General features: G+C 72.2%; 101 protein-coding genes (2 of these 101 only partly in view). 68 read left to right on the forward strand and 33 right to left on the reverse strand.

Annotated features, from left to right (window positions below; all coding sequences use genetic code 11):
- On the forward strand, positions 1 to 570 hold the final stretch of the coding sequence (locus ACVHNB_RS31380) for a bifunctional adenosylcobinamide kinase/adenosylcobinamide-phosphate guanylyltransferase (protein ID WP_456226396.1). Its footprint begins 636 nt before the window's first position; the window shows 570 of its 1206 coding nt (coding positions 637-1206); the start codon falls outside the window, past its left edge; it ends in the stop codon at positions 568 to 570.
- 19 nt (positions 571 to 589) lie between these two features.
- On the opposite strand, the gene ACVHNB_RS31385 is transcribed toward ACVHNB_RS31380, so the two are convergent.
- Positions 590 to 1657: a class I SAM-dependent methyltransferase gene (locus ACVHNB_RS31385; protein ID WP_456226397.1), complete on the reverse strand. Its 1068-nt coding sequence runs from the start codon at positions 1655 to 1657 to the stop codon at positions 590 to 592.
- Positions 1658 to 1895: 238 nt separating this feature from the next.
- Between ACVHNB_RS31385 and cobT the strand changes: the two genes are divergently transcribed.
- The 3 genes from cobT to ACVHNB_RS31400 all read left to right on the forward strand — a co-directional run bounded on the left by cobT (position 1896) and on the right by ACVHNB_RS31400 (position 5601).
- Complete coding sequence (gene cobT, locus ACVHNB_RS31390) at positions 1896 to 2999, forward strand: nicotinate-nucleotide--dimethylbenzimidazole phosphoribosyltransferase (protein WP_428955150.1); 1104 nt, start codon at positions 1896 to 1898, stop codon at positions 2997 to 2999.
- A 143-nt stretch (positions 3000 to 3142) separates the two neighbouring features.
- The gene (locus tag ACVHNB_RS31395) at positions 3143 to 4900 is read left to right on the forward strand and encodes a phosphatidylglycerol lysyltransferase domain-containing protein (protein WP_428955149.1); all 1758 of its coding nucleotides are present in this window, start codon (positions 3143 to 3145) and stop codon (positions 4898 to 4900) included.
- A complete protein-coding gene (locus ACVHNB_RS31400; RefSeq protein ID WP_428955148.1) occupies positions 4900 to 5601 on the forward strand; it encodes a hypothetical protein in 702 nt (233 codons plus the stop codon). Before ACVHNB_RS31395 ends, ACVHNB_RS31400 begins: the two co-directional genes overlap by 1 nt.
- On the opposite strand, the gene ACVHNB_RS31405 is transcribed toward ACVHNB_RS31400, so the two are convergent.
- Entirely contained in the window at positions 5538 to 6305 is a 768-nt protein-coding gene (locus ACVHNB_RS31405) for a hypothetical protein (protein WP_428955147.1), read from the reverse strand. The genes ACVHNB_RS31400 and ACVHNB_RS31405 overlap by 64 nt on opposite strands.
- 67 nt (positions 6306 to 6372) lie before the next feature.
- On the opposite strand from ACVHNB_RS31405, the gene cobS reads away from it, so the two are divergent.
- From cobS to ACVHNB_RS31450, 9 genes are all read left to right on the forward strand, one after another.
- Positions 6373 to 7131, forward strand: a complete 759-nt coding sequence (gene cobS / locus ACVHNB_RS31410; RefSeq protein ID WP_428955146.1) for an adenosylcobinamide-GDP ribazoletransferase — start codon at positions 6373 to 6375, stop codon at positions 7129 to 7131.
- A gap of 176 nt (positions 7132 to 7307) precedes the next feature.
- A complete protein-coding gene (locus tag ACVHNB_RS31415; protein ID WP_428955145.1) occupies positions 7308 to 8831 on the forward strand; it encodes a leucyl aminopeptidase in 1524 nt (507 codons plus the stop codon).
- 277 nt (positions 8832 to 9108) lie between these two features.
- Positions 9109 to 10497 (forward strand): dihydrolipoyl dehydrogenase, encoded by a 1389-nt coding sequence (gene lpdA / locus ACVHNB_RS31420; RefSeq protein ID WP_428955144.1) that lies wholly within the window; start codon positions 9109 to 9111, stop codon positions 10495 to 10497.
- A 102-nt stretch (positions 10498 to 10599) separates the two neighbouring features.
- Positions 10600 to 12366, forward strand: a complete 1767-nt coding sequence (gene sucB / locus ACVHNB_RS31425) for a 2-oxoglutarate dehydrogenase, E2 component, dihydrolipoamide succinyltransferase (RefSeq protein WP_428955143.1) — start codon at positions 10600 to 10602, stop codon at positions 12364 to 12366.
- Between the two features lie 122 nt (positions 12367 to 12488).
- Positions 12489 to 13112: a GntR family transcriptional regulator gene (locus ACVHNB_RS31430; RefSeq protein WP_428955142.1), complete on the forward strand. Its 624-nt coding sequence runs from the start codon at positions 12489 to 12491 to the stop codon at positions 13110 to 13112.
- A 288-nt stretch (positions 13113 to 13400) separates the two neighbouring features.
- Complete coding sequence (gene aceE / locus ACVHNB_RS31435; RefSeq protein WP_428955141.1) at positions 13401 to 16106, forward strand: pyruvate dehydrogenase (acetyl-transferring), homodimeric type; 2706 nt, start codon at positions 13401 to 13403, stop codon at positions 16104 to 16106.
- Between the two features lie 104 nt (positions 16107 to 16210).
- Positions 16211 to 16987, forward strand: coding sequence for a VOC family protein (locus ACVHNB_RS31440; protein ID WP_428955140.1), 777 nt, complete (start codon positions 16211 to 16213; stop codon positions 16985 to 16987).
- Between the two features lie 34 nt (positions 16988 to 17021).
- A complete protein-coding gene (locus ACVHNB_RS31445) occupies positions 17022 to 18002 on the forward strand; it encodes a helix-turn-helix transcriptional regulator (RefSeq protein WP_456226398.1) in 981 nt (326 codons plus the stop codon).
- 121 nt (positions 18003 to 18123) lie between these two features.
- A complete protein-coding gene (locus tag ACVHNB_RS31450; RefSeq protein WP_428957687.1) occupies positions 18124 to 18639 on the forward strand; it encodes a DUF4240 domain-containing protein in 516 nt (171 codons plus the stop codon).
- 89 nt (positions 18640 to 18728) lie between these two features.
- Here the strand turns inward: ACVHNB_RS31450 and ACVHNB_RS31455 are convergent, their stop codons facing one another.
- Positions 18729 to 19616 carry a TIGR01777 family oxidoreductase gene (locus tag ACVHNB_RS31455; RefSeq protein WP_428955138.1) on the reverse strand — a complete coding sequence of 296 codons (888 nt, stop codon included), beginning with the start codon at positions 19614 to 19616 and terminating at the stop codon, positions 18729 to 18731.
- 32 nt (positions 19617 to 19648) lie between these two features.
- Between ACVHNB_RS31455 and ACVHNB_RS31460 the strand changes: the two genes are divergently transcribed.
- Genes ACVHNB_RS31460 through ACVHNB_RS31470 form a run of 3 tightly spaced genes read left to right on the forward strand, consistent with a single transcriptional unit; the run spans position 19649 to position 22700 of the window.
- The gene (locus ACVHNB_RS31460) at positions 19649 to 20182 is read left to right on the forward strand and encodes a GNAT family N-acetyltransferase (RefSeq protein ID WP_428955137.1); all 534 of its coding nucleotides are present in this window, start codon (positions 19649 to 19651) and stop codon (positions 20180 to 20182) included.
- 43 nt (positions 20183 to 20225) lie between these two features.
- The gene (locus tag ACVHNB_RS31465) at positions 20226 to 21338 is read left to right on the forward strand and encodes a PP2C family protein-serine/threonine phosphatase (protein WP_456226399.1); all 1113 of its coding nucleotides are present in this window, start codon (positions 20226 to 20228) and stop codon (positions 21336 to 21338) included.
- An 18-nt stretch (positions 21339 to 21356) separates the two neighbouring features.
- Positions 21357 to 22700 (forward strand): hypothetical protein, encoded by a 1344-nt coding sequence (locus ACVHNB_RS31470; protein ID WP_456226400.1) that lies wholly within the window; start codon positions 21357 to 21359, stop codon positions 22698 to 22700.
- On the opposite strand, the gene ACVHNB_RS31475 is transcribed toward ACVHNB_RS31470, so the two are convergent.
- On the reverse strand, positions 22697 to 23488 hold the full coding sequence (locus ACVHNB_RS31475; RefSeq protein WP_428955134.1) for a peptidoglycan recognition protein family protein: 792 nt from the start codon (positions 23486 to 23488) through the stop codon (positions 22697 to 22699). The genes ACVHNB_RS31470 and ACVHNB_RS31475 overlap by 4 nt on opposite strands.
- A 101-nt stretch (positions 23489 to 23589) precedes the next feature.
- On the opposite strand from ACVHNB_RS31475, the gene ACVHNB_RS31480 reads away from it, so the two are divergent.
- Positions 23590 to 24780, forward strand: coding sequence for a MarP family serine protease (locus ACVHNB_RS31480; protein ID WP_428957686.1), 1191 nt, complete (start codon positions 23590 to 23592; stop codon positions 24778 to 24780).
- Positions 24781 to 24797: 17 nt separating this feature from the next.
- On the opposite strand, the gene ACVHNB_RS31485 is transcribed toward ACVHNB_RS31480, so the two are convergent.
- Positions 24798 to 25583: an SDR family NAD(P)-dependent oxidoreductase gene (locus ACVHNB_RS31485; RefSeq protein ID WP_428955133.1), complete on the reverse strand. Its 786-nt coding sequence runs from the start codon at positions 25581 to 25583 to the stop codon at positions 24798 to 24800.
- A 121-nt stretch (positions 25584 to 25704) separates the two neighbouring features.
- Here ACVHNB_RS31485 and ACVHNB_RS31490 point away from each other — a divergent pair, with 121 nt between their 5' ends.
- Together ACVHNB_RS31490 and ACVHNB_RS31495 are read left to right on the forward strand one after the other, a co-directional pair.
- A complete protein-coding gene (locus ACVHNB_RS31490; protein WP_428955132.1) occupies positions 25705 to 26343 on the forward strand; it encodes a TetR family transcriptional regulator in 639 nt (212 codons plus the stop codon).
- Positions 26344 to 26572: 229 nt separating this feature from the next.
- Entirely contained in the window at positions 26573 to 27919 is a 1347-nt protein-coding gene (locus ACVHNB_RS31495; RefSeq protein WP_428955131.1) for an NAD(P)/FAD-dependent oxidoreductase, read from the forward strand.
- Between the two features lie 114 nt (positions 27920 to 28033).
- Here ACVHNB_RS31495 and ACVHNB_RS31500 read toward each other — a convergent pair whose 3' ends face one another.
- Positions 28034 to 29470, reverse strand: coding sequence for a regulator (locus ACVHNB_RS31500; protein WP_428955130.1), 1437 nt, complete (start codon positions 29468 to 29470; stop codon positions 28034 to 28036).
- 222 nt (positions 29471 to 29692) lie between these two features.
- On the opposite strand from ACVHNB_RS31500, the gene ACVHNB_RS31505 reads away from it, so the two are divergent.
- The 5 genes from ACVHNB_RS31505 (at position 29693) to ACVHNB_RS31525 (ending at position 33219) form a co-directional block, all read left to right on the forward strand.
- Positions 29693 to 30043: a 5-carboxymethyl-2-hydroxymuconate Delta-isomerase gene (locus ACVHNB_RS31505; protein WP_428955129.1), complete on the forward strand. Its 351-nt coding sequence runs from the start codon at positions 29693 to 29695 to the stop codon at positions 30041 to 30043.
- 74 nt (positions 30044 to 30117) lie between these two features.
- The gene (gene lipB, locus ACVHNB_RS31510; RefSeq protein ID WP_428955128.1) at positions 30118 to 30921 is read left to right on the forward strand and encodes a lipoyl(octanoyl) transferase LipB; all 804 of its coding nucleotides are present in this window, start codon (positions 30118 to 30120) and stop codon (positions 30919 to 30921) included.
- A gap of 115 nt (positions 30922 to 31036) precedes the next feature.
- On the forward strand, positions 31037 to 32002 hold the full coding sequence (gene lipA, locus ACVHNB_RS31515; RefSeq protein WP_428955127.1) for a lipoyl synthase: 966 nt from the start codon (positions 31037 to 31039) through the stop codon (positions 32000 to 32002).
- Between the two features lie 258 nt (positions 32003 to 32260).
- Positions 32261 to 32458: an SCO2195 family GlnR-regulated protein gene (locus tag ACVHNB_RS31520; RefSeq protein WP_428955126.1), complete on the forward strand. Its 198-nt coding sequence runs from the start codon at positions 32261 to 32263 to the stop codon at positions 32456 to 32458.
- A 59-nt stretch (positions 32459 to 32517) separates the two neighbouring features.
- Positions 32518 to 33219: a DUF4191 domain-containing protein gene (locus tag ACVHNB_RS31525; protein ID WP_428955125.1), complete on the forward strand. Its 702-nt coding sequence runs from the start codon at positions 32518 to 32520 to the stop codon at positions 33217 to 33219.
- Between the two features lie 151 nt (positions 33220 to 33370).
- Here ACVHNB_RS31525 and ACVHNB_RS31530 read toward each other — a convergent pair whose 3' ends face one another.
- Positions 33371 to 33838 carry an RDD family protein gene (locus ACVHNB_RS31530; RefSeq protein WP_456226401.1) on the reverse strand — a complete coding sequence of 156 codons (468 nt, stop codon included), beginning with the start codon at positions 33836 to 33838 and terminating at the stop codon, positions 33371 to 33373.
- 189 nt (positions 33839 to 34027) lie between these two features.
- Here ACVHNB_RS31530 and glnA point away from each other — a divergent pair, with 189 nt between their 5' ends.
- Both glnA and ACVHNB_RS31540 read left to right on the forward strand, forming a co-directional pair.
- Positions 34028 to 35437, forward strand: coding sequence for a type I glutamate--ammonia ligase (glnA, locus tag ACVHNB_RS31535; RefSeq protein ID WP_428955123.1), 1410 nt, complete (start codon positions 34028 to 34030; stop codon positions 35435 to 35437).
- 212 nt (positions 35438 to 35649) lie between these two features.
- Entirely contained in the window at positions 35650 to 36183 is a 534-nt protein-coding gene (locus ACVHNB_RS31540) for a DUF1269 domain-containing protein (RefSeq protein ID WP_428955122.1), read from the forward strand.
- Positions 36184 to 36195: 12 nt separating this feature from the next.
- Here the strand turns inward: ACVHNB_RS31540 and ACVHNB_RS31545 are convergent, their stop codons facing one another.
- The 6 genes from ACVHNB_RS31545 to ACVHNB_RS31570 form a co-directional block, all read right to left on the reverse strand.
- Positions 36196 to 36918 carry an ANTAR domain-containing protein gene (locus tag ACVHNB_RS31545; protein WP_428955121.1) on the reverse strand — a complete coding sequence of 241 codons (723 nt, stop codon included), beginning with the start codon at positions 36916 to 36918 and terminating at the stop codon, positions 36196 to 36198.
- 13 nt (positions 36919 to 36931) lie between these two features.
- Positions 36932 to 37780, reverse strand: a complete 849-nt coding sequence (locus ACVHNB_RS31550) for a GAF and ANTAR domain-containing protein (protein WP_428955120.1) — start codon at positions 37778 to 37780, stop codon at positions 36932 to 36934.
- 24 nt (positions 37781 to 37804) lie between these two features.
- The gene (locus tag ACVHNB_RS31555; protein ID WP_428955119.1) at positions 37805 to 39670 is read right to left on the reverse strand and encodes a CheR family methyltransferase; all 1866 of its coding nucleotides are present in this window, start codon (positions 39668 to 39670) and stop codon (positions 37805 to 37807) included.
- A 10-nt stretch (positions 39671 to 39680) separates the two neighbouring features.
- Complete coding sequence (locus ACVHNB_RS31560) at positions 39681 to 40286, reverse strand: chemotaxis protein CheB (protein WP_428955118.1); 606 nt, start codon at positions 40284 to 40286, stop codon at positions 39681 to 39683.
- 86 nt (positions 40287 to 40372) lie between these two features.
- Positions 40373 to 41719 (reverse strand): DUF2252 domain-containing protein, encoded by a 1347-nt coding sequence (locus tag ACVHNB_RS31565; RefSeq protein WP_428955117.1) that lies wholly within the window; start codon positions 41717 to 41719, stop codon positions 40373 to 40375.
- A 17-nt stretch (positions 41720 to 41736) separates the two neighbouring features.
- On the reverse strand, positions 41737 to 42225 hold the full coding sequence (locus ACVHNB_RS31570; protein WP_428955116.1) for a hypothetical protein: 489 nt from the start codon (positions 42223 to 42225) through the stop codon (positions 41737 to 41739).
- A 115-nt stretch (positions 42226 to 42340) separates the two neighbouring features.
- Between ACVHNB_RS31570 and ACVHNB_RS31575 the strand changes: the two genes are divergently transcribed.
- Entirely contained in the window at positions 42341 to 43528 is a 1188-nt protein-coding gene (locus ACVHNB_RS31575) for a winged helix DNA-binding domain-containing protein (protein ID WP_428955115.1), read from the forward strand.
- 207 nt (positions 43529 to 43735) lie between these two features.
- Here ACVHNB_RS31575 and ACVHNB_RS31580 read toward each other — a convergent pair whose 3' ends face one another.
- Positions 43736 to 44014, reverse strand: coding sequence for a hypothetical protein (locus tag ACVHNB_RS31580; protein WP_428955114.1), 279 nt, complete (start codon positions 44012 to 44014; stop codon positions 43736 to 43738).
- Positions 44015 to 44147: 133 nt separating this feature from the next.
- On the opposite strand from ACVHNB_RS31580, the gene ACVHNB_RS31585 reads away from it, so the two are divergent.
- The 7 genes from ACVHNB_RS31585 (at position 44148) to ACVHNB_RS31615 (ending at position 50294) form a co-directional block, all read left to right on the forward strand.
- Entirely contained in the window at positions 44148 to 44510 is a 363-nt protein-coding gene (locus ACVHNB_RS31585; RefSeq protein ID WP_428955113.1) for an arsenate reductase family protein, read from the forward strand.
- Positions 44511 to 44681: 171 nt separating this feature from the next.
- Positions 44682 to 45713: a glutamine synthetase gene (gene glnII / locus ACVHNB_RS31590; protein WP_428955112.1), complete on the forward strand. Its 1032-nt coding sequence runs from the start codon at positions 44682 to 44684 to the stop codon at positions 45711 to 45713.
- A gap of 83 nt (positions 45714 to 45796) precedes the next feature.
- The gene (locus ACVHNB_RS31595) at positions 45797 to 45922 is read left to right on the forward strand and encodes a hypothetical protein (RefSeq protein ID WP_428955111.1); all 126 of its coding nucleotides are present in this window, start codon (positions 45797 to 45799) and stop codon (positions 45920 to 45922) included.
- A gap of 96 nt (positions 45923 to 46018) precedes the next feature.
- A complete protein-coding gene (locus tag ACVHNB_RS31600; RefSeq protein WP_456226402.1) occupies positions 46019 to 46612 on the forward strand; it encodes a winged helix-turn-helix domain-containing protein in 594 nt (197 codons plus the stop codon).
- Positions 46613 to 46731: 119 nt separating this feature from the next.
- Entirely contained in the window at positions 46732 to 47997 is a 1266-nt protein-coding gene (locus ACVHNB_RS31605; RefSeq protein ID WP_456226403.1) for a sensor histidine kinase, read from the forward strand.
- On the forward strand, positions 47982 to 48635 hold the full coding sequence (locus ACVHNB_RS31610) for a response regulator transcription factor (RefSeq protein WP_456226404.1): 654 nt from the start codon (positions 47982 to 47984) through the stop codon (positions 48633 to 48635). The genes ACVHNB_RS31605 and ACVHNB_RS31610 overlap by 16 nt, the downstream gene beginning before the upstream one ends.
- Positions 48636 to 48773: 138 nt before the next feature.
- Positions 48774 to 50294, forward strand: a complete 1521-nt coding sequence (locus ACVHNB_RS31615; protein WP_456226405.1) for a DUF1996 domain-containing protein — start codon at positions 48774 to 48776, stop codon at positions 50292 to 50294.
- Positions 50295 to 50346: 52 nt separating this feature from the next.
- Here the strand turns inward: ACVHNB_RS31615 and ACVHNB_RS31620 are convergent, their stop codons facing one another.
- Positions 50347 to 50766, reverse strand: coding sequence for a hypothetical protein (locus ACVHNB_RS31620; protein ID WP_456226406.1), 420 nt, complete (start codon positions 50764 to 50766; stop codon positions 50347 to 50349).
- A gap of 130 nt (positions 50767 to 50896) precedes the next feature.
- Here ACVHNB_RS31620 and ACVHNB_RS31625 point away from each other — a divergent pair, with 130 nt between their 5' ends.
- From ACVHNB_RS31625 to ACVHNB_RS31655, 7 genes are all read left to right on the forward strand, one after another.
- Positions 50897 to 54001: an alpha-N-acetylglucosaminidase gene (locus ACVHNB_RS31625; protein WP_456226407.1), complete on the forward strand. Its 3105-nt coding sequence runs from the start codon at positions 50897 to 50899 to the stop codon at positions 53999 to 54001.
- Positions 54002 to 54069: 68 nt separating this feature from the next.
- Positions 54070 to 54876 (forward strand): tyrosine-protein phosphatase, encoded by an 807-nt coding sequence (locus ACVHNB_RS31630; protein WP_428955104.1) that lies wholly within the window; start codon positions 54070 to 54072, stop codon positions 54874 to 54876.
- A gap of 17 nt (positions 54877 to 54893) precedes the next feature.
- Positions 54894 to 55400: a tetratricopeptide repeat protein gene (locus ACVHNB_RS31635; RefSeq protein ID WP_456226408.1), complete on the forward strand. Its 507-nt coding sequence runs from the start codon at positions 54894 to 54896 to the stop codon at positions 55398 to 55400.
- Between the two features lie 55 nt (positions 55401 to 55455).
- A complete protein-coding gene (locus tag ACVHNB_RS31640) occupies positions 55456 to 57390 on the forward strand; it encodes a hypothetical protein (protein ID WP_456226409.1) in 1935 nt (644 codons plus the stop codon).
- Positions 57391 to 57461: 71 nt separating this feature from the next.
- The gene (locus ACVHNB_RS31645) at positions 57462 to 58343 is read left to right on the forward strand and encodes a metal-dependent hydrolase (RefSeq protein WP_456226410.1); all 882 of its coding nucleotides are present in this window, start codon (positions 57462 to 57464) and stop codon (positions 58341 to 58343) included.
- Positions 58340 to 59410: a PDR/VanB family oxidoreductase gene (locus tag ACVHNB_RS31650; protein WP_428955100.1), complete on the forward strand. Its 1071-nt coding sequence runs from the start codon at positions 58340 to 58342 to the stop codon at positions 59408 to 59410. Before ACVHNB_RS31645 ends, ACVHNB_RS31650 begins: the two co-directional genes overlap by 4 nt.
- A gap of 53 nt (positions 59411 to 59463) precedes the next feature.
- Positions 59464 to 60156, forward strand: a complete 693-nt coding sequence (locus ACVHNB_RS31655; RefSeq protein WP_428955099.1) for a TetR/AcrR family transcriptional regulator — start codon at positions 59464 to 59466, stop codon at positions 60154 to 60156.
- Here the strand turns inward: ACVHNB_RS31655 and ACVHNB_RS31660 are convergent.
- Complete coding sequence (locus tag ACVHNB_RS31660; RefSeq protein WP_428955098.1) at positions 60153 to 60503, reverse strand: 5-carboxymethyl-2-hydroxymuconate Delta-isomerase; 351 nt, start codon at positions 60501 to 60503, stop codon at positions 60153 to 60155. The genes ACVHNB_RS31655 and ACVHNB_RS31660 overlap by 4 nt on opposite strands.
- 62 nt (positions 60504 to 60565) lie before the next feature.
- Here ACVHNB_RS31660 and ACVHNB_RS31665 point away from each other — a divergent pair, with 62 nt between their 5' ends.
- On the forward strand, positions 60566 to 61090 hold the full coding sequence (locus tag ACVHNB_RS31665) for a GNAT family N-acetyltransferase (RefSeq protein ID WP_456226411.1): 525 nt from the start codon (positions 60566 to 60568) through the stop codon (positions 61088 to 61090).
- On the opposite strand, the gene ACVHNB_RS31670 is transcribed toward ACVHNB_RS31665, so the two are convergent.
- Positions 61053 to 62690 (reverse strand): SpoIIE family protein phosphatase, encoded by a 1638-nt coding sequence (locus tag ACVHNB_RS31670; protein WP_456226412.1) that lies wholly within the window; start codon positions 62688 to 62690, stop codon positions 61053 to 61055. The two genes, ACVHNB_RS31665 and ACVHNB_RS31670, sit on opposite strands and share 38 nt — an antisense overlap.
- A gap of 203 nt (positions 62691 to 62893) precedes the next feature.
- Between ACVHNB_RS31670 and ACVHNB_RS31675 the strand changes: the two genes are divergently transcribed.
- Together ACVHNB_RS31675 and ACVHNB_RS31680 are read left to right on the forward strand one after the other, a co-directional pair.
- Positions 62894 to 63928, forward strand: a complete 1035-nt coding sequence (locus ACVHNB_RS31675; RefSeq protein ID WP_428955095.1) for a LacI family DNA-binding transcriptional regulator — start codon at positions 62894 to 62896, stop codon at positions 63926 to 63928.
- 74 nt (positions 63929 to 64002) lie between these two features.
- A complete protein-coding gene (locus tag ACVHNB_RS31680; RefSeq protein ID WP_456226413.1) occupies positions 64003 to 64863 on the forward strand; it encodes a phosphatase PAP2 family protein in 861 nt (286 codons plus the stop codon).
- A gap of 64 nt (positions 64864 to 64927) precedes the next feature.
- Here ACVHNB_RS31680 and ACVHNB_RS31685 read toward each other — a convergent pair whose 3' ends face one another.
- Positions 64928 to 66499 carry an amidohydrolase gene (locus ACVHNB_RS31685; RefSeq protein ID WP_456226414.1) on the reverse strand — a complete coding sequence of 524 codons (1572 nt, stop codon included), beginning with the start codon at positions 66497 to 66499 and terminating at the stop codon, positions 64928 to 64930.
- A 98-nt stretch (positions 66500 to 66597) separates the two neighbouring features.
- Complete coding sequence (locus ACVHNB_RS31690; RefSeq protein ID WP_456226415.1) at positions 66598 to 68037, reverse strand: APC family permease; 1440 nt, start codon at positions 68035 to 68037, stop codon at positions 66598 to 66600.
- Positions 68038 to 68195: 158 nt separating this feature from the next.
- Between ACVHNB_RS31690 and ACVHNB_RS31695 the strand changes: the two genes are divergently transcribed.
- The gene (locus ACVHNB_RS31695; RefSeq protein ID WP_428955091.1) at positions 68196 to 68804 is read left to right on the forward strand and encodes a TetR/AcrR family transcriptional regulator C-terminal domain-containing protein; all 609 of its coding nucleotides are present in this window, start codon (positions 68196 to 68198) and stop codon (positions 68802 to 68804) included.
- Positions 68805 to 68911: 107 nt separating this feature from the next.
- On the opposite strand, the gene ACVHNB_RS31700 is transcribed toward ACVHNB_RS31695, so the two are convergent.
- Positions 68912 to 71914 (reverse strand): bifunctional [glutamine synthetase] adenylyltransferase/[glutamine synthetase]-adenylyl-L-tyrosine phosphorylase, encoded by a 3003-nt coding sequence (locus ACVHNB_RS31700; RefSeq protein ID WP_428957685.1) that lies wholly within the window; start codon positions 71912 to 71914, stop codon positions 68912 to 68914.
- 151 nt (positions 71915 to 72065) lie between these two features.
- Between ACVHNB_RS31700 and ACVHNB_RS31705 the strand changes: the two genes are divergently transcribed.
- From ACVHNB_RS31705 to ACVHNB_RS31730, 6 genes are all read left to right on the forward strand, one after another.
- Positions 72066 to 72497 (forward strand): VOC family protein, encoded by a 432-nt coding sequence (locus tag ACVHNB_RS31705; protein WP_428955090.1) that lies wholly within the window; start codon positions 72066 to 72068, stop codon positions 72495 to 72497.
- Between the two features lie 140 nt (positions 72498 to 72637).
- Entirely contained in the window at positions 72638 to 73528 is an 891-nt protein-coding gene (locus ACVHNB_RS31710; protein WP_456226416.1) for an alkaline phosphatase family protein, read from the forward strand.
- A gap of 1 nt (position 73529) precedes the next feature.
- On the forward strand, positions 73530 to 74786 hold the full coding sequence (locus ACVHNB_RS31715) for an MFS transporter (RefSeq protein WP_456226417.1): 1257 nt from the start codon (positions 73530 to 73532) through the stop codon (positions 74784 to 74786).
- A gap of 11 nt (positions 74787 to 74797) precedes the next feature.
- Entirely contained in the window at positions 74798 to 75823 is a 1026-nt protein-coding gene (locus ACVHNB_RS31720; RefSeq protein ID WP_428957684.1) for a TolB family protein, read from the forward strand.
- Positions 75824 to 75826: 3 nt separating this feature from the next.
- Positions 75827 to 76249 (forward strand): VOC family protein, encoded by a 423-nt coding sequence (locus ACVHNB_RS31725; RefSeq protein WP_428955087.1) that lies wholly within the window; start codon positions 75827 to 75829, stop codon positions 76247 to 76249.
- 113 nt (positions 76250 to 76362) lie between these two features.
- The gene (locus ACVHNB_RS31730; RefSeq protein WP_456226418.1) at positions 76363 to 77475 is read left to right on the forward strand and encodes a hypothetical protein; all 1113 of its coding nucleotides are present in this window, start codon (positions 76363 to 76365) and stop codon (positions 77473 to 77475) included.
- A gap of 88 nt (positions 77476 to 77563) precedes the next feature.
- Here ACVHNB_RS31730 and ACVHNB_RS31735 read toward each other — a convergent pair whose 3' ends face one another.
- Positions 77564 to 78925 (reverse strand): glutamine synthetase family protein, encoded by a 1362-nt coding sequence (locus ACVHNB_RS31735; protein ID WP_428955085.1) that lies wholly within the window; start codon positions 78923 to 78925, stop codon positions 77564 to 77566.
- A 270-nt stretch (positions 78926 to 79195) separates the two neighbouring features.
- Here ACVHNB_RS31735 and ACVHNB_RS31740 point away from each other — a divergent pair, with 270 nt between their 5' ends.
- The 3 genes from ACVHNB_RS31740 to ACVHNB_RS31750 all read left to right on the forward strand — a co-directional run bounded on the left by ACVHNB_RS31740 (position 79196) and on the right by ACVHNB_RS31750 (position 82607).
- Entirely contained in the window at positions 79196 to 79867 is a 672-nt protein-coding gene (locus ACVHNB_RS31740; RefSeq protein ID WP_428955084.1) for a DUF3105 domain-containing protein, read from the forward strand.
- Complete coding sequence (locus tag ACVHNB_RS31745) at positions 79864 to 80490, forward strand: DUF305 domain-containing protein (protein WP_428955083.1); 627 nt, start codon at positions 79864 to 79866, stop codon at positions 80488 to 80490. Before ACVHNB_RS31740 ends, ACVHNB_RS31745 begins: the two co-directional genes overlap by 4 nt.
- 179 nt (positions 80491 to 80669) lie before the next feature.
- On the forward strand, positions 80670 to 82607 hold the full coding sequence (locus tag ACVHNB_RS31750; protein WP_456226419.1) for a S53 family peptidase: 1938 nt from the start codon (positions 80670 to 80672) through the stop codon (positions 82605 to 82607).
- A 305-nt stretch (positions 82608 to 82912) separates the two neighbouring features.
- Here the strand turns inward: ACVHNB_RS31750 and ACVHNB_RS31755 are convergent, their stop codons facing one another.
- Positions 82913 to 83884 (reverse strand): hydroxyacid dehydrogenase, encoded by a 972-nt coding sequence (locus ACVHNB_RS31755; protein WP_456228973.1) that lies wholly within the window; start codon positions 83882 to 83884, stop codon positions 82913 to 82915.
- A gap of 344 nt (positions 83885 to 84228) precedes the next feature.
- On the opposite strand from ACVHNB_RS31755, the gene ACVHNB_RS31760 reads away from it, so the two are divergent.
- The 4 genes from ACVHNB_RS31760 (at position 84229) to ACVHNB_RS31775 (ending at position 88851) form a co-directional block, all read left to right on the forward strand.
- Positions 84229 to 85083, forward strand: a complete 855-nt coding sequence (locus ACVHNB_RS31760; protein WP_456228974.1) for an ABC transporter permease — start codon at positions 84229 to 84231, stop codon at positions 85081 to 85083.
- Between the two features lie 35 nt (positions 85084 to 85118).
- A complete protein-coding gene (locus ACVHNB_RS31765; protein WP_456228975.1) occupies positions 85119 to 85982 on the forward strand; it encodes a carbohydrate ABC transporter permease in 864 nt (287 codons plus the stop codon).
- 57 nt (positions 85983 to 86039) lie between these two features.
- Positions 86040 to 87689, forward strand: a complete 1650-nt coding sequence (locus tag ACVHNB_RS31770) for an extracellular solute-binding protein (protein ID WP_456226420.1) — start codon at positions 86040 to 86042, stop codon at positions 87687 to 87689.
- Positions 87690 to 87768: 79 nt separating this feature from the next.
- A complete protein-coding gene (locus tag ACVHNB_RS31775; protein WP_456226421.1) occupies positions 87769 to 88851 on the forward strand; it encodes a LacI family DNA-binding transcriptional regulator in 1083 nt (360 codons plus the stop codon).
- Here ACVHNB_RS31775 and ACVHNB_RS31780 read toward each other — a convergent pair.
- Positions 88841 to 90307, reverse strand: coding sequence for an APC family permease (locus tag ACVHNB_RS31780; protein WP_456226422.1), 1467 nt, complete (start codon positions 90305 to 90307; stop codon positions 88841 to 88843). The two genes, ACVHNB_RS31775 and ACVHNB_RS31780, sit on opposite strands and share 11 nt — an antisense overlap.
- 70 nt (positions 90308 to 90377) lie before the next feature.
- Between ACVHNB_RS31780 and ACVHNB_RS31785 the strand changes: the two genes are divergently transcribed.
- Both ACVHNB_RS31785 and ACVHNB_RS31790 read left to right on the forward strand, forming a co-directional pair.
- The gene (locus tag ACVHNB_RS31785) at positions 90378 to 90830 is read left to right on the forward strand and encodes a DUF6153 family protein (protein WP_428955078.1); all 453 of its coding nucleotides are present in this window, start codon (positions 90378 to 90380) and stop codon (positions 90828 to 90830) included.
- 148 nt (positions 90831 to 90978) lie between these two features.
- The gene (locus ACVHNB_RS31790) at positions 90979 to 92610 is read left to right on the forward strand and encodes a multicopper oxidase family protein (protein ID WP_456226423.1); all 1632 of its coding nucleotides are present in this window, start codon (positions 90979 to 90981) and stop codon (positions 92608 to 92610) included.
- A gap of 99 nt (positions 92611 to 92709) precedes the next feature.
- Here ACVHNB_RS31790 and ACVHNB_RS31795 read toward each other — a convergent pair whose 3' ends face one another.
- The 4 genes from ACVHNB_RS31795 to ACVHNB_RS31810 form a co-directional block, all read right to left on the reverse strand.
- Entirely contained in the window at positions 92710 to 93930 is a 1221-nt protein-coding gene (locus tag ACVHNB_RS31795) for an MFS transporter (RefSeq protein ID WP_456226424.1), read from the reverse strand.
- Between the two features lie 127 nt (positions 93931 to 94057).
- On the reverse strand, positions 94058 to 95077 hold the full coding sequence (locus tag ACVHNB_RS31800; RefSeq protein WP_456226425.1) for an endonuclease/exonuclease/phosphatase family protein: 1020 nt from the start codon (positions 95075 to 95077) through the stop codon (positions 94058 to 94060).
- A gap of 197 nt (positions 95078 to 95274) precedes the next feature.
- Complete coding sequence (locus ACVHNB_RS31805; protein WP_428955074.1) at positions 95275 to 95952, reverse strand: TetR/AcrR family transcriptional regulator; 678 nt, start codon at positions 95950 to 95952, stop codon at positions 95275 to 95277.
- Positions 95953 to 96039: 87 nt separating this feature from the next.
- The gene (locus ACVHNB_RS31810; protein ID WP_456226426.1) at positions 96040 to 97635 is read right to left on the reverse strand and encodes an MFS transporter; all 1596 of its coding nucleotides are present in this window, start codon (positions 97633 to 97635) and stop codon (positions 96040 to 96042) included.
- 178 nt (positions 97636 to 97813) lie between these two features.
- Between ACVHNB_RS31810 and panB the strand changes: the two genes are divergently transcribed.
- The 3 genes from panB (at position 97814) to ACVHNB_RS31825 (ending at position 100754) form a co-directional block, all read left to right on the forward strand.
- Positions 97814 to 98686, forward strand: coding sequence for a 3-methyl-2-oxobutanoate hydroxymethyltransferase (gene panB, locus ACVHNB_RS31815; RefSeq protein ID WP_456226427.1), 873 nt, complete (start codon positions 97814 to 97816; stop codon positions 98684 to 98686).
- A 197-nt stretch (positions 98687 to 98883) separates the two neighbouring features.
- On the forward strand, positions 98884 to 99915 hold the full coding sequence (locus tag ACVHNB_RS31820; protein ID WP_428955071.1) for an ATP-binding cassette domain-containing protein: 1032 nt from the start codon (positions 98884 to 98886) through the stop codon (positions 99913 to 99915).
- Positions 99912 to 100754, forward strand: a complete 843-nt coding sequence (locus ACVHNB_RS31825; RefSeq protein WP_428955070.1) for an ABC transporter permease — start codon at positions 99912 to 99914, stop codon at positions 100752 to 100754. Before ACVHNB_RS31820 ends, ACVHNB_RS31825 begins: the two co-directional genes overlap by 4 nt.
- 30 nt (positions 100755 to 100784) lie before the next feature.
- On the opposite strand, the gene ACVHNB_RS31830 is transcribed toward ACVHNB_RS31825, so the two are convergent.
- Positions 100785 to 104093, reverse strand: a complete 3309-nt coding sequence (locus tag ACVHNB_RS31830; protein ID WP_456226428.1) for a BTAD domain-containing putative transcriptional regulator — start codon at positions 104091 to 104093, stop codon at positions 100785 to 100787.
- A gap of 158 nt (positions 104094 to 104251) precedes the next feature.
- Here ACVHNB_RS31830 and ACVHNB_RS31835 point away from each other — a divergent pair, with 158 nt between their 5' ends.
- Positions 104252 to 105055 carry a site-2 protease family protein gene (locus ACVHNB_RS31835; RefSeq protein ID WP_428955068.1) on the forward strand — a complete coding sequence of 268 codons (804 nt, stop codon included), beginning with the start codon at positions 104252 to 104254 and terminating at the stop codon, positions 105053 to 105055.
- Here ACVHNB_RS31835 and ACVHNB_RS31840 read toward each other — a convergent pair.
- From ACVHNB_RS31840 to ACVHNB_RS31850, 3 genes are all read right to left on the reverse strand, one after another.
- A complete protein-coding gene (locus tag ACVHNB_RS31840; protein WP_428955067.1) occupies positions 105042 to 105236 on the reverse strand; it encodes a hypothetical protein in 195 nt (64 codons plus the stop codon). The genes ACVHNB_RS31835 and ACVHNB_RS31840 overlap by 14 nt on opposite strands.
- 108 nt (positions 105237 to 105344) lie before the next feature.
- Positions 105345 to 106049 carry an NADPH-dependent F420 reductase gene (gene npdG / locus ACVHNB_RS31845; RefSeq protein ID WP_428955066.1) on the reverse strand — a complete coding sequence of 235 codons (705 nt, stop codon included), beginning with the start codon at positions 106047 to 106049 and terminating at the stop codon, positions 105345 to 105347.
- Between the two features lie 13 nt (positions 106050 to 106062).
- Positions 106063 to 107184, reverse strand: a complete 1122-nt coding sequence (locus ACVHNB_RS31850; protein ID WP_456226429.1) for a sialidase family protein — start codon at positions 107182 to 107184, stop codon at positions 106063 to 106065.
- Positions 107185 to 107336: 152 nt separating this feature from the next.
- On the opposite strand from ACVHNB_RS31850, the gene ACVHNB_RS31855 reads away from it, so the two are divergent.
- On the forward strand, positions 107337 to 107948 hold the full coding sequence (locus tag ACVHNB_RS31855) for a hypothetical protein (protein WP_428955064.1): 612 nt from the start codon (positions 107337 to 107339) through the stop codon (positions 107946 to 107948).
- Between the two features lie 20 nt (positions 107949 to 107968).
- Here ACVHNB_RS31855 and ACVHNB_RS31860 read toward each other — a convergent pair whose 3' ends face one another.
- Positions 107969 to 108202, reverse strand: a complete 234-nt coding sequence (locus ACVHNB_RS31860) for a hypothetical protein (protein ID WP_428955063.1) — start codon at positions 108200 to 108202, stop codon at positions 107969 to 107971.
- 58 nt (positions 108203 to 108260) lie between these two features.
- Between ACVHNB_RS31860 and map the strand changes: the two genes are divergently transcribed.
- Positions 108261 to 109145, forward strand: a complete 885-nt coding sequence (gene map / locus ACVHNB_RS31865) for a type I methionyl aminopeptidase (protein ID WP_428955062.1) — start codon at positions 108261 to 108263, stop codon at positions 109143 to 109145.
- 191 nt (positions 109146 to 109336) lie between these two features.
- Positions 109337 to 109987 (forward strand): biliverdin-producing heme oxygenase, encoded by a 651-nt coding sequence (locus tag ACVHNB_RS31870; protein ID WP_428955061.1) that lies wholly within the window; start codon positions 109337 to 109339, stop codon positions 109985 to 109987.
- A gap of 58 nt (positions 109988 to 110045) precedes the next feature.
- Here the strand turns inward: ACVHNB_RS31870 and ACVHNB_RS31875 are convergent, their stop codons facing one another.
- Positions 110046 to 110711 (reverse strand): PhzF family phenazine biosynthesis protein, encoded by a 666-nt coding sequence (locus ACVHNB_RS31875; protein ID WP_456228976.1) that lies wholly within the window; start codon positions 110709 to 110711, stop codon positions 110046 to 110048.
- 209 nt (positions 110712 to 110920) lie between these two features.
- On the opposite strand from ACVHNB_RS31875, the gene efeO reads away from it, so the two are divergent.
- Positions 110921 to 111844, forward strand: the 5' portion of a protein-coding gene (efeO, locus tag ACVHNB_RS31880) for an iron uptake system protein EfeO (protein ID WP_428955060.1). 216 nt of this gene lie beyond the right edge of the window; only the first 924 of its 1140 coding nucleotides appear in the window; the start codon lies at positions 110921 to 110923; its stop codon lies off the right edge, out of view.

Consider the following 111844-nt stretch of genomic DNA (forward strand, 5'->3'; position numbering starts at 1 on the left):
GTGTACGAGGACGTGCCCGATGTGCCGCGCCGGACGCTGGTGCTGGGCGGGGCGCGGTCCGGGAAGTCGGTGGAGGCGGAGCGCCGGCTCGAGGCCTTCCCCGACGTGCTCTACGTCGCGACCGGCGGGACGCGGGGCGGGGACACGGAGTGGGCGCGGCGGGTCGCCGTGCACCGCGAGCGCCGGCCGGGGTCCTGGCGCACCGCCGAGACCTGCGATCTCGTACCGCTGCTGACCGACGCGGCGGACGGCGCGCCGCTGCTCGTCGACTGTCTGTCGCTGTGGCTGACGTACGCGATGGACGAGGTGGGCGCCTGGGACGACGCCGAGTGGGCGGGCGGCGGCGAGAAGGCGCTGCGCGAGCGGGTGGCGGAGCTCGTCGGGGCCGTGCGGCGCACCCGGCGCACGGTGGTCGCCGTCTCGAACGAGGTCGGTTCGGGGATCGTGCCCGCGACCGCGTCCGGGCGCCGGTACCGCGACGAACTCGGGCGGCTGAACGCGGCGTTCGCGGGCGAGTGCGAGCACGTGCTGCTCGTCGTCGCCGGGCAGGCGCTCGCGCTGCGCGGCTGACGGGGCGCCGGGACGTGCGTCAGGCGTCCGGGTTGCGGCGGGCGACGACCCGGTAGGCGTTGGCGAAGCGGGTGCGGCTGACCAGCGGGGCCAGCAGCCGGTCGGCGGCACGGGCGGTGTGGAAGGCGGGGGCCGAGCCGTGCATCAGGGTCTGGCGCAGCCTGCGCTGGAATCCGCTGGGGACCTTGGTGCGCCAGGGGTTGTCGGCGTCGGGCAGGCAGTGGCCGAGGAACAGGGCGCAGGCCGCCGTCAGGTCGAGCGGGACGTGCGGTGCGCGGCGGTCGACGGCGACGACGGTGTAGCCGAGCGCCGTCAGCTCCGAGCGCAGGTTGGCGAGCGGGATGAAGTGCAGGTGCTGCGGCTGGAAGTACGAGACCCACCACTTGCCGAGCAGCTTCGCGTAGTGGCTCTCCGGGTCGGGGAGCTCGATCATCAGGTGGCCGCCGGGGCGCAGGACGCGGTGGGCCGCCTTGAGGTCCTCGCGCGGGTCGAGGGAGTGCTCCAGGTAGTGGAACATGCTCATCGCGTCGTAGCGGCCCGCGAGCCGGGGCGCCAGGTCGGTGAGCAGGCCGCGGTGGGCCTCCTCGACGCGGCCCTGCCGGCGGGCTTCCTCGACGCCGTCGCCGATGTCGAGGCCGTCGAACGCCGTGTACGGCAGGAGCTCCTTGGCGGCTGCCGGGAAGTGGCCGTGGCCGGTGCCGACGTCCAGCCAGCTCTCCGGCTCGATGAAGGGGCCCATGGCGCGGGCGGCGGCGCGGTGCCGTCGCGCGGAGGTCTGGGCGCCGAAGATCTTCTCGGCCTGGTCGGCGCGGAGGCCGTCGTAGAAGTCCCGGTAGTAGAAGTCCAGGCCCTCGGGGGTGAGCCGGGGGTTCTGGAACGAGTGGGCGCAGGACCCGCACTGGTCGACGGTGAAGGTGCCGGGCTTGTGCTGGAGCAGGTCGGTGGTGCGCAGCCGGGTGCGCAGTTTCGTGGAGCCGCACCAGGGGCAGTCGGGGCGGCGCGGCTCGTGGAAGCGCTCGGTGCCCCGGGCGAGTTCGGTGAGGTAGGCGGGGCGGCGGTCGGCAACTGCCTGGGCTGTCGGGGACATCTCTGCGTCAACTCCTGGTGCTGCGTTCTGGGTCCTGCCGCGTTCCGGAGACGAACACCGCGGTACGACAATCCGACACAATCCGGAACGTAAGGGATCGGCAGCAGCCGCGCAATGACGCTGTGGAGCGGGTGCATCGCATGGCGTAACGGACCGTCAGGGCCCCGCCCGGGCGGGGCTCCCGCGGCCGGGGGGACGTCGGGGTCCGGCCGCGATCGCGGCCGGTACTGTTCGGCGAATGAGCTCGCTGAATCTCGACGACTTCACCGATCTGATCGAGCGCCCCGACGGCGGCACCCGCCGCGACGCCGAGGAGCGCAGGGCCCGGCTGGCCGTGCCGCCCGGCGCGCTCGGCCGCCTCGACGAACTGGGCGAGTGGCTCTCCGCCGCCCAGGGGGCCGTGCCGGTGCGACCAGTGGCGCAACCGCGCGTGGTCCTCTTCGCCGGTGACCACGGCGTCGCCGAGCTCGGCGTGTCGAAGCGCGCCGCGGGCAGCGCGGCCGGTCTGGTCCGCGAGGCCGTCGAGGGCGCGAGCGCCGGCGCGGTGCTGGCGCGGCGGCTCGGCGTCGGCGTGCGCGTCGTCGACATGGCGCTCGACTGCGAGCCGGACGAGCTGCCCGAGGCCGTCGTGGGCCACCGGGTGCGGCGCGGTTCCGGGCGCATCGACATCGAGGACGCGCTCACCGTGCAGGAGGCGGAGGCGGCGTTCCGCGCGGGCATGACGATCGCCGACGAGGAGGCCGACTCGGGTACGGACCTGGTGGTGCTCGGCGACCTCAGCGTGGGCGGCACCACGGCGGCGGCCACCCTCATCGCGGCGCTGTGCGGGACCGACGCCTCGGTCGTCACCGGCCGCGGCGGCGCCCCGATCGACGACCTGGCGTGGATGCGCAAGTGCGCGGCGGTGCGGGACGCGCTGCGCCGGGCCCGGCCGGTCCTGGGTGACCAGTTGCAGCTGCTCGCCACGGTGGGCGGGGCGGACCTGGCGGCCGCGACCGGGTTCCTGCTGCAGTCCGCGGTGCGCCGGACGCCGGTGATCCTGGACGGCGTCGTGTCGGCGGCCTGCGCGCTGGTCGGCCAGCGGGTCGCGTTCCGGGCGCCCGACTGGTGGCTGGCCGGACACGCCAGCGGCGAGCCCGCGCAGGCCAAGGCGCTGGACCGGATGGCCATGGAGCCGCTGCTCGACCAGGGCGTCCGGGTGGGCGGCGGTACCGGCGGGCTGCTCGCGCTGCCGCTCGTGCAGGCGGCGGCGTCGCTGGCGGCGGAGCTCCCGGAGGGCGAGCAGCCGAAGAACGCAGAAGACGCAGAAGTCGGGGCCGACGGGACCGGCGAGGCCGAGTAGTTCCCGCGGGACCAGGGAGGGGCCCGGCGCCGAGGCGCCGGGCCCCTCCCTGCTTCTGCGCCGTGGCGAGAACCACCACGACAGGACGGGAACGGCGGCGCCGAACCCAGATAACCCCCAAATCACCCCATAAGCTCCGCGTCATGGGAGATGCACAGACAAGCGGCGTACCGACATCCACCCCGGCGTCCCGGCGGGCGGCCGCGGTCACCGTCTGGTACCTCCGGATCGTCACGTTCATCAACCTGCTGAGCGCTGTCTGGGTCTCCTTCGGACAGGACCTGCGCCGCCACAACTCGGAGAACTACTTCACCCCGTACCTGCTGGCCGCGGGCTTCTCCTCCGCCGTCGTCACCTGGTTCCTGGCGATCACGATGCGCCGCCGCAAGCGCGCGGCCTGGATCCTCAATCTCGTCCTGAGCGGCCTGTTCCTGCTGCTGTTCGCCTTCGTGATGCTCTTCCCCGAGGTACGGCAGTACGCGCAGAACTGGATCTCGCTCGCGCTGACCGCGGCCTTCGTGGCCGCCCTGCTCGTCGGGCGCCGGGAGTTCTACGCCAAGGGCGACCGCTCGAACCCGAAGCTGGCGGCGGCGGTCGCGGTCGGCGGTCTGCTGGTCACCTCGCTGTTCGCGACGTTCCTGGTCACGATCACCAACCACGCCCACGACGAGCACCGTTCGACGTTCCTGGACCGCTGGCGCTACGGCACCCTGCGCCTCATCTCGGTCGCCACCGACGAGTCCCGGTACCCGGGCATCGCGACTCCGAACTGGGTCAACGTCGTCATCAACATCCTCTCCACGGCCCTGCTCATCGCCGTCGTCTACGCCGCGTTCCGCTCCCGCCGGGCCGTCGACCCGCTCACCCCGGAGGACGAGACGAAGCTGCGCGCCCTGCTCGACAAGGAGGGTGAGCGCGACTCGCTCGGCTACTTCGCGCTGCGCCGCGAGAAGAGCGTCGTGTGGTCCCCGACCGGGAAGGCCGCGGTGACGTACCGGGTGGTCGGCGGGGTCTCGCTGGCCTCCGGTGACCCGATCGGCGATCCGGAGGCCTGGCCCGGCGCGATCGAGCCCTGGCTGGCCGAGGCGCGGGCGCACGGCTGGCTGCCCGCGGTGATGGGCGCGAGCGAGGAGGCGGGCACGGTGTACGCGCGGCACGGCCTCGACGCCCTCGAACTCGGCGACGAAGCCCTCGTCGAGACCGCCGAGTTCACCCTGGAGGGGCGGGCGATGCGCACGGTCCGCCAGGCCTACAACCGGGTCAAGCGCGCGGGCTACACGGTCCGTGTCCGCCGCCACGAGGACATCCCCGAGGGCGAGATGACGTACCTTCTCCAGCGCGCCGACGACTGGCGGGACGGCGCGACCGAACGCGGCTTCTCGATGGCGCTCGGCCGCCTCGGGGACCCGGCGGACGGGCAGTGCGTGATGCTCGAATGCAGCGACGGAGAAGGCGAGTTGAGGGCGGTGCTGTCCTTCGTCCCGTGGGGTCCGCACGGGCTGTCCCTCGATCTGATGCGCCGTGACCGGGACTCCGAGAACGGGCTGATGGAGTTCATGGTCATCGAACTGCTGCGCCACGCGCCCGAGATCGGGATCACTCAGGTCTCACTGAACTTCGCGATGTTCCGCTCCGTCTTCGAACGTGGCTCGCGGCTCGGCGCGGGCCCGGTGCTGCGCCTGTGGCGCTCGCTGCTCAGCTTCTTCTCCCGGTGGTGGCAGATCGAATCGCTGTACCGGGCCAACGCCAAGTACCGGCCCATCTGGGAACCCCGCTTCCTGCTCTTCGAGAAGAGCGCCGACCTGCCGCGCATCGGCATCGCGTCGGCCCGCGCCGAGGGCTTCCTCGACGTGCCGGGCCTGCCGAAGTGGCTGCGCCGCGGAAAGCTGGAGCATCGCTGATGGGCACGCTGCGCGCGTGGGCGCGCAAGGAGTGGGGCCCGCTGTGCGCCGTCGTCCGCGAGCGGTTCCTCGCGCGCAGGTGGCGGGCGATCCCGATGACGCTGGCCGCGGTGTGCCTGACGGCGGCGTTCCAGTACGTGCAGAACCAGCCCTGGGGCTACGGGTTCGTGCAGGACATCGGCTCGGTCCGGGCCGATGACCCGCTGTGGCTGGCGCTGCTGCGCACCCCGCTGTCGCTGTTCGTCCCGGCGCTCGACCTGCCGGTGTGGGGCGCGCTCGCGCAGATCCTGCTGGTGTTCGGCATCGCGGAACTGTGCCTGGGCTGGTGGCGCACCCTCGTCGTCGCGTACGCGGCCACCCTCGCCGGCACGCTGTACGCGCGGATCGGCATCGCGCTCGGCCCCGACGGCCCCTTCGGCCTGCCGGCCTCCGACGCGCAGGTCGTGGACACCGGCCCGTCCGCGGCGGTCGTCGGGCTCGCCGTCTACGTGTGCTGGCGCCACCGGGCCTGGTTCACCGGCGCGCTGGTCGTCGTCACGATGGTCGTGGAGTGCGTCGTCAAGCCGAACCTCGCGGGCAAGGAGCACCTGGCCGCGATCGTCGCGGCGCTGGCACTGTGCGCGCTCTCCGCGCTGCGTCACCGGGGCGGGTCCGCGCGGGGCAGCTCCGCGCGGTCCGGGGTCCCGCCGATGAGGTCCTGAAAGCCGCGGCTGAGGCGGTGCCAGCGGCGGTCGTGCCGGTACGCCCGCAGGACCGAGCGGGCCCGGGCCCGATGGCGGTGCCGGTAGAACCGGCGCGCCCAGTACGAGCCGGGCCGTGCCAGCCGGATCGCCCCGAACAGCGCCACGAACGGCACGAGCACGCCGATGATCGCGAGCCGCGGCTTGCCCTTCAGCAGCGCGACGTACACGAACGAGAAGTTGATCACCAGCGTCGAGATGAGCGTGGTCCGGTCGTGCTGTTCCTGGGCCGTCATGTCGTTGACGCCGAGCGGTGAGAAGCCGCCGATGACGAGCATGCCGAGGGCCGCCGCGAGGATGACGACCTCGACGCTGCGCCGGCCCTGCTCGGTCCAGTACACGTCGTCGAGGTGCACGATCAGCGCGAACTCGTCGAGCACCAGGCCCGCTCCGACGCCGAAGAGGACGGCACAGATCGACGCCGTGATGCCGTGCCGCCCGCTGCCGACCGCCCCGAACCCGCCGACGACGGTGAGCACGATGCCCGGCACGACGTGGTGGATGTGCAGGCCGCCGGGGCTGATGTTGCGGAAGGGGCCGCGGCCCGCCCGGATCAGCCGCGTGATGGTGCGCGTCACCAGGAAAGTGACCAGGAACGACAGCAGGGCCAGGAGCAGCGGCAGCTTGCCCGGCTCCGTGACGTTCCGGTACCACCAGTCGCCCATGGACCCATCTTGCAGGCGGGGCGCGGGCGCCGCCCGCCCATGGGGCCGACCCGGGTAACCTCCCCCGGTGTCCCCGAGAAACTCCCTGGCCGACGGCGTGCGCTTCGCCTTCGGCACCCTCACCGTCCTGCCCGTCACCGTCACGCGCTGGGACCGCGACGCCGCCCGCACCGGCATGCTGTGCGCCCCGCTGGCCGGCCTGGTCGTCGGGCTCGCCGCGGCCGCGCTCGGCGGGGCGCTGACCTTCCTGGGCGCGGGCGCCCTGCTCGCGGCGGTCGCCTCCGTCGCGGTGCCGGCCGTACTGACGCGGGGCCTGCACCTCGACGGGCTGGCGGACGTCGCGGACGGCCTGGGCAGCGGCAAGCCCGCCGAGGACGCCCTGCGGATCATGAAGCAGTCGGACATCGGCCCGTTCGGGGTCGTGACCCTGGTCCTCGCGCTGCTCGCCCAGGTCGCCGTCCTGGCCCAGCTGTACGGGGAGTCGTGGGCCCGTGGTGCCGTCGCGGCGGCCCTCTCGGCGGTGACGGCCCGGCTGGCCCTGACCTTCGCGTCCCGCACCGCGGTGCCCGCCGCCCGTCCGGAGGGGCTCGGCGCCGCGGTCGCCGGGACGGTGCCGGCGCGGGCGGCGTTGATCGTGGGCGTGCTGATCGTGGCGGTGACGGCGGTGTTCTCGCTGCCGGGCGCGATCGCCGTCGTACTGGGCTGCGGTGCGGCCGAGTTGCTGCTGCGGCGCTGCGTCGCGCGGTTCGGCGGGGTGACTGGGGACGTGTTCGGGGCGGTGGCGGAGACGGCGGCGACGGCGGCGCTGGTGGCACTGGCCTTCTGAACACGGGGGCCCGCTCCGGCGGTCGAGGAGCGGGGTCCGGGGCGGGGCCCCGCATCCGGGGCACACCTGCACAGCGCACCCGGACAACCACGGGCGTAGGCTCCCCTTGGCGGGCCAAAACCCCACGGCCCCGGCAAAGATGCCAGCCCCACCCATGAAAGAGGGACCTCACCACCGTGACTGCTCTGACTCTCAGCACCGCCGCGGCCTCCGGCCTGCGCGCCGACGCCGTCGTCGTCGGTGTCGCCAAGGGCGACAAGGGCCCGGTCGTCGCGCCCGGCGCGGAGGCCGTGGACAAGGCGTTCGACGGAAAGCTCGCCTCCGTCCTGGAGACCCTCGGCGCCAGTGGCGGCGAGGGCGAGGTGACCAAGCTCCCCGCGCCCTCCGGCTTCAAGGCGCCGGTCGTGCTGGCGGTCGGTCTCGGCGGTCAGCCCGAGAAGGACGAGGTGTACGACGCCGAGTCGCTGCGCCGCGCCGCGGGCGTCGCCGCCCGTGCCCTCGCCGGTGCGAAGAAGGCCGCGTTCGCGCTGCCGATCGAGGACGCCGAGGACGCGGGCGTGATCGCGGAGGGCGCGCTGCTCGGCGCGTACTCCTTCGACGCCTACAAGGAGTCCGCCAAGGACCCGAAGAAGAACGGCAAGGCGCCGCTCGCCGAGATCGCCCTGCTCGGCGGCAAGCCGCGCGACAAGGCGTACAAGGCCGAGATCGAGCGCGCCCTCGCGCTGGCCGAGGAGCTCAACCGCGCCCGCGACCTGATCAACACCCCGCCGAACGACCTCAACCCCGAGGCCTTCGCCGCCGTCGCGCAGGCCGCGGCCAAGGAACACGGCATCAAGATCCAGGTCCTCGACGAGAAGGCCCTGGCCAAGGGCGGTTACGGCGGCATCCTGGGCGTCGGCGCCGGTTCCTCGTCGGCCCCGCGCCTGGTGAAGCTCTCGTACAAGAGCTCCAAGGCCAAGAAGCACCTCGCCTTCGTCGGCAAGGGCATCACGTACGACTCGGGCGGCATCTCCCTGAAGCCCGCCGGTCACAACGAGACGATGAAGTGCGACATGGCCGGCGCCGCCGCCGTGTTCGCCGCCGTCGTGACCGCCGCGCGGCTCGGCCTCGAAGTGAACGTCACCGGCTGGCTGGCGCTCGCAGAGAACATGCCGTCCGGCTCCGCCACCCGCCCCGGCGACGTGCTGCGCATGTACTCCGGCAAGACGGTCGAGGTGCTCAACACGGACGCCGAGGGCCGCCTGGTCCTGGCCGACGCCATCGCCAAGGCCTCCGAGGAGACCCCGGACGCGATCGTCGACGTGGCGACGCTGACCGGCGCGATGATGCTGGCGCTCGGCGCCCGCACGTTCGGCATCATGGCCAACGACGACGCCTTCCGTACGTCGGTCCACGAGATCGCCGAGGAGGCCGGTGAGCCGTCCTGGCCGATGCCGCTCCCGTCCGACCTCCGCAAGGGCATGGACTCGTCCACCGCCGACATCGCCAACATGGGTGAGCGGATGGGCGGCGGCCTCGTCGCCGGTCTCTTCCTGCAGGAGTTCGTCGGCGAGGGCATCACGTGGGCCCACCTCGACATCGCGGGCCCGGCCTTCAACGAGAGCGCCCCGTTCGGGTACACGCCGAAGGGCGGCACGGGTTCCGCGGTCCGTACGCTGGTCCGCCTCGCGGAGCGCACGGCGGCGGGCGACCTCGGCTGACCCGCCTCCGACATGGTGGAACAGCCCCGGGTGCACGCACCCGGGCCTGTTCGCTTTCGACGAAATCCGCAGGTTCCGGCAGTTCTGTCACAGCGGTTTCCGGTGTAACCGCTGTCTCACACCCCAGCCCGACGTCCCGCATGCCTTCGACAAGTGCGAGGATGGGGGGCGGCAGGACAGGGCCCCCACCACAGGGCCGAAGAACGAGCGGCCGAACACCAGCCGCCGCGCGGTCATCGGAGACCGGCGTACGGCGCACATGCATGGAGGACGTGACGTGGCGAACGACGCCAGCACCGTTTTCGACCTAGTGATCCTCGGCGGTGGCAGCGGCGGTTACGCCGCGGCTCTGCGTGCCTCGCAGCTGGGACTCGACGTCGCCCTGATCGAGAAGGGCAAGGTCGGCGGCACCTGCCTGCACAACGGCTGCATCCCGACGAAGGCGCTCCTGCACGCCGGCGAGATCGCCGACCAGGCCCGCGAGAGCGAGCAGTTCGGTGTCAAGGCCACCTTCGAGGGCATCGACATCGAGGCCGTCCACAAGTACAAGGACGACGTCATCTCCGGCCTGTACAAGGGCCTGCAGGGGCTGATCGCCTCCCGCAAGGTGACGTACATCGAGGGTGAGGGCAAGCTCTCCTCCCCGACCTCCGTGGACGTGGGCGGCCAGCGCATCCAGGGCCGCCACGTCCTCCTCGCGACCGGCTCCGTGCCGAAGTCGCTGCCGGGCCTGGAGATCGACGGCAACCGCATCATCTCCTCGGACCACGCGCTGAAGCTGGACCGCGTCCCGCAGTCCGCGATCGTCCTGGGCGGCGGCGTCATCGGCGTCGAGTTCGCCTCCGCGTGGAAGTCCTTCGGCACCGACATCACCATCGTCGAGGGCCTCAAGCACCTCGTGCCCGTCGAGGACGAGAACAGCTCCAAGCTTCTTGAGCGCGCGTTCCGCAAGCGCGGCATCAAGTTCAACCTCGGCACGTTCTTCGAGAAGGCCGAGTACACGCAGGACGGCGTCCGCGTGACCCTCGCCGACGGCAAGACCTTCGAGGCCGAGGTGCTGCTGGTCGCCATCGGCCGCGGCCCGGTCTCGCAGGGCCTCGGCTACGAGGAGCAGGGCGTCGCGATGGACCGCGGTTACGTCCTGGTCGACGAGTACATGCAGACCAACGTGCCGACCATCTCGGCCGTCGGTGACCTCGTCCCGACGCTCCAGCTCGCGCACGTCGGCTTCGCCGAGGGCATCCTGGTGGCGGAGCGTCTGGCCGGTCTGAAGACCGTCCCGATCGACTACGACGGCGTGCCGAAGGTGACGTACTGCCACCCCGAGGTCGCCTCCGTGGGCATCACCGAGGCCAAGGCCAAGGAGATCTACGGTGCGGACAAGGTCGTCGCTCTGAAGTACAACCTTGCGGGCAACGGCAAGTCCAAGATCCTGAAGACCGCGGGTGAGATCAAGCTCGTGCAGGTCAAGGACGGTGCCGTGGTCGGCGTCCACATGGTCGGCGACCGTATGGGCGAGCAGGTCGGCGAAGCCCAGCTGATCTACAACTGGGAAGCGCTGCCCGCCGAGGTCGCCCAGCTCATCCACGCCCACCCGACGCAGAACGAGGCCATGGGCGAGGCCCACCTCGCCCTCGCGGGCAAGCCGCTGCACTCGCACGACTGAGCCTGCGCCGCTGCGTCGCAACTGGGCGCGACGACCGACCGACCACAGACTTTCCGCACTGCGGCACCCGTAGTTGCGTATTCGTAAGGAGCAACAGAAACCATGGCGGTTTCCGTATCCCTTCCGGCGCTCGGTGAGAGCGTCACCGAGGGCACTGTCACCCGCTGGCTGAAGGCCGAGGGCGAGCGCGTCGAGGTCGACGAGCCGCTGCTCGAGGTCTCGACCGACAAGGTCGACACCGAGATCCCCTCGCCCGCCGCCGGCATCCTGGCCTCCATCAAGGTCGCCGAGGACGAGACCGTCGAGGTCGGCGCCGAGCTGGCCGTCATCGACGACGGTTCCGGCGCCCCGGCCGCGCCGGAGGCCCCGCAGGAGCAGGCCGCCCCCGCCGAGGCCCCCGCCCCGGCCCAGGAGCAGCCCGCCCCCGCGCAGGAGGCGCCCGCCGCCCCCGCCGCTTCCGGTGGTTCCGCCGAGGGCACCGACGTGACGCTCCCGGCGCTCGGCGAGTCCGTCACCGAGGGCACCGTCACCCGTTGGCTGAAGGAGGTCGGCGAGGAGGTCGCGGAGGACGAGCCGCTGCTCGAGGTCTCCACCGACAAGGTCGACACCGAGATCCCCTCCCCCGTCGCCGGTGTGCTCCTCGAGATCACCGTCGCCGAGGACGAGACCGCCGAGGTCGGCGCCAAGCTCGCCGTCATCGGTGCGCCCGGTGCCGCTCCGGCCGCCGCCGCGCCCGCCGCCCCGGCTGCTCCGGCCGCCGCTCCGGCTCCGGCTCCGGCCGCCCCCGCGGCTCCGGCCCCGGCTCCGGCCGCCCCGGCCGCGCCCGCCGCCGCTGCCCCGGCCCCGGCGCAGCCCGCCGCTCCGGCTCCGGCTCCCGCGCCGGCCCAGCCGGCCGCTCCGGCCGCGCCCGCCCCGGCCGCCGCCTCGGCGTCCGACGACGGCGCCTACGTGACCCCGCTGGTGCGCAAGCTCGCCGCCGAGAACGGCGTGGACCTGTCCACCGTCAAGGGCACCGGTGTCGGCGGCCGCATCCGCAAGCAGGACGTCACCGCCGCCGCCGAGGCCGCGAAGGCCGCCGCTCCGGCCGCCGCCGCTGCCCCGGCCGCCTCGTCCGCGCCCAAGACCCCGGCCCTGGAGGTCTCCCCCCTCCGCGGCCAGACGGTCAAGCTGCCGCGCATCCGCAAGGCGATCGCGGACAACATGACCAAGGCGCTGCACGAGCAGGCGCAGCTGTCCTCGGTCATCGAGGTCGACATCACCAAGCTGATGAAGCTGCGCGGCAAGGCCAAGGACGGCTTCGCCGCCCGCGAGGGCGTCAAGCTCTCCCCGATGCCGTTCTTCGTCAAGGCCGCCGTCCAGGCGCTGAAGGCCCACCCGGTCATCAACGCGCGCCTGAACTACGACGAGGGCACCATCACCTACTTCGACTCCGAGAACGTCGGCATCGCCGTCGACTCGGAGAAGGGCCTGATGACCCCGGTCATCAAGGGTGCGGGTGACCTCAACATCGCGGGCATCGCCAAGAAGACCGCGGAGCTGGCCGGCAAGGTCCGCACGAACAAGATCGCCCCGGACGACCTGTCGGGCGCCACCTTCACGATCTCCAACACGGGATCGCGCGGCGCGCTCTTCGACACCGTCATCGTCCCGCCGAACCAGGTCGCCATCCTGGGCATCGGTGCCACGGTCAAGCGCCCCGTCGTCATCAACCACCCGGACCTGGGCGAGACCATCGCCGTCCGTGACATGACGTACGTGACGCTCTCCTACGACCACCGTCTGGTGGACGGCGCGGACGCCGCCCGCTACCTGACCACGGTCAAGGAGATCCTCGAAGCCGGCGAGTTCGAGGTCGAGCTGGGTCTGTAGTACCTCTGAGTGCCTGGTTGTAACCAGCCTCACCTGCGGCGCCCCCGCCCGGAGCACATCCGGGCGGGGGCGCCGCCGTATTGTCTAGTCGTCAACTCCCTTGGCCCTCCGGAGGAGCCCCCATGACCACGCCCGTCGTCCACTCGCTGCGCGAACAGATCCGCGAGCACATCGTGGAGGGGATCGTCAGCGGCCGCTGGAAGCCGGGCGAGCGGATCGTGGAGCGGCGGATCGCCACCGAGCTGGAGGTCAGCCAGACCCCGGTGCGGGAGGCGCTGCGCGAGCTGGAGTCGCTGCGGCTCATCGAGTCGGCGCCCAACAAGGGGGTGCGGGTGCGCAATCTCTCCGCGGCGGACCTGGAGGAGAGCTATCCGGTGCGGGCCGGTCTGGAGGCCATCGCCGCCGAGCTGGCCGCCGAGCGGCTGGCCGAGGACTGCTCGGCGCTGGAGCCGCACGTCGCCGCGCTGTACCGGGCCGACCAGGACTCCGACGGGACCGGGCAGGTGCGGCACACCGTGGGTTTTCACCGGGAGCTGGTGCGGGCGGCGGACAATTCGGTGCTGCTGCACACCTGGGAGGGGCTGGGCATCGAGGTGTTCACCGCGCTGTCCATCCGGTGGCTGGGGACCGTGCAGCAGTCGTACGCGGAGGAGCACGAGGAGCTCGTCGCCGCGTTCCGGCGCCGCGATCCCGAAATCGCCGCGCTGGTCAAGGCGCATGTTCTCGGGTGCGCCCCGCGCGCGTGAGCTGCGTCTCGTCTGCCGCATGCGGTGCGTTGCGGGGTGATCGCGGTGTGTGGCTGGTCGCGCGGTTCCCCGCGCCCCGCAGGGGCACTCCGTGCCCTGGCCAGGGGCACTCTGTGCCTACTTTCTTGATCTAAAGAGGTTTTGCCCTTCAACCCTTTGATCGATCATCGATCAGAGAGTTACAGTCGCCGACGGGTCTCCACCGGGACCCGAACCCGCCCTGTCCTGCCAAAGACCAAGGGCACCCCCAACCCCACCCCCTTCGACTCAGGAAGGCGTGCGGCGACTATGACCGACCCCATGCGCATCCAGCCGAGCGAGCTCGACCAGCTCCCGGACCGCGACCCCGAGGAGACCGCCGAATGGCAGGCCTCCCTGGACGCCGTTACCCAGGCGGCCGGGCCGCACCGTGCCGCGCAGCTGATGCGACGCACGCTGGAGCGCGGCGAGGCCGGCGGCCTGCCGCTGCCCAAGCTCCTGTCGACCGAGTACATCAACTCGATCCCCACCTCCGCCGAGCCGGACTTCCCCGGTGACGAGGAGATGGAAGCCAGGATCACCGCGTACAACCGCTGGAACGCGGCCGCGATGGTGACCCGTGGCTCGAAGCACGGCGTCGGCGGCCACATCGCCACCTTCGCCTCGGCGGCCTGGCTGTACGAGACCGGCTTCAACCACTTCTTCCGCGGGAAGGAGGGCGACGGCTCCGGCGACCAGCTGTACATCCAGGGCCACGCCTCCCCCGGCATCTACGCCCGCGCCTTCCTCGACGGCCGCCTCTCCGAGGCGCAGCTGGACAACTTCCGCCGCGAGGCCGGCGGGAACGGCCTGCCGTCGTACCCGCACCCGCGCCGCCTGCCGTGGCTGTGGGAGTTCCCGACCGTGTCCATGGGCCTCGGCCCGCTCTCCGCGATCTACCAGGCGCGGTTCAACCGCTACCTGACCGCGCGGAACATCAAGGACACCTCGAACTCCCACGTCTGGGCCTTCCTCGGCGACGGCGAGATGGACGAGCCCGAGTCGACCTCGGCGCTCACGCTCGCCGCCCGCGAGGGTCTGGACAACCTGACGTTCGTCATCAACTGCAACCTGCAGCGCCTGGACGGCCCGGTCCGCCCGAACTTCCGCGTCGTGCAGGAGCTGGAGGCGCAGTTCCGCGGCTCCGGCTGGAACGTCATCAAGTCGATGTGGGGCAACGCGTGGGACGAGCTGTTCCAGCTCGACACCACCGGCGCGCTCCTGGAGCGGCTCCGTGAGGTCCCGGACGCCCAGTTCCAGACGTACCAGACGCGTGACGTCGCCTACATCCGTGAGAACTTCTTCGGCACGAGCCCGGCGCTCATCGAGCTCGCGAAGGTCCTGTCCGACGACAAGATCTCCGAGTGCTTCCACGTCTCGCGCGGCGGTCACGAGCCCCGCAAGGTGTACGCGGCGTATAAGGCGGCCGTCGAGCACAAGGGCGCCCCGACGGTCATCCTGACGCAGACCGTCAAGGGCTTCACGCTCGGCAAGGGCTTCGAGTCCAAGAACGCCAACCACCAGATGAAGAAGCTGACGATCGACGAGTTCAAGGGCATGCGTGACCTCCTTGACCTGCCGATCCCGGACAGCCGCTTCGAGGACGGTGTCGTTCCGTACGCGCGTCCCGCCGAGGGCTCCCCCGAGCTGCGCTACCTCGCCGAGCGCCGTGCCGCCCTGGGCGGTCCGGCTCCGGCCCGCCGCACGCAGCCGCTCGCGCCGCTGCCCGCGCCCGCCGACAAGGCCTTCGCCTCCTTCGACAAGGGCTCCGGCTCGCAGTCCGTCGCCTCGACGATGGCGCTCGTACGGCTCCTGAAGGACCTCGTACGGGACAAGACGTCCGGCAAGCGCTGGGTGCCGATCATCCCCGACGAGGCGCGCACCTTCGGCATGGAGTCGCTGTTCCCGTCGCTGGGCCTGTACTCGCCCAAGGGCCAGACGTACGACCCGGTCGACCGCGACCAGCTCATGTACTACAAGGAGTCCGAGTCCGGCCAGATCCTCAACGAGGGGATCAACGAGGCGGGCTCGCTGGCCGACTTCATCGCCGCCGCCACGTCGTACTCGACGCACGGCGAGCAGATGATCCCGCTGTACATCTTCTACTCGATGTTCGGCTGGCAGCGCACCGGCGACCAGTTCTGGCAGCTCGCCGACCAGATGGGCCGCGGCTTCGTCGTGGGCGCCACCGCCGGCCGCACGACGCTGACCGGTGAGGGCCTGCAGCACGCGGACGGCCACTCCCCGATGATCGCGGCGACCAACCCGGCGGCCCTGTCGTACGACCCGGCCTTCGCCTACGAGATCGCCACGATCATGAAGGAAGGTCTGCGCCGCATGTACGGCGAGGCCAAGCCGGGCGAGGACCAGGACGTCTTCTACTACCTGACGGTCTACAACGAGCCGATGCCGCAGCCGGCGAAGCCGTCCGTGGCCGGTCTCGACGAGGCCATCATCAAGGGCCTCTACCGGTTCAACACGGCGGAGACCGCGGGGGTGGACGTGGCGGCCGCGAACGCGCCGCGCATCAACCTCATCGGTTCCGGTACGGCCATCCACTGGACCCTCAAGGCGCAGCGGCTGCTCGCCGAGGAGTGGGGCGTCGCCGCCGACGTGTGGTCGGCCACCTCCTGGACCGAGCTGCGCCGCGACGCCCTGGAGGCCGACGAGGCGCTGCTGAAGGGCGAGGAGCGGATCCCGTACGTCCGTCAGGCGCTCGCCGGCGCGCAGGGCCCGGTCCTGGCCGTCTCCGACTACATGCGCCAGGTCCCCGACCAGATCGCGCAGTGGGTCGAGCAGGACTACACCTCGCTCGGCGCGGACGGCTTCGGTCTCTCCGACACCCGTGAGGACGCCCGCCGCCACTTCGGCGTCGACGCCGAGTCGATCGTCGTCGCGGCCCTCGCCCAGCTCGCCCGCCGCGGCGAGGTCAAGGCGACGGCCGTGAAGGAGGCGCGCGAGCGCTACGGCCTGTAGGCACCCCGCACGTACGTGCCCCGTCCCGATTGCCGGGGCGGGGCACGCGTGCGTGAATGGACGGGTTCGCCGGGGGGCCGCTCTCGTCCCGGAGGCACACCTCCATGAAGATCTCGAAGACTCCTTCCGCGCCCTGCTGGGCCGATCTGTCGACGGCCGACGTGGACGCGGCCCGGCTGTTCTACGAGGGCCTGCTGGGCTGGCGGGCGCGGCCGGTGGACGATCCGGCGGCGGGCGGGTACGTCATGTTCCGTCTGGGCGCCGACGGTCCGCGGGTCGGCGGGGCCGGCCCGGCGCCGGACCCGCAGCAGCCCGCCGCGTGGCTGCCGTACTTCCAGTCCAGCGGCATCGACGCGGTCACCGCGCGGGTCGGCGGCAACGGCGGCCGGGTCGTGGCCGGTCCGATGGGCGTCCTGGAACAGGGCAAGCTCGCGGTCTGCCAGGACCCGGCCGGGGCCGCGTTCGGCCTGTGGGAGCCGCTCGCGCACGCCGGGTTCGAGGCGGTGAACGTGCCGGGCAGCTTCTGCTGGTTCGAGCTGCTGACCCGGGACGCGGCGGGCGCCGTGGACTTCTACCAGTCGGTGCTCGGCTGGGGTGCGAACGCGTGCCCGGCCGAGGACGGCCTCCGGTACACGGAGTGGACCGTCGCCGACGAGGCGTTCGGCGGCATGGTCGACATGTCGACGGGTCATTTCCCGCCGGAGATTCCCGCGCACTGGAACCTGTACGTCGCCGTGGACGATCCGGACGCCGTCGCCGCGCGCTGCCAGGAGCTGGGCGGCCGGGTCCTGGTGGAGCCGACGACGATCGAGCCCGGCCGGTTCGCGGTCCTCGCCGACCCGCAGGGTGCGGCGTTCTCGGTCATGCGCTTCACGGGCTGAGCCCGTTGTCGGCGGGACGGTTCATGATGGCGGCATGCGTGCTGCCCGCCTGATCAAAATGGTGCTGCTGCTCCAGTCCCGGCCGTCGATGACCGCCGCCGAGCTGGCGCACGAGCTGGAGGTGTCCGAGCGGACGGTGACGCGGGACGCCCAGGCGCTGTCGGAGGCGGGCGTCCCGGTGTACGCGGACCGCGGCCGGACCGGCGGGTACCGGCTGATCGGCGGCTACCGCACCCGCCTCACCGGGCTCGCCCGCGGCGAGGCGGAGGCGCTGTTCCTGTCCGGGGTGCCGGGGGCGCTGCGCGAGATGGGCCTGGACGACGCGGCGTCGGCGGCCCGCCTGAAGGTGTCGGCGGCGCTGCTGCCGTCGCTGCGGGACGCGTCGCGGACGGCGGCGCAGCGGTTCCATCTGGACGCGCCGGGGTGGTTCAAGGAGCCGCGGACGCCCGAGCTGCTGCCCGCGGTCGCGGAGGCGGTCTGGGACGACCGCGTGATCCGGGTCGCCTACTGTCGCCGAGACGCCCAGGACGCCCCTGTGGAGCGGGAGTTGGAGCCGTACGGGCTCGTGCTCAAGGCGGGCGTCTGGTATCTGGCGGCGGCCGTGCGCGGCGGGGACGGGCCCCGGGTGTACCGGATCGACCGGTTCACGTCCGTGGCGCCCGGGGACGAGCGGTTCGTGCGGGACGAGGGGTTCGACCTGCCCGGGTTCTGGGAGGAGCGGGCGGCGCAGTTCGCGCGGGCGATCCTGCGGGCCGAGGTGGTCGTACGGCTGACGGCCGACGGGGTACGACGGCTGCCGTACGCCACCGATCCGGCGTCCGCACGGGAGGCGATGGAGTCGGCGGGGGCGGCGGGGGCCGACGGGCGGGTGACGGTGACGTTGCCGGTCGAGTCCGAGGAGGTCGCGTACACCCAGCTCATGGCCCTGGGGCCGGAGGCGGAGGTGGTGACTCCGGCGGCGCTGCGGGAGCGGTTCGCGCAGGCGGCGCGGCGGATGCGCGGGTGGTACGGGTGAGCACGGGGCGCGGGCGCGTGCCGCTCGTGGAGTGCCCTGGGCATGTGCATGCATAACGAAGTGACGCACCTCGGACGCTCGGCGTGCGTCCCCCGGGCCCAGGGCCGATGCTTGTCCCGTGATGGACGAGACCGAGTTCTGGGAGATCGTGGACAGTACCCGGGAGGCCGCCGAGGGCGACCCCGAGGGCCACGCCGAGCTGCTCGTCGACAGACTGCTGCAGTCCGACCCCGACGCGGTCCTCGACTTCGCCCGGCACTTCGAGTCCCGTTACAACCGTGCCTACCGCTGGGACCTGTGGGGTGCCGCGTGGGTGCTCCTCGGCGGGGCCAGCGACGACGCGTTCGACTTCTTCCGGTGCTGGCTGATCGGGCAGGGCCGGGAGGTCTTCGAGGGCGCGCTGCACGACCCGGACTCGCTGGCGGAGTCGCTGCGCGACTTCGACGAGGAGGTGGACGGGGACGGGGAGGAACTCGGGTACGCGGCGGACGAGGCGTACGAGGAGCTGACCGGGGCGGTCGCCGCCGATCTGGGCATCCCCTCGGCTCCCGCGGAGCCGGAGGGCACGCCGATCGACTTCGAGGATCCCGGGGTGCTGGCCAGGCTGTACCCACGCCTGACGGAGAGGTTCGGCTAGCCGCCGGGATCGGGTTGTCTCGGGTGCGGGTCCGTGGGGACCGGCCGCGCAGTCCCCACGCCCCTCACGTCATGCGCCGCGCGCGGCCTTCACGCAGCCGCGATGGCCTGCTCGAGCCCCGGGAACGCGAACTCGAAGCCGGACTCCAGAAGCCGCGTGGGAACAGCCCGGGTGGAGCCCAGCACGTCCCCCGCCATCTCGCCCAGCGCCAGGCGGAGCGCGGCGGCCGGGGCGGGGAACAGCGTCGGGCGATGCAGCACACGGCCCATCGCCGCGGTGACCTCACGGTTGGTCGCCGGGTGCGGCGCCGTCAGGTTGACCGGTCCGGACAGGGCCTCCGTGTCCAGGAGGTGGCGCAGCGCCGCGACATGGTCGTGCAGCGCGATGTACGACCAGTACTGGCGGCCGTCCCCCATGCGTCCGCCGAGCCCCGCCTTGAACAGCGGGAAGAGTTTGGCCCAGGCGCCGCCGTCGCGGGAGACGACCAGGCCGGTGCGGGCCGTCACCGTACGGATGCCGGCCTGGTGGGCGGGGGCCGTGGCGGCCTCCCACTCCACGCACACCGACGGCAGGAAGCCCTCGCCCGCCGGTGCGGACTCGTCGACGGCCTGGCTGCCGGTGTCGCCGTAGTAGCCGACCGCGCTGCCGTTCAGGAAGACCCGGGGCGGGGTGTCGAGGGTCGCGGCGGCCTCGGCGAGGGCCGTGGTGCCGAGGACCCGGCTGTCGCGGATCTCCCGCTTGTACGCGTCCGTCCACCGGTGGTCGCCGACCCCGGCTCCGGCGAGGTTCACGATCGCCTCGCAGCCGGCGAGGCCGTCCGTGTCGACGTACGTCTTCTTCGGGTCCCAGCGGACCTCCTCCGCCGTCCTCGGGGCGCGCCGCACCAGGCGCAGCACGTCGTGTCCGTCGGCTGTCAGGGAACGGACGAGGGCCGAGCCGATGAGTCCGGAGGCGCCCGCCACCGCGATACGAGTCATGCCCCCATCCTGCCGGTCGTACAGTGACCCGCATGTCGCTGCCGCAGCCCCGCATACGTTTCGCCGTGTCGGACGACGACGAGGACCTGGCCCGCCTCGACCGGGACACCTGGTCCCACCTGCACGCGGTCAAGCCGCCGCAGCGGCAGCCGTACCCGCCGTTCTTCACCGAGCGGTTCGGCCCGCGCGACCATCTCGTCGCCGAGCTCGACGGGCGCGTCGTGGGCTACGTCCGGCTCGGGTACCCGACCCCGCTGCCCGCGAACGCGCACGTGCGGCAGATACAGGGCCTGGCCGTCGCCACCGCGGCGCGCGGGCTGGGTCTCGGCCGGATCCTGGTGCGGGCCGCGGTCGAGCAGGCACGGCGCTCGGGCGCGCGGCGGATCACGCTGCGGGTGCTCGGGCACAACACCCCGGCCCGGAAGCTGTACGAGGCCGAGGGCTTCGTCGTCGAGGGCGTGCTGCCCGAGGAGTTCCTGCTGGACGGGGAGTACGTGGACGACGTGCTGATGGGGCAGGTGCTGCACGACGGCACCAGGCGGAGTGCGGCGGCGCGCGACTCGTAGCAGGGTGAACGGGTACGCCCGTCGCGAAGGGAGCCCCGCCGGCATGACCTGGCCCGTGGCGCGCCGCCGTGACGGGGAGGAGCGCGCCTGGCTGCGCGGCGCACCCCCGCCGCGCTGGGTGCGCTGGCTGCCGATCGTGCTGCTCGTCGGGCTCGGCGCGCTGCAGTTCGGCACCGAGGAGCGGCTGGAGCTGGGCTTTCTGCTCGCCGCGATCCCGCCGCTGGCCGCCCTGTCGTACGGGCCGGCGGCCACGGCGCTGCTCGGCGGCCTCGTCGTCCTGCTCCTGGATCTGCCCGCGGCCGGGTTCGGGCGGCCGGGCAACGGTGACGTGCTGATCGTGGCGTTCGTCGCGGTGCTGAGCGTGGTGATCGCGTGGGTGCGCAGCCGCCGCGACGAACAGCTGGTCACGGTGCGCACGGTGGCGGAGGCCGCCCAGTTCGCGGTGCTGCCGCCGCTGCCGGAGCGGGTGGGGACGGTGCGCTGCGCGGGCCTGTACCGGGCGGCGCAGCGCGGGGCGCTGGTCGGCGGGGACTTCTTCGACGTGCGGCGCGGGCCGTGCGGGGTGCGGGCGGTCGTCGGGGATGTGCAGGGGCACGGTCTGTCGGCGGTGGGCACGGTGGCGGGGCTGCTCGGCGCGTTCCGGGAGGCGGTGCTCGACCAGCCGGACCTGGAGGGCGTCGCGGCGCGCCTGGACCGGCGGCTCGTGGTGGACGCGGCGCAGGACGAGCACGCGGAGCTGTTCGCGACGGCGGTGCTCCTGGAGTTCCCGGACGACTCCCCCGTCGTCCGGGTCGTCAGCTGCGGGCATCCGCATCCGTTGCTGCTGCGCGCCGGGCGGGTGACGGAGCTGCCCGTGGCGTCCGGGGCGCCGCTGGGCCTGGGCATCGCGGGGCTCGCGCCGCCCGAGCAGCTGACGGTGCAGCTGCGCGCCGGGGACCGGCTGCTCGCGCTGACGGACGGGGTGACGGAGGCGCGGGACGCCTCGGGCGGCTTCTATCCGCTGACGGAGCGTCTGCCGGGCTACGACTGCGCGGATCCGGCGGCGCTGACGGACGCGGTGTGGCGGGACGTGACGCGGTTCGCGGGGGCGGTACGGGACGATCTGACCCTGCTCGTGTTCGCTCCACAGGCCCCGGACGTGCCGGGCGGAGCGTGAGGTGTGAACGTAGGGCCCATGAAATACCTGGGAGTCCCGTGCCGTCCGGGGCGTCGCCGTACCGCGACCGCCGCTTCCGTACTGCTGCTGCCGCTGGCCCTGTCCACCCTGGCCGGCTGCTCCGACGACGACGCCACGGCGACGCCGCCGGTGGCGTCCCCGGCCGCGACCGCGAGCGGCGCGCGCTGTCCGACGGATCCGCTCGCCCCCGACGAGGGCGCGGACGCGGCGCCGGCGGCGACGGGCGCGTACACGCTGGGGAACGGGGACGAGGCGGCGCCGCGCGAGATGGCGTACGCGGCGCGCAAGGGCGACGAGTCGGCGGTGCTCGTGTCCGGCTCGGGGAAGCTGACGACGCGCGACTCGAAGATCGCCAAGAGCGGTGCCACGTCGTCCGTCGACGCGTCCGGTGGCCACGGCCTGAACGCGGCGGCGCTGGCCCGCGACGGCGGCCGGCTGTCGCTGTCGGGCGGCACGGTGACCACGACGGGCAAGGGCGCGACGGGCGTGTTCGCGTCGGGGAAGGGCGCGTCGGCGACGCTCGGCGCCAACACCGTCCGCACCAAGGGCGCGTCCGCGCGCGGCGTGACGGCCTCGCACGGGGGCGAACTCGGCCTGACGTACGTGCAGATCGACACGGCGGGCGCCCAGGCCGCGCCGATCGCGGCCGGTCCCGGCGGGGGGAAGGTGACGGTGTCCGGCGGCACGATGACGTCGGCGGGCTGCGGGTCGCCCGGGGTGCAGACGGCCGGTGACGTGTCGGTCTCCGGCACGCTGTTCGACCTGGCGAACTCGGAGGCGTTCACCGTGGAGTCCGGGGGTTCGCTGTCCCTGCGGAACGTACGGGCGTCCGCGGCCGCGGGCGGGGTGGTGCTGCGGGGCGGGGACGCGACGTCGTTCTCGATGTCGGGCGGGTCGATCCAGGCCGCCGACGGCGACATCTTCTCGGTGCGGCAGGCGGTGGCGGACGTGAGGCTGAGCGGTGGCGCGGAGCTCAGGACGAAGCACGGGGCGCTGCTGCGGGTCCGCGACCGGGGCATCGCGACCTTCGCGGCGGACGACGAGAAGCTGAAGGGGAACGTGGTCGTCTCCGACGGTTCCGCCACGCTGGACCTCAGCGGGTCGACGAGGCTGGACGGGGCGGTTACGGGGGCGTCGATGACGCTCGGCGCGAAGACGCGGTGGTCGGTGTCCGGGGACTCGTCGGTCAAGCAGCTGGAGCTCGCCCCGGGGGCGAGCGTCGCGGACGTGATCACCGGGAACGGGTACTCGGTGACGTACGACAAGGCCGCCAGCCCGGAGCTCGGCGGGAAGACGTACCGGCTGAAGGGCGGCGGGACGCTGCGGCCCGCCGGATCCTAGGGCCTGCCCTGGAGGCGGGCGGCCTGTTCGCGGATCGTGGGGAGTTCGGCCATCAGGGCCAGGCCGGGGCAGAAGGTCTCGTAGCCGTCGCGGTGCCCGGAGATCGCCGGGAACTCGGCGGCGGTGCCCGTCGCGAACCGGCTGAGGCTGTTGCTGGACACCAGGCGCACGGTGGCGCGGGGGTCGGCGCCGGACAGGCCGAGCTTCCACGCGGCGACGGCGGCGATCGCGTCGGTCATCGCCCGCGGCACCGGGGTGCCCTGGGTGAAGGTGCCGATCGCGGCGATCCCGGCCGTGTTCTGGTTGAAGCCCTGGGTGTGGGCGCCGACGACGGCCCGGTCGACGCCGCCGGCGCGGCCCTCGTAGACGGTGCCGCAGCGGTCGACCAGGAAGTTGTAGCCGATGTCGTCCCACTCCCTGCCGCCGGCCTGGCCCGCGTAGAGGTGGCGGATGATGCGCGGGGCGTCGGCGCAGTCGTAGCCGTTGGGCGAGTCGGTGTGGTGGAGGAAGACGGCGTCGACGCGGTCCGCGTACCGCACGGGATCGCGGTGGTAGATCTCCGCGCCCGCCAGCCACCGGGTGCGCGGCACGATGGGCGGCGCAGCGGCCGTGTGCGCTGCGGCGTCCGCGCGGCGCGCCGGGACGGCCGCGGCCGGCATCGCGGCGGCCCGGGCGGCGGCCTCAGGGTCCGGCGGTCCCGGGCGGTCGATCGCGACGGCGCACAGCACGAGGAGCCCGAGGGCCAGGGCCCCGGGAACACAGCACAGCACCGCCCGGACGACACGCACGCCTCCCACTCTCCGGCCTCCGCGCGCTGTGCGGTCAGCCACATGTGGGCCAGGTGGCGGAACCAGCGAGGGCCCCGTGGTCGTTTGTTACCGATATGGACCTGCACATTCTCGACGTCCTGCTGATCGTGCTGGCGCTCGCCTATGCCGTGTCCGGCTACCGGCGCGGGCTGCTCACCGGCTGCGTCTCGCTGGCCGGGTTCGTCGGCGGCGCCGTCGTCGGCGTCTGGCTGCTGCCGTTCGTCATGGAGGCGTTCACGGCCGGTACGTCGACGGCCACCGTGGTCGCCGTGCTCACGGTGCTGCTGCCCGCGGTCGCGGGGCACGCGCTGGCCGGGCGGCTCGCGGTGCGGGTGCGCGGCGGGATGGACCGGGCGCCGGGCCCGCTGCGGGTGGCGGACGGGATCGGCGGCGCGGCCGCGAGCGCGGTGGCCGTGCTGGTCGTGGCGTGGGTGGCGGGCAGCGTTCTCGCGTCGTCGTCCTCGGCGGCCCTGAACCAGGCGATCCGCAGCTCGACGGTGCTCGGATCGGTGCAGGACACGATGCCGTCGACGACGCCCGCCTGGTTCTCACGGGCCACCGGGGCACTCACCTCGGCGGGCTTCCCGCAGGTCTTCGACCCGTTCGCGAACGAGCCGTCGGCGGAGGTGGCGAAGCCCTCGGGGGACAACGTGACGGCGGCCGCGACCCGCTCGGCGCAGCGCGCCACCGTCAAGGTGGAGGGCTCGTCGGGCACCCAGGGCCGCGAGGGCAGCGGTTTCGTGTACGCGTCCGAGCACGTCATGACCAACGCCCATGTGGTGGCGGGCATCGACGACCCGTCGGTCCGGGTCGGCGGCGTCGGCCGCGCGTACGCCGCGAAGGTGGTCCTGTTCGACCCGGACAAGGACGTGGCGGTGCTGTACGTGCCGGGTCTGCGGGCCCCGTCGCTCTCCTTCGACGACGACGCCGCGCGCGGTGACGCGGCGGTGGTCGCGGGCTACCCCCAGGACGGCGGCCTCGACCTCCAGGCGGCCACCGTCGCCGACACGATCCGGGCGGGTGGCCAGAACATCTACGGCTCCGGGAACGTCACGCGCGAGATCTACTCGATCCGCTCCACGGTGCTGCCCGGCAACTCGGGCGGCCCGCTGCTGACCACCTCCGGCGAGGTGTACGGCGTGGTGTTCGCCCGGTCCACGACGGACGCGGGGACCGGGTACGTGCTGACGGCGGACGAGGTGGCCGGGGACGCGCGGCAGGCGGCGTCGGCGACGACGCCGGTCGACACGGGCGCCCTGATCTCCTCGTAGCCCGGCCGCGGGACGGCTCAGTAGTGCGTTCCGCCGTCGACGCGGATCTCCGTGCCGGTGATGAACCTGCCGTCCTCGGACGCCAGCATGGCGACGACCCCGGCCACGGCCTCGGGACCGGCGAAGCCTTCGCCCAGGGCCGGCGCGAGCTTGGTGAACAGGCTCCAGTCGGTGTCCTCGGGCAGGCCGGGGCCCTGGCTCTGCCCGCTCTGTCCCGACCCGTCGGTCATGCCGGACGCGATGGAGCCCGGCTGCACGGCGGTGAACCGGATGCCCTGCTTGCTGTACTCGGCGGCCAGCGCGTGCGTCATCGACTGGATGCCGCCCTTGCTCGCCGCGTACGCCGCCATGTACGGGTGGGCGAACATCGCGGACGTGGAGCTGAAGTTGACGACGGCCGGGCCGTTGCCTTCGAGGAGCGCCGGTATCGCCTCGCGGATCATCAGGAAGGTGCCGGTCAGGTTGACCGCGATCACCCGGCCGAAGTCGGCGAGCGACGTCTCGTGGGTGTGCGAGGAGCGCAGGATGCCGGCCGCGTTGACCAGCACGTCCAGGCCGCCGAGGACGTCCACGGCGGCGGCGACGCCCGCGCGCACGGAGGCCTCGTCGGCGATGTCGACGACGACGGTGGTCAGGCGGTCCGCGGCGGCGCCCGCCTTGGCGGCGGTGTCCTGGAGGCCGGCCTCGCTGACATCGGCGGCGACGACCGTGCCGCCCTCCTCCAGCAGGCGCAGCACCGTGGCCTGGCCGATGCCGGAACCGCCACCGGTGATCAGTGCGCGGCGTGCTTCGTAGCGGTTCATGTCGTCTCCCTGCGGTGTTCGGTGCGGCGTTGCACGTGGCTTCACAGTACGCCCATGTGGCACGTTTTGCCATGACGGCTATTCGTGCCATACCAGTCCTCCGGGGACTACGCTTCGACCTGTGAACCGACCTCTTTCGCTGACCGAGCGCCGCAAGGCCGCGACGCAGCTCGACATCGCCCGCGCCGCGGTGGAGCTCTTCACCGAGAAGGGGCCCGACGCCACGACGGCCGAGGAGATCGCGGCCCGCGCCGGGGTGGCCCTGCGCACCTTCTACCGGTACTTCCGCAACAAGCAGGACGCGGTCGGACCGCTGCTCGCCTCGGGCGGTGACCGGTGGCGCGCGCTGCTCGCCGCCGCGGAGCCGGGGACCCCGCTGCCCGAGGCCCTGGAGGCGGCGGCCGTGGCCTCGCTGGCACCGTCGGACGGCACGGCGCAGGAGGGCCTGCGCCAGACGCGCGTCCTGCTGCGCGCGGCCCAGGACGACCCGGCGCTGCGGGCGGTCTGGTACCGGGTGAACCAGGAGTCGGAGGAGCAGTTGCTGCCGGTCGCCGAGCGGCTCGTCGGGGCGGACGCGGATCCGCTGGAGGCCCGCCTCGTGGCCGCGGCGGCGACCGACGCCATCCGGGTGGCGCTGGAGGTGTGGGCGGTCTCGGACGCGGGGGTGACCGGGGCCGGTTCACCGGCCGAGCTGGTGGTGCGGTGCATCCGTGAGCTGACCCCGGGGCTCGGCACAGGCGCGGACCCCTCCGCCCGATAGGCGTGCGCACGCGTCCACGCCCCTGCGTCGACCGGTCGCGCCGCCCCCCGCGCCCTTGACGGGGCGCACTCGGTGGCGCCCGTGTGCCCCCGTGCCGCCCCGACGCGCGACTGCTCTTGACTCCGAGTGGACTTAGCCTCGACCCGAACTCGGGTATTCCGTGGCCTTGTTGAGGGCATGACGCCCTCAACATGAGCCGCCATCAGCCGCGCAACTCCGGGAGGGGCACGTGCTTGAGCCCGCACACGCAGAATCGGGGGCCGTCGTCGTCGTAGGGGCCGGGGTCGCGGGACTCTCGGCCGCCCAGCACCTGACCAGGGCGGGAGCGAGAGTCCTGGTCCTGGAGGCCGCCGGAGGCGTGGGCGGCCGCATGTCCACCGAGAAGGTCGACGGGTTCCGTCTGGACCGGATCGGACAGCCGCTGTCCACCTCGTACCCCGAGCTGCGCCGGACGCCCGGTCTGGACGGTCTGGCGCTGCGCGTCTTCTCGCCCGGCGTGCTGGTGCACAGCGAGGGCCGCCGCCACCGCACGGGCGAACCCGCCGACCCCCGGCGCGCGAGGGGCGCACTCAGCGCGGCACGCGCCCTGGCAAGCGCTCCTCGGCCGCCGCGCGGCGTCCGGCCCCCGCTCGGCGGTCCTCTGGACCATGCCCGGCTGGCCGCGGCGCTCGCCCGGCTCGCCGCCACCGAGCCCGCCCGCCTGCTCGCCCGTCCCGAACTCCCGATCGGGCGCGCCCTGCCGGATCGCGGCATGCCCGCCAGAACCCTGCACGGCTTCGTCCGTCCGCTGCTGTCGGCGCTGCTGTGCGATCCGGACCTGACGACGTCCAGCCGCTGCGCCGATCTCGCGCTGCACGCCTACGCGGCGGGCCGGCTCGCCGTGCCGGAGGGCGGCGCGGACACGCTCCCCGAGCTGCTCGCGGCCTCCCTGCCCGCCGGCACGGTGCACACCGGCGTCCGGGTCACCGCCGTCGCCGCGCGTTCCGTGACCACCGCCGAGCACGGTGAACTCACGTGCCGCGCCGTGGTGTTGGCGACCGACGCGGTCGCCGCCGCCGAGCTGCTGCCCGGCCTGCGCGTGCCCGCCTTCCACCCGGTGACGGTCGTGCACCACGCGGTGCCCGAGCCGCCGCTCACCGAGCCCGCGCTGCTGCTCGACGCCGACCGGCTCGGACCCGTCGCGCACACCTCCGTCATCAGTCAGGTCGACCCGACCCGCGCCCCGGCCGGACGCGCGCTCGTCTCGTCGACCGTGCTCGGCGCGCCGCCCTCCGACCACGAACTGCGGACCCATCTGGCCGCGCTGTACGGCACGTCGACCGGCTGCTGGGAGACCCTCGCCGTGCACCACGACGCGCGCGCCGTGCCCGCGATGCCCGCGCCGCACGACCCGCGCCGCCCCGTGCGGCTCCTCGACGGCCTGTACGTGTGCGGGGACCACCGGGACACGAGCACGGTGCAGGGCGCGCTCCGCTCGGGCCGCCGGGCGGCCCGAGCGGCTCTGGCGGACCTCGGGGCGGCCGGGCCCGCCCGTGCGGAGCCGGACCGGGAGGGGGCCGTCGGCGAGGCGGCCTGAGGGCGCCCGGCGCCTCCCCCGGGACGCGCCGGGCCTCCCGTCGCCCCGCTCACCTGAACCGCGCCCGCTCCCGTGGCACGATCCGGGGGCGGGCGCCCCCATGGAGTCGCCGCCTCACCCCAGCGCGGCGATCTTCTCCCGGTACCCGCGGACGGGCCCCGCGTCGCGGTACGGCTCCAGCCGCCGCTCGAACTCCCGGACGTACTCGTGCGCCCGCACCGAGCGCATGTCCGCCGCGGCGGCCGCCGCCTCCGCGCCGAGCGCGCACGCCGAGTCGAGCTCGCCGAGGCCCAGGCGCGCGGAGGCGAGCACGACCCGGCAGAACAGCCGGCTGCGCGCGAACCCGGGCGCCCGCAGCTGCAACGACCGCTCCGCGTGCTGCGCCGCGGCCCGGTACTGCTGGAGATCCCGGTGGCAGTGCCCGAACTCGTCCGCCAGCTGCGCCTCGTCGAAGAACCGGGCCCAGTGCGGCACGTCGTCGCCGGTCCGCGCCGCCTCGAGGGCCCGCTCGGCCCGCACCAGCGACGCCGTACAGGCCCGCACCTCGCCCAGCACGCCGTGCCCGCGCGCCTCCACGGAGTGCAGCAGCGCCTGCACCAGGGGCGGCGCCGCGACCCCGACCCCCTGCTGCGCGACCCGCGCCAGCTGCACCGCCTCGCGGCCGTGCCCGAGATAGACGGCCTGGCGGCTCATGGTGACCAGGACGTACGAGCCGTACATCCGGTCCGCCGCGGCCTGCGAGAGGCGCAGCGCCTGCACGAAGTAGCGCTGGGCGAGCCCGTGCGCCGCGATGTCGTACGAGGTCCAGCCCGCGAGCCGGGTGAGGTCGGCGACGGCGCCGAACAGCCGCCGCCCGGTCTGCTCGCCGTACGTGCCGCGCAGCATGGGCTCGGCCTCGTGCTCCAGGTACCGCACCAGGGCCTGCCGCGCGTGCCCGCCGCCGTAGGCGTGGTCGAGGGCGCGGAACAGTTCGCCGACCGAGCGCAGCGCGGCGATGTCGCCGCCCGTCACCCGGTGCCCGGGCCCGCGCTCGGTCTGGGTGCGCTGCCGGGGCACGGCGGGGCGGCCCTGCAGCGGGACTCTGGGGGCGGCCTCGCCGCGGGCGACCCGGTCGTCGGCGCGGCCGATCAGCCAGTCGCGGCTGGGCACGACGAGCCCGGCCGGGGTGAACGCGATCTTGCGCAGCTCGGCGTGGCTGCCGGAGTCCTTGCGCCACAGGCCGCTGACGATGTCGACGGCCTCCTCGGGCGATCCCGCGAACTCCAGGCCCGCGTAGACGGGCGCGCACGCGTCGAGCCCGAGGTCCTGGGCGGACAGGCGGCGGCCGAGGCGGCGGGTGAACACCTCGGCGATCAGCGCGGGGGTCGTGCCGCGCGGCTGCTGCCCGCGCAGCCATCTGGTCACCGATGTCTTGTCGTAGCGCAGGTCCAGACCGTGTTCGAGCCCTAGCTGGTCCACGCGGCGCGCGAGGCCCGCGTTGGAGAACCCGGCCTCCGCGATGAGCGCGGCGAGCTGGCGGTTCGGTGTGCGCTGCGGAGGTCGTTCCGTCATCAGCTGTGCGGTCTCCTGCCTTCCGGGCCGGGGTGCAGCCCTCATGGAACGGCGCGAATGTAGCGGCGATATCCGCCCCCCACCGGGCCTTCCCGAGGCCTTCATCCGATCGTGTGACGAACGCCGTCCGGAGTGGACAGGACAGGCCGGTCCGGAGGCTCCCTCCGGTCGGTCATACGATGCTTGTGCGCTACACCCGGAAGTACCCGGAAGGTTTGTCCCGTGCCTCACATCGTCATCGACTACTCCGACGGCCTCGCCGGCACGGTCGACGTACCCGCCCTCGTGGCGGAGCTCCACCCCCTCGTCGTCGAGCGCGTGCGCTCGGTCGGCGTCGGCAAGACGTTCGCGCGCCCCTCCGCGACATACGTGGACGGGGCGGCCGCCCCCTTCGTGCACGTGGAGGTCGGGCTGCTCCCCGGCCGCCCGCAGGCCCTCAAGGCCGCGCTCTGCGAGGACGTGCTCGGGCTGCTCGACAAGCACCTCGGGGCCTCGTCCGGGATCACCGGGATCACGTGCTCGGTCGAGGTCAGGGACCTGGACGCCTCCTACCGCCTGTTCCCCACGCACTGAGCCCGATCCGGGCGCCGTACAGTGGTTCGGGGCGCGATATATGCACGGTGAAGCTTGTAAGGGAGGCACTTGCCGTGAGTGAGTTCCGGTTCGTCCGCATGGGGTTCGGTGCGGACATGGTCGAGTACCAGGTCGCGTGGGACGAGCAGCGCCGTGTGCACGCCGCCCGTTTCGCCGACGAGGTGCCCGACACCTGCCTGCTCCTGGAGCACCCGCCGGTCTACACCGCGGGCCGGCGCACCGCGCCCGAGGAGCGCCCGCTGGACGGCACCCCCGTCATCGACGTGGACCGCGGCGGCAAGATCACCTGGCACGGCCCGGGCCAGCTCGTCGGCTACCCGATCCAGAAGCTGCCCCGCCCGGTGGACGTGGTCGCGCACCTGCGCCGCCTGGAGGACGCGATGATCGCGGTCTGCGCCGAGTTCGGCATCGAGGCCGCGCGCGTCGAGGGCCGGGCGGGCGTGTGGGTCCTCGGCGACCCGATCGAGCGGCGTACGAACCTGGGTGGCCTGTCCCTGGACTTCGACCCGCGCCTCAGCAGCGAGGACGAGGAGTTCGACCACCGCCTGGTCGGCCCCGAGTACGCGCCGTCGAACGCGGGCCAGCGCCACGAGGACCGCAAGATCTGCGCCATGGGCATCCGCGTCGCCAAGGGCGTCACGATGCACGGCTTCGCGCTGAACGTGAACCCGGACACGTCGAACTTCGACAAGATCATCCCGTGCGGCATCCGCGACGCGGGTGTGACCTCGCTCTCGTACGAACTCGGCCGCGAGGTCACGATGGACGAGGTGCTGCCGGTCGCGGAGAAGCATCTGCAGGACGTCCTGGGGAACGCGGCGCTCAAGCCGCGCGTCATCGAGAAGGCCACCGCCTGACCGTCCCGGTGGGGAATGCGCCCCGATGGCCAGAGGTTGGCCACCCGTGAGGGCCATGAACATCACGGGCGTACCCTGATGTACGCCGAGGAATCAAAGCTTTAGGGAGCCGGTCGTGTCCGCAGTCGCACCCGACGGACGCAAGATGCTGCGCCTGGAGGTCCGCAACAGCCAGACCCCCATCGAGCGCAAGCCCGAGTGGATCAAGACCCGGGCGAAAATGGGCCCCGAGTACACGAAGATGCAGAACCTCGTGAAGTCCGAGGGCCTGCACACGGTCTGCCAGGAGGCGGGCTGTCCCAACATCTACGAGTGCTGGGAGGACCGCGAGGCCACGTTCCTCATCGGCGGTGACCAGTGCACCCGGCGCTGCGACTTCTGCCAGATCGACACCGGCAAGCCCGAGGCCCTCGACCGCGACGAGCCGCGCCGCGTCGGCGAGTCCGTCGTCACGATGGACCTGAACTACGCCACGATCACCGGCGTCGCCCGCGACGACCTGGAGGACGGCGGCGCCTGGCTGTACGCGGAGACGGTCCGCCAGATCCACGCGCAGACCGCGGACCGCGCCGACGGCCGCACGAAGGTCGAGCTGCTGGCCCCGGACTTCAACGCGGAGCCGGCGCAGCTGGCCGAGGTCTTCTCCTCGCGCCCCGAGGTCTTCGCGCACAACGTCGAGACGGTGCCGCGGATCTTCAAGCGCATCCGCCCCGGCTTCCGCTACGACCGCTCGCTCAAGGTCATCACCGAGGCCCGCGAGTACGGCCTCGTGACGAAGTCGAACCTCATCCTCGGCATGGGCGAGGAGCGCGCCGAGGTCAGCGAGGCGCTGCGCCAGCTGCACGAGGCCGGCTGCGAGCTGATCACCATCACGCAGTACCTGCGCCCCTCCGTGCGGCACCACCCGGTGGAGCGCTGGGTGAAGCCGCACGAGTTCGTGGAGCTGAAGGAGGAGGCCGAGCAGATCGGCTTCTCCGGCGTCATGTCGGGCCCACTGGTCCGCTCCTCGTACCGCGCCGGGCGCCTGTACCAGATGGCTATCGAGAAGCGCGGCTCGTACGTCGCCTCACAGGCGGTCTGATCGTCCGGTGAGGCGAGCGTGTGAATTCACGCACAAGTGACTACTGTCTGGTAGTGACCGTGACGACGCGGTCCTGACCGTCCCCGCAGATGAGGGCGACCGTCAGGGCCGCGTCAGCGTTTGAGGCCCGAACGTCAAGGCTTCATTGGCGTTTGACCGTCCGGTCACGCCCTGGTAACACCAATCAGTGACTCTGAAATCACGCCCCGTACACCTTTCGCCAGGGCCGTGATCCGACCTCGAGGGGGGACCTCAACGATGCAGGCCGCGCCCGTTCGCGCCACCGCCATCCCGACCTTCACCGACGCGCTGCGCGCCGTGGAGTCGCTGCTCATGAGCAGCGGCCAGCGCACCGCTCGCCGCAATGCCTGGACCTCCGTGCTGGAGGACCGCCGTCGTGCCAAGGACCGGGTCGAGGCCCAGCGCGTCCTCGAAGCGGTCTCCGCCCGGGGCTGACCCGCCCCGGGGCCGGTGCTGCTGTTCATCAGCCGTCCCCGGCCACGTAGACTTCAAGCATGGCGAGGAAGGAACCTGCAGCGGACGCTGCAAACACCGGGCGGCTCAAGCAGATCGCTCTGACCTACAAGATGACCCGCAAGGCCGATTCGAAGATCGGTCTTGTACTCGCGGCTGTGGGAATCGTCACCTTCGGTGTCTTCCTCGCGATCGGTTTCCTGATCGGTCACCCCATCTATCTCGGAATTCTCGGCCTCCTGCTCGCCTTCCTCGCGATGGCGATCGTCTTCGGGCGCCGTGCCGAGCGGGCCGCCTTCGGGCAGATGGAGGGCCAGCCCGGCGCGGCGGCCGCGGTGCTCGACAACGTCGGGCGCGGCTGGACGACGACGCCCGCGGTCGCGATGAACCGCAGCCAGGACGTCGTGCACCGTGCGGTCGGCAAGGCCGGCATCGTGCTGGTGGCGGAGGGCAACCCGAACCGGGTGAAGTCGCTGCTGGCGGCCGAGAAGAAGAAGATGGCCCGCATCGTGGCGGACGTCCCGGTCCACGACCTGCTCGTCGGCAACGGCGAGGGCCAGGTCCCGCTGAAGAAGCTCCGCACCACCATGCTGAAGCTGCCCCGGGTGCTCACCGGGCCCCAGGTGACCGCGACCAACGACCGGCTGCGGGCGATGGGCGACCTGATGGCGAACATGCCGTTGCCGAAGGGTCCGATGCCGAAGGGGATGCGGATGCCGAAGGGTGGCGGCAAGATGCGGTGACGTTTCGTCGCCGCCTGACCTGTGAAAAGGCGCCCCGAGCTTGTGCTCGGGGCGCCTTTTCGTCTGCCGGGCCTTGGTGCGTCGGCGGGTGCGGCTTGCGTCGTGGCTGGTCGCGGACCACGACGACTCAGATGACGACTCGGATGACGACTCAGATACGGACCTCGACGGACCTGGCCAGCCGGTCGTGCAGGCCACGCCCGTCCCGGTCCCAGATCAGCGCGGGGACGGCCACACACAGCAGCACCGTACGGACGACGACCCGCCCGGCACCGAGCCGCCCGCCCGCCTCCGAGACGACCCGCAGACCGAAGATGCGCTTGCCCGGGGTGGAACCGATGGTGCCGACCGTGAGGACGCCGAGGACGAAGAAGATGAGCAGCGCCCAGTTCCCCGTAGCCTGGTTGTAGCCGTGCGTCACCAGGCCGTATGCGATCAGCATGCACAGCGCCCAGTCGACCACGAGGGCTCCGATGCGTCGCCCGGGACGGGCGATGGAACCGGGGCCGTGCTCGGGCAGACCGAGCTGTTCTCCGCGGTACCCGAAGTCCGCGCCCGACTGTTCCAGTGCCTCGCGGGGCCCGGACAGCCACGATCCCATTGCTTCCCTGTTGTCCACGCATCAACGGTACTGCGCCGCGCCGCGGGACCCTCCCCGCCCCCTGGTCCGGTTAACTTCGGCGAAACAAATGGGTCATGCTTGAGAAATCACGTCTGCCTATGGTCAGGTCCAGCGTGTGCCACCGCACTGGCCTCACGACCGAGCTGCAAACCCCGCCCTGCCCCGGGTGGGAGTAGGAGGAGTTGGATGTTCCAGAACGCCGATGACGCCAAGAAGTTCATCGCGGACGAGGACGTCAAGTTCGTCGACGTCCGCTTCTGCGACCTGCCGGGTGTGATGCAGCACTTCACCGTGCCGGCTGCGGCGTTCGACCCGGCAGAGGAACTGGCCTTCGACGGCTCCTCGATCCGTGGTTTCCAGGCCATCCACGAGTCCGACATGGCGCTCCGCGCCGACCTGTCCACCGCGCGCGTCGACCCCTTCCGCCGCGACAAGACGGTCAACATCAACTTCTTCATCCACGACCCGATCACGGGCGAGCAGTACTCCCGTGACCCGCGCAACGTGGCGAAGAAGGCCGAGGCCTACCTCGCGTCGACCGGCATCGCCGACACCGCGTACTTCGGCCCCGAGGCCGAGTTCTACGTGTTCGACTCGGTCCGCTTCGAGACCTCCGCCAACCGCTCGGTCTACGAGATCGACTCCGAGGCGGGCGCCTGGAACACCGGCGCCGTCGAGAACAACCGCGGTTACAAGGTCCGCTACAAGGGCGGTTACTTCCCGGCCCCGCCGGTCGACCACTTCGCCGACCTGCGCGCGGAGATCTCCCTCGAGCTGGACAAGAACGGCCTGCAGGTCGAGCGCCAGCACCACGAGGTCGGCACGGCCGGCCAGGCAGAGATCAACTACAAGTTCAACACGCTGCTCGCCGCGGCCGACGACCTGATGCTCTTCAAGTACATCGTGAAGAACGTCGCCTGGCGCAACAACAAGACCGCGACCTTCATGCCGAAGCCGATCTTCGGTGACAACGGCTCGGGCATGCACGTCCACCAGTCGCTGTGGCAGGGCGGCTCCCCGCTCTTCTACGACGAGCAGGGTTACGCGGGTCTCTCGGACATGGCCCGCTACTACATCGGCGGCATCCTCAAGCACGCGCCGTCGCTGCTCGCGTTCACGAACCCGACCGTGAACTCGTACCACCGCCTGGTCCCCGGCTTCGAGGCCCCGGTCAACATGGTCTACTCGCAGCGCAACCGCTCCGCCGCGATGCGCATCCCGATCACGGGCTCGAACCCGAAGGCCAAGCGCGTCGAGTTCCGCGCTCCCGACCCGTCCTCGAACCCGTACCTCGCGTTCTCGGCGCTGCTCATGGCGGGCCTCGACGGCGTCAAGAACAAGATCGAGCCGGCCGAGCCGATCGACAAGGACCTCTACGAGCTGGCTCCCGAGGAGCACGCGAACGTCCAGCAGGTCCCGACCTCGCTCCCCGCGGTCCTCGACGCCCTCGAGGCGGACAACGAGTACCTGCAGGCCGGCGGCGTCTTCACGTCCGACCTGATCGAGACGTGGATCGACTACAAGCGCACGAACGAGATCGCCCCGATCCAGCTGCGGCCGCACCCGCACGAGTTCGAGCTGTACTTCGACATCTAAGAAAGCCACAGGCAGGAGCGGACCTCCGCTCCCCTGGGCCGTCTGTGGGCCGTCGGCCGTGTTCTTCCGGGTTCGGAAGGCGCGGCCGACGGCCTTTTTGTGACCCTCCGTGGTGCCTGCGGCCCCCTCCTCCTCCCTCAGGCGCAAAGCGCACATAAGGCCTAAAATCGGCCGGAGTCCACCCACTGCGGAAGCCTCGGAGGAGTGCCGTCATGAGCAATCTGTTCGTCGTCGCCTACAACGACCTCGCCACCGCCGACCAGGTCCGGGACAAGCTGCTGTCGATGTCCAAGGAGCACCTCGTCGAGCTCGAGGACATCGTGGTGGTCGAGCGGCGGGAGAGCGACGGGAAGATCAAGCTGCACCAGGCCGTGAACCACACGGCGACGGGCGCCGCGGGCGGGGCGCTGTGGGGCAGTGTCATCGGGCTGCTGTTCCTCGTGCCGTTCCTGGGGGCCGCCGTGGGGGCCGCCGCCGGTGCGGCCGGCGGGGCCGTGACGGACACCGGGATCAACGACGACTTCATGAAGGAGCTCAGCCAGAATCTGCGGCCGGGCGCCGCCGCGCTGTTCGTTCTGGTGAAACAGGCCGCGCAGGACAAGGTCGTGCCGGAGATCGCCGCGTACGGCGGGCAGTTGGTGCAGACGTCGCTGAGCCACGAGGAGGAGGACGCGCTGCGCGAGATGGCGCAGGCCGCGCAGGCGAAGGCCCGGGCCGCCGGGCAGGAGGCGCCGGCCGCTTCGTGACGGACCGGGCGGCTACTGGCCGCCGAGGTCCTCGCGGCCCGCGATGATCTCGCGGGACACGTCCGCGACCTTGCGCTGGTGGGAGCGGGCGTAGCGGCGTAAGCGCTCGAAGGCCTCGTCGAGGGTGAGGCCGTTGCGGGCGGCGAGGAGCCCCTTGGCCTGTTCGACGACGACCCGGCTGGACAACGCGTGCTCCAACTGGCCTGCCAGGACCCGGCTCTCGGTCACCTCGCGCTGGAGGGAGAGCGTGTGGGCGGCCGCCTCGGCGAAGGAGCGCGCCAGCGACAGGGCCAGCTCGTCGAGCCGGACTCCCCTGGCTCCGAACAGGACAAGGGCGCCCATCGAGCCGTCCTTGGCGATCAGCGGAAGTGCGGTGACGCGGCCATGCCCCAGGGCTGTGGCGCGCGCGGTCCAGCGCGGCCAGCGGGCGTGCGTCGGCTGCGTGGTCACGTCCACGTCGATGAGGGCGCAGCCCGTCGTACGCACGTCGTAGCCGGGTCCCTCCGGCCAGCCGGCGGCGTCCGCGGCGAGGGCGCGCAGGGCCGGGTCGGTGCCGTCGGTCAGGACGGTGGCGTCACTGGCCGCGTACTGCACGATCGCGCCGGGCGCGTCGAACAGCCTGCGGCCGCCCTCGGCCAGGGTGGCGAGCAAGGACTGGGTGTCGAGCGGATCCCGTGCGGCCTCTCCTGCCAACTGGGCGAAGACGTCGGCGAGTTCCTGCTCCTGCAGTGTCACGGTAGAAGGCCTCTCAGCCGAGTCTCAGTTGTCCTCGGACGATATCGCGGGCGACATCCCCGACGGGGCGCCCGTCGGCGAACGCCCGGGCTTTGACCAATTCCAGTGCATCCGCGACCTGACATTGCACTTGGACGGCGGTCACACCCGCGGCCTGGTGCACCACGGCGCGGTAGTCGACGCCGCCGAACAGGCCCGGTATCGCGTCCTGGCCGAGCAGAACACTGCGGGTCAGCGCGTCGGCGACCTCGGCGAACTGCGCCGTGGACGTCGTGCTGGGTTTCGGGTCGAAGACCGCGAGGGCACCGATGCAGTCACCGGGCACCTGGAGCGGCACGGCCACCACTTGGCCGATTCCGAGCGCCTCGAGGGCCGGGCCGTAGCCCGGCCAGCGGAAGCCCAGAGCGGAGCCCGACACCTCGACCGGACCGCGTGCGGTCACGGCGTCCCGCGACGGCCCTTCACCGAGGACGAACTCCAGGTCCTGCGCGGAGCGTGACGGCTGGTCGGACGAGGCGGTCGCGACCTGGTTGGACTCGCCGTCGACGAGGGTCACGGCGACGCTGCTCGCGCCGCATGCCTCGGCGACGCCCGTCATGAACAGGGGCGGCGGCCCGCCGTCGCGGACCCACTGGCCCGCTCGGCGGGCGTGCGCCTCCAGGAGCTCCGCCGCGACCACGTGGCGGGACCCGGTGGTGCGGTGCATGTCGGCAAGACGCACGTACACCGAACCCGAAGCGCCTTTCGTCAGCGCCTCGTAGCGCCGCGCGAGGCGGAAAGCACGGTCGGCGCGCTCACGCGCCCGCCTCGCACGCTGCCAGGCGAGCATGGCCTGTGCCGACGAACCGGCCCTGAGCTCCATGTCGCCTAGCGTACGCCCGAAGGGTCAGTCCGCACCGCTGGTCCGGCCTTCTTCCATCAGCAGGACGACTCCGCCGTCATGCCCGCCGAACGGGCTGCAGAACACGGTGCAACTGATGGCACGGCCTACGCGGTTGACCGCCTCGGTCTGTACCGGGAGGCCGCGCCTGCGCGTCGTGACGCACTCCTCCACGACGGGAAGCAGCTGCTTCGTGGGCAGCCCGAACTCCAGGCGGAAGAAGGGTTCGTCGAGCACCTCGTCCTGGCGCAGGCCCCAGAGCTCGGCGGCGCCCCGGTTCCAGCTCTTGACCTTGAGGTCCTTGTCGAGGACGACGACGGCGGCGGCGATGGAGGTGAGGACGCCCTCCAGAAAGGCGCGGGCCTCGTCCAGCTCCTCGCTGCGGATGCGCATCTCGTCGTTCATGGTCTCCAGTTCCTCGTTCCCGGACTGGAGTTCTTCGTTGGTTGTCTCCAACTCCTCATTGGTGGACTGGAGTTCCTCGTTCGTGGTCTCCAACTCCTCGATCGAGGACTGGAGTTCCTCGTTGGTCGTCTCCAACTCCTCGTTCGTCGACTGGAGTTCCTCGTATGCGGTCTCCAGGTCCTCGCGCACGCGCTTGACCTCCGCCTTGAGCTGCGTGGCAACGGTGACATCGGTGAACGTGATGTTGGTGGCGGTCGGCAGTCCGCCGACGCCGACCAGTGGCTGCACCAGGATGTCGAAGTACTGGACGTCCTCGCCGACCCTGCGCTCCGCCCCGTTGACCCGCAGGGTGCGGCGCTCGTGCGTGGCCTGGTCGATCACCGACCGCAGTTCGACCGGGCGGTAGGAGATCTCCAGGTCCTGGAAGGGGCGCCCGATGTCGTTGGCGGTCAGGCCGAACTGGACACGGGCGTGGTTGTTGATCAGGACGACCATGCCCTCGGCGTCCACCGCGAGGGCGGCGCCCGGCGAGGCGTCGAGGATCAGATCGCGCAGCTGGCGGTTGCGGGCCACGCTCTGCACTTCGCCTCCGGTGAGGCGCAGCTTCAGCGGGGCGGGCTGGTAGGGCGGGCTGGCGCCGCCCGGGCGACGGCGGAAGATGCGCTGGCGCATGCTGACGACGTCGAACCGGTCGGCGTCGTTGAGCAGCATCTCCGCCTTGCCGAGGAACAGGAAGGCCTTCTCGCGCAGCGCGAAGTGGAACCGGTCGACGATCTGGGTCTGCGCCTCGACGTTGAAGTACATCAGGGTGTTGCGGCAGACCAGCAGGTCGAGGCGGGAGATGGGGGCGTCGCGGGTGATGTCGTGGCGGCCGAAGATGACCCGGCGGCGCAGGTCGGAGCGGAAGCTGTACTGCGAGCCGTTCTGCTCGAAGTACTTGTCGCGCAGCTCGGGGGCGAGCGGCTCCAGGGTCTTGGCCGGATAGAGGCCCGAGCGGGCGTCGCGCAGCGCCTCGTCGTCGACGTCGGTGCCGTAGATCTTGACGCGGGTCAGCGCCTCCTCCAGGCCGAGGGCCTCCGCGAACATGATGGCCAGCGAGTACGGCTCCTCACCGCTGGAGCAGCCCGCGCTCCACACCCGGATCTCGCCCTCGGGGGCCGTCTGGGCGAGGAGTTCGGGGACCATCTCGCGCTGCAGGTACGTCCAGGCGTCGGTGTCGCGGAACATGGAGGTGACGTTGATGAGGATGGTGTTGAAGAGCGCGTTGAACTCGTCGGCGTTGGTTTCGAGTTGGTCGCGGTAGTCGGCGTACGAGCCGATGCCGATGTCGGCCATGCGCTTGCGGATGCGGCGCCCCAGGGAGGAGCGCTTGTATCCGGTGAAATCGAAGCCGCGGGCGTCCCTCAGGAAGCCGAGGAGACTCTCGAGTTCCTCGTCCGTCTCGGTGTCGCGCGGCGCCTCGCTCATCGTTGTCTACCTACTGCCTCTTGGTCTCGACAAGTCCGCGGATCACCGCGGGGATTTCTTCCAGAGGTAGCACGAAGTCAACTGCTCCCGTACCCACTGCCGCCTCCGGCATGCCTCGGAATTCCGCGGTCTGCGGGTCCTGGGCAATCACGGTACCGCCCCGCGACTTGACCGCGTCGACTCCCATGGCGCCGTCGTTTCCGGTGCCGGTCAGGACGACAGCCACGGCGCGCGGGCCGTACGCCCCGGCGACGGACTCGAAGAGCAGGTCGGCGGAGGGACGGAGGAAGTGGACGAGCTCGCTCCTGGAGAGGGTGAGCGTGCCGCCGGGGCCGACGAGGAGGTGCCGGTCGGGCGGCGCGATGTAGACGGTGCCGGCGAGGGCGGGTTCGTTCTGTTCGGCCAGCTTGACGGTGAGGCCGGTGCGGCGGTCCAGGATCTCGGCGAGGACGGTGCGGTGCCGTGGGTCCAGGTGCTGTACGACGAGGACCGGTACGGGCAGGGCCGCGTCGAGCCCTCCGAGCAGGGTGGCCAGGCCGTTGATGCCACCGGCGGACGCGGCCACGGCGACCACGGCGAAGTTGTCGGGGACGGCTCCGGGCTGCTGTGACGGCATGTCGACGAGCGTAGCCCGCCGGCCTTGCGCGGGCAGCGGGGCACGGGCCGCGTCGCGCCGGGCGGCCCGGCTCCGGGCGGGGCCGGTCAGGCCCCCGGGGTCGCCGTGAGGACCCCCGCGGAGATCGCGCCGCGGAGTGTGGCGTGGTCCCGGCCGGTCTGGTCGGCGTAGCGCAGCGCGAACGCGGCGATCGCCCGGTCGAACGTGTCCGCGCCGCCGAGGTATCCGGCGATGGCGATGCGGTCGCCGGAGCGGGCGTGGGCGCGGGAGAGGGCGGTGCCGCAGAGGCGGGCGTAGGCGAGGAGTTCGTCGGGCGGCATGCCCGCGATGTCCGCGGAGCCTTTCATGTCGCGGAGTTGACGCCAGTAGAAGGCGCGGCCCTGCGGGCCCGTCATCCAGCCGAGGAAGATGTCGCCGGCGGCCTGGAGGAGGCGCTGTCCGGAGACCACGCGGTGGCCGGGGTGGAGGTACGGGCCGTGGTACGGGATGTGCTCCTCGATCACCGAGCGGGTCGCCTCCTTGATCTGGAGGAAGAGCGGGTCGTCGGCGTCGCGTCCCGCGAGCAGGACGATGAAGCAGCGGGTGCCTACGCTGCCGACGCCGACGACCTTGCGGGCCGCGTCGACGAAGCGGTACCGGTCGAGCAGCCGGCGGCGCTCCTCGGCGAGCGTGGAGCGGTAGTCGCCGAACATCTTGCGGATGGCGGCGGCGTCGGTGACGCCCGCCGCTTCGAGCAGCGGCGGGTCGTGGACGATGCGGCGGCGGCCGTCGGGTGTGGTGTGGGTGAGCTTGGCGAGGGCGTGGAGGCTGGTGCGGCGGGTGGCCTGGGCGAGGGTGTGCTCGGCGCGGCGGCGCTGGCGTGCCGTGCGGACGAGCGGGAGGAGCTCCTGGGCGTCGATGCGTTCGTACCAGACGGCCAGTTCGCCGAGACCGGCCAGGCGGCGCATGTTCGTGCGGTAGGCGGTGGTGGCGGCGAGGGCCGCCCGGTGGGCCTGTTTGTCGCTGTGTCCGTTGTCGCGGGCGGCGACGGCGACGGACGCGGCGAGGCGTTTGAGGTCCCATTCGAAGGGGCCCGGGTACGTCTCGTCGAAGTCGTTGAGGTCGAAGAGGAGCGAGCGCTCGGGCGAGGCGAAGAGGCCGAAGTTCGACAGGTGGGCGTCGCCGCAGAGCTGCACCGTCAGGCCGGTGTGGGGTATCGCCGCGAGGTCGCCGGCCATCACGGCGGCGGAGCCGCGCAGGAACGCGAACGGGCTCGCGGCCATCCGCCCGTACCGGATGGGGAGCAGGTCGGTGAGGCGGTCGGCGCCCTGGCGCTCCAGGACCACGACCGGGTCGGGGCGGTCCGCGGCCGGGATCCATGGAGCGTGCGAGGAGCGGGGCGCGTACTTGCGGGCGCGTTTGCCCTGGGCGGCCCGTTCGGCGGGGCTGCTCATGGCGTGCGCCCGGCCGCTCAGTGCTGCAGCGCGCGGGCGACGTCGACGCGGACGTCGCCGTCGAGGGACCGGTTGCTGCGGGCCGTGGCGTCCTTGCTCTGTCCGGCGGCGACGTCGCTCACCGTGAGCGCGACCGTGTCGAGGCGGTTGCCGCTGCTGTCCTTGAAGTCGACCTGGACCAGGAACGACTTGGTGGACGAGGCACTGTTGCTGACAGTGACCGGGACCGTGACGCGGCCGTCCTGGGACCCTACGCTGCCGAGCTTCACGTCGTTCTTGGCGTTGACGCCGTTCTTGAACTCGTCGAACTTCTTGCCCGCCTGGGCGGTCGCGGACGCCACCACGTCGCCCGCCCGGGACGCCGCCGACGAGACGGCGGACGCCGCCTTGGAGGCCGAACTGGAGGGGCTGCTGTTGTCACTGTCGGAGCAGCCGGCCGCGCCGACGGCCAGGGCCGCCGTGAGCAGGGCCGCGCCCATCGCCCGTACGCCACGCATGCTCGTCATCCCGAACACCTCCGCTCGCCGGTCCACTACCGGTCGACTCAGTCAACGGTGCGCCCGTGGGAGCCCGCATGCCAAGTACGGCAAACAGGTGACGGGGTCCGGCAGGATGAGCTGCATGAACACGAGACACATCGGCACCGAGGAGCGGCGCGTTCGGCTCGCTCTCGCGCACCGTCTGTCCCCCGCTGCACGGGCAGCCGACGCGGCGGAGGTGGCCCGGTCCCTCGTGGCGCTGCACGGCACGGACCCGGCCACCGTGTATCTCGCGGTCGGCGCGCGCCTCGCGGACGCGGCGGGGACGGTCGCGGACGTGGAGCGGGCCCTGTACGAGAACCGGACGTTGGTGCGGATGCACGGCATGCGGCACACGGTCTTCGCCTTCCCGGCCGAGCTCGCGGCGACGGTGCACGCGTCGACCGGGATCGCGGTCGCGGCGAAGGCGCGGGCCGCGCTGCACAAGGACATGGTGGCCGGCAGCGACGGGCGGCTGACGCCCGAGTGGCTGGCCGAGGTGGAGGAGTCGGCGCTCGCCGCGCTGGCCCGGCGTGGGCAGGCCACGGTCACCGAACTCGTCGCGGACGAGCCCCGGTTGCGCGAGCGGTTCACGTACGGCAAGGGGAAGAGTGGCGAGTCGCCGCACACGGTGTCGTCGCGGCTGATGCGGGTGCTCGGGGTGGAGGGGCGGGTGGTGCGCGGGCGGCCGCTCGGTTCCTGGACCTCGACGCAGTTCCGCTGGGCGGTCGCGCCGCCGCATCCAAAGATCCCGGCCGCCGAGGCCCAGGCGGATCTGCTGCGCCGCTGGCTCGGGGCGTGCGGGCCCGCCACGGAGGGCGATCTGAAGTGGTGGACGGGCTGGAAGGTGACGGACGTGCGCAAGGCGCTCGCCGCGGTCGGGGCGGTTCCGGTCTCCCTGGAGGGCGGCGCCACGGGGTATCTGCTCGCGGATCAACTGGAGCCGCCCGCAGGGGACTTGGAACCCTGGGCCGCGCTGCTCCCCGGGCTCGATCCGACGGCGATGGGGTGGCAGGAGCGCGACTGGTACTGCCCGCCGGAGCTGCGCCCCGCGCTCTTCGACGGCAGCGGGAACATCGGGCCGACGGTGTGGTGGAACGGGCGGATCGTGGGGGGCTGGGGGCAGCGCGAGGGCGGTGAGGTGGTGTGGCGGCTCCTGGACGACACCGGTGGCCGTGCGGCGCGGGAGGCGGTGGCCTCGGAGGCGACGCGTCTCTCCGAGTGGTTGACCGGTACCCGGGTGACCCCGCGCTTCCGTACGCCGCTGGAGAAGGAGCTGGGGGCGCGGTAGGGGGTGCCGGGTGCGCCTTCGCGGGCGGGTGCCGGGTGCGTCGTGGCTGGTCGCGCAGTTCCCCGCGCTCGGTGGAGATCGCGCACGCAGTGCGCATCTCCAGGGGCGCGGGGAACTGCGCGAGAAGCCCCACCGGGCCGCACCCGGCGACGCGAGCGGAACGTCCGGCGGCCGGGACCTCCCGGCCGCCGGACGGCACGGCACGGGTCAGCGGCAGTACCGCATCAGCGCCCGCACCATGTGGCACGTCGTGTCCGACGGCGGATGAATGCCGATGAGTTCGGCCGTGGAGCGGATCCTCTTGTTGTGGGCCTGGTTGGGCAGGTAGACGCCCGAGTCGAGCAGGGCGATCGCCAGGCGCATGGCCTTGAGGCGACGGTTGTGGGTGATGTACCAGTCACGGGGCCGTCCCGCGGGAAGCGGCCTCTTGGCGAGTGGCGCGTACGGCAGATCCATCAGCATCGGTGCGGCAGCGGGCACAGGCATCCTCCTGTCGCGAATCGAGAGCCCCCGAAGCTCTCGAACACTGCTTCTATTCTACTGCCGACCACTGACAAAAGCCGCTGGCCAGGACCCAGTTGGGGCAGTCGCGGAAGGCCTCTCGCGTACCGTTGGCCCCATGGAGATCTGGATCAACCCGGCCTGCTCGAAGTGCCGCAGCGCGCTCACCCTGCTCGACGCGGAGGGCGCCGACTACACGGTCCGCCGCTACCTGGAGGACGTCCCGGCGCCCGACGAGATCCGCGCCGTGCTGGACCGTCTCGGCCTGGAGCCGTGGGAGATCACCCGCACCCAGGAGGCGGCCGCTAAGGAGCTCGGACTCAAGGGGTGGGCCCGGAACGCGGACGCCCGCGAGCAGTGGATCGAGGCACTGGCCGCGCACCCGAAGCTGATCCAGCGCCCGATCATCACGGCCGACGACGGCACGGCCGTGGTGGCCCGCAGCGAGGAGGCGGTACGGGACGCGCTGGGACGCGGCTGATCCGGGTCCGGTCGGCGAGGCCTCCCGTAAACCCATCGCATACGAGTTCACCGGCCGCGTCCGTCCCCACGCGCCCCCGGTAACACGGGGTTCACAAACGGGCAACGGCCGGGAAATCGCCTGTTGACAGGCTGCCCGGCAGATAAAGACCCGTGACAGAGGATGTGGCCCGTGACCTTCAAGGCTGAGTACATCTGGATCGACGGCACCGAGCCGACGGCCAAGCTTCGTTCCAAGACGAAGATAATCGCCGGCACGCCGGACGGCCTGGACACGCTGCCGATCTGGGGCTTCGACGGGTCGAGCACCAACCAGGCCGAGGGGCACGCCTCGGACCGTGTGCTCAAGCCGGTCGCGGTGTACCCGGACCCGATCCGCGGCGGCGACGACGTCCTCGTCATGTGCGAGGTCCTGAACATCGACATGACGCCGCACGAGTCCAACACGCGGGCAGCGCTCGCCGAGGTCGAGGAGAAGTTCGGCGCCCAGGAGCCGATCTTCGGCATCGAGCAGGAGTACACCTTCTTCGAGGGCGAGCGTCCGCTCGGCTTCCCGGTCGGCGGCTTCCCCGCCGCGCAGGGCGGCTACTACTGCGGTGTCGGCACGGACGAGATCCACGGCCGTGACGTCGTCGAGGCGCACCTGGACAACTGCCTGAAGGCGGGCCTGGGCATCTCCGGCATCAACGCCGAGGTCATGCCCGGCCAGTGGGAGTTCCAGGTCGGCCCGCTCTCCCCGCTGGAGGTCTCCGACCAGCTGTGGGTGGCCCGCTGGCTGCTCTACCGCACCGCCGAGGACTTCAAGGTCTCGGCCACCCTCGACCCGAAGCCGGTCAAGGGCGACTGGAACGGCGCCGGCGCGCACACGAACTTCTCGACGAAGGCGATGCGCGAGGGCTACGACGCGATCATCACCGCGTGCGAGTCGCTCGGCGAGGGCTCCAAGCCGCTCGACCACGTCAAGCACTACGGCGCCGGCATCGACGACCGTCTGACCGGCCTGCACGAGACCGCCCCGTGGAACGAGTACTCGTACGGCGTCTCCAACCGCGGCGCCTCGGTCCGTATCCCGTGGCAGGTCGAGAAGGACGGCAAGGGCTACATCGAGGACCGCCGCCCCAACGCCAACGTCGACCCGTACGTCGTGACGCGGCTCCTCGTCGACACCTGCTGCTCCGCACTGGAGAAGGCCGGCCAGGTCTGATTCCGGCCATGTCGCACGTGTGGGCGCCCGCATCTTCCGCGGGCGCCCTCTTCTTTGCGTACTCCATCTGCTTCAATAAGGGCATGGCCAGCTTCCAGGACATCACCGCGCGGGGTCGTCGGCACGACCTCGAGCCGTTCTGGCCTTCCCGCCAGCACCACGACTTCGACCGGGTGTGTTGCCGCGCGACGAACGCGCAGGCCCTCTAAAGCCGTCACCGGTCCACCCGCTGTACGGCCTTCGGTCCGCGCGCACGACGTACGTCCTTTCCCAGACGGCCTTTCGCGCGAAAGAGTTGACCACTCATGGCTAACGCCCGCCCGCTCTCCCCGCTCCCCCATCCGTCCCCCGGCCGCACCCGGCTGCGCGCCGTGGACCGGGACGAGGTGGCGCCCGCCGCCCCCGTCATCGACGTGTCCGAGTTCCTGCCGCCGGGCGCCACGCTGCTGCCCGCCCCGCCGCACACCCTGCCCACGCTGCCGGGCCGCCCGCCGATGATCGGCTACCTGGTGCTCGTACCGGCCGACCAGCAGCCGCTGCTGCCCGCCGCGCCGGTCCCCGCCGAGCACGAGGAGACCGGGCCCACGGCCGGGCCGAAGACGCCCGACGTGCTCATCGGCATCGACGGCGCGCAGCGCACCGCCAACGTCCGCGGGCGCCAACTCGACCTGACCTACCTGGAGTTCGAGCTGCTCGCCCATCTGGTCGCGCATCCGCACCGGGTGCACACCCGCGACCAGCTCGTCACCACCGTGTGGGGCTACGGGCACGTCGGCGACGGCCGCACGGTCGACGTCCACATCGCCCGGCTGCGCCGCAAGCTGGGCGCCGAGCACCGCAAGGTGATCCAGACGGTGCGCCGCGTCGGGTACAAGTACGCGCCGCCCGCCGGCCGCTGAGCGAGCCGTGCCGGGGTGTACCCAGTGACACCCCGGGACGGGTGCCGATCCCACTGACCGGGACCGCGCCACCGGCCACACTGTGAGGGTGGGGACCGGCGGGACGGACGGAGTGCGGGATGGGTGCGAGGGCGCGGAGCGCCGTGGTGGCGGGGCTGCGGGGACTGTGGGTCGCCGCGGCCGGGCTCGCCGGGTCGATCACCCTGTTCGTGCTGTCGGCGGTGTCGGTCGTGCTGATCGTGCTGGGAGTCGGCGCGCTGACCACGCCATGGGTGCTCGGGCTCGTGCGGCACTGGGCGAACTGGCGGCGGGCCGTCGCGGCCGAGTGGTGCGGCGTGCGCATCCCCGCGACGTACCGGCCGTTTCCGGACGGTCTGCGCGGCGGGGCCCTCGGGCGGGCCGAGCGGTGCCGGCTGATGCTGGCGGACCCGGCGACCTGGCGGGATCTGCGCTGGCTGCTCGTCGACATGACGGCCGGGTTCGTGACCGCCCTGCTGCCGGCGGCGCTGGTCTTCTATCCGCTGGAGGGCTACGCGCTCGCGGCCGGGCTGTGGCGCGTGTTCACCGACGGCACGTACGTCGGCTGGTGGTACGGGTTCGTGCCGGTCAGCGGTCAGGGCACGGCCCTGCTGTCGGCGCTGCTCGCGACGGCGCTGCTGGCCACCGGCCTGTTCGTGGCGCCCGCGCTGCTGCGGGTGCACTTCCTGCTGACCCGGGCCGTGCTCGCGCCCGCCGCGGGTGAACTGGAGCAGCGCGTCAGGGTGTTGACCGAGACGCGGCGGGACGCCGTGGACACCTCGGCGGCCGAGCTGCGGCGTATCGAGCGCGATCTGCACGACGGGGCGCAGGCCCGGCTCGTGGCGATGGGCATGGACCTCGGCACGATCGAGGCGCTGATCGAGAAGAACCCGGCCAGGGCCAAGGCGCTGCTCGCGCAGGCCCGGCAGTCGTCCGCCGAGGCGCTGACCGAGCTGCGGGACCTGGTGCGCGGCATCCATCCGCCGGTGCTCGCCGAGCGCGGACTCGGCGACGCGGTACGGGCGTTGGCGCTGCGGCTGCCGGTGCCGGCCGAGGTGGAGGTGGAACTGGCCGGGCGGGGCGACGCCCCGGTCGAGTCGGCCGCGTACTTCGCGGTCAGCGAGGCCCTCACGAACGCGGTGAAGCACGCGGGCGCCGACCGGATCTGGGTCGACATCACGCACACGGACGGGCAGCTGCGGATCTCCGTCACCGACAACGGCAGGGGCGGCGCGGTCGTCGCGGACGGCGGCGGGCTGGCCGGGATCGAGCGCAGGCTCGGTACATTCGACGGTGTCCTCGCCGTCAGCTCCCCCGCGGGCGGTCCGACCATGGTGACCATGGAGATCCCTTGCGTGTTGTCCTAGCCGAAGATCTGTTCCTGCTGCGGGACGGTCTGGTGCGGATGCTCGAGGCGTACGACTTCGAGATCGCCGCGGCCGTCGAGAGCGGGCCCGAACTCACCAAGGCGCTCGCGGAGTTGACGCCGGACGTCGCCGTGGTCGATGTCCGGCTGCCGCCCTCGCACACCGACGAGGGGCTGCAGTGCGCGCTCGCGGCGCGGCGGGAGCGGCCCGGGCTGCCCGTCCTGGTGCTCTCGCAGCACGTGGAGCAGTTGTACGCGCGTGAGCTGCTCGCCGACGGGACCGGCGGGGTCGGGTATCTGCTGAAGGACCGGGTGTTCGACGCGGACCAGTTCATCGACGCGGTGCGCCGGGTGGCCGCGGGCGGCACCGCGATGGACCCGCAGGTGATCCAGCAGCTGCTGTCGCGGCGGGCCGCGGACCCGCCGCTCGGCGGGCTCACCCCGCGCGAGCTGGAGGTCCTCGGACTCATGGCGCAGGGGCGGTCCAACGCCGCCATCGCGGCGGAACTCGTCGTCACCGAGCGGGCGATCGCCAAGCACACCTCCAACATCTTCGCCAAGCTCGGGCTGCCGGTCTCCGACGACGACAACCGGCGGGTGCTCGCCGTCCTCGCCTATCTGGACCGGGGCAGCCGGTGAGGCGGGCCGTGCGGGCGGCGGGCGCGGCGGTCGTCGGACACGCGCCGCGGACCGGGCGCCGCACCAGGGACACAGCGGTCGGGGGTGAATTCCGGGGGACGGTTGAACACGGCCGCCCTCCGTTGCGTACGTAGTCCCATGGGACGCACCTCACGGAAACGGCGCTCTTCGCTGGCGACGCGGATGACCGTCGCGTCGGCCGCACTCCTCCTGGGCGGAGGTGGGCTGGTCGCGGTCAATGTGTACGCGCAGGCCCAAGAGGAACAGCCCGGGGACGCACAGGACGCGGGCAGCGCAGCGCAGCAGCAACAACAGCAACAAGTGGCCACCATCGACTGTCCGGACGTGGGCAACGCCCTGCCCGACGTACCCGACGGCGCGCGGCGCCAGGTCGACGGTGAACTCGCCGCGATGGACAGCCAGATCACGCGGGCGTACCAGCGCCTCGCCTCGAACCGGGCCGCCGCCGCGCAGGACCCGGGCTTCGTGCAGAACAGCATCCTGGGCCCGCTGAAGGCCAAGCGCGGCGCCGCTCTGGACCGGATCGGCCAGAACATCGGCCGGGCGGGCGGCAGGGCGCCGGACGGGCTCGACGGGATGGCGCAGTGCACGGCCAGATCGACCGGCGACGGCGGAGGCGGCGCGCCCGGCAACAACAACGGAGGTGTCAATTCCCCTGCGCCTGAAGGTGGTTCGCAACCCTCGTCGGTTCCTGCGCAGCCGGGCGACGGCGGCGACAACGGTGGCGGCGACAACGGCAACAGCACGGGCAACGGCCCCGAAGCGAGTGACTTCGTCGACATCAAGTCCGTCCAGCCCAATGTCTCCACGCCCCGCAATCAGCGCGCGGCGTCCCGTGGCACCTTCACCACGGCGTGCGGGCGCAACCAGAACGGCAAGTTCAACCCGGACAACGTCATCGTCGCGCCCGGGGTGAGCAACGGCGCCCACCACATGCACGACTACGTCGGGAACCAGGCGACGGACGCCTTCTCCAGCGACGACGATCTGGCGAACGGGCAGACCAGCTGCCGCAACCAGGGTGACAAGTCCACCTACTACTGGCCGGTCCTGCGGCTGCAGAACGGCCAGGACGAGGCGGACGCCGGCGCGGACGGCGGCGGGAAGGACCAGAACGTCGGTGAGATCCAGACACCGTCGTCCGTGACCCTGAAGTTCGACGGGAACCCGACGAGCAAGGTCGTGCCGATGCCGCGTTTCCTGCGGATCATCACGGGCGACGCGAAGGCCTTCACCAACGGCAACGCGAACGCCAACGCCTCGTGGAGCTGCACCGGGTTCGAGAACCGGCAGCTGAAGGACAAGTACCCGATCTGTCCGCAGGGGTCGAAGGTCGTGCGCACGTTCCGGTTCCAGAGCTGCTGGGACGGGGCGAACACGGACAGCGCGAACCACCGCACGCACGTGGCGTTCGAGGACCCGCGCACCGGCGCCTGCCCGCAGAACTTCAAGGCGATCCCGCAGCTGGTGCAGCGCATCGTGTACGCCGTGCCGCCGGGGCCCGGCTTCGCGGTCGACTCGTTCCCCGAGCAGCTGCACAAGCCGGTCACCGACCACGGTGACTTCATCAACGTCTTCGACAACAAGCTGATGCAGCGCGTCGCGAACTGCATCAACCGGGGCGACCGCTGCACCTGACCGCCCCCCTGATGGCTGCTGCGCGGCCCGCTCAGTGGTGACCGAGTGCCCTTCAGTGGGCACCCTCCTCGTGACCCCCACCACCGCTACTCCCCGAGTGGTGCGAGGAGGACCGCTCCACGGTCCCGCCGAGCCGGCCGCGCAGCTCTGTCACGACCGGGTCCGCGCCGACCGCGACCCACTTGCGGCCGACGAGGTACGTGCCGCCGTAGTCGTCGGCCGCGTCCAGCCACTCGGCCTGGCCCCGGTCGGTGGCGAAGGTGGCGAGGACATAGCGGCTGCCGCCCGTGCCGCAGGTGGCCTGGCGCAGTTCGTCCGCGTCGGTCTGGATGTCCGGCCGGCAGCCCGCCGTGCGGGCCAGCTGCTCCAGGGAGCCGGTCGCCGTCCGGGGGACCGCCGGGCCGTCGTCGTGCCCGCCGCATCCGGTCACGGCCGCGACCACCACGATCCCTGCAACCATCAACTTCCTCATCCCGCGCTCCTGTCCTGTTCACGTCCGATAGGTCGACACGTTCCCGCCAGCTCCGCGCGCACCGTTGAGAGCGGACAGGCGCCCCGGATAGCGTGCGCGCGCACCATCCGCGACGCAGGGGGTTACACGTATGTCCGCGCCAACGCGACGCACGGTTCTCGGCACGGCAGGCGCCATCGGGCTCGGCACGGCCCTGGGGGTGGGCGCGCCGGCCGCTCAGGCGGCGCCGCACGCTCTTGATACGGCTGCGGCCCTCGCCGCGCTCAAAAGGCAACTGCCGCATCACGCGGACCAGTTCAGACTCAGACTGGTCGCCCCGCAGGGCGGCGCGGACCGTTTCCGGGTGTCCGGGACACGGGGCCGCATCGAGGTGTACGGGACGACCCCGGCGGTACTGCTCGCCGGGGTCCACTGGTACCTGAAGTACGTGTGCGGGACCCACATCGCCTGGAACGGCAGCCAGCTGGACCTGCCGCGCACCCTGCCCGCGCCCGGCCGTCCCCTGGAGCGGTCGACGTCGCTCCCCCACCGGTTCGCGCTCAACGACACCAATGACGGCTACACGGCGCCGTTCGCCGGCTGGGCGTACTGGGAGCGCATGATCGACGTGCTCGCGCTGCACGGCTGCAACGAGGTGCTCGTCATCGCGGGCATGGAGGCCGTGTACCACCGCGTCCTGAAGGACTTCGGGTACAGCGACGAGGAGTCGCGGGCCTGGCTCCCCGCGCCCTCGCACCAGCCGTGGTGGCTGCTGCAGAACCTCTCCGGGTACGGCGGCCCGCTGTCGCCCGAACTGATCGCCGAGCGGGCCGAGCTGGGCAGGAGGATCACCGACCGGCTGCGCGAGCTGGGGATGCGGCCCGTCATGCCCGGCTACTACGGACATGTGCCCGAGGGCTTCGTGGAGCGCAACGGCGGCGACGCGCACGTCGTGCCGCAGGGCACCTGGCACGGCTTCGACCGGCCCGACTGGCTCGACCCGCGCACGACGTCGTTCGCGCAGGTCGCCGAGTCGTTCTACGGCCACCAGAGGGACCTGTTCGGCGAGATCGGCGCCTTCAAGATGGACCTGCTGCACGAGGGCGGCACGGCCGGTGACGTGCCGGTGGCGGACGCCGCGCGCGGCGTGGAGGCGGCGCTGCAGAAGAACCGGCCGGGGGCGACCTGGGTCATCCTCGGCTGGGAGGCGAACCCGCTGCCCGCGCTCATCGACGCCATCGACAAGAAAAAGATGCTGATCGTCGACGGGGTCTCCGACCGCTTCACGTCCGTCACCGACCGCGAGAAGGACTGGGGCGGCACCCCCTACGCGTTCGGCACCATCCCCAACTTCGGCGGGCGGACGACCATCGGGGCCCGCGCGCACATCTGGAACGAGAAGTTCTTCGCCTGGCGCGACAAGCCGGGCAGCGCGCTCACGGGCACCGCGTACATGCCGGAGGGCACCGACCGCGACCCGGCCGCCTTCGAGCTGTGGTCCGAGCTCGCCTGGACGGAGCGGAAGGTGGACCGGGCCGCCTGGTTCGCCGGGTACGCCGACTTCCGGTACGGGCGCCGGGACAAGGGCGCCCGTGCCGCCTGGCAGGCCCTGTACGAGACGGCGTACCAGCAGACCGCCGTCGAGCGCTCCGACCCGCACGACTCGCTGTTCGCGGCCCGACCGGATCTCGCGGCCGACCGGGCCGCCTACTACGCGCCGCGCGCCCTCACCTACGACCCGGGCCGCTTCGACGCCGCGCTCGCCGGACTCCTGGGCGTGGCAGGGGGCTTGAGGGGCAGCCAGGCCTACAGGTACGACCTGGTGGACGTGGCCCGGCAGGCCCTGGCGCACCGCAGCCGCCAGCTCCTGCCCCAGCTCAAGGCCGCCTACGCCGACAAGGACCGGGCCCGTTTCAAGGACCTGTCGACGCTGTGGCTGAAGCTGATGCGGCTGTCGGACGAGGTGACGGGCACGCACGCGGCCTTCCTGCTCGGCCCGTGGATCCAGGACGCCCGGACGATGGCCACGAGCGACGCGGAGCGCGCCGAGTTCGAGCGCTGCGCCAAGGTCCTCATCACGGTGTGGGGCGACCGGGCCACGTCCGACCCGGGCAATCTCCACGAGTACGGCAACCGTGAATGGCACGGTCTGATGGCCGACTTCTACCTGCCGCGCTGGCAGAAGTGGCTGGACGAGCTGGGGGACGCGCTCGCGGCGGGGCGGGCCCCGGCGGCGGTCGACTGGTACGCCTTCGAGGAGCCGTGGACGCGGGAGCGCAAGGACTATCCGCTGCGGCCGTACGGCGACGCGTACCGGACGGCGGCGCGGGTACGGGACGTGCTCGCGCGGGCCCCCTACCAGGGCGCGCTGACGGTGACGGCCGAGCCGCCCGCGTTCCCGCCGGGCGGGCACGCGCGCGTGGCGGCCGTCTTCCGCAACGTCAACGGCCTGCGGGCGACGGGCCGCGTCGACTTCGCGCTGAAGGGCATCGACGCGGAGCCGGAGGGTGCGAGCCACCTCACGAGCGTGGCCCCGGCCGGCAAGGGCACCGTGTCGTGGCGGGCGAGCGCGCCGGGCACCCCGCTCGACGAGCCGCTGCGCCCGCTGCCGTACACGATCGACGTCCAGTACGGGCCCCAGGGCGAGGACCGGGTCACGTACGAGCACAAGGGCACGCTCTTCGAGGCGGGTCCGCTGGCCGAGGGCTGGCGGACGTACAGCAACAACGCGGCCGTCTTCGGTCAGCTGGAGGGCCGGTTCGCCATCGACGGCGGCGGCGCGGACCTGTGGAAGGGCACCACGGAGTTCGGGACGGCGTACCGCGAGGGCGCCTTCGAGGGCGGCTCGTCGGCGGTGCTGCGGGTGGACGCTCAGGCGGTGACGGGCGCGTGGGCGCGGGCCGGGATCGTGGTCCGCAACTCCCTCGGCACGCCCGGGTCGCCGGGCTTCCTGAACCTGTCCGTCACACCGTCGAACGGGGTGGTCCTCTCCTACGACACGAACGGTGACGGCACGCTGGACACCTACAAGCGGATCACCGGGATCAAGGCGCCGGTGCTGCTGCGGCTGAGCCGGTCCGGCGGGTCGTACACCGGCGCGTGCTCCACCGACGGCGGGACGACCTGGCGGACCGTCGCGACGGTGCAGGTGCCCGGAGCGGCCGCGAGCCAGGACGTGGGCCTGTTCATGACCGCGACGAACGGCGGGAACGGGACGCGGGGCACCGTCGAGTTCAGCGGGTGGGCGCTGACGTAGCCGGAGGCGGCGTAGGGGACACTGGGCGGGACGAACCGCAGGAAAACGGAAATACGGGAGTCCCGCCCATGGCCCGACCCATCGCCGCCGCCACCGTCGCCAACCTGCGCGACCTGGGCGGCACCCCGCTGGCCGACGGGCGCCGGGTGCGCCCGGGGCTCGTCTTCCGCTCCGGCCAGCTGGACCGGCTCGACCCCACGGCGGACCCGGCGTTCGCGGCGCTCGGCATCCGCACGATCCTGGACCTGCGGACGGACGCCGAGCGGGCCGCGCACCCCGACCGGGCCCCCGACGGGGTGCGGCTGCTGGTCGCCGACGCGCTCGCCGACAAGCTCGCGCAGGCCGGGGTCGCGCCCGCGGCCGCCCAGCTGAAGGAGGTCCTGGCCGATCCGGTGCGCGCGGAGCGGGAGCTGGGCGGCGGCCGGGCCGAGGCGCTCTTCGCGGACACCTACCGCGCGCTGGTCTCGACGGAGTCGGCGCAGGCCGCGTACCGCACGCTGCTGCTCGAACTGGCGGCGCCCGACGCGGGCCCGCTGCTGTTCCACTGCACCGCGGGCAAGGACCGGACGGGCTGGGGCGCGACCGTGCTCCTCGCGCTGCTCGGCGCGGACGACGCCACGATCGAGGCGGAGTACCTGTCGGTGAACGCGGCGGTGCGCGCGGCGTTCGCCCCGCTCGTCGAGGGGTTCACGGCGCAGGGCGGCGACCCGGAGGTGGCGCTCTCCGTGATCGGCGTGACGCCCGGCTATCTGCGGGCCGCCCAGGACGAGGTGGCGGCCCGGTACGGGAGCGTCGGGACGTACGTACGCGACGGGCTCGGGGTGCCGGACGAGGCGGTGGAGCTGATCCGTGACCGGTTGACGTTCGCGGAGTGATCTCCGAGTGTGGCCCGATGAGCACCGAGAACAGTGACTGGGAAGAGCGGATCGCTGCCGTGTGGGCCACGATCGACGCGTACGACGAGGCGAGAGCCGGGGAGTTCCGCGCCCTCGTCGACAAGCTGGCGGCCGAGCTGCCCGAGGGCAGCCCCGTGGCGCCCTTCGAGCGGGCCTGCGCCTTCGACTCGACCGGCCGTTCGGACCTGGCGGTCCCGCTGTACCAGGAGGCGCTGCGGCTCGGCCTGACCGGGTACCGCGGGCGCCGCACGAAGATCCAGCTGGCCAGCTCGCTGCGGAACACGGGGCGCGCGGAAGAGGGCGCGGCCCTGCTGGAGCCCGAACTGACGGCTCCGAGCGACGAGTTGGACGACGCGGTGCGGGCCTGCCTGGCGCTGTGCCTGTCGTCCCTGGGCCGGGACCGGGAGGGCCTGTCGCTGGTGCTCGGGGCGCTGGCGCCGCATCTGCCCCGGTACCAACGGTCGATGGCCACTTACGCGAAGGCCCTGGTCGAGCCGCGCTGAGGGTGCCGCCCGGCGATCTCTGTGACCATCCCATGATTCGCTCGTTCTGCTGAACGTGCAGTCAAAGGTGCAGCAACCCAAGCCCTCGTCCCCCGGCGACACCGCCGGCGCCGACGTCATCGACGTGGAACAGGCCGAGGCGGCCCTGGTCGAGCACTACCCCCGCCTCGTCCGCCTCGCCTACCTGGTGCTGCCGCCGGGCCTGGGCCGCAACCGGCGGGTGCTCACCGCCCACTCCGTGACCCAGCGCGCGCTCCCCCGCGGCCGCACGGCCACAGCGCCCCCGGCGGTCCCCGCCCCGCGCGGCGCCGCCCCGCGCGCCGGCGACCCGGGCTACGCCTACGTCCGCCTGAGGGTGCTGCGCAGCGCCCTCGAAGCGGGGCTCCCGCTGCGCCGCGCGGCGTGGCCCCGGCGGGCCCAGCTGCCGCCCCTGCTGCCGCAGGTGTGGGGCCTGCGGCTGTTCCCGAAGTCCGGCGGCGCCGACGAACTCGCCCTGGACCAGCGGCTGTCCGCACTCAGCGGTCCGGCCCGCGCCGCGTACGTGCTGCGCGGCCTGGAGCGCCTCGACGGCGCCGCCGTGCGCACCGTCCTGACAGCGGCGGGCTGCTCGGCCGAGGACGCGGCCGCCGCCCTGGCCGAGGCCGACGGGACCGAGGCGCTGTACGGGCTCCTTGAGTCCCCGGAGTTCGACCCCTGCTCCCTGCACGCGCGTCCGACCGACCTGATGCGGCGCCGCCAGCACGCCAAGGCGGCCGTCGCGGCACTGGCGGCGCTCCTGGTGTGCGGCGCGCTGCTCGGCCTGCCCGGCGAGGGCTGGAGCCCGGACGGCGCGGCGGCGCCGCCGTACGCGCTCAACCCCGCCGCTCAAGCCGCCCTGGACCCCGCCAAGGTGACGCGGGTGGCGCCGGCCGCGTGGCAGACGTCGGCCCGCACCGACTTCTCCGTGTGGCCCGCGCGCGGCTCCCTCACCGGTGACACGGCCCTGCTGCGCCGCGCGCTCGCCGTGTGGGCACGCCCCGGCGAGTCCGTCCAGGTCTCGGCGACGCCCGGCACCCCGGCCGGCGCCCCGCCCGGACCCGCGCAGCTGCTGTACGCGGGCGAGATCGACCAGGCCCGCATCGTGCTGCTCTACGACGGCCTGCGCATCGTCCGCTACGCCGAACCGAGGAACGGCACGAGCGGCGCCGCCCTCGACTTCGCCCGGGTCGACGGGGCGACGGGACCGCAGGCGGGCGCCGTGGTCGTCAACCGCTCGGACGGCAACGTGCGGTATCTGACGGCGCCCTGGGTGACCGGCGCCGCCGTCCGCGACCTGCTGAAGCCGGCCGGCGCGGCCCAGCGGCTGCCCCGGACGAAGGACGGCGTCACGTCGCCGTTCCCGAGCCCGGCCCTCGCCCCGTCCGACCGGCCCTGCACGTCGTGGAACGCGCTCGCGCTCACCGACTCCGGCGGCACCCGCTACTCCACGGACCTCGGTGAACTCGTGCCCGCGCATCTCACCGCGGGCCGGCCGGACGCGCCCCGCGACGCGAAGCCCGCCGACTGGGCGGCCACCGCCTGCTCGCTCGGCGCGGTCCGCTCGCACGGGGTGCGTTCCGTCAACTCCTGGGCGTACGCGCGCCAGGCGCTGCCCGAGGCGAACGGGGACGCGGAGTGGGTGTGCACCCGCGCCGAGACCTGGCGGGGCGGGGGCCCGCGCACCCTGGCGCTGTTCCGGGCGCCGGGTGCGAAGGCGGCGGTCGTCGCGGCCAAGTCGGAGGGGGCGCCCGCGTGCGGGGGGCGTGATCCGCTGGTGCTGGCCGGGGTGCGGTGGAAGTCCCGCGAGGGGAGCTGGTATCTGGTCGCCGCGGGCAGCAAGGGGGTCGACTCCGTTACGGCGGCGGGGTCGACCCTGCCGGGGAATCTGCTGGCCGTGCGGGTGGCGCGGGGCGCGAAGGTGACGCTGGCCGGGGTCTCCTCCAGCGGGGTCGAGGTGTCGGCCCTGCGGTAGGCGGGGCTTGATTCATAAAAGTGCGGCCCGAGGGGTGTACCCCTCGGGCTACCGCTCAGTACATTGACGCCATGTCTAATACGCGCGTCCCGCTGAAGGCACGCCAGGTGTCCTTCACCTGGGACCGGACCCCGTTGCACTGGCTCCCGGACGACCCCTTCACCACGCACACCATCAACGTGCTGCACCTGCTCCTGCCCGCGGGCGAGCGGTGGTTCGTGCACGTCTACAAGCAGGTTCTGCCCTACATACGGGACGACCGGCTGCGCGAGGACGTCATCGGGTTCATCGGCCAGGAGGCCATGCACTCGCAGGCCCACGACGAGGTGCTGCCCCATCTGAAGGAGCAGGGTCTCGACCCGACGCCGTACACGGCCCAGGTGGACTGGTTCTTCGAGAAGCTGCTCGGCGACCGGACCCTGCCGCCGGGCAGGGCGCGCCGGTGGTGGCTGATGGAGCGGGTCGCGCTGATCGCGGCGATCGAGCACTACACCGCGTTCCTGGGCAACTGGGTGCTGAACGCGGAGGAGCTGGACAAGCGCGGCGCCGACCCGACCATGCTCGACCTGCTGCGCTGGCACGGCGCCGAGGAGGTCGAGCACCGGTCCGTGGCCTTCGAGCTGTTCGAGCACCTCGACGGCAGCTACCGGCGGCGGGTGCGCACCTGGGCCACCGCGTTCACGGCGCTGGTCTTCCTGTGGCAGCGCGGCTCCCGCTTCTTCATGGAGAACGACCCGACGCTGCTCGACGGCAAGGCGAGCTTCAAGGACTTCCACCGGGGCGGCAAGCAGGGCGTGCTGCCGTCGACCGGCGCGATGATGCGGTCCATCCCCCGCTATCTGAGCCGGAGTTACCACCCCGAGCAGGAGGGCGACACCGCTCAGGCCCTCGCCTATCTGGCCTCCTCGCCCGCCGCGACCGCCGCCGAAGCCCGCACAGGAGCCGCCCGATGAATCCGCGCACCCTCCGCAGGGCCGCTCTCGTCGCCGGTGCCGCGCTCGTCGTGCGCCGCGCGCTGCGCAGCCGCGTGAAGCGGTCGCCGCTGTGGCCGATGCCCGCTCTGGAGGAGCCGGTCTCCGGGCGGCCCCGGGCCCGCGCGCTGAGCCTGCTCATCACCCGGCACGAGGCGATAGCCGACGGGGTGGTCCAACTCCGCCTGGAGGGGCATCAGTTGCCTTCCTGGCAGCCCGGCGCGCACCTCGATCTCGTCCTGCCCTCCGGTCTCGTACGGCAGTACTCGCTGTGCGGCGATCCGGAGGACACGTCGTCGTACACCGTCGCCACCCGGCTGATCCCACCGGGCGAGGGCGGGCGCGGGGGTTCGCGCGAGGTGCACGAGCAGTTGCAGGAGGGCGCGGAGGTGGAGGTGCGCGGGCCGCGCAACCGGTTCCCGCTCACCACGGACGCGCCCGCCCACCTCTTCGTCGCGGGCGGCATCGGCATCACCCCGATCCTGCCGATGCTGCGCGAACTGGACGCGCGCGGCGCCGACTGGAAGCTGCTCTACGGGGGCCGCACACGGGCCTCGATGCCGTTCCTGGAGGAAGTCGAGAAGTTCGGCGCCGAGCGGGTGACCGTGGTCGCCGAGGACACCGACGGGCGGCCGGACCTCGCCGCGGCGCTGACGGCCACCGCGCCGGACACGGCCGTGTACTGCTGCGGGCCCGAGGCGCTGATGGCCGCGGTGGAGGCGGCGCTGCCCGCGCGGCGCACCCTGCACCTGGAGCGGTTCGCGCCGCGCAACTCGGCGGACGGCAACGGCCCGTTCGAGGTGGAGCTGCGGCGCAGCGGCAAGGTCGTGGACGTGCCGGCCGACAGCACGGTCCTCGCGGCGGTCCGCGCCGAGCTGCCCTACGTGTCGTACTCCTGCGAGCAGGGCTTCTGCGGCACCTGCCAACAGCGCGTCCTGGAGGGGGAGATCGACCACCGCGACGAACTGCTCACCGATTCCGAGCGGGACGACTCGATGCTGATCTGTGTCTCGCGGGCGCGCGGCGAGCGCCTGGTCCTCGACCTGTAGGGAACGTGGAGGGCCGCTCGGGCGGGCCGGATCCGCTCGGTAGAGTGTTCGGTATGACTACCGGGGTGCGGCGCAGAATGGGAGTCGAGGAGCGGCGGCGGCAGCTGATCGGGGTCGCCCTCGAACTGTTCAGCCACCGCTCCCCCGACGAGGTCTCCATCGATGAGATAGCGGCCGCCGCGGGCATTTCGCGACCGCTGGTCTACCACTATTTCCCGGGCAAACTCAGCCTGTACGAGGCCGCGTTGAAGCGGGCCGCCGAGGATCTGGCGCAGCGGTTCGAGGAGCCGCAGGACGGGCCGCTCGGGGCGCGGCTGCAGCGGGTGATGGGCCGGTTCTTCGACTTCGTGGACGAGCACGGGCCCGGTTTCTCGGCGCTGATGCGCGGCGGCCCGGCGGTCGGCTCCTCGGCGACGAACGCGCTCATCGACTCGGTCCGGCAGGCCGCGTACGTCCAGATCCTCGCGCACCTGAAGGTGGTGGCGCCGTCCCCGCGCCTGGAGCTGGTGGTGCGCTCCTGGATCTCGCTGGCCGAGTCGACGGCGCTGATCTGGCTGGACGGCCGGCGCATCCCGCGCGAGGAGCTCCAGCTCCAGCTGGTCCACGACTTCGCGGCGCTCGCCGCGGTCAGTGCCGCCCACGACGAGGAGATGGCGGCGCTGCTGCGCCACATCCTCGCGGACGAGCCGGCCGACGGCCCGTTCACGGACCTCGTCACCCGGCTCGTCGCGCTGGCGCCTCGCTAGCCGATCGCCGAGCGGTAGGCCGTCTCCAGGTCCCGCACCTCCATGGACAGGTGCACGCCCCCGGCCTCCTTGATGTGTGCGGGCAGCAGGGCGAGGACGGAGTCGGCGAGGGCGGCCTTGGCCTCCTCGGTGCGCCCGGCGAGCAGGGCGATCTCGACGTGCACCACGGCCGCCTCCTCGGCTCCGTCGCCGACGACGGTCTCCTCGGCCCGCCGGAACCGCGTCTTGCAGGCCGCGGTCCGCGCGGCGACGGTGTCGACGCAGGCCTGGTGCACGGCGCCCGCGAGCCCGGGCCGGTCGAGACGGCCCTCGAGGCCCGCGGAGTAGTCGACGGTGATCTGAGGCATGGGTGCTCCGTGAGTGTGACGTCCTGCGGGTGCTGTCACTGATCACCTTTACGGTGATCGGCATGACCGCACAACTCTCGTTCCGCGAAGCGGACACCGACGACCTCGGCACACTTGTCGCCCTCTACGACGGCGCGGCCCGCTGGATGGTGGACCGGGGCATCGACCAGTGGCGCCCCGGCGACAAGGACGAGGAGCACTTCCGGCTGCGGATGAAGGAGGGCGAGGTGTGGCTCGCCGAGTCCGGCGGGCAGGCCGCGGGCGGGTACGAGCTGTGGTGGACGGACGAGCCGGCCTGGGGCGCGCAGCCGCCCGTCGCGGGCTATGTGCACCGCCTGACGGTCCGGCGCGGCGCCCCGGCCGGCACGGGCGCCGAGCTGCTCGCGCACGCCGAGCGGCGCATCGCGGCGGCGGGCCGCACGCTCTGCCGCCTCGACTGCGTGTCGACGAACGCGCGGCTGCGCGGCTACTACGAGGGCCGGGGCTACACGGTGGTGGGCGAGCAGCCGTTCAAGTCCGGTGCGGGCGGCAGCAGTTACGCGGTGACTCTCATGGAGAAGGTGCTCGTGGGGACACCTCGGGGCTGAGCCGCAGGGCCAGCAGGGCGATGTCGTCGGCGCGGGCGGTGAAGCAAGACAGGAGGGTGTCGCAGAGCGCGTCGGGGGCGGCCGGGGCGGCGGTCGCGGCGACGCCCAGCTGCGCCATCGAGTCGGACAGGTCGGTGCCGCGGGTCTCGATGAGACCGTCGGTGACCATGAGGAGCCGCTCGCCGGGCCCGATTTCCAGCTCGGTGGGGGCCGGGTGGGGCAGGCCGAGGCCGAGCAGGGGGCCGGCCGCGTCGGCGTAGCGGGCCGGGCCCCGGCGGGGCACCCGCAGCGGCGGGATGTGACCCGCGTTCGCCACGCGGGTGCGGCCGGTCGCCGGGTCGACGAGGGCCAGGCACAGGGTGGCCGTGGTCTCGGGGTGGTAGTGCTGGAGCATCCGGTCGAGCCGGGTCACGAGCCGGTCGGGGCGCGCGTCCTCGACGGCGTAGGCGCGCAGCGCGTGCCGGATCTCCACCATGACGGTGGCCGCGTCGAGCGAGTGCCCGACGACGTCGCCGATGCTGACGAGGATCCCGGCCGGGGTGGGCAGCACCGCGTAGAAGTCGCCGCCTATCTCCGTCTGCCGGGATGCCGGTACGTAGCGGAAGGCGACGTCGACTCCGGGCAGCCGGGGCAGCTGGGCGGGCAGGAAGCTGCGCTGCAGGGTGAGGGCGACATGGCGTTCCCGCTCGTACATGAGGAGGGGTTCGGCGGCGAGGGCGGCGGCGCGGGCCAGCTGTGCCATGAGCGGGCCGATCCGCCCGCCCGGGTCGGGGACGACGGGGGTGGCCAGGCAGACCGGGAGGCGGCCTTCGCTGGTGCGGGCGAGCACCAGCCGGGCGCCGCCGGGCCCGAAGTACGCGGCGGGCCACAGCGCTCCGGGCACGACCGTGCTGCGCACTCCGCCGCGGGCGCACACGACGCGCCGTACGACCGCGGCCGCCCGTTCGCGTTCGTCGGCGTCGGGGACGATCACGTGGGCCTCGCGCCGGGACAGGCCGGTGTGCACGTCGCCGTCGCCGCCGAGGACGAACACGGCGGCGCTCTGGCCGGTGAGTCTGGCCGTCGCCTCGGCCGTGGTGGCGGCCAGCTCGCCGAGGCAGCGCGCGCCCTGCACCTCGACGACCGACTCCGACAGCAGCGCGAGCCGGTCGAACTGGGCCTGGGCGTCGATCAGTTCGCGGGCTCCGCGCAGCGCGGCGCGCACCACGGCGTGGATCTCCTCCGGCTCGGCGGGCACCGTCAGATACGCCTCGCCGCCCGCGTCGAGCGCGCGGCAGCGGTCGACCGGTTCGGACGGCCGGGCGGAGAAGTGGACGACGGGCATCCCGGCGAGCGGGGGCAGCGCCTTGACGCGGCGGCACAGTTCGAACCCGTTGAGATCGGGCAGCCCGACGTCGACGAGCGCCACGTCGGGCAGCGCGCCGGCCCGCAGCCGCACGTCGAGTTCGATCAGGGCCTCCCCGGCGGACGCGACGGGCACGACGACGTGTCCGGCCCGGCGCAGGACGGCGCTCAGTGCGTAGCGGTTGGCGGCGGTGTCGTCGACCACCAGGACCGTGCTGGCCTCGTCGGTCCGGGGTTCCTGCGCGGTGACGTTCACGGGCGGCCCCTCGGGGCGGGTGCGGTACGGGCCCCCTCGGCCCGTCGCTCCAAGTTACCGCCGGGCGGGGCGGCCGGGAGCGCGTTGGACACAGGTTGACGGTCGCGGCCGGTCGCGCCCCAACCCCGCGGGCGCGCACGGCACTTCTCGCGCCGGTCCCACTCGGTGTGCAATACGGCATGTGACCGGTAAGGTCCCGTCCCGTGACCGCACGTCTAGCCGACATAGCAGCTCAAGCGGGGGTCAGCGAAGCGACCGTCAGCCGCGTGCTCAACGGCAAGCCCGGGGTCGCCGCGGCCACCCGTCAGTCCGTCCTCGCCGCGCTCGACGTGCTCGGGTACGAGCGGCCCGTGCGGCTGCGCCGGCACAGCGCGGGTCTGGTCGGTCTGATCACCCCCGAGCTGGAGAACCCGATCTTCCCGGCGCTCGCCCAGGTCGTCGTCCAGGCGCTGACCCGGCAGGGGTACACGCCGGTCCTGGCCACCCAGACGCCCGGCGGCTCCACCGAGGACGAGCTCACCGAGATGCTCGTCGACCGCGGGGTCAGCGGCATCATCTACGTCTCCGGTCTGCACGCCGACACCACGGCCGACACCCGGCGCTACGAGCGGCTGCGCGGCCAGGGCGTCCCGTTCGTGCTCGTCGACGGTTTCTCGCCGGCGGTGGCGGCCCCCTTCATCTCGCCGGACGACCGGGCCGCGGCCCGGCTCGCGGTGACGCATCTGGTCTCGCTCGGCCACACCCGGATCGGCCTGGCGCTGGGGCCCCGTCGTTTCGTGCCCGTGCAGCGGAAGATCGAGGGCTTCGTCCGCGCGATGGCGGAGCTCCTCGGCCTGTCCCCGGACGAGGTGGAGCGCGACCTCGTCCAGCACTCCCTGTACACGCTGGAGGGCGGCCAGGCCGCGGCCACCGCGCTCCTGGACCGCGGCTGCACGGCGGTGATCTGCGCGAGCGACATGATGGCACTGGGTGCCGTCCGGGCGGTGCGGGAGCGGGGCCTGGACGTGCCGGCGGACGTCTCGGTGGTCGGTTTCGACGATTCACCGCTCATCGCCTTCACCGATCCGCCGCTGACCACGATCCGCAAGCCCGTGCACGCGATGGGCCAGGCGGCCGTCAACACGCTGCTGGAGGAGGTCGGCGGCACGCCCGCGCCGCACAGCGAGTTCGTGTTCATGCCGGAGCTGGTGGTCCGGGGTTCAACCGCTTCGTCCCCTGGGGTCCGGCCTCGTCCGTAAGGCGTAGCGGATGCGACGCGAACCCGACCGAGGGATGATCGGACGAGGGCCGATATCTGGCAGACTCTTCGTCTATGGGTGAAACGACCGTGACGACACTGGAAGGCCGACAAGGGCCCACCACCTCACCCATCGCGGAGGACCGCGGCGGGCGGGACGAGCGCGGTCCGCTGCGCCGCTTGCGCACACCGCGGCGCCCCAGGTTCTGGTTCGAGATCCTTCTCATCGCGGTGAGTTACTGGACGTACTCACTGATCCGTAACGCGGTCCCGGAGCAGAAGGCGCAGGCGCTGCGCAACGCAGACTGGATCTGGAGCGCCGAGCAGCATCTCGGGATCGCCGTCGAGCAGAGCGTCAACCACGCCGTGAACTCGGTGACTTGGCTGATCGTCGGCATGAACTACTACTACGCGACACTGCACTTCGTCGTCACGCTGGGTGTGCTGGTGTGGCTGTTCCGCCGGCATCCCGGGCGTTACGCGGCGATCCGCCTGGCCCTGTTCGCCACCACGGCCGTGGCGCTGGTCGGCTACTACTTCTATCCGCTGGCGCCGCCCCGTCTGATGAACGGCGGCGGCTTCGTCGACACGGTCGCCGTCCACCAGACGTGGGGGTCGATGGCCTCCGGCAACCTGAAGAACATGTCGAACCAGTACGCGGCGATGCCGTCGATGCACATCGGCTGGTCGCTGTGGTGCGGCCTGACGATCTTCGCGCTGGCGTCGGTGCCGTGGGTGCGGGTGCTCGGCCTGCTGTACCCGGTGGCGACCCTTGTCGTCATCGTCTCGACCGCGAACCACTTCTGGCTGGACGCGGTGGGCGGCATGCTGTGCCTGGCGTTCGGCTTCATGGTGGCGCGCCTCTGGTACGGGGCGCTGCCCTACGCGCTGCCGCGGCTCGTGGCCCCGCCGCCGATGCTGTCGGCTAAGACCTGACGGGGCTGCTGAAGGGCCCTGTGTCTTCGGGGGCGGCACCGTGGGGTGCCGCCCCCGCCGCGTGTCAGCCCCGGTGTGTGACGCGACCGTCCGTCACCGTGAGCCGGACCGGGGCTTCGGCCAGTTCGTCCGGCGACGCCGTGACCGGGTCGAGGCCGAGCACGGTGAGGTCGGCGCGCAGGCCCACCGCGATGCGGCCGGCCTCGGCGGACTGCCCCGCGGCGAGCGCCGCGTGCGAGGTGACGCCCTCCAGCGCTTCGAGCCCCGTCAGGCCCTGCCCGGGACCGGCCGCGCCCGCGGGCACCCGGGCCATGGCGAGGACGCGCCGGGCGTCGTAGGGGGCGATGGGCCAGTCCGAGCCGAGGGCGAGCACGGCGCCCGCGTCCCGCAGGTCCCGGGTGCGCCAGGCGCGGGCCGCCCGCTCGTCGCCGAGCCGCCGGGACCACTCGTCGCTGTGGTCGCCCTTCGTGTACGCGGTGTGCGGGGGCTGCATGGACGCGGCGACGCCGAGCGCCGCGAACCGGGGCAGCGTGTCGTCGGGGACGGTCTCGATGTGCTCGATGCGGTGGGCCCCGCGCCCGCTCGGGCCGAGCGACTCGACGGTGTCGAGGGCGTGCCGGACGGCCGCGTCGCCGATGGCGTGCGTCGCGGTGCGCACCCCGGCCGCGTGCAGGTGCCGGACGGCCGCGCTGTACGCCGCCGGGTCCGGCCAGAACGCGTCGGTGCCCTGTCCGTGGCAGTCGGCGTGCTCCAGCCAGGCGGTGCCGCCCTCGACGGTGCCGTCCATGAAGAACTTGACGCCGCCGACGCGCCAGTTCCGTCCGTGCTCGCGCTGGAGGGCGACGAGTTCGTCGAGCCCGGCCGCGTCCACGCCCGGCATGCACCAGGGCGACACCGTCAGCCGCAGCGGCAGGTCGGTGTCCCGCTCGACGTCGGCGAGCAGCTGCAGGCCTGATCCGTCCATGACGTGCGCGCCGGTGAGGCCGGTCGCGGCCATGGCGGACAGCAGGTCGACGAGTCCGGCGCGCCGGGCCGCGGACGACAGCCGGGGCACGACCTGGTCGACCACGTCCATGGCGGCGTGCTCGATCAGGTGCCCGGTGGGCCGCCCGTCGGCGTCGCAGACGATCTCGGAGCGCTGGGCGAAGGTCCGTGGCCCGGTGACCTTCGCCTTGGCCAGGGCGGCGCCACTGGCCAGGGCGGAGTGTCCGTCGTACAGGCGCAGGAAGGCGGGGGCGCCGTCCAGTACGTCCTCGACGAGGTCGCGGTGGACGGGCCGCCCGCCGAACGCGTTGTGGTCGAGTCCCCAGCCGACGACCCAGCCGTCGATGCGGTCGGCCGTGCGCAGGGCGGCGCGCAGCGCGTCGAGGTCCTGCACGCCGGTGAGGTCGGCGCCGGCCGCCATCTCCAGGCCCCACACGGGGTGGCTGTGGGAGTCGACGAAACCGGGCGTGACGGTCGCTCCCGCGAGGTCGAGCCGTTCGGTGCGCGGGCCCGTCCAGTCGCGTACGAGGGTGTCGGTGTCGCCGACCGCGGTGATGCGGCCGGCGGTCACGGCCAGGGCGGTGGCCTCCGGCTGGTGCGGGTTCAGTGTGCGGATGCGGGTGCCGGTGAGGAGGAGGTCGGCGGTGGGCATGTGCGGGCGGCTCCTGGTTCGCTGTCTCGTCTGCCTGGTGCGTGTGGCGTGGGCGGGTGCGCGTGGTCGGTGGCGGGTGGCGCGGTTCCTCGCGCCCCCTATTGGCCGAACCCCTCGTATGTCTGCGGGTGGGATGTGCGCAGGCGGCGGGCCAGGAGCAGGCCGAGGAGGAAGACCGCGGGGGCCACCGCCACCAGGATCGTGTTCACCAGGGGGGACGCGCCCGTGAACAGGTCGACGTGGGTGATCACGAGGGCGATCGCCGCCGCCAGCAGGAGTGTCGCGGCGACGGGGGCCACGATCGTGCGCAGCACGCCCTCCTGGTGGGTGATGCGGCGGAAGAAGAAGGGGACGGCCAGTGCGGCGAGGAGCTGCAGCACCATCAGGCCGATCATTCCCGGGGTGTTGACCCACAGGAGCAGCTGGCCGTACGGGTCGGCGCCCGCCGCCCAGAACGCGAGGACGACGACGGCGCCGAGCACGGTCTGGGCGAGCCCGGCGACGTACGGGGAGCGGTGCCGGGGGTGGATGCGGCCGAGGGCGCGGGGCAGGACGCCCTCGTCGGCGAGCGCGAGCGCGTACCGGTTGATGGCGTTGTGGAAGGCGAGGAGGGAGGCGAGGACGCTGGTGACGATGAGGATGTGCATCAGGTCGGCCGCCCAGCCGCCGACGAACGTGGTGATCGCCGTGAAGAAGAGGCCGGCCGGGTCGGACCCCGCCGCCTTCACCACGGCCGCGTCGCCGAAGGACTGGATCGCGATCCAGACGGTGAACGCGTAGAAGAGGCCGAGGAAACCGACGGCGATGTACGTGGCGCGCGGCACCGTGCGGTCCGGGTCGCGGGCCTCGCGGCGGTAGATGACGGTCGACTCGAAGCCGGTGAACGCGGCGAACGCGAAGGCGAGTACGGCCGCCGTGCCGGGGACGAGCACGTTGTCCGGGGCGAACGACGCCGCCGACAGGCCGTGGGCGCCGCCCTTGAGCAGGACTCCGCCGGCCAGGAGTACGAGGATGCCGGTCTCGGCGACGAGCAGCACGCCGAGGACCTTGGCGCCGAAGTCGATGGAGCGGTAGCCGCCGGACCAGATCAGGGCCAGGCCGGCGAGGGAGACCGGCAGCCAGGGGATGTCGGCGCCGAACAGGGCGTGCACGGTGTCCTGGGCGGCGGTGCCGAGGAGGCCGTAGACGCCGATCTCCATGCCGTTGTAGCCGACCATCGCGAGGAGCGCGGCGCCCACGCCGGCGGGCCGGCCGAGGCCCTGGGTGATGTACGCGTAGAAGGCGCCGCCGCCCGTCACATGGCGGCTCATGGCGGTGAAGCCGATGGCGAGGACGGCGAGGGTGAGCCCGGCGAGGAGGTATCCGGCGGGGGCGCCGATGCCGCCGAGGGCGATGGCGATGGGGGCGACGCCGGCCATGACGGTGAGCGGGGCGGCGGCGGAGACGACGAAGAAGGAGATGTCGGCGGTGCCGAGGGTGCCGGTGCGCAGGCCCGGTGGCGGGCTCGTCGTGGTCGTCTTCGGGGAGGTCACGGACATGCGGGGAGAGGCCCTTCTGGCGGCAGGCAGGGGCAGCACGTTCATCAACACGTTCATCAACGAGGACGTAAACCTAAAGGCTTTCGGTTTCCGCAATGTAACCTCCCGTTGGGGATACGGGAAGACCTGTTTTGCGGATCGGATGGGGAGCACAGCGGATGGGACGGCCGAGCAAGCCACTCCTTGACCGGGAGCGCATCGCCACGACGGCGCTCGAACTCGTCGACGAGAAAGGCGAGTTCAGCGTTCCGGGGATCGCCCGGCGGCTCGGCGTGCAGACCGGTTCGGTCTACCACCACGTGGACGGGCGGGACGGCATCGTGGAGCTGCTGCGCGAGCGGGTGGCGGCGGCGATCGACCCGGAGCCGCTGCGTTCGGGGCTGCCGTGGGACGAGGCGATGGCCGCGTGGGGCCGTTCCTACCGCGCCGCGTTCGGCGCGCACCCCCGGGCGATCCCGCTGCTGACCACGAACCCGGTGCGGGCGCCCCGGGTCCTGGAGCAGTACGAACTGGCGGTGGCGCTGCTCCTCGACGCGGGGTTCGCGCTGCCGGACGTGATGCCGCTGATCATCGGGCTGGAGAACGTGGTCCTCGGCTCGGCCCTCGACATGGCGGCCCCGGAGGCCATGTGGGAGCTGACGGACGAGGCGTCGACCCCCCTCCTGGAGCAGGCCCTGGCGGCAGCCCCGGACGACCGCTCCGACGCGGCCTTCGACCTGGCCCTGACCGCCTTCATCACCCACTGCCGGCGCCTGCTGGAGGCGTGAGCCGGCAGGGGCGCGGGGAACTGCGCGCCCAGCCACGAACAACGCGCAGCCGCCGATGAGACATCAACCAGGCAGACGAAAGAGCGCACCGCCGAACCGCCGGAGGCCTACGCCCCGTAGAAGTGCTCCTCCATCACGGCCCGCGCCCGCCGCGTCGTCCGCCGGTAGTCGTCCAGCATGTCCCCGACGTGCCCGGGGTCGTACCCCAAGTACCGCCCCACGGCCCCGAGTTCCCGCCCGTCGGAGGGGAACGTGTCGCCCGCGCGGCCGCGCACCAGCATCACCGCGTTGCGCACCCGGGTGGCCAGGACCCACGCCTCGTCGAGGATCGCCGCGTCCTCGGTCGGCAGCAGACCGGCGGCGCTGGCCGCGGCCAGCGCCTCGCGGGTGCGGGTGGTGCGCAGGCCCGGTTCCGCCCAGCCGTGCCGGAGCTGGAGCAACTGGACCGTCCACTCGACGTCGGAGAGTCCGCCGCGGCCCAGTTTGGTGTGCAGCGTCGGGTCGGCGCCGCGCGGCAGCCGCTCCGACTCCATCCGGGCCTTGAGCCGGCGGATCTCGCGCACGGCGTCGTCGCCGAGTCCTTCGGCCGGATAGCGCAGCGGGTCCACCAGATCGATGAAGGCCGCGCCCAACTGGGCGTCGCCCGCGACGGGCTGGGCCCGCAGCAGGGCCTGCGACTCCCAGACCAGGGACCAGCGGCGGTAGTACGCCTCGTAGGACTTGAGGGTGCGCACGAGCGGGCCCGACTTGCCCTCGGGGCGCAGGTCCGCGTCGATCAGCAGCGGCGGGTCGGCGCTCGGCAGCGCGAGCAGGCGGCGCATCTCGGCGACCACCTTGTTCGCCGCCTGGGCCGCCTCGTGGTCGTCGGCGCCCTCGCGCGGCTCGTGCACGAACAGCACGTCGGCGTCGGATCCGTAGCCGAGCTCGTGGCCGCCGAAGCGTCCCATGGCGATCACCGTGAACCGGGTGGGGAGCGTGTCGCCCCAGCCCTCCCGCACGACCGCCCGGAGCGTGCCGGCGAGCGTGGCCGCGTTCAGGTCCGAGACCGCCGAGCCGACCCGGTCCACGAGCGCGCCCTGGTCGGCGACCGCGGGGCTGTCCTCGGTGCCGTACGAGGCGATGATGTCGGCCGCCGTGGTGCGGAACAGCTCGCGGCGGCGCACCCCGCGGGCCGCGCCCACCGCCTGTTCGGCGTCGTCGGCCCGGCCGACCGCGGCGAGCACCTCCTGCTCCAGCTGGGCGTGCTCGCGCGGGTCCAGGCCGTGCGGGTCGCCGAGCAGCGCGACCGCTTCGGGCGCGCGCATCAGCAGGTCGGGGGCGAGCCGGCCCGCGGACAGGACGCGGGCCAGGTTCTCCGCGGCGGCGCCCTCGTCGCGCAGCAGCCGCAGGTACCAGGGCGTCTTCCCCAGCGCGTCGGAGACCTTGCGGAAGCCGAGGAGGCCCGCGTCCGGGTCCGCGGAGTCCGCGAACCAGCCGAGCAGCACCGGGAGCAGGGTCCGCTGGATGGCCGCCTTGCGGGTGACGCCCGAGGCGAGGGCCTCCAGGTGACGCAGGGCGGCGCTCGGGTCCGCGTAGCCGAGCGCGACGAGCCGCTCCCGCGCCGCCTCGGTGCTCAACCGGGTCTCGCCGGGGGCGAGTTGGGCGACGGCGTCGAGCAGCGGGCGGTAGAAGAGCTTCTCGTGCAGCCGGCGGACGACGGACGTGTGCCGCTTCCAGGCGCGGTTGAGGTCGGTGAGCGGTTCGGTGCGCATGCCCATCGAGCGGCCGATGCGGCGCAGGTCGGCGTCGTCCTCGGGCACCAGGTGCGTGCGCCTGAGCCGGTACAGCTGGATGCGGTGCTCCATCGTGCGCAGGAAGCGGTACGCGTCGTCGAGCTGCACGGCGTCGACGCGGCCCACGTAGCCGCCGTCGGCGAGGGCGGCCAGGGCGTCCAGGGTCGTACCGCTGCGCAGCGAGGCGTCGGCCCGCCCGTGCACCAACTGCAGGAGCTGGACGGCGAATTCGACGTCGCGCAGGCCGCCGGGGCCGAGCTTCAGCTCGCGCTCGACCTCGCCCGCCGGGATGTTGGCGACGACGCGCTTGCGCATCTTCTGCACGTCGGGCACGAAGTTCTCGCGCTCGGCGACCTGCCACACCATCGGGGAGACGGCCTCCAGGTAGGCCTCGCCGAGCTCGGGGTCGCCCGCGACGGGGCGGGCCTTGAGCAGCGCCTGGAACTCCCAGGTCTTGGCCCAGCGCTGGTAGTACGCGAGATGGGAGGAGAGGGTGCGCACCAGCGGGCCGTTGCGCCCCTCCGGGCGCAGGTTCGCGTCGACCGGCCAGATCGTGCCCTCGACCGTCGTCTCGGAGCAGATCCGCATCATGTGGGAGGCGAGCCGGGTCGCGGCCTGGACCGCCTTGTCCTCGTCGGCGCCGTCGACGGCCTCGCCGACGAAGATGACGTCGACGTCGGACACGTAGTTCAGCTCGTGGCCGCCGCACTTGCCCATCGCGATCACCGCGAGCCGGCACTGCGCGGCGTCGGCGGGCGCGGCGGTGCGCGCGATGGCGAGGGCGGCGCGCAGGGTCGCGGTCGCCAGGTCGGCCAGTTCGGCGGCGGTCTGCGCGATGTCGGTGGTGCCGCACACGTCGCGCGCGGCGATGGACAGCAGGCAGCGCCGGTAGGAGACGCGCAGCGAGTCGGCCCCGGTGGCGTCGGCGAGGCCGCGCTCGAACTCCTCCACCCCGGGATGCAGATCGCTCGGCTCGTACGTGACGAGGGCCTGCCAGTCGGCGGGGTGCCGGGCGAGGTGGTCGGCGAGGGCCTCGGAGGCGCCGAGGACGCCGAGGAGGCGGTCGCGCAGCGGCTTCGCGGTGATGAGCGTGTCGAGCAGTTCGCGGCGGCCCGCGTCACCGGCCGCCCGCTCCTGCGCCTCGACCAGCCGGACCAGGCCGAGCAGGGCCAGATCGGGGTCGGCGGTGGCGCCGAGCGCGTCCAGGAGCAGCGGGTCGGAGCGCACCGAGGACAGCACGGGTACGTCCAGCAGCCGTTCGGCGCCGGACGGATCGGTGAACCCGTGCCGCAGCAGCCGCGTGAACGTACTGCTCCTGCGCCCTTGCGGCACCGACATCCCGGCCTCCTGTTCGATCACACGCTGGTCCTGAGCCTACTGCGGTCCGTGCGGCACCGATGAGTGGTGAACGCGTGCGGAGTCCTCCCTCCGGCGGGAGGATCTGTGAAGGCCCGCCGGGTACTGCCGGGCACTACTGGAAGGACAGGCCATGGAGTGGACGCTCGAGGTGGTCGTCGTCCCCGTCTCCGACGTGGACCGCGCCAAGGATTTCTACGCGGACAAGGTGGGTTTCAAGGTCGACCTGGACAGCCAGGTCGCGCCCGGCATCCGCATCGTGCAGCTGACGCCGCCCGGCTCGCGCTGCTCGATCGCGCTGACCGAGGGCATGCCGGGCGCGCCGGGGCAGCAGCCGATGCGGCCCGGCTCGCTCACCGGTCTGCAGGTGTGCGTCACGGACATCGCGGCGGCGCGCGAGGAGCTGGCGGGGCGCGGTGTGGACGTGAGCCCGGTGCGGCACGCGGGGCCCGAGGGCTGGGCGGACGGCCCCGGCGAGCAGTGGAACTCGTTCATGTTCTTCACGGACCCGGACGGCAACGGGTGGACGGTGCAGGAGGCGCCGTCACCGCTGTCCGAGCGCTGACCTGCCGCGGCTCCCCAGGGGTTCACCCACGGTTCACCCATCGGGGTCGGATTGCGTGACACAGGGGCATCTTGGCGTGTGCATGCTCTGCCTGCACCGTCAGGACGCCCCTTTCCCCTCCCCCACCTCGGAGGTCTCACGTGCCCGGCAGAACACTCCTCAGGCGCGCCCGTGGCAAGGCGCTCGCCTCGGCCCTCGCCCTGGCGGCGGCCGCCACCGGCAGCTGGCTCGCCCTCACCGGCACCTCCCCCGCGCAGGCCGCCGCCGGCCTGCCCACTCCCGACCACACGATCGTCGTGGTCTTCGAGAACCACGCGTACAGCCAGGTCATCGGCTCCTCCAGCGCGCCGTACATCAACAGCCTCAAGTCCGGCGGCGCCAACCTCAGCGCCTCGTACGCCGAGACGCACCCCAGCCAGCCCAACTACTTCGCGCTGTTCTCCGGCTCCACGCAGGGCGTCACGGACGACAGCTGCTACACGCCCGGCTTCTCCTCGGCGCCCAATCTCGCCTCGGAGCTGATCGCCGCCGGAAAGACGTGGGGCAGCTACAACGAGACGCTGCCGAGCCAAGGTTCGACGGCCTGCTCCTCCGGTGACTACGCGCGCAAGCACAACCCGTGGTTCGGCTTCAGCAACGTACCGACGTCCTCGGCGAAGACCTTCGCCCAGTTCCCCTCGGACTACTCGACGCTGCCGCAGGTCTCCTTCGTCGTCCCGAACCTGTGCAGCGACATGCACGACTGCTCGGTGTCCACGGGCGACACCTGGCTGAAGAACAAGCTGGGCGCGTACGCGACCTGGGCGAAGACCCACAACAGCCTGCTGGTCGTCACCTTCGACGAGGACAACCGGCTCAGCGGCAACAAGATCCCCACGGTCCTCTACGGCCAGCAGGTCACGCCCGGCTCGTCGTCCTCGACCACCTACAACCACTACGACCTGCTGCGCACCCTCGAGGACATGCACGGTCTGCCGCACGCGGGCAACGCCGCTTCGGCCAAGGACATCACCGGCGTCTGGACCTCGTGACATGTACGTAGCGGACAGCCGCGCCACCCCCTCGGCGCCGACGTCCGCGGAGCCCGCCGCCCGGTCCTTCACCGGGCGGCGGCGCGCCGTGGGCTCCACCGTGCTCGCACTCGGCACGGTCAGCCTGATCACCGATGTGTCCTCGGAGATGGTCACGGCGGTCCTGCCGCTCTACCTGGTCGCCGGGCTCGGCCTCAGCCCGCTCGGCTTCGGCCTCCTGGACGGCGTCTACAACGGGTTCTCGGCCCTGGTCCGCCTGGTGGGCGGGCGTTTCGCGGACAGCGGCGGCGGCCGGCACAAGACGGTCGCGGTGCTCGGCTACGGCCTCTCGGCACTGTGCAAGCCGCTGCTCCTGGTGGCGGGTTCGCTGCCCCTCATCGGCGCGGTGCTCGCCGCGGACCGCACCGGCAAGGGGCTGCGCACGGCGCCGCGCGACGCCCTGATCTCCCTGTCGAGCGAACCGGCGGCGCGCGGCCGGGCGTTCGGCGTGCACCGGGCGATGGACACGGCGGGCGCGCTGCTGGGTCCCTTGGTGGCGTTCGTGATCCTGCGCCGGACGGTGGACGGGTACGACGCGGTGTTCACGGTGAGTTTCTGCGTGGCCGTGCTGGGGGTCGTGGTGCTGGTGCTGTTCGTGCCCGGGACACGGCGCTCGGCCCCGGACCCCGCTCCTCGGTCTCCGAAGGGGCTTGAGCGGGCTCAGCTGATCCGGCCCACGATCTGTGCCGCGCTCCTCGGCCTCGCCACCGTCAGCGACGCCTTCGTCTATCTCGTGCTGCAACGCCAACTGGGCGTCCCGGAGCGGTGGTTCGCGCTCCTCCCTCTGGGCACCGCGGCCGCCTTCCTGCTCCTCGCGGCGCCGCTCGGCCGGCTCTCCGACCGGGTCGGGGCCTGGCCGGTCTTCCTCGGCGGGCACCTCGCCCTGCTCACGGTGTACGCGCTCCTGCTCACCCACGCGCACAGCCCGGCGCTGCCCTGCGTCGTCCTGCTGCTCCACGGCACGTTCTACGCGGCGACGGACGGCGTCCTGATGGCGGCGGCCTCCGCCGGCCTCCCCGAGGACCGGCGCTCCTCGGGCCTCGCCGTCGTGCAGACAGGGCAGGCCGTGGCCCGGTTCGGCTGCTCCCTGGGGTTCGGCGCGGCGTGGACGGCGTGGGGCGACCGCACGGCGCTCGCGGGGGCCGCGGTCCTGCTCGCCGTCTGCGCCGCGGTGGCGTACGTCCTCCGCCCCCTCCCCCACACGAAAGCGACCGCATGACGACGACCGGCATGACGACCCGCGGCAGGCTCACGGTCCTGGTCGCGGCGGTGCTCGCCCTGGCCGCGGTGGCCACGGCCGCGGTGCTGCACGCCTCGGCCCGCGCCGACCGCAGGAACGAGGCCCGTCCGGGCGGGCCGGCCCTCACCGCGGGCACGGTCCGGCTGGACGGCGGCCCGCCCCGCCTGGTGTTCCGCAACATGGCCTGGGGCCCGCACCGCGACGAGCTGACGACGGCCCCGGCGGCGCACCCGGGCGGCCCGCGCACCGCCACCGCGACGCACCTCAAGTGCCTGCGCTTCTCTGCAAGTTCGGGCACCGGGATCTGTCTCCAAGCGGTTCACGGCACCCTCGCCGACACCTACCGGGCCACCGTCCTGGACGCCCGCCTGCGCCAGAAGGCGCACTATCCGGTGCCGGGCGTCCCGTCCCGCGCCCGGGTGTCGCCGAGCGGGCGGTACGCGGCGTGGACGGCGTTCGTCGGCGGCGACAGTTACGCGGGCACGAACTTCTCCACGCGCGCGGCGATCCTGGACACGGCCACCGGCCGGCTGACCCCGTCCCTGGAGGCGTACCGGATCGTCAAGGACGGCCACCCCTACCGGGCGGCCGACGCGAACTTCTGGGGCGTCACGTTCGCCGCCGACGACCGCCACTTCTACGCGACGCTCGCCACGCACGGCAGCACGTACCTGGTCCGCGGCGATCTGCGGGCCCGCACGGTCACGACCCTCCACCGCAACGTCGAGTGCCCGTCGCTGTCCCCCGACGGCACCCGGATCGCGTACAAGAAGCGGGTGCCCGGCCTGCCCGCGGACGCGCCCTGGCGGCTGTACGTACTGGACCTGGCCACGCTGCGGGAGACACCCCTGGCCGAGACCCGCAGCGTCGACGATCAGGCGGTGTGGAGCGACGCCCGCCATGTGACGTACGCGCTGCCGGGCGACTACGGCGCCGACCTGTACACGGTTCCGGCGGACGGCACAGGAACCGCGCGGCGCCTCATGACGGCGGCGGTCTCCCCCGCCTACCTTTGAGCGATGGACATGACCCTGGAAGTGATCCCGCTGCCGGTCTCGGACATCGACCGGGCCAAGGCCTTCTACGTCGACAAGGTCGGCTTCCGCTGCGACGTGGACCGGGAGGTGATGCCGGGCGCCCGCATCGTCCAGCTCACCCCGCCGGGCTCGGGCTGCTCGATCGTGCTCGCCGCGGGCGTCCCCATCCGGACGGGTACGCCCACCCCCGGTACGTACCACGGCCTCCAGCTCGTGGTCAGCGACATCAAGGCCGCCCGCGACGAACTGACGGAACGCGGCCTCGACGTGTCCGAGCCGGTGCAGTTCGGGGCGGACGACGGCGGCACGTTCATGTACTTCACGGACCCGGACGGCAACGGGTGGGCGATCCAGGAGTACCGGAAGCGGGCGACTGTGCCGTTGCGGGACGCGATCACCCCCTGACGCGGTTCATTTCCCGGTACAACCATCCTCGGGTGCCGGGGGTCTCGTATCCGGCCCGGCTTCCGTGCCGGGTGCAGACCCCCGATCGCAGAGAACAGAGGAAGCACCCGTTGATGCACGTACGACACCTGCTGCGCGCGACGACCGTGTCAGTGGCCCTCACGGCGACACTGCTCACCGCGGGAGGAACCGGCTCCGCCGCGACGTCCTCGTGGGAACTGTCCCTTTCAGGTGACAGCGCGGCGGAGTCCCTGATGTCGGTCTCGGCGGCCGACGCGGACCACGCCTGGGCGGTCGGCAGGAAAGCCATGCACGGCGTCATCATGCGCTGGGACGGCGGGAGCTGGAGCGCGGACACCGCTCCCGGGCTGCCCGACGTGTGGCAGTGGTCGGCGGTGAGCGCCGTCTCCGCCGATGACGTGTGGGCGTACGGATCGGACGAGGACAGCCAGACCCTCGTCCACTACGACGGCGAGCGCTGGAGCACCGTCCCCACGGTGGGCGCCCTGGACAGGTCCTGGCCCGAGGTTCCGCTCGACGCCGTCCCCGGGCGCCTGTTCAAGGGCGGCGACGCCCTGTACACCTACGCCGACGGCAGCTGGCAGACGTTCGCGCTGCCGCCGCTCGTCGACATCAGGGACATCGACGCCGTCTCGGCGGACGACGCCTACGCGACCGGCATGCAGTACCCGGTGAACGGCGGTCACCCCGTCGTCTACCACTGGGACGGCACCACCTGGACCCTGCTGCCGCAGCCTCCCATGAGGACGGGCACCGACGCCGCCGAGATCGTCGCGACCGCGGACGGCAGTGTGTACGTGGGCGGATGGGCCGAGGCCGAGAACGCCGGCGCGCCCGTCCCCGGCATCGTGCGCTGGGACGGAACCGACTGGCAGGACGTCACCGGCTCGCTCGGCGAGCTGTACCTCGAATCCATCGCCTCGGACGGCGCCGGGGGGCTGTGGGCCACCGGGTCGGACAAGAGCAACGGGGTGCGGTCCGAGCCCTTCGTCTGGCACTACGACGGAACGGCCTGGACCAAGCAGGCAGCGGCACTGGCGCCCGACGCCGAGCCCCGGTGGCCGTCGTACTGGCTCCACGACCTGGCGCCGGCCGGTGACTCCGGGACCTTCTGGGCCGTCGGTGACTACGACACCCCGATGGACGGGCAGGGCGACACGGAGATCCACGGCCTGATCGAACGTTCCACGACGACGGGCAACTGACGCCGGACCGCGGAACGCCGCTGGGGCCGACGGTCCATGACCGTCGGCCCCAGCGGCTGAATCTCCCCGAAAGACGTGCGAGCCGCGCCTACAGCACCGGAAGGTTCTTCCGCAGCTCGAACGCCGTGACCTCCGAGCGGTACTCCTCCCACTCCTGCTTCTTGTTGCGCAGGAAGAAGTCGTACACGTGCTCCCCGAGCGTCTCCGCGACCAGTTCCGAGCGCTCCATCAGGGCGATCGCCTCGCCGAGGTTCTGCGGGAGGGGCTCGATGCCCATCGCGCGGCGTTCGGCGTCGGAGAGGGCCCAGACGTCGTCGTCGGCGCCGGGCGGGAGTTCGTAGCCCTCCTCGATGCCCTTGAGGCCGGCGGCCAGGAGGACGGCGTAGGTGAGGTACGGGTTGGCGCCGGAGTCGATCGAGCGGACCTCGACGCGGGCCGAGCCCGTCTTGCCGGGCTTGTACATGGGCACGCGGATGAGCGCCGAGCGGTTGTTGTGGCCCCAGCAGATGTAGGACGGGGCCTCGCCGCCGGCGCCCGCGGTGCGGCCGCCGCCGCCCCAGATGCGCTTGTAGGAGTTGACCCACTGGTTGGTGACCGCGGAGATCTCGGCGGCGTGCTTCAGCAGGCCCGCGATGAAGGAGCGGCCGACCTTGGAGAGCTGGTACTCGGCGCCCGACTCGTAGAACGCGTTCCGGTCGCCCTCGAAGAGCGAGAGGTGCGTGTGCATGCCCGAGCCGGGGTGGTCGGAGAACGGCTTCGGCATGAAGGTGGCCTGGACGCCCTGCTCCAGCGCGACCTGCTTCATGACCAGGCGGAACGTCATGATGTTGTCGGCGGTGGAGAGCGCGTCGGCGTAGCGCAGGTCGATCTCCTGCTGGCCGGGGGCGCCCTCGTGGTGGCTGAACTCGACCGAGATGCCCATGGATTCGAGCATGGTGATCGCCTGGCGGCGGAAGTCCATGCCGACGTTCTGCGGGGTGTGGTCGAAGTAGCCGGAGTTGTCGGCCGGGGTCGGGCGGGTGCCGTCGAGCGGCTTGTCCTTGAGGAGGAAGAACTCGATCTCGGGGTGGGTGTAGAAGGTGAAGCCGAGGTCGGAGGTCTTGGCGAGGGCGCGCTTGAGGACGTAGCGCGGGTCGGCGAAGGACGGGGAGCCGTCGGGCATGAGGATGTCGCAGAACATGCGCGCGGTGCCGGGGGCCTCGGCGCGCCACGGCAGGACCTGGAACGTGCCCGGGTCCGGCTTGGCGATCATGTCGGACTCGTAGACCCGGGCGAAGCCCTCGATGGCCGAGCCGTCGAAGCCGATGCCCTCGTCAAAGGCCTGTTCCAGCTCTGCGGGGGCCACGGCCACCGACTTGAGGAAGCCCAGCACATCCGTGAACCACAGGCGTACGAACCGGATGTCGCGCTCCTCGAGAGTCCGGAGCACGAATTCCTGCTGCTTGTCCATCTTCCGCTTCCACCCATCCTTGCTGGTCAGGCCGCCTGCTCCCATGCCATCGAAAGGCCTGGTCACATCCCACCACACGCCCGTTTCGTGCGCGTTGCCGACCTTGATCATCCTTGATCGGCCGGTGTCGAGTTCATAGTGCCTGTTGAACCCCCTCCGCCCATAGTGCCTGCCGTTCCGGAGACCGACGACACCACCTCCCGCGCCCCCGTTTTCCCCACTACGATCAGCGGGCCCGCCCGTCTCATCCTTTTCTCAGAAGGACACTCCATGGGTTCCGCCAAGAACACGTCCGCCGCGCCGTCCCGCAAGGACCGCATAGAGGAGATGCGCCGCGTCGAGCGTGCCCGTCAGCGCCGCGGCCGGATCGCGATCATCACGGTGAGCACGGTCGTCGTGGCGGCTCTCATAGGAGTGGGCGCCTGGGCCGTCACCAAGAGCGGTGACGACGGCGCCTCCGACCAGGCCGACGCGAAGTCCGGCGCCGGCCACTTCTCGTACGACAAGAACGGTGTCGGCACCTGGAGCGGGAAGCTCACCCGCAACCACGTCACCAAGAAGGTCGCCTACCCGATGACCCCGCCGGTCGGCGGCGACCACAACCCGGTGTGGATGAACTGCAACGGTGACGTCTACGGCAAGGCCGTCCCGGACGAGAACGCCGTGCACGCCCTGGAGCACGGCTCCGTCTGGGTGACGTACAACGACAAGGCCGCCGACGCGGACGTGAAGGCGCTCGCCGCCAAGGTGAAGCGGACGCCGTACTCGCTCATGAGCCCGGTGCAGAACCAGAAGGATCCGATCATGCTCAGCGCCTGGGGCCACCAGCGCACGGTCAAGAGCGCGTCGGACCCGGCGGTGGCGTCCTTCTTCGACACGTTCGTGCAGGGCAAGCAGACGCCTGAGCCGGGCGCGTCCTGCACCGGCGGCCTCGCCCAGTGAGGCGTCGGACCGGATGGCTCGTCTCCGTGGCCGCGGCGGTCGCCGTGGCCACGGGCGCGGTCACGTACGCCGTCGCCGACGGGGACGGCGGCCCCGCCGACCTGAAGGTGCCGGCGGCCGAGTCCGCGGACGCCGGGTTCGCCCGCGACATGGCGGTGCACCACCAGCAGGCCGTCGAGATGTCGTACATCGTGCGCGACCGCACGAAGGACGAGGAGGTGCGCCGCCTCGCGTACGACATCGCGCAGACCCAGGCCAACCAGCGCGGGATGCTGCTCGGCTGGCTCGACCTGTGGGAACTGCCGAAGGTGTCGCAGAAACCGCCGATGGCCTGGATGGGGATGGCCGACGCGCCGGCCGGCGAGGACGGTGCGCTGATGCCGGGCATGGCGACCAACACGCAGCTCGACCAGTTGCGCAAGGCCGGTGGCCGGCAGGCCGAGGTCCTGTACCTGCGGCTGATGATCGCCCACCACAAGGGCGGCGTGCACATGGCCGAGGGGTGCGTGCGGCGGTGCGTGGTCGGGGCCGAGCGGCGCCTGGCGCGCGGCATGGTGGCCTCCCAGCAGTCCGAGATCGACCTGATGACGGGGATGTTGAAGGACCGGGGCGCCCGGCCGTAGCCGTTCCGGGATCGACCGTAGTTCCCAAATCGGTTGATCCCGAACGGACTTGAGCCGACTTGACGCCTTCTTGATCGATCCATTCCCCCCGCGTGAACGGTTCCTGGCGAGAGTGGGGCCCTCTGGGTGTGCATTACACCTGCACCTCACCCAGGGGTTCCATGAGACCAGGGGGTTCTATGAGATCCATCCGCGGCACACGCCGCACCCGGGCCGGCCTGAGCCTGGCAGCGACACTGCCGCTGCTCGCCGGCGCCCTCGCCCTCGCCGCGCCGGCCGCCCAGGCCGACACGGGCCGCGCCACCCTCTCCGGCACGAAGCCGCTGTGGGCCACCGGTACGGCCGACAAGGGCGCCACGGCGAACGGCAACCAGGTCGACGCCCGTGTCTACCTCGCCGGCCGGGACGCCAAGGGGCTGGCCGCGTACGCGAAGGCCGTGTCCGACCCGTCGTCGGCCTCGTACGGGAAGTACCTGAGCGCCAAGGAGGCGCAGGCCCGGTTCGGCGCCACGAAGGCGCAGATATCCGAGGTCACGGCCTGGCTGAAGTCCGCGGGCCTGACCGTGACCGGCACCAGCACGCACTACATATCCGTGTCGGGTGACGTGGCGGCCGCCGAGAAGGCGTTCGGCACGCAGCTGCACAACTACACCAAGGGCAAGCACACCTACCGCGCGCCCTCCGGCGCGGCGTCCGTGCCCGCCTCGCTCGACGGCGCCGTACTGACCGTCACCGGTCTGGACAGCGCGCCGCACAAGGCCGACCACCAGGACGAACTGCCGCCTCCGGACGCGGTGTTCCGCAACGCCGGGCCGTTCTCCTCGTACTACGGCTCGAACACCGCCAAGAGCCTGCCCTCCGTGGACGGCAAGAAGATCCCGTACGCCGTCAAGGGCTACACCGGCAAGCAGCTGCGGGCCGCGTACGGTGCGGGCAAGGCCACCGGCAAGGGCGTGCGGGTCGCGATCACCGACGCGTACGCCTCGCCGACCATCGCACAGGACGCCGAGAAGTACGCGGCCAAGCACGGTGACGCGGCGTACGGCGACGGGCAGTTGAACCAGATCCTGCCGAAGACGTACACGAAGACCGAGGAGTGCGGCGCGGCCGGCTGGTACGGCGAGGAGACCCTCGACGTCGAGGCCGTGCACGCGGTGGCGCCGAAGGCGAACATCACCTACGTCGGCGCGTCCTCCTGCTACGACGACGACCTGCTCGACTCGCTCGGCAAGATCGTCGACAAGCACCTGGCCGACATCGTCTCCAACTCGTGGGGCGACATCGAGGCCAACCAGACGCCGCAGCTCGCCGCCGCGTACGACCAGGTCTTCCAGCTGGGCGCGATCGAGGGCATCGGCTTCTACTTCTCGTCCGGCGACAACGGCGACAACGTCGCCTCCACCGGTACGAAGCAGGTCGACACGCCGGCGAACTCGGCGTGGGTCACCGCGGTCGGCGGTACCTCGCTGAACGTCGGCAAGGGCGACACGTACCAGTGGGAGACCGGCTGGGGCACGGACAAGGCCAACCTGTCGGCGGACGGCAAGAGCTGGACCGACTTCCCGGGCGCGTACACCTCCGGCGCGGGCGGCGGCACCAGCAGGACGGTCCCGCAGCCCTTCTACCAGAAGGGTGTCGTCCCGAACGCGCTGGCCAGGGCCAACGGCGGCCGCAACCGCGTCGTGCCGGACATCTCGGCGATCGCCGACCCCAACACCGGTTTCCTGGTGGGCCAGACGCAGACCCTGCCCGACGGCTCGCTCGGCTACGACGAGTACCGCATCGGCGGTACGTCGCTGGCGGCGCCGGTGATCGCGGGCGTGCAGGCGCTGGCGCAGCAGGAGCGGGGCGGCCGGGCGATCGGTTTCGCCAACCCGGCGATCTACGACCGGTACGGGTCGAAGGCCTACCACGACGTGACGGACCACCCGGTCAAGGGTGACCTCGCCGTGGCGCGGGTCGACTTCGCGAACGGCTTCGACGCGTCGGAGGGCCTGCTCACCTCGGTGCGCAGCCTGGGCAAGGACGCGTCCTTGAAGGCGGTCCGGGGCTATGACGACGTGACGGGGGTCGGTTCGCCGGCGCCGGGTTACGTGTCGTCGTACTCCCGCCACTGATCCCCTCCGGGGTGCGACTGGCGCCCGTCCCGCCGGGGTTGATCCGGCGGGACGGGCGCCTTTGCGCGTACCGGGTGGCTGTCCGGTCGGCGGGCGCGGGTGCGTGGTGGCTTCTCGCGCAGTTCCCCGCACCCCTGAGATGCGCACTTCGTGCGGCATCTCAGCGATGAGGCAGCAGCGAAGCTGCATGCCTCAGGGGCGCGGGGCTGTGTCGATCAGCGGCTCCGCCGCGGGGCGCGACCAGCCACGACGAAACCGGTGGCCGCCACCCGCACGGGACCCCGCAGACGAGCGGGCGCCCCCGTTCAAGCGACCCGCACCATGTCCCCCCGCCCGGTCCGGCCCCGCAGCTCCGAGCCGCGGACCAGCCGCTCGACCTCCTCCACCGCGTACAGACCGAGCCGCCGCACCTCACTCCCCTGCGCCCCGGCGATGTGCGGAGTCACCAGCACATTCGGCAACGACAACAGCGGATGCCCCGCGGGCAACGGCTCCGGGTGCGTGACATCGAGGTACGCCGAGAGCCGCCCGGACCCGCACTCAGCGGCCAGCGCCTCCGTGTCGAGCAACGCCCCCCGCGCCGTATTGACGACCACACCACCGTCCGGGATCAGCGCGAGCATCTCCGCGCTCAACAGGCCCTGCGTCGCGGGCAGTTGAGGCGCGTGCACACTGACGATCCCGCTGCGCCGGCACAGCTCGGCGAGCCCGACCCGCTCCACCCCCATCAGCGCGGCCTCGGCCCCGTCGACGTACGGGTCGCACAGCAGGACCCGGTACCCCGCCTCGTCCGCACGCAGCGCCTCGATCACCCGGCGCCCGATGCGTGACGCCCCGATGATCCCGACGACCCGCGCGTCCGCGCCGACCCGCTCGGTGAACCCGGGCCAAGCCGACGCGTAGGTCCCGGCCGTGGCGAGCGCCCCCTTCGCCGCGAAGGTGATCGCGGCGAGGGTGAAGGCCACGACGGGCCCCGCGTTGGCGTCGGCGGCCGAGGAGACGAGCAGCCCGCGCTCCCACACGGCGTCGGTGACGATCGGGCGGACCGACCCGGCGGCGTGCACCACGGTCGTCAGCCGCGGCGCGGCCGCGAGGACCTGTCGGGTGAGCGGCGGGCAGTCCCACCCGGTGACCAGGATCTCCGTCGCGGCCAGCACCTCCATGGCGTCCGGTCCGTCGAGCGCCCCGGTCAGCGGCGGCGCCGCCAACCGGGTGCTGCGGCCGAGCCGGTCCCGCAGGTCGGGCGGGAAGACCCGCTCCACCACCTGGGCGCCCATGGCCAGGGCCGCGGTCGGTCGGTGTGCCGTCACTCGGTTCCACCCCTCGTTGCAGAAACTCTGTAACCGGTTACTCAAGTCCATCAGGAGGCTAGGCACTTGGGGTGTCAAGGGTCAAGACATCGCGATGCCAGAGGGGTTGACCGTTCGTAGTAACCGTTTTAGATTCCGGCACACCTTGTTCCCACGACGGAGGGGTTCCCGTGCCCACTGTGGCGAAGGAAAGGCCCGACACCGGGGCGATGGAACCCCCCGGCGAGCCGCAAATCGGGTCAACTGCCCGCACAATCAAACGCGATACGAAGTGGAAACGGTTTTACAGCAGTCGCGTGCTCCTGCTGCTCATGGTCCCCGGCCTCGTGTACTTCCTGGTCTTCCACTACGGCGCCTTCGTCGGCAACGTCGTGGCGTTCAAGGAGTACGACCCGTTCGCCGGGCTGTGGGGCAGTTCATGGGTCGGCTTCGGCAACTTCAGCCGGATGTTCGGCGACCCGGACTTCTGGCACGCGACGTGGAACACCCTCTACATCGCCGTGCTCCAGCTGGTGTTCTACTTCCCGGTGCCGCTGGCGATCGCGCTGCTGCTGCACAGCCTGACGTCCGATCTGCTGCGCCGCTTCGTGCAGTCCGTCGTCTACCTGCCGCACTTCCTGTCGTGGGTGATCGTCGTCGCCCTGTTCCAGCAGGTCCTGTCCGACACCGGCCTGTTGAACAGCTTCCTCGGCGACTCCGGTCTGCACACCGTCGACATCATCGGCAACCCGGACGCCTACCGCCCGCTGGTCGTCGCCGAGGTGATCTGGAAGGACGCCGGCTGGGGCACGATCATCTTCCTGGCCCCCCTGATGCAGGTCGACGAGCAGAGTTACGAAGCCGCCGCGATCGACGGGGCCGGGCCCTGGCGCCGGTTCTGGCACGTCACGCTGCCCTCGATCCGCCCGATCGTCGTGCTGCTGCTGATCATGCGGCTCGGCGACATCCTCTCCGTGGGCTTCGAGCAGATGCTGCTGCAGCGGCAGTCGGTGGGCCCGGAGGTCGGCGAGGTCCTCGACACCTTCGTCTTCTGGCAGGGCATCGTCGGCGGCGACATCGGCTACGCCACCGCAGCCGGGCTCTTCAAGGGCCTCATCGGCGCGGCACTCGTGTTCGTCGCCAACCGCATCGCGCACAAGCTCGGCGAGCAGGGGGTCTACAAGTGAGCACGTCCGCGGGAACTCCCGTCCGTCCCGCATGGATGGAGAAGCCGAAGCCCGTCACCAGGGCCGCCAAGGGCCTCGCCGTGATCGTGCTGCTGTGCCTGGTCCTCGTACCGTTCCTGGTGATCGTCTCCACGTCGCTCGCCTCGAACAAGGAGGTCGTCGCCAACGGCGGCTGGGTGCTGTGGCCGAGCGATCCGACGCTGCGCGCCTACGAGAACATCCTCAGCGGCGGCATCGTGACGAAGGCGCTCGGCGTGAGCGTCGGCATCACCGTCATCGGCACGCTGCTGTCGCTGGCCTGCACCGCGTTCCTGGCGTACGCGCTCAGCCGCCCCGGCGTCTACGGCGGCAAGCCGGTGCTGCTGCTCGTGCTGTTCACGTTCCTCTTCCCGCCCGGCATGATCCCCGCGTTCCTGCTGGTCAAGGGGCTCGGGATGCAGAACATGTACGCGGCGGTCATCGCCCCGTGCCTGATCAACGTCTTCAACCTGGTGGTGCTGCGCGGCTTCTTCCAGGGGATCCCGGAGGAGCTGTACGAGGCGGCGCGGCTGGACGGGGCCGGTGACTGGGCCACGTTCTGGCGGATCGCGCTGCCCCTGTCGAAGGCCGCGCTCGCCGTCGTCGGCCTGTTCTACGCGGTCAGCTACTGGAACTCGTGGTTCACCGCCTCGATCTACCTGGAGTCCGACCACTGGCCGCTCTCCCAGGTGCTGCGCACGTACGTGATCGGGGGCGCGCAGATCGCGGACACGGGCCTGAGCGAGGCCGGCATGGTCTCGGCGCCGCAGACGACACAGATGGCCGTCCTGGTGATCGCCGTCGTGCCGATCCTCCTCGTCTACCCCTTCCTGCAGAAGTACTTCACCAAGGGCGTGCTCACCGGCGCCATCAAGAGCTGAGCCCGCGCAGCCGTCTCCCCCGTCTTCAACTTCCTTGAGCCGAAGGGTCCTTCCACCATGTCCGCTTCCTCCCTGTCGCGCCGCACCCTGCTGCGCTCCATCGCCGTCGGCGGCGCCGCGGTCGCCGTGCCGTCCCTGCTCACCGGGTGCTCGACCGAGAGCGGTGGGGGCGCCTCCGTCGGCAACAAGGGCACGAAGGCGGCGCCCTGGCCGACGTACGCCGCGGCCGGCGGCCCGGCCCCCGATCTCGCGCCGACCGCCGAGGGGGTCCAGGCCGGCTTCCTCACGTACCCGGAGAAGCTGGTGAAGGCCGTCGCCGAGAAGCCCGGCACCGGCAAGGAGAAGGTCCGGATCATCTCCATCACGTACGGCACACCGCCCAAGCCGGCCTCGCAGAACAAGTACTGGGCCGCCCTGAACGAGGCGCTCGGCGTCGAGGTCGAGTTCACGGTGGTGCCGGACGCCGACTTCCGCACCAAGATGGCCACGCTGATGGCCGGGGACGACCTGCCCGACATCATCGCGATCGGCGGCGGCTACACGCTGCCGCGCGAGGCCCAGTTCGTGAAGTCGCGGTGCGCCGACCTGACCGAGTACCTGTCGGGCGACGCCGCGAAGGACTATCCGCACCTCGCGGCCATCCCGACGTACGCCTGGGACGGGATGGGCCGGATCGCCGGGCGCATCTACGGTGTTCCGGTGGAGCGGCCCAAGCCGCAGGACACCCTGTTCCTCAACCAGGAGGCCTTCGCGAAGGCCGGCTTCGAGCAGGGCATGTCGGCCCAGGACTTCGCCACGGTGGCCAAGGCCGCCACGGGGCGCCGCAAGTGGGGTCTCGGTGCCTCCACCACCAGCTACTTCGGCTACAAGACGCACGCCATCTGGCACGGGACGCCGAACGAGTGGCGCATCAAGGGCGGCAAGGCCGAGTACTTCGCGGGCACCGACGAGTTCAAGACCGCCCTGGAGTACATGGCGAAGCTGCGCGCGGCAGGCGCCTACTACCCCGAGGCGACGTCCGTGTCGCAGGTCGATCTGAAGACGCAGTTCTACAACGGCACCGCCCTGTCGATGACCGACGGCTTCGGCGCGGCGATCTCCAACGCGCAGGGCATCAAGGACGCGTACACCCTGGACGTCGCGCAGCCCTACGTCGTGGGCGGCGCCCAGCAGTTCCAGCAGAGCCGCGGCATGTTCGGCTACACGGCCCTGAAGAAGGCCTCCAAGGACCGCGTCAAGCTGATGCTGCGCATCCTGGACTGGCTGGCCTCGCCGTTCGGCTCAAGGGAGTTCGAGCTGCTGCACTACGGCGTCGAGGGCACGCACTTCAAGCGCGACAAGGAGAACAACCCGATCGCGACGGAGCTGGGTCTGGTCGAGTCGGCGACCAACCTTCCCCTGACCAAGGTCGCGGACGCCCCGCAGCCGCTGTACTACCCGGGCTACGCGGACCTCACCAAGCGGGTGCACGCCTGGCAGCAGAAGATCGTGCCGATGATGGTGCCCAACGACCGGTGGGGTCTGCAGTCCGACACGTTCAACCGGCAGGGTGCCACCCTCGACCAGATCATCAACGACGGTGTGACAGCGGTGGTGTCAGGCCGCAAGAAGGTCTCCGACTGGGACGGCATCTACAAGAAGTGGCTCGCCCAGGGCGGCCGGAAGGCCCTGGACGAGTTCGGTGAGGAGTACGAGGCGGCCCACTGACCCGGCTGACCTAGGCGAGGGCACACGCGATGATGGTGCGGGGCACGGGTCCCGCACCATCGGACTTGAGGGAGTCAGAGTGGGCGAGCGCAGCGAGGCGGGGGCACCCCCGGCCGGCGGCGGGCGGGCGACGATCCGCGACGTGGCGGCGCGCGCGGGGGTCTCCGTGGCGACGGTGTCGCGGGTCCTCGCGGGCAACTACCCGACGTCGGCCGCCTCGCGTGCGAAGGTGCTGCGCGCGGCGAAGGACCTCGACTACGTGGCCAACGCGCACGCCCGCGCGCTCGCGGGCGCGGGCCGCAAGACCATCGCCGTGCTGATGCTCGACGTGGTGAGCTCCTTCTACGCGGCCGTCGCGCAGGGCGTCGAGAAGGAGGCCGCCCAGCACGACCGGCTCACTCTCGTCGCGTCGACCGGCGCGGACCCGGCCCGGGAGCTGGCGCTGGTGCAGATGATGCGCGAGCAGGCCGCGGAGGCGGTCGTGCTGGTCGGCGGGGTCGTCGAGGACGCCGCGTACCGGGAGCGGATGGCCCAGTACGCGCAGTCGCTCGCGGCCGCCGGTTCCCGGCTGGTGCTGTGCGGCCGGCCCGCGCCCGCGCCGAACGTGCCCGCGGTCGTCGTGGAGTACGACAACGAGGCCGGCGCCCACGCGATCACCAGCCATCTGCTGGGCGCGGGCCACCGCAGGATCGCGCTGATCGGCTACCAGCCCGGCAACACGACGGGCGAGGACCGGGTCCGCGGCTATCTGCGGGCCCTGGAGGACCACGGTGTCCCCAGGTCGGACGCGCTGCTGCACGGGATCGGCTTCGGCCAGATCAACGGCGACGAGGCGATCCGCGACCTGCTCGACAAGTGCGACGGCAGACCCGATTTCACGGCCGTGTTCGCGGGCGACGACCGTGTGGCCGCCGCCGCGGTGAAGGCCCTCGGGGAGTACGGGCTGCGCGTCCCGGAGGACGTCTCGGTGGTCGGCTACAACGACGATCCGGTGGCCACCGACATGACCCCTGGCCTGACCACGGTGCACATCCCCGGTGAGGAACTGGGCCGCACCGCGGTCCGCCTCGCTCTCACCGGATCGGGCCGGACCGGTCAGCAGCGCCAGCTCCTGGGCACGCACATAGTGATCCGCGACAGCGTGCGCCGCCTCACTCCGTAGCGGCCGTGGGGCCGGCCGGGTCCCGGTGGTCGGGGTGGATCCAGCTCGGCTTGCGGTACTTGAGGAACGCGGCCGGGGCCGCGATGCCGAGCAGCAGCAGACCGCCGCCGACGATCAGCAGATAACGCCACAGCGGCCCGGTGTCGTACTGGTCCGGCGGCACGAACCCGATGACGAGCGCGAGCACCGAGGCCACGAAGCCGACGCCCGCGAAGACCGTGACGGCCGGCACGACGAAGCCGCGCGGCACGTCCGGCTGGGTGCGGCGCAGCCGGACGACGGCCAGGAACATCAACAAGTAGGCGACCAGGTAGATCTGGATGGTGATGACGGAGAACATCCAGTACTGGCTGGAGACGTTGTCGCTGAAGGCGTACAGGATGCCGATGAGGGTGGTCAGCACGCCCTGGGCGACCATCACGTTCTGCGGCACGCCGTGCTTGTTGAACTTCTGCAGGAACGGCGGCAGATAGCCCTCCTGGCGGGCGAGCAGCACGAGTCCCTTGGCGGGGCCCGAGAGCCAGGTCAGCATGCCGCCGAGCGCCGCGCACACCAGCATGATGCCGACGATCTTCGTCATCCAGCCCACGTGGAAGTGGTCGAAGAACGCCTGGAAGGCCTGCATCAGACCGGCGGTCAGGCTGAGCTCCTTGGACGGCATGACCCAGCTGATCGCGAGCGCCGGGAGGATGAAGATCAGCAGGACGAGGCCGGTGGCGAGGAAGACCGAGCGCGGGTACTCGCCGCGCGGGTTGCGGAGCGACGACACATGGACGCCGTTCATCTCCATGCCCGCGTAGGAGAGGAAGTTGTTGACGATGAGGACGAGGCTGGCGAGGCCGGTCCACGGGGGCAGCCAGTGGTCCGCGCTCATCGGGGCGGCCGACGGGTTGCCCTGTCCGAGGAAGACGATGCCGAGGACGACGAGCACGACGCCCGGGACGAGGGTGCCGATGACGAGCCCGAGCGAGGACAGTCCGGCGACGGTCTTCGTACCGCGCGAGCTGACCCACACCCCCGTCCAGTAGATGACGACGATGCAGATGGCCACGTACAGGCCGTTCTCGGCGAGGCTCGGGTGGATGACGTACGCGAACGTGGACGCCACATAGGCGAGCAGGCTCGGGTAGTAGGCGATGGTCATGGCGAACTGGCACCAGACGGCGACGAACCCGAGCGGTTTGCCGAGCGCCTCGCTGACCCAGCGGTAGATGCCGCCGGTCCAGCCGGAGGCCAGTTCGGCGCCGACGAGGGCGGTGGGCAGCAGGAAGACGACGGCCGGGAGCAGATAGAGGAAGATCGCGGCGAGGCCGTAGATCGCCATGGTGGGCGAGGGCCGCAGACTCGCCACGGAGGCGGTCGTCATCAGGCCGAGCGTCACCCAGGAGATGAACTGGCGCCGTGTGCCGTCGTCGCCGACCGCCTCGCCCCGCTCCGTTTTGTCCGTAGTCGTCATGCGCTCATGATCGGCGGAGGGTGCGACCCCCGCATGTCTTCCCATACCGGGTGGGGGTAGGGTGCGGCCCATGGCTACGACGAGGGGCGGCACGGGCCGGGGACAGCTGCTGCTGTTCGTGGCGCTGCTCCTGGGGATCGTGGGGATGCACACGCTGGGGCATCCGTCGGAGCATGCGGCGATGCCCGCCTCGGCCATGAATGCTCCGGCCATGACCGGTCCGGCGATGGCTGCTTCGACGACGACCGCTCCGGCGAACGCTTCGGCGATGACGCACGCCGGGGCGCCCGTCGCCGCGCATGAGCACCGGTCCCCCGCCGGCAGCGGTATGGATCCGCTGAGCGTGTGCCTCGCCGTGCTCGGGTCGTTCACGCTGCTGTTGCTGACGGCGGCGACGGTGCTGCGGGCGGTGCGGGCGCGGGGCCCGGTGCGGCCGGTCGTGCGGGGCCTGGCGTTCGCCCACCGACCGCACCCTCCCCCGCCGCGCGCCCTCTTGTCCCGGCTGTCGGTGCTGCGCATTTAGGCCTGCGCACCGGCTGCTTCGCGCTGCCCGGACATCCCGGCGGGTCCGAGTGGAACCTGATCAGGCCGAGCGGTGTATCAGAAGCAGCAGATGAGTTCGCCCACTGCACGCAGCACGCACGACACCGACATCGAGGTGCAACTCAGCCATGCGCGACACACGTCACCTGCCCGGCCCGCCGTCCCGCCGGACCCTGCTCGGCGCATCGATCGCCGCGGCCGGCACGGGAGTTCTGGCCGCCTGTTCCGGTTCCGGTTCCGGCTCCGGGCACGGCGGCCACGGCTCGGGCGGCGCCACGCCCGAGGGATACGTCGACCCGGCGGGTAAGGAGGTCGCGGCCGCGGAGCGGAGGCGCGGCCGAGGCCCGGTCCGCTCGGTCCGGCTGACGGCCGCCGCGACCCCGCTGGACCTGGGCGACCGCACGGTCAGGTCCTGGTCGTACGGGGGCGACCTGCCCGGCAAGGAGATCCGGGTGACCGCCGGGGACACGCTCGCCGTGACCCTCGCCAACCACCTCCCGCAGCCCACGTCCCTGCACTGGCACGGCCTCGCCGTGCGCAACGACATGGACGGCGTGCCCGGTCTCACCCAGAAGTCCGTCGCCCCCGGGGCCGACTTCACGTACCGCTTCGCGGTGCCGCACGCGGGCACGTACTGGTTCCACCCGCACTCCGGCACGCAGCAGGACCGCGGGCTGTACGCGCCGCTGATCGTGGACGACCCGAAGGAGCCCCTCGCGTACGACAAGGAGTGGGTGATCGTCCTCGACGACTGGGTCGACGGGGTGGCCGGCTCGACCCCGGACGCGGTGCTGGCCGAACTCCGCGGCGGCATGGACCACTCGGGCGGCTCGGGAGACTCCGGCCACTCCGGCCACGACATGTCGGGGATGCGCGGCATGGCGATGACGGAGTCGTCCGGTACGCCCGCGCCGTCGGCCTCCGGCCCGTCCCGGATGATGATGGGCGCGCGGAGCGATCTGCTCGGCGGCGACGCGGGCGACGTGGCGTACCCGCACTATGTGGTCAACGGGCGTACGGCGAAGGCCCCTTCCTCCTTCACGGCCCGCCCGGGCGACCGCATCCGCCTGCGGATCGTCAACGCGGGCGGGGACACGGCCTTCCGGGTCGCGCTGGGCGGCCACGAGATGACGGTGACGCACACGGACGGCTTCCCGGTGCGGCACGCGAAGACGGACGCGCTGCTGCTCGGCATGGGCGAGCGGTACGACGTCCTGGTCACGGCGGGCGACGGTGTCTTCCCGCTGACGGCGCTGGCGGAGGGCAAGAAGGCCTCGGCGCTCGCGGTGCTGCGTACGGGGGCGGGGGCGGCGCCCTCGGCGACGGTCCGGCCCAAGGAGCTGGACGGGCGGCTGCTGACCGCCGAAATGCTCCGGGCGGACGCCTCGGTGGCCCTGTCGTCCCGCGAGCCGGACCGCACGATCAGGCTCCAGCTGACCGGGGGCATGGCGAGGTACGACTGGGCCTTCGACAAGAAGCCCTATGCGGCGGACCGGCGTCATCCGGTCCGCGCGGGCGAGCGGGTCCGTCTGGTCTTCGCCAACTCGACCTCGATGTGGCACCCGGTCCATCTGCACGGCCACACGTTCGCCCTGGCGAACGTGGCGGGCGGCCCCCGCAAGGACACGGCGATCGTCCTGCCGAACGGGACGCTGACGGTGGACTTCGACGCGGACAACCCGGGCCTGTGGATGATCCACTGCCACAACGTCTACCACGCGGAGGCGGGGATGATGACGGTCCTGGGATACCGCCGCTGACCCGGGCGGCACCGCCCCGGGCGGCCTGACCCGGCCCTGTTGTGCCGGGGCCGGGCGGGCCGCCCGGCCCCGGCACGGGACCTTCCCGGCGCAGGCTCGCTACTGCCGGGCCGGCTCCGTCTCGCTCGGGACGTGCGTGGCGACGAGGCGTCCCGGGCCGGAGGCCGTCGTGCCGCGGCGCCGGTCCACGCCGTACGCGAGCGCGGCCACGCCGAGACCGAGGACGGCCAGGGCCGCGCCGGTCACGGCCGGGGACGTCACGCCGAAGCCGGCGGCGAGGGCGAGGCCGCCGATCCAGGCGCCGCCGGCGTTGGCCAGGTTGAACGCTCCCTGGTTCGCGGACGAGGCCAGCGACGGGGCGGCGGACGCCTTCTCCATCACCATCAGCTGCAGTGGCGAGCCGGTCGTGAAGGCCGCCGTCCCGAGCAGCAGCACGGCGAGCGCCGCGCTCCACTCCGCGCGCATCAGCAGCGGGAAGAGGGCGAGGACCACGCCCAGCGACGTCAGGCCGCCGAACAGGGTGCCGCGCAGCGAGTGGTCGGCGAGGCGGCCGCCGAGCAGGTTGCCGATCGTGGCGCCCACGCCGAACAGGGCGAGCAGCAGCGTCACGCTGCCCTCGGCGAACCCGGCGGCGTCGGTGAGCATCGGGGTGATGTAGCTGTAGGCCGAGAAGAGGGCGCCGAACCCGGCGACGGTCGTACCGAGCGCGAGCCACACCGGCACCGAGCCGAGCGCCCGGAGCTCGCTGCGGATGCCCACGGCCGAGCCGTGTCCGTGGTCGGCGGGGACGAGTGCCGCGAGGGACGCGATCGCGGCGAGGCCGATCGCGCTGACGGCGAGGAACGTGGCGCGCCAGCCGAGGTGCTGCCCCATGGCGGTGGCGACGGGCACGCCGACGATGTTGGCGACGGTCAGGCCGAGGAACATCAGCGACACGGAGCGGGCCTTGCGCTCGGGCGCCACCAGGGAGGTGGCGACGACGGCGCCGACGCCGAAGAAGGCGCCGTGCGGCAGACCGCTGACGAAGCGGGCGGCCATCAGCCAGTGGTAGTCGGGGGCCACGGCCGACACCGCGTTGCCGACGACGAAGAGCACCATCAGGCCGATCAGGACCCGGCGGCGCGGCTTGCGCGCGGTGGCCGCGGCGAGCAGCGGGGCGCCGATGACGACGCCGAGCGCGTACGCGGAGACGAGGTGTCCGGCGGTGGGGATCGAGATGTGCAGGTCGTCCGCGACGTCGGGCAGCAGGCCCATCATCACGAACTCGGTCGTGCCGATGCCGAAGGCGCCCACGGCGAGGGCGAGCAGGGCGAGGGGCATGAAGGATCGTCCAAAGAAAGTGGGTGCAGGAGAGCGAGGCGCGTACGTAAGTTTACGTACGGAACAAAGCCTCCCGCACCCAGTGTTCCGGGAGGTCACATCCTCGTGAACTCCGGGGAGACAGTCGTCACAGGGACACGCGGGCCGCGATCGGCAGATGGTCGCTGCCGGTCTCGGGCAGCGACCACGACGACACCGGCTCCACGCCCCTGACCATGATCTGGTCGATGCGCGCCATCGGGAACGCGGCCGGCCAGCTGAAGCCGAAGCCGCTGCCCGCGGCGCCCTGGGTGGAGCGCATCTGGGACGTGACGGCGTTCAGGGCGCGGTCGTTCATGGTGCCGTTGAGGTCGCCGAGCAGGACGACCTTGCCGAGCGGTTCGTCGGCGATGGCCTCGCCCAGCGCGTTCGCGCTCTTGTCGCGCTGGCTGGCGGTGAACCCGGAGTCGAGCTTCACGCGCACCGAGGGCATGTGCGCCACGTAGACGGCGACGTTGCCCTCGGGCGTCGCGACGGTGGAGCGCATGGCCCGGGTCCAGCCCAGCTTGATGTCGACGGACCGGGTGTTCGAGAGCGGGTACTTGCTCCACAGTCCGACGGTGCCCTGGACCGAGTGGTACGGGTAGGCGCTCGCGAGCGCCTTCTCGTAGGTCGGCAGCGCCTCGGTCGTCAGCTCCTCCAGGGCGAGGACCTGTGCGCCGGACGCGGCGACGTCCTTGGCGGTGCCGACCGGGTCGGGGTTGTCGGCGTTCACGTTGTGGGTGGCGACGGTCAGGTCGCCGCCGCCGCTCTGCTTGTCGGTGAGCAGCCCGCCGAAGACGTTGAGCCAGACGATGGCCGGGACCAGCACCGCGACCAGGGCGGTCGCCGACTTCCGGACGAGGGCGAGGACCAGCAGCACCGGGATGAACACACCCAGCCACGGCAGGAACGTCTCGGTCAGGGAGCCGAGGTTGCCGATGGTGTTGGGGATCTGCGCGTGCAGCAGCATGACGAGCGCGAGCAGCACCGCGAGAACCGCGAGAACGATGCCGCGGCGCCACAGCCCGCGGTCGTGCCGGAGCCTGCGGCCCAGGCGCCGGATCCGGGGACCCGGTCCGGACTGCCCGGATCCGTCGCCGTCTCCACTGCTGTACGCCTGCGCCATACCGTCGTCGCCTCAACTCTGCCGTGCCCGCCGTCCTCGCCCGAAAACACTAGGCGATGATCAGCGGCTTTCCGTCCCGTCAGGGCCCGCGGTCCGGCGGATCCCTGACGTCCGTACGGCCACGAGGACGTGCGGGGCGGCGTCCGGAGTTCCGGACCGGGCACTTTGACGGGTGTCCTGTGACGAAACGCGCACATTCACCCGTCGGCCGCGGGCCGCAGTCCGCTGAGCGCGAGGTCGACGATCCGGGCGGCGAGATCGTCGTCGAGGGGCGTGTCGGTGCGCAGGATGCTGCGCAGCAGCATGGGTCCGGTGACGAGGTCGCCGGCGAGCTCGATGTCGGTGCCGGCGGGCAGTTCCCCGTCGGCGACGCCGCGCCGCAGCACGTCGTGCATGACGCGCCGGCGCGGGTCGATGACGATCTCGTGGTACGCGTCCCAGAGCTTGGGCAGGGTCTTCATCTGGGCGAAGACGTTGTGCAGCAGCACCGATCTGCGCATGCTCAGGCCGCGTCGGCGCAGGTGCTCCAGCAGGCAGACCAGGTCGTCGCGCATGGACGTGCCGGGCAGTTCCGGGTCCGGGGCCTCGATGCAGCGCAGGACGTCGACGAACAGTTCCTCCTTGCCGCTCCAGCGCCGGTAGATGGTGGCCTTGCCGACGCCGGCGGTACGGGCGATCCGCTCGATGGACAGCTCCGCGAGCGGGACGCCGTCCTCCAGGAGCTTGACGACGCCCTCGACGATGGCCTGCTCCACCGCCTCACTGCGGGGACGGCCCCGGGCGGGGGTCCCGCAGGCGGGCGGCGACGCCGGTGCGCCCGGGCCCGCGTGCCGTCGCGCCTGCCGCTCGACCCGTTCCGTGCCCACGCCTTCCACCTTCCGCCACAGCCCCGGAACCTGGCGGTCCGCCAGGTTCCGGGGCGATTGTCTCAGCGCCGTGCGGCTGTCCGTCCGGTGCGCGGGTCAGCGGCCCGCGCCGATCTTCTCCGGCTCGCCCGGCCGGCCGGCGGGCGCGGCCGGGGTCCTGCCCGGCAGGAACAGGGCCGTGACGACGGCGCTGGCCAGGGCGACGGCCGCGCCCCACAGGGCGGTGACGTGCATGGCGTGCAGGAACGAGTCGTTGGCCGCGCCGACCAGCCCCTGGGCCCGCGGCCCGAGCTTCTCGGCGACACCGAGCGTGGCCTCGATGGAGGCGCCCGCGGTGTCGCGCAGACCGGCCGGGAGCAGCCCGAGCTTGTCCTCGATGCCGTTGCGGTAGGCGGTGGAGAGCACGGAGCCGAGGACGGCGATGCCGAGCGCGCCGCCGACCTGCCGGAACGTGTTGCTGAGCGCGGACGCCGAACCGGCCTTCTCGCGCGGCAGCGCCTGCATGATCACGACGCTGGTCGGCGTCATGACGTGCGCCATGCCGGTGCCCATGAGGAAGAAGACGACTTCCAGGAGCCAGATCGGGGTGTCCGCGTCGAGCGCGGTGAAGGCGGCCAGCATGCCCGCGAGCAGCACGAGTCCGCCGGTGGTCGTGGCCCGTACGCCGATCTTCTCGACGACGATGCGGGCGCGCGGCGCGAAGATCAGCTGGGCCACGGCGAGCGGCAGCATCAGGGCGCCGGTCTGCAGCGGCGAGTACCCGCGCACGCTCTGCGTGTAGAAGACGGAGAAGAACGTGACACCCATCAGCGCGAAGAAGACCAGCGCGATGGCGGCGATGGCGGCCGAGAACACCTTGTTCTTGAAGTAGTCGATGTCGATCGACGGGTGGTCGCTGCGCTTCTCGTGGACGACGAACCCGACGAGGACGACGAGTCCCGCGATGATGGTGGACAGGACCTGCGGGCTGGTGAAGTCGCCCTCGTCGCCGCCCTTGATGATCCCGTAGACCAGCAGCACGAGTCCGACGACGGACAGGACCACACCGACGAGGTCGATCCGGCCCGGCTTCGGGTCCTTGGAGTCGGGCACGAGCGCGAGCATCAGCACGACGGCGAGGATCACGATCGGCACGTTGACCAGGAAGACCGAGCCCCACCAGAAGTGGTCGAGGAGCAGGCCGCCGGTGATCGGGCCGATCGCGATGGCGAGACCGACGCCGCCCGCCCAGATGCCGATGGCCTTGGGCTGCTCCTCGCGCTCGAAGACGTTCATGAGCACGGCGAGCGTGGCCGGCATGACGAAGGCGGCGCCGAGGCCCATCACCGCGCGGAACGCGATGAGCTGGACCGGCGAGCCGGACTCGGCGGCGAGCGCGGATCCGATGCCGAAGACGACGAGGCCCCCGATGAGGACCTTCTTGCGGCCGATGCGGTCGCCGAGCAGGCCGGCGGTGAACAGCAGGCCCGCGAAGACGAGGGTGTAGGCGTTGATCGCCCACTCGAGCTCGCTCTGGGTGGCGCCGAGACCGGTGGGTGCGGGCGTCGAGATCGTCTTGATCGCGACGTTCAGGATGGAGTTGTCGAGGACGACGATCAGCAGGCTCAGCATGAGGACGCCGAGGATCGCCCAGCGACGGCGATGCACGGCCTCCGGTATCCGGGGGCCCGCGGGGACGGCAGGACTGGTCATGGGACGACCCTAGCCCCATTTCGATACGGGACCGTCTCGTATTGAAAGTCGAGGACAAACCCTTACTCGGGCTTTACGCAGCGGGGGGCCTGGCGCGGGAGCGGCACGCGGTGCCACCATGGAGACGATCCGGGGACGCCGTCAGGGCGCCTCGAGACGAAGTGAAGGAGCCGTTGCGATGACGCAACTTCAGGCTGCCCAGAAGCCGGCCACCGACAGCAGCAACCCCAAGGCGCTGTACGGAGGCAAGGGCACCCGCCGCATCACCGTCCGCGACATCGGCCTCGCCAAGGAGCGGGGCGAGAAGTGGCCGATGCTGACCGCCTACGACGCGATGACGGCCTCGGTCTTCGACGAGTCCGGCATCCCCGTGATGCTGGTCGGCGACTCGGCGGGCAACTGCCACCTGGGCTACGACACCACGGTCCCGGTCACCCTGGACCAGCTCACCATGCTCTCGGCCGCGGTCGTCCGCGGCACCAGCCGCGCGCTGATCGTCGGCGACCTGCCCTTCGGCTCGTACCAGGAGGGCCCGGTGCAGGCGCTGCGCTCGGCGATGCAGCTGGTGAAGGAGGCGGGCGTCGGCGCGGTCAAGCTGGAGGGCGGCGAGCGCTCCCACGAGCAGATCAAGCTGCTCGTGGACTCCGGCATCCCGGTCATGGCCCACATCGGCCTGACCCCGCAGTCCGTCAACACCCAGGGCTACCGGGTGCAGGGGCGCGGCGAGGAGGCGGCGCAGCAGCTGCTGCGCGACGCGAAGGCGGTCCAGGACGCGGGGGCGTTCGCCGTCGTCCTGGAGCTGGTACCGGCGGAGCTGGCCGCCGAGGTCACCCGCGTCCTGCACATCCCGACGGTCGGCATCGGCGCGGGCCCGGACACGGACGCGCAGGTCCTGGTCTGGACGGACGCGCTCGGGCTGACCGGCGGCAAGATGCCGCGGTTCGTCAAGCAGTACGCGAATCTGCGTTCTGTCATGTCCGACGCGGCGAAGGCGTTTGCGGAGGACGTGATCGGCGGAACGTTCCCTCTGGAGGAGCACTCCGTCCACTGAGTCCGGCACCTGCCCCCATCGAGCCATAGCGGCACCAACGCGGCCCGTCGATCTTCCCCCGTCGACGGGCCGCGGCCGTTCCCGGGTGCGGTACCGACAGTCGCCGACTTACCGATAGATCGGCGACAGGTCATCGACAGAGCGTTTGTCGGCGATCTGTCGGTGAGTTGTCGGTGGCGGCTGGCACCTTGTTCGTCATGACGCGAATCGACAAGACCCCCGACAACAGCATGGACGGCCGTCCGGTGGCCGTGTCCGTGCGGGGACTGGTCAAGCACTACGGCGAGACCAAGGCCCTGGACGGCGTGGACCTGGATGTGCACGAGGGCACCGTCATGGGTGTCCTCGGTCCGAACGGCGCCGGCAAGACCACCCTCGTGCGCTGCCTGTCCACCCTGATCACCCCCGACGCCGGCACGGCGATCGTGGCCGGCTACGACGCGGTGAAGCAGCCGCGCCAGCTGCGCCGCGTGATAGGCCTCACCGGCCAGTACGCCTCGGTCGACGAGAAGCTCTCCGGCCGCGAGAACCTGTACATGATCGGGCGGCTGCTCGACCTGTCCGGCAAGGAGTCGCGGGCCCGCGCCGACGCCCTGCTCGAGCGGTTCTCGCTCACCGATGCCGCGACCCGGGCCGCGAAGACGTACTCCGGCGGCATGCGCAGGCGCCTCGACCTCGCGGCGTCGATGATCGGCCGCCCGCACGTCCTCTACCTGGACGAGCCGACGACCGGCCTCGACCCCCGGACCCGTAACGAGGTGTGGGACGAGGTCAAGCGGATGGTGCGGGACGGCGTGACCGTGCTGCTCACCACCCAGTACATGGAGGAGGCCGAGCAGCTCGCCTCCGAGCTGACCGTGATCGACCGCGGCCAGGTCATCGCGGGCGGCGGCATCGAGGAGCTCAAGGCGAAGGTCGGCGGCCGCACCCTGCGCATCCGCCCGGCCGACCCGCTGGAGCTGCGCCCGCTGGCGAGCGCCCTCGACGACATGGGTCTGACCGGCCTCGCCACCTCCACCGTCGACCCCGAGTCCGGCACCGTCCTCGTGCCGATCCTCAGCGACGAACAGCTCACCGCCGTCGTCGGCGCGGTCACCGCGCGCGGCATCACGATCGGCTCCATCACCACCGAACTGCCCAGCCTGGACGAGGTGTTCCTGTCCATCACCGGCCAGAAGGCCAGTGCCCCGCAGGACGCCCGCCCCGAACTCGAGGAGGCCGCCGTATGAGTGCCACCACCCTCACGTCACCGGCCTCCACCATCCACGTGGACGCCGATCCCCGCATCGGACTGCGCGGCCACCTGCGCCACACCGGCGCGCTCTTCCGCCGCAACCTGCTGTGGATCAAGCAGGACCCGGAGTCGATGTTCGACGCCGTGCTGATGCCGGTCGTCTTCACGCTGCTGTTCGTGTACGTCTTCGGCGGCTCGATCGGCCAGGCCCTCGGCGGCGGCCAGGACGCGTACGTGCAGTACGTCATCCCCGGCATGGTCGCGATGATGAGCATGAACATCGCGCAGGGCGTCGGCACCGGCTTCAACGAGGACTTCAACAAGGGCATCATGGACCGCTTCCGGTCCCTGCCCATCGGACGGGCCTCCGTCCTGATCGCCAAGATCTCGGTGGAGCTGCTCCGCCTGCTGGTGGCCACCACGGTCCTGATGATCGTCGCGGTCCTCGTGGGCTTCGACATCAACGGCCGCTGGGGAGGCTTGTTCGCCTCGGTCGGGCTCGCCGCACTGTTCGGTTCCGCCATCATGTGGATCTTCCTGGTCCTCGGTGTGACCATGAAGAACGCCCAGTCCGTACAGGCGATGGGCTTCCTGGTGATGATGCCGCTGCAGTTCGGCTCGTCCATCTTCGCGCCGCCGCAGTCGATGCCGGGCTGGCTGCAGAACTTCACCGAGTACAACCCGATGTCCGGCCTCGCGGACGCGGCCCGCGGCCTGATGGTGGGCGGCCAGTACCCGGTCGCCCACGGCCTGTGGGTGACGCTCGCCTGGACCGTGGGACTGACCGTGGTCATGGCGCCGGTCGCGATCCGCAAGTTCACGAAGAAGAGCTGACGCCCGGTACGGGTTCCCAGCCGGTCCGCGTCACAGCAGGGCGGTGGCCTCCTCCAGGGAGAGGCCGCCGCCCTCGGCGTGTTCCCGCTCGTACGCCGCGTCGCCGAGCACCGCGCGCACGGCCGCCTCCGCCTTCTCGCGCCACTCGCGTTCCATGATGCCGCGCACGTGCTGCGGGGGCAGTGACGCGTCGGAGGAGCCGATCAGCCGCGCGGCCAGCACGGCGTCGCCGTCCGCGGCGCGCAGCACGAGCCCCTGGGCCGCGGTGAGCAGGTGCAGCGCCGTCAGATGCGGCATGATCAGCGCGGCCAGCGGGTCGGAGGCCACTTCGAGCGCCTCCCGCGCGCGGGCCAGGGCGGACTCGCCGTCCCCGTCGACGGCGTCGAGGATGCCTTCCATGCCGACGGCCATGCCGTTGAAGAACATGATGTCCGTGACGTTGAACTCCGCGCGCAGCTGCGCGAGATGCTCCCGCGCCTCGGCGGTGCGGCCGGTGGCGGCGAGGCGGCCGACGAGGAACATCCGGGCGGCGGGCCGGGCCTCGTTCGTGTGCCGGCGGGACGTGTCGAGGGTCTCGCGCAGCAGCCGCTCGCCCTTCTCGCCCTCGCCCTGCTCGACGAACACCTGGCCGAGCCGGATCTGCAGGATCGCGGCCTGGGCGTGGGCGCCCATGCTCTCGGCGACCTCACGGGCACGCCGGTAGTCCGCCCCGGCCTCCGCGAACCGGCCGAGCTTCTCGTGGGCCTCACCGCGCGCGGACAGCGCCTCGGCGACGCCCCATTCGTCGCCGAGCCGGGTGAACACGTCGATGGCCTCGTCGGCGTCGATCACGCCCTGGGCGGCCGTCGTGCCGGTGTTGGCCAGGAGGTTGGCGCGCAGCTGGAGGACGAGCGCCAGCTCCCACTCGTAGCCGAGTGCGCGGCAGGTGCGCACGGTGATGTCGGTGAGCTCGCGCAGCCGCGTCATGTCGCCGGTCATCAGGACCGCGAAGTACCAGATGTTGCCGGGCGGCCGGCAGGCCTGCGGCAGGTCGGGGCGGTAGGTGTCGACGATGGCGCGCAGCCGGGCCTGCCCCTCCGCGGACCGCCAGCGGTCCATCTCCATGTCCATGTAGCCGAGGCGGCACAGGTGGACCTGGCGGCGGGCCTCCTCGAGGAGGTCGCCGGTGAGCGGCGGCGGAGTGTCGGTGCAGCTCTGCAGCAGCGGCGGCGCCGGGCGCACGGGGCCGGCGAACGGGTCGGGGCCGAGCAGCGCCGTGGTCTCCAGGGTCCAGGTACGGGCGTCGGGGCGCAGGTCCCGCATCTGCCAGAACCAGGACAGCGACAGCACGAGGCTGATCGCCTCCTGCTCGTCGCGGGCGGCGAGGGCGTGCCGCAGGGCGGTGCGCACGTTCTCGTAGTCGCGCTCGATCCGGGCGATGGCCGCGCGCTGCCCGGAGCCGCGCAGCAACGGGTCGGTGGTGCGGACGAGTTCGCGGAAGTACGTGAGGTGGGCGCGCTCGGCGGCGGCCCGGTCGCCGCTCTCGTCGAGCCGGTCGCCCGCGTACTCGGCGACGGTCTCCAGGAGCCGGTAGCGCATGGCCCCTTCGTCGCCGTCGTCGGGCGCGGCGACGACCAGCGACTTGTCGACGAGGGAGCCGAGCAGGTCCAGGGCGTCCGGTCCGCACACGGCCTCGGCGGCGGCCAGGTCGCAGCCGCCGCTGAAGGCGGAGAGCCGGGCGAGGGCGGCGCGCTCGGAGGCGTCGAGCAGTTCCCAGGACCAGTCGACGACGGCGCGCAGGGTCTGCTGGCGGGGCAGCGCGGTGCGGGCGCCGGAGGTGAGCAGCCGGAACCGGTCGTCGAGGCGGTCCGCGATCTGGCGCGGGGTGAGCATCCGCAGCCGGGCGGCGGCCAGTTCGATGGCCAGCGGCAGGCCGTCGAGGCGGCGGCAGATCTCGGCGGCGGCCGCCGCGGTCTCCTCGTCCCGGTCGGTGCGGAACCCGGGCCGCACGGCGGCGCCCCGCTCGCCGAACAGGCGCAGCGCGTACGGCTCCGGCAGCGGCTCCACCGGGTACAGCAGCTCCCCCGGCACGCCGAGGGGTTCGCGGCTGGTGGCGAGCACGGTGACGCCGGGGCAGTGGGCCAGGAGGTGCTCGGTGAGGGCGGCGGCGGCCCCGATGACGTGCTCGCAGTTGTCGAGGACGATCAGCATCCGGCGGTCGGCGCAGTGTCCGACGAGGCGGACGAGCGGATCGTCGCCCTGCCGTTCGCCGGCCACGCGCAGCTCCTCGGCGCCGGCGCCGCGCAGTACCGTCTCGCGCGCCCCGAGCGCGCTGACGACGGCCTCCGGCACGGCGTCCGGGTCGCTCACGGGCGCGAGCTCGGCCAGCCACACCCCGTCCGGGGCGGCGCCGGCCAGGCCCTCGGCGGCCTCCTGCGACAGGCGGGTCTTGCCCGCGCCGCCGGGGCCGAGCAGCGTCACGAGCCGTACGCGTGCGAGCTCGGCCCGGATCGCGTCGATGTCGCTGCCGCGGCCCACGAAGGAGGTGAGGCGGGCGCGGAGGTTGCCGACGCGGGGCGCGGGCTCGGGCGGGGTCGGGGCCGCGGAGGCCGGCGACGGGACGGCCGGAGCCGCGGGTGTCAGCAACTCCGCGTGGAGGGAGCGGAGTTCGGGGCCGGGGTCGGTGCCGAGCCGGTCCGCGAGGGCGACGCGGATGTCCTCGTACGCGGCCAGCGCCTCGGCGGCCCGGCCGGTGTCGCGCAGCGCCCGCAGCCGCAGCGCCTGGAGCGGCTCGTCCAGCGGGTGGGCGTCGCACAGGGCGGTCAGCTCCGCCAGCGCCTCCTCGGCCAGGCCGAGCGCGAGCCGGGCGGCGAGCCGGGTGCGGCGCGCGTCCAGGTGGCGGGTGTCCCAGCGGGCGGCGTCGGCGGCGCGGTCGGGCAGGTCGGCGAGGGCGGGCCCGCGCCACAGGGCGAGGGCGTCGTCGAGCAGGTCGGCGGCTTTGGCGGGGTTGCCGTCGGCGAAGGCGCGGGCGCCGTCGGCGGTCAGCCGCTCGAAGCGGAACAGGTCGACGGCGTCGGCCGTCGCCATGAGCCGGTACCCGCCGTCGGCCGAGGCGATCGCGTCGGGGCCCAGGGCCCGGCGCAGCCGCCCGACGAGGGCCTGCAGGGCGCCCGGCGCGTCGGCGGGCGGCTCGACGCCCCACACCTCGTCGACGAGGACGCCCGCGGGCACGGCCCGGCCGGGGCGCAGCGCGAGCACGGTGAGCAGGGCGCGCAGCCGCGCCCCGCCGACAGGGACGGCCGTGCCGTCGTCGTGGAGTGCCTGGGTGGTGCCGAGGATGCGGTAGCGCACGGGCCCCATTGTCCCCGCTGTCCCGGGCAGGGGACGCCCAGGCGGGCACGTACACCGGAACACCGCCTGCGGGCTCGCGGAACTCCCGCCGTACCGCGACACGTTCCCCGCGCAGGGCGGGTACGTTCAGTGACGCCACAGACCAGCGACCCCGGGAGCTCCACCCCATGACCACCGCCACATCCCGTCGCGGCGAGAGCCGGATCAGCCCCGTCTTCCTCGGCATCGTCGCGGTCACGGCCGTGACCGGCTGGGCGGTGTGGACGGACTTCGCCTCGCAGCCGGGCGTCGCCGTGTTCCTGTTCGTGACGGGGGCGTGGATCGTCTCGCTGTGCCTGCACGAGTACGCGCACGCGCGCACGGCCCTGCACAGCGGCGACATCTCGATCGGCGCGAAGGGCTATCTGACCCTGAACCCGCTGAAGTACACGCACGCGCTGCTCAGCATCGTGCTGCCGGTGCTCTTCGTGATCATGGGCGGTATCGGTCTGCCCGGTGGCGCGGTCTTCATCGAGCGGGGCCGGATCCGGGGCCGCTGGAAGCACAGCCTGATCTCGGCGGCGGGCCCGCTGACCAATGTGCTGTTCGCGATCGTCTGCACGGCCCCGTTCTGGCTGGACGCGCTGGACGGCGTGCCGGACACGTTCCGCTACGCGCTCGGGTTCCTGGCGCTGCTCCAGGTGACGGCCGCGATCCTGAACTTCCTGCCGGTGCCGGGCCTGGACGGGTACGGCGTGATCGAGCCGTGGCTGTCCTACAAGATCAAGCGGCAGGTCGAGCCGTTCGCGCCGTTCGGTCTGCTCGCCGTGTTCGCCGTGCTGTGGATCCCCGAGGTCAACGGGTGGTTCTTCGACGCGGTCGACGCGGTGCTGCGCTCGCTGGGCGTCACCGAGTGGGACACGTACTGGGGGCAGCGCTTCTACCGGTTCTGGCAGGGCACCCCGGAGATCCCGACCTTCACGCAGTCTTAGTGGGGGCCGCGCTCTCCCTCTCGGCCCTGGCCTTGCGCACGTAGAACCACGTCATGTTCGACGTGATGCCCGCGATCAGGACCCAGACCACGCCGAGGAAGCTGCCCTGGACGAAGGACACCACCGCGGCCGCGACGGCGAGGACGCAGACGACGAGGGCGAAGAGTGCGATGCGGGGCATGGGGTCGGCTCCAATACGGCACGGCTCGGTGTTCGCCGACCAGTGTCCCCCATGCCCCGCTGACGCATGAAGGCGCCCTGAACGTACGGAAAGCGTAAGGAATCGGCGTTATACGTCCGTTACGCGCAGGCCCGCGTGTGCCTTGTAGCGGCGGTTGGTGGAGATGAGGTTCGCGACCAGGGACTCCACCTGGTGGGCGTTCCTGAGGCGGCCCGCGAAGACGCCGCGCATACCGGGGATGCGGGCGGCCAGCGCCTGGACCTGGTCGGTGTCGGCGCGGGACTCGCCCAGCACCATCACGTCCGTGTCGATCTCGTCGATCTCCGGGTCGGCGAGCAGCACGGCCGACAGGTGGTGGAAGGCGGCCGTGACGCGGGAGTCCGGCAGCAGGGCGGCGGCCTGCTCGGCGGCGCTGCCCTCCTCGGGCTTCAGCGCGTACGCGCCCTTCTTGTCGAAGCCGAGCGGGTTGACGCAGTCGACGACGAGCTTGCCGGCGAGGTCCTCGCGCAGCGCCTCCAGGGTCGCGCCGTGCCCGTCCCAGGGCACGGCGACGATCACGATGTCGCTGCGCCGCGCGCACTCGGCGTTGTCGGCGCCCTCGACGCCCTGGCCCAGCTCGTCGGCGGCGGCCCGGGCGCGCTCGGCGGCACGGGAGCCGATGATCACCTTCTGGCCGGCCCGGGCGAACCGGTAGGCGAGGCCCTTGCCCTGCGGTCCGGTGCCGCCGAGCACGCCGACGACGAGCCCGGACACGTCGGGCAGGTCCCAGGGGTCCTTGGCCGGGGCCTTCTGGGTGCTTTCAGTAGAGGTCATGCAGCGACCTTACTCAGCCGTACGAGCCGGTGAGCGCCGTCACCGGGATCCTCCGGAAGGTGATCGTCTCGTACGCGGAGAAGTTCCCGGTCTCGTAGAGCAGGCCGACGGTGGCGTCGTCGACGCGGACGAGGTCGGAGTAGGCGGCGGGCAGGCCGTCGACGGGGTGGGCGGGGCTCCAGGTGACGCCGCCGTCGAGGCTGCGGCGGATCGTCATCAGGGCGCGGAAGCCCGGGTCCGCGGGCCCGGAGAAGAGCAGCACGTCGGGGTCGCCGAGGTGCAGCAGGCTGCCCTGGACCACCGGGCCGGTCAGGGCCGCCTGCGGCCGGAACGGTCTTTCCAGCCGCTCGCCGCCGTCGAGGGAGTGGGCGTCGGCGCGGTTGCCGGGGGCCGGGGAGTCGTTGCGGGTGTTGAAGTAGATCCTGCCGTCGGGGAGTTGGGCGGCGGTGGTCTCGTTGGGGTTGAGGTAGCCGTCGGCCTCGCCCGCGCCTTCGTCGACGTAGCCGATGCGCCAGGTCGCGCCGTCGTCGTCGCTGAGCAGGCTGTGGCCGCCGTTGTACTTGCCCTCGGTGCCGTTGTCGGTGCCGGTGGGCGGGGACGAGTGGTTGGCGGGCACGACGACGCGGCCCTCGCGGGTGAGCAGGGCGTGCCCGGGGGTGGTGGCGTACCAGCGCCAGGCCGGCTTCTTCGTCGCGGCGGTGATCTCCCGGCCCGCGGCCCAGGTCAGTCCCGTGTCGTCGCTGTGGGTGATCCAGACGCGGCGCCCGTCGGCGGCGGTGACCCGGCCGCGGCGGACGGCGTCCTCGGTGGCGGCGGCCGCGTTGCGGACGTGCACGAGCAGGACGCGTCCGGAGGCGAGCGCGACGGGGGCCGGATTGCCCGCCAGGTCGCGTCCGTTGGCGACGACGACCTGGAGGGGGCCCCAGGTGCGGCCGCCGTCCGGGGAGCGGCGCAGCACGAGGTCGATGTCGCCGAAGTCCTCGCGGGAGGCCCTTCGGCCCTCGCAGAACGCGAGGAGCGTGCCGTCGTGCGCCCGCACGACGGCGGGGATACGGAAGCTGGCGTAGCCGTCCTGTCCGGCGCGGAACGGCACGGAGGTCTCTGGCGGCTCGGGTCGCACTCCTGTGTCGGGCATACGCTCCATGGTTCCCACCGAAGCCAACTCCGGGTGAACTCCGGGCAGCCGGCCGCCCGTTCGGCCGCCACGGCGCCGCGGGGCGACCCGTACGGGCGGTCTTCGCGCGAACCGTCCGAACGCGGGGGCCGCTTGAGGCACCATGCCACCCCATGGACGCCGTACGAGTAGCTCTGTTGCGCGAGGTCCTCGCCGGGACCGAGTGGCCCGCCGCCACCCGTCGCTTCGCCGGGGCGCTGCGCTCCTCGGTGGCCGCGCACGGCGGCGGGCTGCTGCTGGTGGGGTCGGCGCAGTACGAGCCGTGGCATCTGGCGGCGCACCTGGTGGACGAGGCGGCCTGGTCGGGGACGCCCGAGCTGGCGCCGACCCTGGTGCGGCACGCGGCGCGGCCCGACGATCCGGCTCATCTGTCGGTCGGGCTCGGCCGGCTGGCGGCGGCGCGGCGCGGCGAGACGCTGCTGGTGGTGACGCCGGACGCGGTGGGCGCGCCGCTCCTGGAGCGGGTGCACGACGCCCGCCGGGCCGGCGCGACGGTCCTCGCGCTCGACGCCGGGCCCGCGGGCAACGGTGATCTGCACGCCATGGCGCACGACGGGCTGACCGTGCCGGGCGACACCGACCTCGACCTCGACACGGTGCAGCACCTGGTCAGCGCGGCGGCCGGGGAGAACTCGGTGCCGGCCCCGCGCAGCCGCCGCGCCTTCCGGGACCGCCTCTCCCGCCTGGCGGACCATCTGACGGCGCCGCCGCCGGCCCGCTGGTGAGAGCGGGCCCGGCAGCGGGTTCAGCCGTCGTCGTCCTCGCCCCGCGCCGCGGCGTCGTGCCAGCGCGGGTCGTTCTCCCACTTGAGATTCTTCTCCCGGGCGGTGGCCATCGCGTGCTCCGCCTCCTCGCGGGACGTGTAGGGCCCGAACCGGTCCTTGGCGGGACACTCGGGTCCCTCCTCGACCTTCTGGTGCTCCAGGCAGTAGTACCACTCGCCCGGCTTTCCGACGGTCCGCTTCTTGAACAGGGCCACAGCCGACTCCTCTCGTCAGGGCCATGGTCCCCCACGGCGCCTCGTTACACTCGCTGGCATGTCTGGCCAGTCGACGCAGTCGTCACCCACCGTCCTCGTACCGGGGGAACTGTCCCCCACCCGTTCCGTGCCCGGGAACATCCGGCGCCCCGAGTACGTCGGCAAGCCCGCGCCGACGCCGTACAAGGGTCCGGAGGTCCAGACCCCGGAGACGGTCGAGGCGATGCGGGTGGCGGGCCGGATCGCCGCGCGGGCGATGGCCGAGGCCGCGAAGGCGATCGCGCCCGGCGTCACCACCGACGAGCTGGACCGCATCGCGCACGAGTACATGTGCGACCACGGCGCCTACCCCTCCACGCTCGGCTACCGCGGCTTCCCCAAGTCGCTGTGCACGAGCGTCAACGAGGTCATCTGCCACGGCATCCCGGACTCCACGGTGCTGCGCGACGGCGACATCATCAACCTGGACGTGACGGCGTACATCGGCGGCGTGCACGGGGACAACAACGCGACGTATCTGGTGGGCGACCCCGAGAACGTGGACGAGGAGTCGCGGCTGCTGGTGGAGCGGACCCGCGAGTCGCTGAACCGCGCGATCAAGGCCGTCAAGCCGGGCCGCCAGATCAACATCATCGGCCGCGTCATCGAGTCGTACGCCAAGCGCTTCGGGTACGGCGTCGTGCGGGACTTCACCGGGCACGGCATCAACTCGTCGTTCCACAGCGGCCTGATCATCCCGCACTACGACAGCCCGCACGCGACGACCGTGATCCAGCCCGGCATGACGTTCACGATCGAGCCGATGCTGACGCTCGGCACCCACGACTACGACATGTGGGACGACGGCTGGACCGTCGTCACCAAGGACCGCAAGCGGACGGCTCAGTTCGAGCACACGCTGGTGGTCACGGACACGGGCACGGAGATCCTGACCCTGCCGTAGCCCCGCCGCGCACCACCGCACCGCGCGAGCCCGCCCTCTTCCGGGGCGGGCTCTTCGCGTTCTGCCGTCCCACGTTCCGTCCGGCGTTCCCCCGATCGGGAAAAACCGGGTACGTTTTTACCGACAGGATGTCGGGAAGCCTGCTATCTTAGGTAAGGCTAACCTACCTAGACACCGTCGGCGGAGGCCCCATGGACACCTCGTTCTCCACTTTGATCCGCACCGCCTCGCACGAGCAGCACACTGAGGCGGAGACGTCGACGTTCATGAGCGACCTGCTCGGCGGCGGTCTCGGCGTGGACGCCTACGCGCGGTACACGGAGCAACTGTGGTTCGTCTACAAGGCACTTGAAGGCGGCATAGAGCGGCTGGCGGACGACCCGGTCGCGGGCCCCTTCATCCAGGCCGAGCTGCTGCGCGTGCCCGAGCTGGAGCGCGACCTGGCGCACCTGCGGGGACCGGACTGGCGCGAGAAGGCGTCGGCGCTCGCGGCGACGGCGGCGTACGCGGCGCGGGTCGAGGAGTGCGCGGCGTCCTGGCCGGCCGGTTACGTGGCCCACCACTACACGCGCTACCTGGGCGACCTGTCGGGCGGGCAGATCATCCGCGACAAGGCGGAGCGGACGTGGGGCTTCGCGCGCAAGGGTGACGGGGTGCGGTTCTACGTGTTCGAGCAGGTCGGGAATCCGGCGGCGTTCAAGCGACGGTATCGCGAGCTGCTCGACGCCATCGCCGTGGACGAGCTGGAGAAGCAGCGGGTCGTCGCCGAGTGCAAGGCCGCTTTCGCTTTGAACACGGGGGTGTTCCGGGCGTTGGGTGAGGAGTTTTCCGCGGCCGCGTAGCGCGTACCGTCACGGGGCTCCGTCCCTGGCCCCGCTCCTCAATCGCCGGAGGGGCTGATCATGCGGTCCGGCTCGACGGTGCCGGTGCCAGTCGCACGCGGCCGCCCACCTCGATCAAGCCCTCCGGCTGTGGTGCCGTCAGGATCTGGGAGCCCTTGCCCTGCCTGATGTTCAGCGCCCGCTCCAGCTGTCCCGTGAGCAGCAGCGCCGCCGCGCCGGTCGCCTCGTCCTCCGTGATGCCGTCGTCCCGGCCGGGGAAGGCGCGGGCCCTGACCCGGCCCGCGGCCTCGTCCTCCCAGGCCCAGGCGTAGATCCACTCCCCCGCCGGCGGCACCGGCAGCGCGTCCACCTCGGCCGCCGAGCCGTACTGGCGCAGGGTGCGCGGCGGGGCCCACTCGGGGCGCGCCTCGATCCAGCTGAACTCGCCGTCGAGGCGGGCCCCGACGACGCCCGCGGGCACGACCAGCTCGGGCACGTCGAGCAGCCAGGCGGTGCCGACACAGGGGTGCCCGGCGAAGGGGAGGCGCAGGGTCGGCGTGTAGATGTCGATGACGCCGCGCTCGGGGTCGTCGACGAACACCGTCTCGCTGAAGCCCAACTTGCCCGCGAAGGCCTGTCGTTCCTCCCGGCCGGGCACACGGGAGCCGTCCCGTACGACCCCGAGCTCGTTGCCGTGACGGCCGTCGGGCCCGCAGAAGACATTCAGTACGTCGTAGTCGTTCACGTCCCTCACAGGGGCAGTGAACCACGCGACGGCCGTCGCTTGACCAGCCTTTGACCATTCCCTGGGTCGCCCGAGGGTCGCTTGTATCCGGGCCGCGACCAGCGGGTTCGTATGAGAGGTGAATCACGGAACAGGCGGGTAGCACTAAGGCAAGCCTCATATAAGTTAGGCCCGCCTTAGCAGAAGCTGTGCACTTCCTTGGAGCCCGCATGCGAGCCGTCCGTCTCTCCGTCGCCACCGCCGTCGCCACGGTGGCGGCCCTGACCGCCGTCACGGGCTGCACCGAGAAGAGCGACGCCAAGGGCGGCTCCGGCGCCATCAAGGTGACCGCCACCGACGACAGCTGCAAGGTATCGAAGACCGAGTTCCCCTCCGGGCACGTCGAGCTGGCCGTCGAGAACAAGGGCTCGCGGGTGACCGAGGTCGAGATCCTCTTCCCCGACGACCGCATCGTCTCCGAGCGCGAGAACATCGGTCCGGGCACCAAGCACACCCTGACCGCCGAGGTGAAGAGCGGCGACTACCAGATCGCCTGCATCCCCGGCATGAAGGGCAAGGGCCACCGCCAGGACGTCAAGGTCACCGGCGGCAAGGCCGCCAAGCGCGACCCCCGCCTGGACAAGGCCGTCGCCGCCTACCGCCAGTACGCGCAGGAGCAGGCCGACGAGACGCTGCCGAAGGCGAAGACCTTCACCGACGCCGTCCGCGCCGGCGACCTGGACGCCGCCAAGAAGGCGTACGCCCCCTCGCGCATCGGCTGGGAGCGCACCGAGCCGGTCGCCGAGTCGTTCGGCGACATCGACCCGAAGACGGACACCCGCGCCGACGGCCTCGAAGAGGGCCAGAAGTGGACCGGCTGGCACCGCCTGGAGAAGGCGCTGTGGCAGGACAAGAAGATCGGCGCCGAGGAGAAGTCGCTCGCCACGCAGCTCGACAAGGACCTCGCGGACTGGCAGCAGCGCGTCGGCAAGGCCGAGATCACCCCGACCTCGATGGCCAACGGCGCCAAGGAGCTGCTCGACGAGGTCGCCACCGGCAAGGTCACCGGCGAGGAGGAGCGCTACTCGCACACCGACCTCGTCGACTTCAAGGCCAATGTCGAGGGCGCCGAGAAGGCCTACGAGCTGCTGAAG

It is taken from the genome of Streptomyces sp. YJ-C3, from assembly GCF_053891275.1.

Coding starts and splice junctions, on each gene's coding strand:
- ACVHNB_RS31385 (WP_456226397.1), bottom strand. CDS start 1,657: ATGTCCCCGACAGCCCAGGCAGTTGCCGACCGCCGCCCCGCCTACCTC.
- cobT (WP_428955150.1), top strand. CDS start 1,896: ATGAGCTCGCTGAATCTCGACGACTTCACCGATCTGATCGAGCGCCCC.
- ACVHNB_RS31395 (WP_428955149.1), top strand. CDS start 3,143: ATGGGAGATGCACAGACAAGCGGCGTACCGACATCCACCCCGGCGTCC.
- ACVHNB_RS31400 (WP_428955148.1), top strand. CDS start 4,900: ATGGGCACGCTGCGCGCGTGGGCGCGCAAGGAGTGGGGCCCGCTGTGC.
- ACVHNB_RS31405 (WP_428955147.1), bottom strand. CDS start 6,305: ATGGGCGACTGGTGGTACCGGAACGTCACGGAGCCGGGCAAGCTGCCG.
- sucB (WP_428955143.1), top strand. CDS start 10,600: ATGGCGGTTTCCGTATCCCTTCCGGCGCTCGGTGAGAGCGTCACCGAG.
- ACVHNB_RS31430 (WP_428955142.1), top strand. CDS start 12,489: ATGACCACGCCCGTCGTCCACTCGCTGCGCGAACAGATCCGCGAGCAC.
- aceE (WP_428955141.1), top strand. CDS start 13,401: ATGACCGACCCCATGCGCATCCAGCCGAGCGAGCTCGACCAGCTCCCG.
- ACVHNB_RS31440 (WP_428955140.1), top strand. CDS start 16,211: ATGAAGATCTCGAAGACTCCTTCCGCGCCCTGCTGGGCCGATCTGTCG.
- ACVHNB_RS31445 (WP_456226398.1), top strand. CDS start 17,022: ATGCGTGCTGCCCGCCTGATCAAAATGGTGCTGCTGCTCCAGTCCCGG.
- ACVHNB_RS31450 (WP_428957687.1), top strand. CDS start 18,124: ATGGACGAGACCGAGTTCTGGGAGATCGTGGACAGTACCCGGGAGGCC.
- ACVHNB_RS31455 (WP_428955138.1), bottom strand. CDS start 19,616: ATGACTCGTATCGCGGTGGCGGGCGCCTCCGGACTCATCGGCTCGGCC.
- ACVHNB_RS31460 (WP_428955137.1), top strand. CDS start 19,649: ATGTCGCTGCCGCAGCCCCGCATACGTTTCGCCGTGTCGGACGACGAC.
- ACVHNB_RS31465 (WP_456226399.1), top strand. CDS start 20,226: ATGACCTGGCCCGTGGCGCGCCGCCGTGACGGGGAGGAGCGCGCCTGG.
- ACVHNB_RS31470 (WP_456226400.1), top strand. CDS start 21,357: ATGAAATACCTGGGAGTCCCGTGCCGTCCGGGGCGTCGCCGTACCGCG.
- ACVHNB_RS31485 (WP_428955133.1), bottom strand. CDS start 25,583: ATGAACCGCTACGAAGCACGCCGCGCACTGATCACCGGTGGCGGTTCC.
- ACVHNB_RS31500 (WP_428955130.1), bottom strand. CDS start 29,470: ATGACGGAACGACCTCCGCAGCGCACACCGAACCGCCAGCTCGCCGCG.
- ACVHNB_RS31520 (WP_428955126.1), top strand. CDS start 32,261: ATGCAGGCCGCGCCCGTTCGCGCCACCGCCATCCCGACCTTCACCGAC.
- ACVHNB_RS31525 (WP_428955125.1), top strand. CDS start 32,518: ATGGCGAGGAAGGAACCTGCAGCGGACGCTGCAAACACCGGGCGGCTC.
- glnA (WP_428955123.1), top strand. CDS start 34,028: ATGTTCCAGAACGCCGATGACGCCAAGAAGTTCATCGCGGACGAGGAC.
- ACVHNB_RS31540 (WP_428955122.1), top strand. CDS start 35,650: ATGAGCAATCTGTTCGTCGTCGCCTACAACGACCTCGCCACCGCCGAC.
- ACVHNB_RS31550 (WP_428955120.1), bottom strand. CDS start 37,780: ATGGAGCTCAGGGCCGGTTCGTCGGCACAGGCCATGCTCGCCTGGCAG.
- ACVHNB_RS31555 (WP_428955119.1), bottom strand. CDS start 39,670: ATGAGCGAGGCGCCGCGCGACACCGAGACGGACGAGGAACTCGAGAGT.
- ACVHNB_RS31560 (WP_428955118.1), bottom strand. CDS start 40,286: ATGCCGTCACAGCAGCCCGGAGCCGTCCCCGACAACTTCGCCGTGGTC.
- ACVHNB_RS31565 (WP_428955117.1), bottom strand. CDS start 41,719: ATGAGCAGCCCCGCCGAACGGGCCGCCCAGGGCAAACGCGCCCGCAAG.
- ACVHNB_RS31570 (WP_428955116.1), bottom strand. CDS start 42,225: ATGACGAGCATGCGTGGCGTACGGGCGATGGGCGCGGCCCTGCTCACG.
- ACVHNB_RS31575 (WP_428955115.1), top strand. CDS start 42,341: ATGAACACGAGACACATCGGCACCGAGGAGCGGCGCGTTCGGCTCGCT.
- ACVHNB_RS31580 (WP_428955114.1), bottom strand. CDS start 44,014: ATGCCTGTGCCCGCTGCCGCACCGATGCTGATGGATCTGCCGTACGCG.
- ACVHNB_RS31585 (WP_428955113.1), top strand. CDS start 44,148: ATGGAGATCTGGATCAACCCGGCCTGCTCGAAGTGCCGCAGCGCGCTC.
- ACVHNB_RS31595 (WP_428955111.1), top strand. CDS start 45,797: ATGGCCAGCTTCCAGGACATCACCGCGCGGGGTCGTCGGCACGACCTC.
- ACVHNB_RS31600 (WP_456226402.1), top strand. CDS start 46,019: ATGGCTAACGCCCGCCCGCTCTCCCCGCTCCCCCATCCGTCCCCCGGC.
- ACVHNB_RS31605 (WP_456226403.1), top strand. CDS start 46,732: ATGGGTGCGAGGGCGCGGAGCGCCGTGGTGGCGGGGCTGCGGGGACTG.
- ACVHNB_RS31615 (WP_456226405.1), top strand. CDS start 48,774: ATGGGACGCACCTCACGGAAACGGCGCTCTTCGCTGGCGACGCGGATG.
- ACVHNB_RS31620 (WP_456226406.1), bottom strand. CDS start 50,766: ATGAGGAAGTTGATGGTTGCAGGGATCGTGGTGGTCGCGGCCGTGACC.
- ACVHNB_RS31625 (WP_456226407.1), top strand. CDS start 50,897: ATGTCCGCGCCAACGCGACGCACGGTTCTCGGCACGGCAGGCGCCATC.
- ACVHNB_RS31630 (WP_428955104.1), top strand. CDS start 54,070: ATGGCCCGACCCATCGCCGCCGCCACCGTCGCCAACCTGCGCGACCTG.
- ACVHNB_RS31635 (WP_456226408.1), top strand. CDS start 54,894: ATGAGCACCGAGAACAGTGACTGGGAAGAGCGGATCGCTGCCGTGTGG.
- ACVHNB_RS31645 (WP_456226410.1), top strand. CDS start 57,462: ATGTCTAATACGCGCGTCCCGCTGAAGGCACGCCAGGTGTCCTTCACC.
- ACVHNB_RS31650 (WP_428955100.1), top strand. CDS start 58,340: ATGAATCCGCGCACCCTCCGCAGGGCCGCTCTCGTCGCCGGTGCCGCG.
- ACVHNB_RS31655 (WP_428955099.1), top strand. CDS start 59,464: ATGACTACCGGGGTGCGGCGCAGAATGGGAGTCGAGGAGCGGCGGCGG.
- ACVHNB_RS31660 (WP_428955098.1), bottom strand. CDS start 60,503: ATGCCTCAGATCACCGTCGACTACTCCGCGGGCCTCGAGGGCCGTCTC.
- ACVHNB_RS31665 (WP_456226411.1), top strand. CDS start 60,566: ATGACCGCACAACTCTCGTTCCGCGAAGCGGACACCGACGACCTCGGC.
- ACVHNB_RS31680 (WP_456226413.1), top strand. CDS start 64,003: ATGGGTGAAACGACCGTGACGACACTGGAAGGCCGACAAGGGCCCACC.
- ACVHNB_RS31685 (WP_456226414.1), bottom strand. CDS start 66,499: ATGCCCACCGCCGACCTCCTCCTCACCGGCACCCGCATCCGCACACTG.
- ACVHNB_RS31690 (WP_456226415.1), bottom strand. CDS start 68,037: ATGTCCGTGACCTCCCCGAAGACGACCACGACGAGCCCGCCACCGGGC.
- ACVHNB_RS31695 (WP_428955091.1), top strand. CDS start 68,196: ATGGGACGGCCGAGCAAGCCACTCCTTGACCGGGAGCGCATCGCCACG.
- ACVHNB_RS31700 (WP_428957685.1), bottom strand. CDS start 71,914: ATGTCGGTGCCGCAAGGGCGCAGGAGCAGTACGTTCACGCGGCTGCTG.
- ACVHNB_RS31705 (WP_428955090.1), top strand. CDS start 72,066: ATGGAGTGGACGCTCGAGGTGGTCGTCGTCCCCGTCTCCGACGTGGAC.
- ACVHNB_RS31715 (WP_456226417.1), top strand. CDS start 73,530: ATGTACGTAGCGGACAGCCGCGCCACCCCCTCGGCGCCGACGTCCGCG.
- ACVHNB_RS31720 (WP_428957684.1), top strand. CDS start 74,798: ATGACGACCCGCGGCAGGCTCACGGTCCTGGTCGCGGCGGTGCTCGCC.
- ACVHNB_RS31725 (WP_428955087.1), top strand. CDS start 75,827: ATGGACATGACCCTGGAAGTGATCCCGCTGCCGGTCTCGGACATCGAC.
- ACVHNB_RS31730 (WP_456226418.1), top strand. CDS start 76,363: ATGCACGTACGACACCTGCTGCGCGCGACGACCGTGTCAGTGGCCCTC.
- ACVHNB_RS31735 (WP_428955085.1), bottom strand. CDS start 78,925: ATGGACAAGCAGCAGGAATTCGTGCTCCGGACTCTCGAGGAGCGCGAC.
- ACVHNB_RS31740 (WP_428955084.1), top strand. CDS start 79,196: ATGGGTTCCGCCAAGAACACGTCCGCCGCGCCGTCCCGCAAGGACCGC.
- ACVHNB_RS31750 (WP_456226419.1), top strand. CDS start 80,670: ATGAGATCCATCCGCGGCACACGCCGCACCCGGGCCGGCCTGAGCCTG.
- ACVHNB_RS31755 (WP_456228973.1), bottom strand. CDS start 83,884: ATGGGCGCCCAGGTGGTGGAGCGGGTCTTCCCGCCCGACCTGCGGGAC.
- ACVHNB_RS31760 (WP_456228974.1), top strand. CDS start 84,229: ATGGTCCCCGGCCTCGTGTACTTCCTGGTCTTCCACTACGGCGCCTTC.
- ACVHNB_RS31765 (WP_456228975.1), top strand. CDS start 85,119: ATGGAGAAGCCGAAGCCCGTCACCAGGGCCGCCAAGGGCCTCGCCGTG.
- ACVHNB_RS31770 (WP_456226420.1), top strand. CDS start 86,040: ATGTCCGCTTCCTCCCTGTCGCGCCGCACCCTGCTGCGCTCCATCGCC.
- ACVHNB_RS31780 (WP_456226422.1), bottom strand. CDS start 90,307: ATGACGACTACGGACAAAACGGAGCGGGGCGAGGCGGTCGGCGACGAC.
- ACVHNB_RS31785 (WP_428955078.1), top strand. CDS start 90,378: ATGGCTACGACGAGGGGCGGCACGGGCCGGGGACAGCTGCTGCTGTTC.
- ACVHNB_RS31790 (WP_456226423.1), top strand. CDS start 90,979: ATGCGCGACACACGTCACCTGCCCGGCCCGCCGTCCCGCCGGACCCTG.
- ACVHNB_RS31795 (WP_456226424.1), bottom strand. CDS start 93,930: ATGCCCCTCGCCCTGCTCGCCCTCGCCGTGGGCGCCTTCGGCATCGGC.
- ACVHNB_RS31800 (WP_456226425.1), bottom strand. CDS start 95,077: ATGGCGCAGGCGTACAGCAGTGGAGACGGCGACGGATCCGGGCAGTCC.
- ACVHNB_RS31810 (WP_456226426.1), bottom strand. CDS start 97,635: ATGACCAGTCCTGCCGTCCCCGCGGGCCCCCGGATACCGGAGGCCGTG.
- panB (WP_456226427.1), top strand. CDS start 97,814: ATGACGCAACTTCAGGCTGCCCAGAAGCCGGCCACCGACAGCAGCAAC.
- ACVHNB_RS31820 (WP_428955071.1), top strand. CDS start 98,884: ATGACGCGAATCGACAAGACCCCCGACAACAGCATGGACGGCCGTCCG.
- ACVHNB_RS31825 (WP_428955070.1), top strand. CDS start 99,912: ATGAGTGCCACCACCCTCACGTCACCGGCCTCCACCATCCACGTGGAC.
- ACVHNB_RS31830 (WP_456226428.1), bottom strand. CDS start 104,093: ATGGGGCCCGTGCGCTACCGCATCCTCGGCACCACCCAGGCACTCCAC.
- ACVHNB_RS31835 (WP_428955068.1), top strand. CDS start 104,252: ATGACCACCGCCACATCCCGTCGCGGCGAGAGCCGGATCAGCCCCGTC.
- ACVHNB_RS31840 (WP_428955067.1), bottom strand. CDS start 105,236: ATGCCCCGCATCGCACTCTTCGCCCTCGTCGTCTGCGTCCTCGCCGTC.
- npdG (WP_428955066.1), bottom strand. CDS start 106,049: ATGACCTCTACTGAAAGCACCCAGAAGGCCCCGGCCAAGGACCCCTGG.
- ACVHNB_RS31850 (WP_456226429.1), bottom strand. CDS start 107,184: ATGCCCGACACAGGAGTGCGACCCGAGCCGCCAGAGACCTCCGTGCCG.
- ACVHNB_RS31855 (WP_428955064.1), top strand. CDS start 107,337: ATGGACGCCGTACGAGTAGCTCTGTTGCGCGAGGTCCTCGCCGGGACC.
- map (WP_428955062.1), top strand. CDS start 108,261: ATGTCTGGCCAGTCGACGCAGTCGTCACCCACCGTCCTCGTACCGGGG.
- ACVHNB_RS31870 (WP_428955061.1), top strand. CDS start 109,337: ATGGACACCTCGTTCTCCACTTTGATCCGCACCGCCTCGCACGAGCAG.